106 protein-coding genes (2 of these 106 only partly in view) are annotated in these 113,911 nt (G+C 72.4%); 51 read left to right on the forward strand and 55 right to left on the reverse strand.

Annotation, left to right across the window (positions count from 1 at the left end; all coding sequences use genetic code 11):
* A protein-coding gene (locus I601_RS04915) for a nuclear transport factor 2 family protein (protein ID WP_084528009.1) crosses the window boundary here: on the reverse strand, nt 1-204 show its 5' portion. The gene continues 282 nt to the left of window position 1, outside the view; 204 of the gene's 486 nt are visible here — the first part of the coding sequence; it begins with the start codon at nt 202-204; its stop codon lies beyond the left edge, outside the window.
* 147 nt (nt 205-351) lie between these two features.
* On the opposite strand from I601_RS04915, the gene I601_RS04920 reads away from it, so the two are divergent.
* Nucleotides 352-1,482, forward strand: coding sequence for a hypothetical protein (locus I601_RS04920; protein ID WP_068107016.1), 1,131 nt, complete (start codon nt 352-354; stop codon nt 1,480-1,482).
* Nucleotides 1,483-1,503: 21 nt separating this feature from the next.
* On the opposite strand, the gene I601_RS04925 is transcribed toward I601_RS04920, so the two are convergent.
* Nucleotides 1,504-1,962 (reverse strand): RrF2 family transcriptional regulator, encoded by a 459-nt coding sequence (locus tag I601_RS04925; protein ID WP_068107018.1) that lies wholly within the window; start codon nt 1,960-1,962, stop codon nt 1,504-1,506.
* 173 nt (nt 1,963-2,135) lie between these two features.
* On the opposite strand from I601_RS04925, the gene I601_RS04930 reads away from it, so the two are divergent.
* From I601_RS04930 to I601_RS04960, 7 genes are all read left to right on the forward strand, one after another.
* On the forward strand, nt 2,136-3,995 hold the full coding sequence (locus I601_RS04930; RefSeq protein ID WP_068107019.1) for an acyl-CoA dehydrogenase: 1,860 nt from the start codon (nt 2,136-2,138) through the stop codon (nt 3,993-3,995).
* 122 nt (nt 3,996-4,117) lie between these two features.
* Nucleotides 4,118-4,474 carry a hypothetical protein gene (locus I601_RS04935; RefSeq protein ID WP_157519884.1) on the forward strand — a complete coding sequence of 119 codons (357 nt, stop codon included), beginning with the start codon at nt 4,118-4,120 and terminating at the stop codon, nt 4,472-4,474.
* Between the two features lie 141 nt (nt 4,475-4,615).
* Nucleotides 4,616-5,506, forward strand: coding sequence for an ABC transporter ATP-binding protein (locus I601_RS04940; protein ID WP_068107024.1), 891 nt, complete (start codon nt 4,616-4,618; stop codon nt 5,504-5,506).
* Nucleotides 5,503-6,282: an ABC transporter permease gene (locus I601_RS04945; protein WP_068107026.1), complete on the forward strand. Its 780-nt coding sequence runs from the start codon at nt 5,503-5,505 to the stop codon at nt 6,280-6,282. Before I601_RS04940 ends, I601_RS04945 begins: the two co-directional genes overlap by 4 nt.
* Nucleotides 6,279-7,319, forward strand: a complete 1,041-nt coding sequence (locus tag I601_RS04950; protein ID WP_068107028.1) for a sensor histidine kinase — start codon at nt 6,279-6,281, stop codon at nt 7,317-7,319. Before I601_RS04945 ends, I601_RS04950 begins: the two co-directional genes overlap by 4 nt.
* Nucleotides 7,316-7,921 carry a response regulator transcription factor gene (locus I601_RS04955; protein ID WP_068107030.1) on the forward strand — a complete coding sequence of 202 codons (606 nt, stop codon included), beginning with the start codon at nt 7,316-7,318 and terminating at the stop codon, nt 7,919-7,921. The genes I601_RS04950 and I601_RS04955 overlap by 4 nt, the downstream gene beginning before the upstream one ends.
* A 499-nt stretch (nt 7,922-8,420) precedes the next feature.
* Nucleotides 8,421-10,874, forward strand: coding sequence for a hypothetical protein (locus I601_RS04960; RefSeq protein ID WP_157519886.1), 2,454 nt, complete (start codon nt 8,421-8,423; stop codon nt 10,872-10,874).
* Between the two features lie 66 nt (nt 10,875-10,940).
* Here I601_RS04960 and I601_RS21085 read toward each other — a convergent pair whose 3' ends face one another.
* Nucleotides 10,941-11,615 (reverse strand): hypothetical protein, encoded by a 675-nt coding sequence (locus tag I601_RS21085; RefSeq protein ID WP_157519888.1) that lies wholly within the window; start codon nt 11,613-11,615, stop codon nt 10,941-10,943.
* Between the two features lie 212 nt (nt 11,616-11,827).
* Here I601_RS21085 and I601_RS04965 point away from each other — a divergent pair, with 212 nt between their 5' ends.
* Both I601_RS04965 and I601_RS04970 read left to right on the forward strand, forming a co-directional pair.
* Nucleotides 11,828-12,256: a GNAT family N-acetyltransferase gene (locus tag I601_RS04965; RefSeq protein WP_169834660.1), complete on the forward strand. Its 429-nt coding sequence runs from the start codon at nt 11,828-11,830 to the stop codon at nt 12,254-12,256.
* A gap of 154 nt (nt 12,257-12,410) precedes the next feature.
* Nucleotides 12,411-13,091 (forward strand): hypothetical protein, encoded by a 681-nt coding sequence (locus I601_RS04970; protein ID WP_068107036.1) that lies wholly within the window; start codon nt 12,411-12,413, stop codon nt 13,089-13,091.
* Here the strand turns inward: I601_RS04970 and I601_RS21955 are convergent, their stop codons facing one another.
* From I601_RS21955 to I601_RS04980, 3 genes are all read right to left on the reverse strand, one after another.
* Nucleotides 13,092-13,850 carry a tyrosine-type recombinase/integrase gene (locus tag I601_RS21955; RefSeq protein ID WP_418303086.1) on the reverse strand — a complete coding sequence of 253 codons (759 nt, stop codon included), beginning with the start codon at nt 13,848-13,850 and terminating at the stop codon, nt 13,092-13,094.
* A gap of 229 nt (nt 13,851-14,079) precedes the next feature.
* Nucleotides 14,080-14,361 (reverse strand): hypothetical protein, encoded by a 282-nt coding sequence (locus I601_RS04975; protein WP_068114397.1) that lies wholly within the window; start codon nt 14,359-14,361, stop codon nt 14,080-14,082.
* Nucleotides 14,362-14,460: 99 nt separating this feature from the next.
* Nucleotides 14,461-15,318: a phosphotransferase family protein gene (locus tag I601_RS04980; RefSeq protein WP_169834661.1), complete on the reverse strand. Its 858-nt coding sequence runs from the start codon at nt 15,316-15,318 to the stop codon at nt 14,461-14,463.
* Nucleotides 15,319-15,712: 394 nt separating this feature from the next.
* Between I601_RS04980 and I601_RS04985 the strand changes: the two genes are divergently transcribed.
* The gene (locus tag I601_RS04985) at nt 15,713-16,969 is read left to right on the forward strand and encodes an HNH endonuclease (protein ID WP_084527161.1); all 1,257 of its coding nucleotides are present in this window, start codon (nt 15,713-15,715) and stop codon (nt 16,967-16,969) included.
* Between the two features lie 57 nt (nt 16,970-17,026).
* Here the strand turns inward: I601_RS04985 and I601_RS21880 are convergent, their stop codons facing one another.
* Complete coding sequence (locus I601_RS21880) at nt 17,027-18,895, reverse strand: serine/threonine-protein kinase (protein ID WP_068107038.1); 1,869 nt, start codon at nt 18,893-18,895, stop codon at nt 17,027-17,029.
* A gap of 95 nt (nt 18,896-18,990) precedes the next feature.
* Between I601_RS21880 and I601_RS04995 the strand changes: the two genes are divergently transcribed.
* Complete coding sequence (locus I601_RS04995; RefSeq protein WP_068107040.1) at nt 18,991-19,593, forward strand: LysE/ArgO family amino acid transporter; 603 nt, start codon at nt 18,991-18,993, stop codon at nt 19,591-19,593.
* Between the two features lie 15 nt (nt 19,594-19,608).
* Here I601_RS04995 and I601_RS05000 read toward each other — a convergent pair whose 3' ends face one another.
* Together I601_RS05000 and I601_RS05005 are read right to left on the reverse strand one after the other, a co-directional pair.
* Entirely contained in the window at nt 19,609-20,475 is an 867-nt protein-coding gene (locus I601_RS05000; protein WP_068107043.1) for an MOSC domain-containing protein, read from the reverse strand.
* A 10-nt stretch (nt 20,476-20,485) separates the two neighbouring features.
* Nucleotides 20,486-22,228 carry an NHL domain-containing thioredoxin family protein gene (locus I601_RS05005; protein ID WP_218917752.1) on the reverse strand — a complete coding sequence of 581 codons (1,743 nt, stop codon included), beginning with the start codon at nt 22,226-22,228 and terminating at the stop codon, nt 20,486-20,488.
* A gap of 88 nt (nt 22,229-22,316) precedes the next feature.
* Here I601_RS05005 and I601_RS05010 point away from each other — a divergent pair, with 88 nt between their 5' ends.
* Nucleotides 22,317-24,095 carry a GAF domain-containing SpoIIE family protein phosphatase gene (locus I601_RS05010; RefSeq protein ID WP_068107047.1) on the forward strand — a complete coding sequence of 593 codons (1,779 nt, stop codon included), beginning with the start codon at nt 22,317-22,319 and terminating at the stop codon, nt 24,093-24,095.
* Nucleotides 24,096-24,099: 4 nt separating this feature from the next.
* On the opposite strand, the gene I601_RS05015 is transcribed toward I601_RS05010, so the two are convergent.
* Nucleotides 24,100-24,363, reverse strand: a complete 264-nt coding sequence (locus I601_RS05015; RefSeq protein ID WP_237089557.1) for a hypothetical protein — start codon at nt 24,361-24,363, stop codon at nt 24,100-24,102.
* Nucleotides 24,364-24,476: 113 nt separating this feature from the next.
* Here I601_RS05015 and I601_RS05020 point away from each other — a divergent pair, with 113 nt between their 5' ends.
* Together I601_RS05020 and I601_RS05025 are read left to right on the forward strand one after the other, a co-directional pair.
* Entirely contained in the window at nt 24,477-25,301 is an 825-nt protein-coding gene (locus I601_RS05020; protein WP_068107052.1) for a maleylpyruvate isomerase family mycothiol-dependent enzyme, read from the forward strand.
* Nucleotides 25,298-26,248, forward strand: coding sequence for an oxidoreductase (locus I601_RS05025; protein ID WP_237089558.1), 951 nt, complete (start codon nt 25,298-25,300; stop codon nt 26,246-26,248). The genes I601_RS05020 and I601_RS05025 overlap by 4 nt, the downstream gene beginning before the upstream one ends.
* A 125-nt stretch (nt 26,249-26,373) precedes the next feature.
* Here the strand turns inward: I601_RS05025 and I601_RS21090 are convergent, their stop codons facing one another.
* Both I601_RS21090 and I601_RS05035 read right to left on the reverse strand, forming a co-directional pair.
* Complete coding sequence (locus I601_RS21090) at nt 26,374-27,876, reverse strand: hypothetical protein (protein ID WP_068107056.1); 1,503 nt, start codon at nt 27,874-27,876, stop codon at nt 26,374-26,376.
* The gene (locus I601_RS05035; RefSeq protein ID WP_068107058.1) at nt 27,873-28,718 is read right to left on the reverse strand and encodes a crotonase/enoyl-CoA hydratase family protein; all 846 of its coding nucleotides are present in this window, start codon (nt 28,716-28,718) and stop codon (nt 27,873-27,875) included. The genes I601_RS21090 and I601_RS05035 overlap by 4 nt, the downstream gene beginning before the upstream one ends.
* A 17-nt stretch (nt 28,719-28,735) precedes the next feature.
* Between I601_RS05035 and pgm the strand changes: the two genes are divergently transcribed.
* On the forward strand, nt 28,736-30,388 hold the full coding sequence (gene pgm, locus I601_RS05040) for a phosphoglucomutase (alpha-D-glucose-1,6-bisphosphate-dependent) (RefSeq protein WP_068107061.1): 1,653 nt from the start codon (nt 28,736-28,738) through the stop codon (nt 30,386-30,388).
* Nucleotides 30,385-31,113, forward strand: coding sequence for a Type 1 glutamine amidotransferase-like domain-containing protein (locus I601_RS05045; protein ID WP_068107062.1), 729 nt, complete (start codon nt 30,385-30,387; stop codon nt 31,111-31,113). The genes pgm and I601_RS05045 overlap by 4 nt, the downstream gene beginning before the upstream one ends.
* A gap of 24 nt (nt 31,114-31,137) precedes the next feature.
* On the opposite strand, the gene I601_RS05050 is transcribed toward I601_RS05045, so the two are convergent.
* The gene (locus tag I601_RS05050; RefSeq protein WP_237089559.1) at nt 31,138-32,274 is read right to left on the reverse strand and encodes an IS110 family RNA-guided transposase; all 1,137 of its coding nucleotides are present in this window, start codon (nt 32,272-32,274) and stop codon (nt 31,138-31,140) included.
* A 397-nt stretch (nt 32,275-32,671) separates the two neighbouring features.
* On the opposite strand from I601_RS05050, the gene I601_RS05055 reads away from it, so the two are divergent.
* Nucleotides 32,672-34,291 carry an AMP-binding protein gene (locus tag I601_RS05055; RefSeq protein ID WP_068107067.1) on the forward strand — a complete coding sequence of 540 codons (1,620 nt, stop codon included), beginning with the start codon at nt 32,672-32,674 and terminating at the stop codon, nt 34,289-34,291.
* 79 nt (nt 34,292-34,370) lie between these two features.
* Nucleotides 34,371-35,612, forward strand: a complete 1,242-nt coding sequence (locus tag I601_RS05060; RefSeq protein ID WP_068107070.1) for an MFS transporter — start codon at nt 34,371-34,373, stop codon at nt 35,610-35,612.
* A gap of 21 nt (nt 35,613-35,633) precedes the next feature.
* Here the strand turns inward: I601_RS05060 and I601_RS05065 are convergent, their stop codons facing one another.
* Both I601_RS05065 and I601_RS05070 read right to left on the reverse strand, forming a co-directional pair.
* Complete coding sequence (locus I601_RS05065; protein WP_068107072.1) at nt 35,634-36,869, reverse strand: fatty acid desaturase family protein; 1,236 nt, start codon at nt 36,867-36,869, stop codon at nt 35,634-35,636.
* Between the two features lie 38 nt (nt 36,870-36,907).
* Nucleotides 36,908-38,062, reverse strand: a complete 1,155-nt coding sequence (locus tag I601_RS05070) for a ferredoxin reductase (protein WP_068107074.1) — start codon at nt 38,060-38,062, stop codon at nt 36,908-36,910.
* Nucleotides 38,063-38,146: 84 nt separating this feature from the next.
* Here I601_RS05070 and I601_RS05075 point away from each other — a divergent pair, with 84 nt between their 5' ends.
* Entirely contained in the window at nt 38,147-39,352 is a 1,206-nt protein-coding gene (locus I601_RS05075; RefSeq protein WP_068107076.1) for a PucR family transcriptional regulator, read from the forward strand.
* A 51-nt stretch (nt 39,353-39,403) separates the two neighbouring features.
* Entirely contained in the window at nt 39,404-40,318 is a 915-nt protein-coding gene (locus I601_RS05080; protein WP_068114402.1) for an SGNH/GDSL hydrolase family protein, read from the forward strand.
* A 4-nt stretch (nt 40,319-40,322) separates the two neighbouring features.
* On the opposite strand, the gene I601_RS05085 is transcribed toward I601_RS05080, so the two are convergent.
* A complete protein-coding gene (locus I601_RS05085) occupies nt 40,323-41,846 on the reverse strand; it encodes an amidohydrolase (protein ID WP_068107078.1) in 1,524 nt (507 codons plus the stop codon).
* A 64-nt stretch (nt 41,847-41,910) separates the two neighbouring features.
* On the opposite strand from I601_RS05085, the gene I601_RS05090 reads away from it, so the two are divergent.
* Nucleotides 41,911-42,573 carry a hypothetical protein gene (locus tag I601_RS05090; RefSeq protein WP_068107080.1) on the forward strand — a complete coding sequence of 221 codons (663 nt, stop codon included), beginning with the start codon at nt 41,911-41,913 and terminating at the stop codon, nt 42,571-42,573.
* Between the two features lie 17 nt (nt 42,574-42,590).
* Here I601_RS05090 and I601_RS05095 read toward each other — a convergent pair whose 3' ends face one another.
* From I601_RS05095 to I601_RS05110, 4 genes are all read right to left on the reverse strand, one after another.
* On the reverse strand, nt 42,591-43,766 hold the full coding sequence (locus tag I601_RS05095; RefSeq protein WP_068107082.1) for an FAD-dependent oxidoreductase: 1,176 nt from the start codon (nt 43,764-43,766) through the stop codon (nt 42,591-42,593).
* 65 nt (nt 43,767-43,831) lie between these two features.
* Nucleotides 43,832-44,119, reverse strand: a complete 288-nt coding sequence (locus tag I601_RS05100) for a 2TM domain-containing protein (RefSeq protein WP_068107084.1) — start codon at nt 44,117-44,119, stop codon at nt 43,832-43,834.
* A 106-nt stretch (nt 44,120-44,225) separates the two neighbouring features.
* Nucleotides 44,226-45,605, reverse strand: a complete 1,380-nt coding sequence (locus I601_RS05105; RefSeq protein ID WP_068107085.1) for an HNH endonuclease signature motif containing protein — start codon at nt 45,603-45,605, stop codon at nt 44,226-44,228.
* Nucleotides 45,606-45,832: 227 nt separating this feature from the next.
* The gene (locus I601_RS05110; RefSeq protein ID WP_068107087.1) at nt 45,833-46,303 is read right to left on the reverse strand and encodes a hypothetical protein; all 471 of its coding nucleotides are present in this window, start codon (nt 46,301-46,303) and stop codon (nt 45,833-45,835) included.
* 142 nt (nt 46,304-46,445) lie between these two features.
* Here I601_RS05110 and I601_RS05115 point away from each other — a divergent pair, with 142 nt between their 5' ends.
* On the forward strand, nt 46,446-46,838 hold the full coding sequence (locus tag I601_RS05115) for a DUF2510 domain-containing protein (protein WP_084527165.1): 393 nt from the start codon (nt 46,446-46,448) through the stop codon (nt 46,836-46,838).
* 53 nt (nt 46,839-46,891) lie between these two features.
* Here the strand turns inward: I601_RS05115 and I601_RS05120 are convergent, their stop codons facing one another.
* Together I601_RS05120 and I601_RS05125 are read right to left on the reverse strand one after the other, a co-directional pair.
* Nucleotides 46,892-47,290, reverse strand: a complete 399-nt coding sequence (locus I601_RS05120) for a DUF3054 domain-containing protein (protein ID WP_084527167.1) — start codon at nt 47,288-47,290, stop codon at nt 46,892-46,894.
* Between the two features lie 64 nt (nt 47,291-47,354).
* Nucleotides 47,355-48,101 (reverse strand): AAA family ATPase, encoded by a 747-nt coding sequence (locus I601_RS05125; RefSeq protein ID WP_068107089.1) that lies wholly within the window; start codon nt 48,099-48,101, stop codon nt 47,355-47,357.
* Between the two features lie 174 nt (nt 48,102-48,275).
* Here I601_RS05125 and I601_RS05130 point away from each other — a divergent pair, with 174 nt between their 5' ends.
* Nucleotides 48,276-48,962, forward strand: a complete 687-nt coding sequence (locus I601_RS05130; protein WP_068107091.1) for a hypothetical protein — start codon at nt 48,276-48,278, stop codon at nt 48,960-48,962.
* 67 nt (nt 48,963-49,029) lie between these two features.
* On the opposite strand, the gene I601_RS05135 is transcribed toward I601_RS05130, so the two are convergent.
* From I601_RS05135 to I601_RS05145, 3 genes are all read right to left on the reverse strand, one after another.
* Entirely contained in the window at nt 49,030-49,284 is a 255-nt protein-coding gene (locus I601_RS05135) for a PspC domain-containing protein (protein WP_068107093.1), read from the reverse strand.
* A gap of 98 nt (nt 49,285-49,382) precedes the next feature.
* On the reverse strand, nt 49,383-50,570 hold the full coding sequence (locus tag I601_RS05140) for a globin domain-containing protein (protein WP_068107095.1): 1,188 nt from the start codon (nt 50,568-50,570) through the stop codon (nt 49,383-49,385).
* Nucleotides 50,571-50,717: 147 nt separating this feature from the next.
* Nucleotides 50,718-52,217, reverse strand: a complete 1,500-nt coding sequence (locus I601_RS05145; RefSeq protein WP_169834662.1) for a serine/threonine-protein kinase — start codon at nt 52,215-52,217, stop codon at nt 50,718-50,720.
* 35 nt (nt 52,218-52,252) lie between these two features.
* Here I601_RS05145 and I601_RS05150 point away from each other — a divergent pair, with 35 nt between their 5' ends.
* Nucleotides 52,253-52,834, forward strand: a complete 582-nt coding sequence (locus I601_RS05150; protein ID WP_068107101.1) for an RNA polymerase sigma factor — start codon at nt 52,253-52,255, stop codon at nt 52,832-52,834.
* Nucleotides 52,831-54,336 (forward strand): M1 family metallopeptidase, encoded by a 1,506-nt coding sequence (locus I601_RS05155; protein ID WP_084527169.1) that lies wholly within the window; start codon nt 52,831-52,833, stop codon nt 54,334-54,336. Before I601_RS05150 ends, I601_RS05155 begins: the two co-directional genes overlap by 4 nt.
* On the opposite strand, the gene I601_RS05160 is transcribed toward I601_RS05155, so the two are convergent.
* Complete coding sequence (locus I601_RS05160; RefSeq protein ID WP_169834663.1) at nt 54,333-55,100, reverse strand: hypothetical protein; 768 nt, start codon at nt 55,098-55,100, stop codon at nt 54,333-54,335. The two genes, I601_RS05155 and I601_RS05160, sit on opposite strands and share 4 nt — an antisense overlap.
* Before the next feature lie 121 nt (nt 55,101-55,221).
* Here I601_RS05160 and I601_RS05165 point away from each other — a divergent pair, with 121 nt between their 5' ends.
* Genes I601_RS05165 through I601_RS05180 form a run of 4 tightly spaced genes read left to right on the forward strand, consistent with a single transcriptional unit; the run spans nt 55,222 to nt 61,151 of the window.
* Nucleotides 55,222-56,694 carry a carboxyl transferase domain-containing protein gene (locus I601_RS05165; RefSeq protein ID WP_068107104.1) on the forward strand — a complete coding sequence of 491 codons (1,473 nt, stop codon included), beginning with the start codon at nt 55,222-55,224 and terminating at the stop codon, nt 56,692-56,694.
* Between the two features lie 38 nt (nt 56,695-56,732).
* On the forward strand, nt 56,733-59,468 hold the full coding sequence (locus I601_RS05170) for an alpha/beta fold hydrolase (protein ID WP_068107106.1): 2,736 nt from the start codon (nt 56,733-56,735) through the stop codon (nt 59,466-59,468).
* Complete coding sequence (locus I601_RS05175) at nt 59,465-60,310, forward strand: ABC transporter permease (RefSeq protein ID WP_068107108.1); 846 nt, start codon at nt 59,465-59,467, stop codon at nt 60,308-60,310. Before I601_RS05170 ends, I601_RS05175 begins: the two co-directional genes overlap by 4 nt.
* Before the next feature lie 37 nt (nt 60,311-60,347).
* Nucleotides 60,348-61,151: an SDR family oxidoreductase gene (locus I601_RS05180; protein ID WP_068107110.1), complete on the forward strand. Its 804-nt coding sequence runs from the start codon at nt 60,348-60,350 to the stop codon at nt 61,149-61,151.
* Here I601_RS05180 and I601_RS05185 read toward each other — a convergent pair.
* The 7 genes from I601_RS05185 to pdhA form a co-directional block, all read right to left on the reverse strand.
* The gene (locus I601_RS05185) at nt 61,148-61,555 is read right to left on the reverse strand and encodes a hypothetical protein (RefSeq protein ID WP_157519891.1); all 408 of its coding nucleotides are present in this window, start codon (nt 61,553-61,555) and stop codon (nt 61,148-61,150) included. The genes I601_RS05180 and I601_RS05185 overlap by 4 nt on opposite strands.
* 11 nt (nt 61,556-61,566) lie before the next feature.
* The gene (locus tag I601_RS05190; RefSeq protein ID WP_068107114.1) at nt 61,567-62,142 is read right to left on the reverse strand and encodes a SipW-dependent-type signal peptide-containing protein; all 576 of its coding nucleotides are present in this window, start codon (nt 62,140-62,142) and stop codon (nt 61,567-61,569) included.
* Nucleotides 62,143-62,189: 47 nt separating this feature from the next.
* Nucleotides 62,190-62,723, reverse strand: coding sequence for a signal peptidase I (locus tag I601_RS05195; RefSeq protein WP_237089560.1), 534 nt, complete (start codon nt 62,721-62,723; stop codon nt 62,190-62,192).
* 19 nt (nt 62,724-62,742) lie between these two features.
* Complete coding sequence (locus I601_RS20720; RefSeq protein WP_084527173.1) at nt 62,743-63,369, reverse strand: alternate-type signal peptide domain-containing protein; 627 nt, start codon at nt 63,367-63,369, stop codon at nt 62,743-62,745.
* A 178-nt stretch (nt 63,370-63,547) separates the two neighbouring features.
* The gene (locus tag I601_RS05205; RefSeq protein WP_068107120.1) at nt 63,548-64,963 is read right to left on the reverse strand and encodes a dihydrolipoamide acetyltransferase family protein; all 1,416 of its coding nucleotides are present in this window, start codon (nt 64,961-64,963) and stop codon (nt 63,548-63,550) included.
* 38 nt (nt 64,964-65,001) lie between these two features.
* The gene (locus I601_RS05210; RefSeq protein WP_068107122.1) at nt 65,002-65,994 is read right to left on the reverse strand and encodes an alpha-ketoacid dehydrogenase subunit beta; all 993 of its coding nucleotides are present in this window, start codon (nt 65,992-65,994) and stop codon (nt 65,002-65,004) included.
* Nucleotides 65,994-67,169: a pyruvate dehydrogenase (acetyl-transferring) E1 component subunit alpha gene (pdhA, locus tag I601_RS05215; protein ID WP_418303087.1), complete on the reverse strand. Its 1,176-nt coding sequence runs from the start codon at nt 67,167-67,169 to the stop codon at nt 65,994-65,996. The genes I601_RS05210 and pdhA overlap by 1 nt, the downstream gene beginning before the upstream one ends.
* Before the next feature lie 200 nt (nt 67,170-67,369).
* Between pdhA and I601_RS05220 the strand changes: the two genes are divergently transcribed.
* The gene (locus I601_RS05220; protein WP_068107124.1) at nt 67,370-67,834 is read left to right on the forward strand and encodes an SRPBCC family protein; all 465 of its coding nucleotides are present in this window, start codon (nt 67,370-67,372) and stop codon (nt 67,832-67,834) included.
* A gap of 28 nt (nt 67,835-67,862) precedes the next feature.
* Nucleotides 67,863-68,078 carry a hypervirulence associated TUDOR domain-containing protein gene (locus tag I601_RS05225; protein ID WP_068107126.1) on the forward strand — a complete coding sequence of 72 codons (216 nt, stop codon included), beginning with the start codon at nt 67,863-67,865 and terminating at the stop codon, nt 68,076-68,078.
* Nucleotides 68,079-68,093: 15 nt separating this feature from the next.
* Here I601_RS05225 and I601_RS05230 read toward each other — a convergent pair whose 3' ends face one another.
* The 4 genes from I601_RS05230 to I601_RS05245 form a co-directional block, all read right to left on the reverse strand.
* Nucleotides 68,094-68,639 (reverse strand): TetR family transcriptional regulator, encoded by a 546-nt coding sequence (locus I601_RS05230; RefSeq protein ID WP_068107128.1) that lies wholly within the window; start codon nt 68,637-68,639, stop codon nt 68,094-68,096.
* Nucleotides 68,640-68,776: 137 nt separating this feature from the next.
* Entirely contained in the window at nt 68,777-69,748 is a 972-nt protein-coding gene (locus I601_RS05235; protein ID WP_068107130.1) for a glutathione S-transferase family protein, read from the reverse strand.
* Between the two features lie 59 nt (nt 69,749-69,807).
* Nucleotides 69,808-70,902 (reverse strand): histidinol-phosphate transaminase, encoded by a 1,095-nt coding sequence (gene hisC / locus I601_RS05240; protein ID WP_068107131.1) that lies wholly within the window; start codon nt 70,900-70,902, stop codon nt 69,808-69,810.
* 25 nt (nt 70,903-70,927) lie between these two features.
* Nucleotides 70,928-71,491: a VanZ family protein gene (locus I601_RS05245; RefSeq protein WP_068107133.1), complete on the reverse strand. Its 564-nt coding sequence runs from the start codon at nt 71,489-71,491 to the stop codon at nt 70,928-70,930.
* 42 nt (nt 71,492-71,533) lie between these two features.
* Here I601_RS05245 and I601_RS05250 point away from each other — a divergent pair, with 42 nt between their 5' ends.
* From I601_RS05250 to I601_RS05260, 3 genes are read left to right on the forward strand one after another with little or no spacing between them, the layout of a single operon-like run.
* A complete protein-coding gene (locus tag I601_RS05250; protein WP_068107135.1) occupies nt 71,534-71,914 on the forward strand; it encodes a phage holin family protein in 381 nt (126 codons plus the stop codon).
* Complete coding sequence (locus I601_RS05255; protein ID WP_068107137.1) at nt 71,911-72,444, forward strand: low molecular weight protein-tyrosine-phosphatase; 534 nt, start codon at nt 71,911-71,913, stop codon at nt 72,442-72,444. Before I601_RS05250 ends, I601_RS05255 begins: the two co-directional genes overlap by 4 nt.
* Nucleotides 72,441-73,349 carry a fructosamine kinase family protein gene (locus I601_RS05260; RefSeq protein ID WP_068107139.1) on the forward strand — a complete coding sequence of 303 codons (909 nt, stop codon included), beginning with the start codon at nt 72,441-72,443 and terminating at the stop codon, nt 73,347-73,349. Before I601_RS05255 ends, I601_RS05260 begins: the two co-directional genes overlap by 4 nt.
* Here the strand turns inward: I601_RS05260 and I601_RS05265 are convergent.
* On the reverse strand, nt 73,340-75,643 hold the full coding sequence (locus I601_RS05265; protein WP_068107141.1) for a PQQ-dependent sugar dehydrogenase: 2,304 nt from the start codon (nt 75,641-75,643) through the stop codon (nt 73,340-73,342). The two genes, I601_RS05260 and I601_RS05265, sit on opposite strands and share 10 nt — an antisense overlap.
* Before the next feature lie 128 nt (nt 75,644-75,771).
* Between I601_RS05265 and I601_RS05270 the strand changes: the two genes are divergently transcribed.
* The 3 genes from I601_RS05270 to I601_RS05280 are packed head-to-tail and all read left to right on the forward strand — an operon-like array spanning nt 75,772 to nt 78,734.
* Entirely contained in the window at nt 75,772-76,485 is a 714-nt protein-coding gene (locus I601_RS05270; protein WP_068107143.1) for a response regulator transcription factor, read from the forward strand.
* Entirely contained in the window at nt 76,482-77,900 is a 1,419-nt protein-coding gene (locus I601_RS05275) for a sensor histidine kinase (RefSeq protein ID WP_068107144.1), read from the forward strand. Before I601_RS05270 ends, I601_RS05275 begins: the two co-directional genes overlap by 4 nt.
* A 9-nt stretch (nt 77,901-77,909) precedes the next feature.
* A complete protein-coding gene (locus I601_RS05280; protein WP_084527177.1) occupies nt 77,910-78,734 on the forward strand; it encodes a thioesterase family protein in 825 nt (274 codons plus the stop codon).
* 6 nt (nt 78,735-78,740) lie between these two features.
* On the opposite strand, the gene zwf is transcribed toward I601_RS05280, so the two are convergent.
* From zwf to I601_RS05315, 7 genes are all read right to left on the reverse strand, one after another.
* The gene (gene zwf, locus I601_RS05285; protein WP_068107146.1) at nt 78,741-80,186 is read right to left on the reverse strand and encodes a glucose-6-phosphate dehydrogenase; all 1,446 of its coding nucleotides are present in this window, start codon (nt 80,184-80,186) and stop codon (nt 78,741-78,743) included.
* A 23-nt stretch (nt 80,187-80,209) separates the two neighbouring features.
* Nucleotides 80,210-81,526: an anthranilate synthase component I family protein gene (locus I601_RS05290; protein WP_068107149.1), complete on the reverse strand. Its 1,317-nt coding sequence runs from the start codon at nt 81,524-81,526 to the stop codon at nt 80,210-80,212.
* Nucleotides 81,519-82,121 (reverse strand): anthranilate synthase component II, encoded by a 603-nt coding sequence (locus tag I601_RS05295; RefSeq protein ID WP_068107150.1) that lies wholly within the window; start codon nt 82,119-82,121, stop codon nt 81,519-81,521. Before I601_RS05295 ends, I601_RS05290 begins: the two co-directional genes overlap by 8 nt.
* Before the next feature lie 142 nt (nt 82,122-82,263).
* Nucleotides 82,264-84,177, reverse strand: a complete 1,914-nt coding sequence (locus I601_RS05300; RefSeq protein WP_068107152.1) for an anthranilate synthase family protein — start codon at nt 84,175-84,177, stop codon at nt 82,264-82,266.
* Between the two features lie 42 nt (nt 84,178-84,219).
* The gene (locus tag I601_RS05305) at nt 84,220-86,430 is read right to left on the reverse strand and encodes a HelD family protein (RefSeq protein ID WP_068107154.1); all 2,211 of its coding nucleotides are present in this window, start codon (nt 86,428-86,430) and stop codon (nt 84,220-84,222) included.
* 125 nt (nt 86,431-86,555) lie between these two features.
* Nucleotides 86,556-87,881: a hypothetical protein gene (locus tag I601_RS05310; protein WP_068107155.1), complete on the reverse strand. Its 1,326-nt coding sequence runs from the start codon at nt 87,879-87,881 to the stop codon at nt 86,556-86,558.
* Nucleotides 87,878-88,441 carry a SigE family RNA polymerase sigma factor gene (locus I601_RS05315; RefSeq protein WP_068114416.1) on the reverse strand — a complete coding sequence of 188 codons (564 nt, stop codon included), beginning with the start codon at nt 88,439-88,441 and terminating at the stop codon, nt 87,878-87,880. Before I601_RS05315 ends, I601_RS05310 begins: the two co-directional genes overlap by 4 nt.
* 111 nt (nt 88,442-88,552) lie before the next feature.
* Here I601_RS05315 and I601_RS05320 point away from each other — a divergent pair, with 111 nt between their 5' ends.
* Together I601_RS05320 and I601_RS05325 are read left to right on the forward strand one after the other, a co-directional pair.
* Nucleotides 88,553-90,124, forward strand: a complete 1,572-nt coding sequence (locus I601_RS05320) for a sulfatase family protein (RefSeq protein ID WP_068107158.1) — start codon at nt 88,553-88,555, stop codon at nt 90,122-90,124.
* 6 nt (nt 90,125-90,130) lie between these two features.
* Entirely contained in the window at nt 90,131-91,663 is a 1,533-nt protein-coding gene (locus I601_RS05325) for a sulfatase family protein (protein WP_068107160.1), read from the forward strand.
* Between the two features lie 201 nt (nt 91,664-91,864).
* Here I601_RS05325 and I601_RS05330 read toward each other — a convergent pair whose 3' ends face one another.
* Nucleotides 91,865-92,650, reverse strand: coding sequence for an enoyl-CoA hydratase family protein (locus I601_RS05330; RefSeq protein ID WP_157519897.1), 786 nt, complete (start codon nt 92,648-92,650; stop codon nt 91,865-91,867).
* 63 nt (nt 92,651-92,713) lie between these two features.
* Between I601_RS05330 and I601_RS05335 the strand changes: the two genes are divergently transcribed.
* The 9 genes from I601_RS05335 to I601_RS05375 all read left to right on the forward strand — a co-directional run bounded on the left by I601_RS05335 (nt 92,714) and on the right by I601_RS05375 (nt 102,412).
* Nucleotides 92,714-94,294, forward strand: coding sequence for a molybdopterin-dependent oxidoreductase (locus tag I601_RS05335; protein ID WP_084527179.1), 1,581 nt, complete (start codon nt 92,714-92,716; stop codon nt 94,292-94,294).
* Between the two features lie 82 nt (nt 94,295-94,376).
* Nucleotides 94,377-95,030 carry a fasciclin domain-containing protein gene (locus tag I601_RS05340; RefSeq protein ID WP_068107164.1) on the forward strand — a complete coding sequence of 218 codons (654 nt, stop codon included), beginning with the start codon at nt 94,377-94,379 and terminating at the stop codon, nt 95,028-95,030.
* A 38-nt stretch (nt 95,031-95,068) separates the two neighbouring features.
* On the forward strand, nt 95,069-95,683 hold the full coding sequence (gene sigK / locus I601_RS05345) for an ECF RNA polymerase sigma factor SigK (RefSeq protein WP_068107166.1): 615 nt from the start codon (nt 95,069-95,071) through the stop codon (nt 95,681-95,683).
* Nucleotides 95,680-96,417 carry an anti-sigma factor gene (locus I601_RS05350; RefSeq protein ID WP_068107167.1) on the forward strand — a complete coding sequence of 246 codons (738 nt, stop codon included), beginning with the start codon at nt 95,680-95,682 and terminating at the stop codon, nt 96,415-96,417. Before sigK ends, I601_RS05350 begins: the two co-directional genes overlap by 4 nt.
* Nucleotide 96,418: 1 nt before the next feature.
* Nucleotides 96,419-98,479, forward strand: coding sequence for an FAD-dependent oxidoreductase (locus I601_RS05355; protein WP_068107169.1), 2,061 nt, complete (start codon nt 96,419-96,421; stop codon nt 98,477-98,479).
* Nucleotides 98,476-99,750 carry an SAM-dependent methyltransferase gene (locus I601_RS05360; protein WP_068107171.1) on the forward strand — a complete coding sequence of 425 codons (1,275 nt, stop codon included), beginning with the start codon at nt 98,476-98,478 and terminating at the stop codon, nt 99,748-99,750. The genes I601_RS05355 and I601_RS05360 overlap by 4 nt, the downstream gene beginning before the upstream one ends.
* On the forward strand, nt 99,747-101,027 hold the full coding sequence (locus I601_RS05365) for an SAM-dependent methyltransferase (RefSeq protein WP_068107173.1): 1,281 nt from the start codon (nt 99,747-99,749) through the stop codon (nt 101,025-101,027). The genes I601_RS05360 and I601_RS05365 overlap by 4 nt, the downstream gene beginning before the upstream one ends.
* A gap of 1 nt (nt 101,028) precedes the next feature.
* The gene (locus I601_RS05370; RefSeq protein ID WP_068107175.1) at nt 101,029-101,847 is read left to right on the forward strand and encodes a DUF1295 domain-containing protein; all 819 of its coding nucleotides are present in this window, start codon (nt 101,029-101,031) and stop codon (nt 101,845-101,847) included.
* Between the two features lies 1 nt (nt 101,848).
* Nucleotides 101,849-102,412, forward strand: a complete 564-nt coding sequence (locus I601_RS05375; RefSeq protein WP_068107176.1) for a protein-L-isoaspartate O-methyltransferase family protein — start codon at nt 101,849-101,851, stop codon at nt 102,410-102,412.
* 25 nt (nt 102,413-102,437) lie between these two features.
* Here I601_RS05375 and I601_RS05380 read toward each other — a convergent pair whose 3' ends face one another.
* Entirely contained in the window at nt 102,438-103,280 is an 843-nt protein-coding gene (locus I601_RS05380) for an SDR family NAD(P)-dependent oxidoreductase (protein ID WP_218917753.1), read from the reverse strand.
* A gap of 119 nt (nt 103,281-103,399) precedes the next feature.
* Here I601_RS05380 and I601_RS05385 point away from each other — a divergent pair, with 119 nt between their 5' ends.
* Entirely contained in the window at nt 103,400-104,794 is a 1,395-nt protein-coding gene (locus I601_RS05385; protein WP_084527181.1) for an HNH endonuclease signature motif containing protein, read from the forward strand.
* Here I601_RS05385 and I601_RS05390 read toward each other — a convergent pair.
* Nucleotides 104,782-105,408, reverse strand: a complete 627-nt coding sequence (locus tag I601_RS05390; protein ID WP_068107183.1) for a hypothetical protein — start codon at nt 105,406-105,408, stop codon at nt 104,782-104,784. The genes I601_RS05385 and I601_RS05390 overlap by 13 nt on opposite strands.
* On the reverse strand, nt 105,405-105,920 hold the full coding sequence (locus tag I601_RS05395; protein ID WP_068107184.1) for a P-loop NTPase family protein: 516 nt from the start codon (nt 105,918-105,920) through the stop codon (nt 105,405-105,407). Before I601_RS05395 ends, I601_RS05390 begins: the two co-directional genes overlap by 4 nt.
* Before the next feature lie 66 nt (nt 105,921-105,986).
* Between I601_RS05395 and I601_RS05400 the strand changes: the two genes are divergently transcribed.
* Complete coding sequence (locus I601_RS05400) at nt 105,987-106,757, forward strand: tyrosine-protein phosphatase (RefSeq protein WP_068107186.1); 771 nt, start codon at nt 105,987-105,989, stop codon at nt 106,755-106,757.
* Here I601_RS05400 and I601_RS05405 read toward each other — a convergent pair.
* The 6 genes in view from I601_RS05405 to I601_RS05430 are tightly spaced (at most 21 nt apart) and all read right to left on the reverse strand, a layout consistent with a single transcriptional unit that may run on beyond the window.
* Entirely contained in the window at nt 106,714-107,817 is a 1,104-nt protein-coding gene (locus I601_RS05405) for a YihY/virulence factor BrkB family protein (RefSeq protein WP_084527185.1), read from the reverse strand. The two genes, I601_RS05400 and I601_RS05405, sit on opposite strands and share 44 nt — an antisense overlap.
* Nucleotides 107,818-107,838: 21 nt before the next feature.
* Nucleotides 107,839-109,008: an acyl-CoA dehydrogenase family protein gene (locus tag I601_RS05410; protein ID WP_068107188.1), complete on the reverse strand. Its 1,170-nt coding sequence runs from the start codon at nt 109,006-109,008 to the stop codon at nt 107,839-107,841.
* Entirely contained in the window at nt 109,005-110,960 is a 1,956-nt protein-coding gene (locus I601_RS05415; RefSeq protein WP_068107189.1) for an acetyl/propionyl/methylcrotonyl-CoA carboxylase subunit alpha, read from the reverse strand. The genes I601_RS05410 and I601_RS05415 overlap by 4 nt, the downstream gene beginning before the upstream one ends.
* A gap of 8 nt (nt 110,961-110,968) precedes the next feature.
* The gene (locus tag I601_RS05420) at nt 110,969-112,531 is read right to left on the reverse strand and encodes an acyl-CoA carboxylase subunit beta (protein ID WP_068114421.1); all 1,563 of its coding nucleotides are present in this window, start codon (nt 112,529-112,531) and stop codon (nt 110,969-110,971) included.
* Between the two features lie 17 nt (nt 112,532-112,548).
* Entirely contained in the window at nt 112,549-113,022 is a 474-nt protein-coding gene (locus I601_RS05425; RefSeq protein WP_157519899.1) for an SRPBCC family protein, read from the reverse strand.
* Nucleotides 113,022-113,911, reverse strand: the 3' portion of a protein-coding gene (locus I601_RS05430; protein WP_068107191.1) for an acyl-CoA dehydrogenase family protein. It continues 250 nt past the right edge of the window; 890 of the gene's 1,140 nt are visible here — the last part of the coding sequence; its start codon lies beyond the right edge, outside the window — the gene reads right to left on this strand; the stop codon is at nt 113,022-113,024. The genes I601_RS05425 and I601_RS05430 overlap by 1 nt, the downstream gene beginning before the upstream one ends.

Consider the following 113,911-nt stretch of genomic DNA (forward strand, 5'->3'; position numbering starts at 1 on the left):
GAACATGGACGGACCGACCGGGTCCTCGAGCAGGGCGTCGGGAGCGTAGACGGTGAGCCACTCGTCGAGGTCGCCCTTGGCGACCGCGGAGTAGGAGCGCATGGAGGCGAGGCGCGCCGGGTGCTCGTCGAGCGCGGCGTGCCACTCGACGGCGGACGAGCTGATCGCGCTGGGTTGCGTGGCGCTGGGCTGGATGCTGGTCATGACCGGCATCGTAGGACCGAACTGGAACATGTTCTAGTGCGACGTCGGGTCAGGCGCGCGCCGGAGCCGCGGACCGTCGTACGTCCGTCGCGCAGCCGACACCCCGGGTTCACCGGCCCGCCGCCGGGGCCTGCCAGCGTCCGGGTCATGAGCAAGCGCAGGTTCGTCCTCCACGTCGGGCTCGAGCACAGCGGGGCCGACGGGCTCGCCGTCGGCCTAGCCGAGCACCGCGACCGGCTCGCCGAGCTGGGCGTGCGCTGCCCGGCCCGCCACCCCGACGAGTCGCGACGCGCCGCCATCGAGCTGCGCCGGCTGCACAAGAGCTGGGGCTACCACCGGCGTGAGGTCGAGGGCGCCTGGGCCGATCTGGTCCGACGCGCCCGCAAGCAGGGCGCCACCGCACACGCTGCGGTGGTCGTGAGCGAGGAGCTGCTCGCGGGCGCGTCGCCGGACCAGATCGCGCTGCTCCTGGACTCCCTGGGGGGCTTCGAGGTGCACGTCGTCGTGACGTTGCACGACCCGGCCTCCCAGCTCGTCGACGCCTGGGCCGCGTCCGTGCGGTGCGGCGGATCGCTGCCGCTGCGCCGCTACGCGCGCCGGGTGCTCGACCCGGGCCGCGAGACCGTCGAGGCCGGCGACTTCTGGGCGGCCCACGACGTCGGTCCGGTGTTGGAGCGCTGGGCCGGTGCGCTGCGGCGCAGCGACCGGGTGCACGTCGTGGTCCCGACCCCGGGCCAGGACCGCACCGAGTCCACGTGGCGGGTCGTCGCCGCACTGGCGGGCGTCGAGGCCGACGCCGTGGCGATGCGCGATCCCGAGCGGTCGACCCTGGGCCCGGCCGGGCTCAAGGTGCTGCGCCACGTCAACCGGGCCGTGGACGAGCGGGCCCGGGTGCACGCCGCCCGGGCGGTGCTCCACGACCAGCTGCGCGCGCGGGTGCCGGGCAGCGCCGCCGGGTTGTCGTCGTCGTGGCACGAGGACCTCGTGGACCTCGCCGAGGCCTGGGCCAAGGCGCTGGCCGAGGGCGGCTACGACGTGACCGGCGCGACCGCCGACCTCGCGCCACCCTCCCCCTGGGCCACCGGGACGCCGTACGCCGCCGGCAGCAGCAGCACCGAGGAGCGGCTGACCGCGGCCACCGACGCGCTCGCCGACCTGCTGGTCGAGACGACCCGCCTGCGCGAGCACGCCGGCGACCTCGAGGCCCGGGTGGAGAAGCTGACGCGCAAGAAGGCCTCGCTCAAGGCGCGGCTCGCCACCGCCGTCGCCGCTTCCTAGGCACAGGAGCCCGGACCAGGGTCAGTGCGACTGCCAGGCGTCCTCGTCGGCGGTCCGCTCGGTGACCTCCGAGGGCAGGTCGCGGTCCGCGAGCTCGCGGATGGAGACCTGCTCGAAGACGTCGCGCAGCGAGCGGCGCGCCGCGATCCACACGTGCTGGAGCACCTCGGCGGACTCGTTGTACTCCACGGCCTCGGGGCGCAGCCCGTAGACCGAGACCAGCGGGCCGTCGACCGCCCGGATCACGTCGGCGACCGAGACGCCCGCCGCGTCGCGGGCCATCCGCCAGCCTCCGGACTGGCCGCGCTGCGACATCACGACCCCGGCGCGGCGCAGGTCGGCGAGGATCGACTGGAGGAACCCGGTGGGGATGTCCTGCACGCGGCCGATCTCCTCGGCGCTCACCGCCTTGCCGTCCGTCCGGCCCGCCATCTCGATCAGCGCCCGCAGGGCGTAGTCGGACTTGGCGGAAACTCGCATGAGTCCAGTGTCTCAGACGAGTCGATCGATTCACTCGACTTACCCGACCACCGGGGGGTGACCGCTCTGCTTGCGGGCCAAGTTACTGACCCGTATAGTTGAAGTTACCGACCAGTACGACGCGCGTCGCACCCCGGTCCGGATCGAACCGCTACGACTAGAAGGTGGGGGCCGTGAGCCACTACAAGAGCAATCTGCGCGACATCGAGTTCAACCTCTTCGAGGTGCTGGGCCGTGACCGGGTGCTGGGCACCGGCCCCTTCGGCGAGGTCGACAGCGACACCGCGCGAGAGATCCTCGCCGAGGTGGACCGGATGTCCCGCGAGGAGCTCGCGGCGTCGTATGAGGACAGCGACCGCAACCCGCCGGTCTTCGACCCCGAGACCAGCACCGCGCCGATCCCCGAGTCCTTCAAGAAGAGCTACCAGGCCTGGATGGACTCCGAGTTCTGGCGCCTGCAGATCAACGAGGAGCTCGGCGGCACCCCCGCCCCCTCGTCGCTGGTCTGGGCGCTCGGCGAGCTCGTCCTCGGTGCCAACGCGCCGGTGTGGATGTACGGCGCGGGCGCGCCGTTCGCCGGGGTCGTGCACCGCAACGGCAACGACCGCGACAAGCGGATCGCCGAGATCATGGTGGAGCGCCAGTGGGGCTGCACGATGGTCCTGACCGAGCCCGACGCCGGCTCCGACGTGGGCGCCGGTCGCGCCAAGGCGACCCAGAACGACGACGGCTCGTGGAACATCGAGGGCGTCAAGCGCTTCATCACCTCCGCCGAGCACGACATGAGCGAGAACATCATGCACCTGGTGCTCGCGCGTCCCGTGGGCGTCGAGGGCGTCGGCGGCCCCGGCACCAAGGGCCTCTCGCTCTTCCTGCTGCCGAAGCACCACTTCGACCACGAGACCGGCGAGCTGACCGGCGAGCGCAACGGCGTCTACGTCACCGGCGTCGAGCACAAGATGGGCATCAAGGTCTCCAACACCTGCGAGGTCACCTTCGGCGAGAAGGAGCCGGCCAAGGGCTGGCTGCTCGGCGAGGTCCACAACGGCATCGCCCAGATGTTCCAGGTCATCGAGAACGCCCGGATGATGGTCGGCACCAAGGCCATCGCCACCCTCTCGACCGGCTACCTCAACGCACTCGAGTTCGCGAAGTCCCGCGAGCAGGGCGCCGACCTGACCCAGTCGGGCGACAAGACCGCTCCGCGCGTCACCATCACCCACCACCCCGACGTGCGCCGCTCGCTGATGGTGCAGAAGTCGTTCTCCGAGGCCATGCGCGCGCTGGTGTTCTACACCGCGAGCTGGCAGGACACCATCATGGTCGCCGAGCACGAGGGCACCATGGACAGCGAGGAGACCAAGCTCGCCGAGGCGGTCAACGACCTCCTGCTGCCGATCGTCAAGGGCTACGGCTCCGAGCGCTCGTGGGTGCTGCTGGGCACCGAGTCGCTGCAGACCCTCGGTGGCTCCGGCTTCCTGCAGGAGTACCCGATCGAGCAGTACGTCCGCGACGCGAAGATCGACACCCTCTACGAGGGCACCACCGCGATCCAGGGCCAGGACTTCTTCTTCCGCAAGATCGTCAAGGACCAGGGCAAGGCGCTGGGCCACCTCGCCGGCGAGATCCAGGCCTTCATCGACAGCGAGGCCGGCAACGGTCGCCTGAAGAACGAGCGCCAGCTGCTCGCCACGGCCCTCGACGACGCCAACGCGATGGTCGGCCACCTCATCAACGACCTGATGAGCGCCCAGGACGAGATCCGCAACATCTACAAGGTGGGCCTCAACACCACCCGCCTGCTGATGGCGCTCGGCGACGTCGTGTGCGGCTGGCTGCTGCTGCGCGGCGCCGAGGTGGCGCTGGAGAAGCTCGCCGGCGACGTGTCCGCCAAGGACAAGCCGTTCTACGAGGGCAAGGTCGCCGCGGCGCAGTTCTTCGCCGCCTACAACCTGCCCAAGATCAGCGCCGAGCGCGCCATCGCCGAGGCCGTCGACCTCTCGCTGATGGACCTCGACGAGGCCGCGTTCTGATCTGAGCCACCGCTCCACCACCGAGCCGTCGTCGGCCCCGCCCCGCGGGTGCCGGCGGCGGCTCGTTGCGTGCCGCAACCCCACCTGCCGACCAGGCGGCGCCCGTCGGACATCCTGACGTGGTGACTGTGCGCATCGAGCCCCCCAACTCCGTGATCCTCGTGGTGGCTCGTGAGGACTTCACGCCGCCCTCCACCTTCGCCGGACGAACGTGCGCAGCCACCTCCGACTGCATCGCGATCGGCGTGCGGAGTGTCGATGACGGGGAGACCGTCGTCTCCTTCGCCGCGCCCGGCCAGCGCCCTGACCTGATGGTCCTGGGCGAGTTCGTGGTCATCTCGGAGGGCAACCTGTCGGTCCGGAGCATCTACAACCGCGAGCACCTGACCGCAGGGGTGGAGGTCGGGGCGGTGACGGTCGAGGTGCTCGGCAACGAGGCAGCGGAACCCGACGAGGTCGTCCTGGTCATCCGCTCCTGAGCAAGCGGCACGCTCGCTCAGGGCAGCCGCAACCGGTGCGACGCTCAGGGCCGGGTCGGTCGTGAGGTCATGACAGGTGTCATGGGCAGGTCGTGACAACTCCCCCAGGCGTCGCGACGCGTCCGGACGCAGGCTGGAGCCATGAGCACACGAGCGGTCCAGATGACCGGGCTGACCAAGACCTTCGCCGCGCCGGCCGGCACCCACGGCCCCCCGGTCACCGCCGTCGACGCGGTCGACCTGACGATCCGGCCCGGCGAGGTCGTCGCCTTCCTCGGCCCGAACGGCGCCGGGAAGACCACCACCGTCGACATGCTCCTGGGGCTGACCAGGCCCACCAGCGGCAGCGTCGAGGTGTACGGCACCTCCCCGCGTCGCGCGGTCGCTGCCGGCCGGGTCTCGGCGGTGCTGCAGACCGGCGGCCTGCTGCCCGACTTCACCGTCCGGGAGACGGTGCGCGCCATCGCCGCTCTGCACGGCCGACCCGACCGGGTCGACCACGTCATCGAGCGGGCCCGGCTGACCGGGCTGGCCGGGCGGCTGGTGCAGGCCTGCTCGGGCGGGGAGCAGCAGCGGCTGAAGTTCGCGCTGGCCCTGGTCGCCGACCCGGACCTGGTGGTCCTCGACGAGCCGACCACCGGCATGGACGTCGGCGCCCGCCGGGACTTCTGGGACACCATGCGCGCCGACGCGGCGGACGGGCGCACCATCGTCTTCGCCACCCACTACCTCGCCGAGGCCGACGAGTTCGCCGACCGCACCGTGCTGATGGCGCGGGGCCGGATCGTCGCCGACGGTCCGACCGCCGACGTGCGCGCGGCGTACGGCGGGCGCACGCTCACCTTCCGCCCGCCCGCCGAGGTGGTGCACCCCCACGGCGTGGACCCCGCCTGGCTGGAGCAGGTGCGGACCAGCCTCGCCCCCCTCGGGATCACCGACCTCGACGTCTCCAGCGCCAGCCTCGAGGCGGCGTTCCTCGCCCTCACCGGCACCCCCCAGCTCCAGGACACGGCCCAGGAGGCCCTGCGATGACCACCGTGACGGCAGCACCTCTCGCCTGGCGCTCACGTCTGCTGGCCTACGGCCGCCTCGACCTGCGCCGCCAGCTGCGCGACCGGATGGGGATGTTCTTCGCAGTCGCCCTGCCGGCGTTCCTCTTCGTCGTCTTCGGGCTCGGCGACGACGAGGCCTACGGCAGCGGCAACGTGGCGCTCTACGTGATGATCTCGATGGCGGCGTACGGCGCCGTCTCGGCCACCACCACGGTGGCCGGCTCGGCGGTCAACGAGCAGACCACCGGCTGGGGCCGCCAGCTGGCACTGACCCCCATCCCGCCGCTGACCTTCGTGGCGGTCAAGACCGCCGTGGCGATGGTGGTCGCGGCCGTCCCGATCGGGCTGGTCTACGCCATCGGCGCGGCCACCGGCGCCCGGGGGAACCTGGTCGACTGGGCCGCCAGCGCGGTCATCGTGTGGCTCGGCTCGGCCGTGTTCGCGCTCTACGGTCTGGCGGTGTGCCTGGTCTTCTCGGGCCAGAACGCCGCGAGCATCGCCTCCGGGCTGGTCGTGATCATGGCCTTCCTCGGCAACGTCTTCTCGCCCATGGACGGCCTGATCCTGGACATCGGTCGCTTCACCCCGCTCTACGGGTACGCCGGCCTGGCGCGCTACCCGTTGAGCGAGGGCTACCTGCCGATCGATGCCGGGAGGGACTCGGTCTGGCTGCTGCTGGCTAACGTGTCCGCGTGGACCGTGATCTTCGCAGCGCTGGCCGTGTGGGGGCTGCGTCGACGCCGGGAGCGGGTGTGACCCAGTCACCGTGGGAGCGGTGGACCTGGGTGGTGGCGGGGGTCTGGCTGGTCTTCCTGGCCTACCCGGTCGTCGAGACCTTCCAGGCCGACCTCTCCTGGGTCGCCCGGGGCCTGACCCTGGGTGTGCTGGCGGCGTTCGCGGCGGTCTACCTGCTGGGCTTCGCCGTGTGGCGCCGGCACGCGCTGCGTGTCTGGCTCGCGCTGCTGGCGCTGGGGCTGGCCACCGTGCCGGGCATCGGCATCGAGGCGGTCGGGCTGACGCCGTACCTCGGGGCGTTCTCGGCACTGATGGTGCCTGCCCCGTGGTGGCGCTGGACGACCGCGCTCTCGGCGGTCCTGCCGCTGGTCTCGCTGGTCGGCGGTGACTTCCCCGCGTTCTTCTTCCTGATGGTCTGGCCGATCATCGGGTTCTGCGCCGCGATCCGGGTCTTCGGCGACCTCGACGCCCAGGCCGAGCGGGCGCGCGCCGAGCTGGCGCTGACCGCCGAGCGGGAGCGGGTCGCCCGTGACGTCCACGACGTGCTGGGCCACTCGCTGACCGCCCTGTCGATCAAGGCCGAGCTCGCGAGCCGTCTCGTCGACCTCGACCCCGACCGGGCCCGTGCCGAGCTGGACTCCATCCAGGAGACGGCCCGGCAGGCGCTGGCCGAGATCCGCGCGACCGTGGGCGGTCTGCGGGTCGCCGGCCTGGACGCCGAGCTGCGCACGGTGCCCGAGGTGCTGGCCGACGCCGGCATCGAGACCCGGGTCTCGGGCGAGGTCGCCGACACCGACCCGAGGCACCGCACCCTGCTCGCCTGGGTGCTGCGCGAGTCGGTGACCAACGTGGTGCGCCACTCGCGCGCCTCGCACGTCGCGGTCGAGCTCTCCTCCACCGGGCTCGTCGTCACCGACGACGGCACCGGGATGGACGCCGCGACGGGCGAGGGCAACGGCCTGCGCGGCATGCGTGAGCGGGTGACGGCGGCCGGGGGCACGCTGCTGCTCTCGGGCGGCGGAGCGAGCGGGACCCGCGTCGAGGTGCGCCTGCCGTGATCAGGATCCTGCTGGCCGACGACCAGGCGCTCGTGCGCGGCGCCCTCGCGGCGCTCCTCGACCTCGAGCCCGACATCGAGGTCGTGGCCCAGGTCGGCCGGGGCGACGAGGTCGTCGCCGCGGCACGGACCAGCGGCGCCGAGGTCTGCCTGCTCGACATCGAGATGCCGGGCCTGACCGGCATCGAGGCGGCCGCCGCGGTCCGGGCCGAGCTGCCCGGCGTGCGCTCGCTGATCGTCACGACGTTCGGGCGACCCGGCTACGTGCGACGCGCCCTCGACGCCGGAGCGGCCGGGTTCGTCGTCAAGGACACCCCGGCCCGCCAGCTCGCCGACGCCGTACGCCGCGTGCACGCCGGCCTGCGGGTGATCGACCCCGACCTCGCCGCCGAGTCGCTGCTGGCCGGCGCCAGCCCGTTGACCGCACGCGAAGCGGAGATCCTCGCCCTGGCGCTCGACGGGTCGCCCGTCGCGGACATCGCCGCCCGCGCCCACCTCTCGGCGGGGACGGTGCGCAACCACCTGTCCACCGCCATCGGCAAGACCGGCGCCACGACGCGGGCCGAGGCGGCCCGGGTGGCCCAGGACAACGGCTGGCTGTAGCCGGCTGCGCTTCCACCCGGCCGCGATAAGGCGGGCGTCCACCGGGCTCGGGGAAGAGGGCATCGGCCGCGGCGTAGCCGGAAGGACCGAAGACCCCTCGAGGGGGAGCCGCCAGGCGGGGGCCCGTCGACGCCAAGGCCGTTCGGTCCTTCCGACTACGAAGCCCTCGCACTATCCGCTCGTGCCGATGGTCGGGCGCCGAAGGTGCGGGCAACACCGCGCAGTGTTGCTATTGGCGGGCTTCCTGGCCTCAAGGCGCCGGCCGAAGCGCCGCCCTAAGCTGCCGTAACCGTCCCTCATCACCACATCCCCTGCAGAGCGTCCGACAACGAGATTGCGTTCGGTAGGTCGGGCGGACGGCCATGGTCCCGGGATCAGTCGTATGCGAGCGGTCTGGCCTAGGTCCCACCCGCCAGCCGCACAGCAGGCATCGGCAATCGTGGAAGACTTGGCGGTCAAACAATGCGGTCAGTGCGTGCCGCTCTATCGAGGACCTCTGATGCGTCGGTACCTGATCAATGATGAACCCCTAGAAGGACCGCACGGGATTCGGTTGCGGCTACGACCAATCCGAACCGCACGTCCGATTCCTCCCGACGATGAGGACTACTTCGTCGACTCGGTGATGTTGCAGTGCCAGGTGTGGGGTGGCGCGGCCACACCGCTCATCCCCGTGACGAGTGAAGGATACGTACACCCGCTGTACGCAGGAGGCTTGCGTGGTGCTGATATCGACGGCCTCGTCGGGCTGAACCTGCAGGACTTTGACCCGGGTCGGCCTGAACCAGTCGAAGTGCCTCCCTGCCCAGCACCGTGGTGGGGCTTGCAACTGGCCCCGGTCACGATCGCGAAACCGCAGGGGGAGCGGAAGTCGGTCGTTTCGTGTGCGGTGCTAACCGACGATGACCCATGGCGCGGCATCTATGCGGCGTGCCTGGGTCGACTACCAAGCAGTCTGGACCCTGTGATTTTGCACCAGGGCCGGTACCGCGAGGACCTGACGTTCGAAGACCTGATCGATCTAATTCCCGAGGAGGTCACGGGGAGCGCGGCGGACCTTCTCGAGCGCCTGCACCCTTCCCGCACGGTGGCTTCACCTCGGGCTGCGAGCATGTCCCGGCTCGCTTACGGCCGGATGCCGGCCACCGGGATACGGACTCGGAGCCATTCGTCTCCCATCCCACGCGGACGGTACTGGGCGGGTGACGCCGGCCCGAACATCCTGGTCGTGTGCACGCCCGGCAATGTCAACGACCTGGCGCTGCTCTGGAACCTGCGCGCCTCCCACGGCGATTCCTACGGCGTCCCCGTGGGGGTCTTGGCGGACTCCTTCACCCCCGACCTTGTCCAGCAGTTGGTGCGCTCTGAGCTTGTGGCTCGCCAGGGGTTCGGCGCCCACGCGTTGTACGTCACGAGCACCTCCTTGAATGTGACGGAGTTGGCCGCGCAATGGCGGGAGGCACGGACTGGAACGACCCAATGGCCGCGAGACGACGAACCGGTTGCGTTCATCGAGGCATGCCACCTGGTCGACATCGGTCCGGCACCGGCACGACACCGTCAGGAGGTGACGACCTGGACACAAGGACGCACCTCCGTTGTTCCGATACTGCCTGAAGACCGAACTGCGCTTTCCTGGTCGGGCGCGAACGACCTCGAGCTGCGCATCGACGTTGACGTCATCGACGCACCATTTCCTCGTCACCCGTCCGTACGAACTGGGCTCTTCACGGACTTCTTTGCGGGAACGGCGACACACAACGCAACAGGGACCCACGCCTCCCCTGCTGTTGTGGAGTGGCCAAGCACGATGCTGACCCTGCGGGTAATAGCCCAACGACACGACCTCACCGTCGAACCATCCGAGCCGGGGGTTGCGTGTATGACGTTGCTAAACGCGCTCGAGGGCGTCCACGAACTCGCCTACTTGGTTCACGGTCCGTTACTCAAGTTGTTCGACGAACTGGCGGCACGCACGGGCACTGCATGGGCAAAGGCGTTCAACCGCTCCGGTCAGCCGGTGGCTACGGAAGTGGCGCCGACCATCGACGACCTTCCGGACGTCCCGTTCGACAAGTTCAAGGCAGCTCTCGGAGTTAAGACCGGCCCAGCCCGGGCGTGGATGGCGTGGGCAGAACGACGACGCCTCGTCGTCAAGGGATTCCCTTTGCAGTGCGAACGGTGCGCAGCACGTCAGTGGGTCCCCGTTTCGGGTTACCGACCGCCAATCGTGTGTGTCGGATGCGCTCAGGTGATGGAGCACCCGTTCCCGAAGGAACAGATCACGTTCACTTACCGGCTCGGTGAAGTCCTTCGGCGGGTCTACGAACACGACGCCATGGGGCACCTACTCACTTTGCGCTACCTCAGCTTCCTCCTCGAAGGAGGATTCGAGCCGGGATTCATTGGTGTTCACCCGGGATTGAACTTCACACCCCGCGGCTTGGCCACGCGGCTCGGGGAAGCAGACATGCTGCTGTTCGAACGGGACGGCAGTTGTGTTCCCGCTGAAGTGAAGCGGTCGTTTGGTGGCGCGACCGAGGACGAGGTCCGCAAACTCACGACGCTCAGCGACGCCCTCGAATCACCCTGGGAGGTGTTGGCAGTCACGCGGTACGCCAAAGACGCCCCGGAGGGTTGGATCGACTCGATGCGCATCCGGCGCACCGACACCGAAGCCGGCCAACTCATCTCGGCGGCGTCCAAACCGGCCGGTAGTGCACGTCCGAGCAGCCTGCGTCCTCGGGTCGTCTTGACTCATGAACAGTTGCTTGACCCTTCTCCGATCTGGGAAATGGGGGCGAACCCGTTCGAGGTCACACCGATGGACCAGGCTGGGATCGTTGAGCGCGAGAAGCGGTTCGCGCATACCTGCGAGAGCCTCGCATCTACGAGGAATGTCTCCATGTTGGAGGAGTCGATGCTCTACGAGCCTAAACGCGACGAGACCTAGATTGTTGGGGTAACGAGAGCAGGGTGTAGGAAGTGAGTGCGGGACCGTCGCAGATTCGCGTCTCGCTCAACGCGCCCGCCCTGCGATGCGCCACACGTAGACCGCCCAGTCAGGCGCACCTGAGTGCGGAGGGCGGTAGAGCTTCGACCGGACACGGGCAGGGACGACAGGCAACTTGCCGGCAAGCTTTACCTGCATCGCATGTGGGAGTGTCGTTGTATATCCCGGACCCGAGCGGAGATAGTACGTCGACTCTCCCGGCCGCTGCGGATGCCTGATCAGCCGGCGTCCGGAGGCACCGCTCCCGTGTACCGCCAGCACCCCGGTCTCGAACAATTTGGCAACAGCACTTTTTCCACCTGCAAGCACAAAGAGGCACTCGGTTTCGGGGTTTTCCTGACTGATCAACGCAAGACGAGCGACGTCGTACAGGACGTTCTCTGCTCTTGCATGAGACGAACCCGCCCACTTCGCCTCTACGCAGAGCAGCGGCCTGGGCTCGTCGGAACGTGTCACGACCGCGAAGTCGATCTCGCGCTTGCGACCTGCTCCGGCATCTGCACGTTGGATCTCCGGCGCTGGGTACGACGGCAAAATGTTGTGCGTGCGCGGATTGATGTTCGACGCGATGATCTCGATCAGCAGACCGTGCAGATGGGCTTCACCGAAGCCATGGCCCCGATTGCAGGCGAAGTCGAAATCTAGTTTGCCGTTGATGCCGCTAACGAACTTTCGCGCCATTGTTGAAGTCGGAGTCACGCCGCTATCTAAGCGCACCCATGCCCGCTGGGGGGGGGCTCCCTCCGACCATCCGCATGAGGCGCTCTGCTTCGCCGATCCGCTCGACCCTGCCGCACTGAGGGCGGTCACGCTCGCCCGGTTCTGCCGCTGACAGAGCACCGTCCCGCCGAAGAGCGGATGCGTCCCGTCCGGGCGTCGTGACATGGTTCAGCGTGATCACCACTCTGTCGACCGACGCGCTTGGCGCTTGTGTCGCCCTCTACGTCGACACCTTCAATGCCCCGCCCTGGAACGAGTCGTGGAAAGCGGAGGATGCCGCTCAACGGCTCGGCGACTTCCTCGCTACTCCCCGCGCCCACGGTGTCTGTTCGCGAGACTCCGGCGGGGAACTGCTCGGCTTCGCGGTCGGTCACCTGGAACGTTCGGGAGTCGACGACCACTTCCTGCTTAAGGAGATGTGTGTTCGCCCGAGCAGGCAACGTGAAGGCCACGGCACCCGGCTGCTGGGTGCTCTCGCCAAGCACCTTGAGGATGTTCGGCACTGGTACCTCCTGACCGCGCGTGACAGCGACGCGTCAGCCTTCTACGAAAGGAACGGCTTCCGCCCCGCCGGACGCATGGGCGTCTTCGTCCGACCGTGACCGCGCGGAGCGCACTATCGGACTGAGGCATGCTTCCGCTCATGCCGCCTAGCGTGCGCCCGCGGCCATCCGGTTCTGCCGCCATCCGCGCGGTCGTGCCGATGAGCGCGCACCGACCTCGGAACCACTACCGCTATGAGATCGTCGAACAACCATGCCGCTGCCGAACTCGTCGAGCCTCGCCGACGCCGTCGCTTCCCGCCCTTGCGCCTGGAGACGGATCGGCGCGACGCTCGGCCTTGCGACCGCAGTCCTGTTTCTCGCCGGATGCGACCTGCCCTGGTCGGGCACCCCGACTGCGGAAGACCCAGAGGTCCGTCCGAGCGAGCTCACCGACACGGCTGGACAACCGTGCCCGCAGGAGTTGCCCATCGGTGAGGACCCGTCCGGCCACGGCTTCGGCATCGAGGAGGTCGCGGACGAACGCCCGACTCTCCTCGCACCGCAAGAGGCATGGGTCTGTCAGTACAACACCTTCGATGTCGGCACGACCGCCAGCGGCGGGGCCGTCTACGGGTGGAGTCGTGCAGGGCGTCCTGAACCCGTCGCCGCCACCGACCTCCCGAACCTGCAGGACGCCCTGGACGATCTTGCCCCCGCTGACCGCAGCGGTGGATGCAACGACGACCTCGGCCCACGCTGGATGGTCATATACAGCCACGATGGCGACCTGACCGGAGTAGTCGTCGACGACTACGGCTGCCGCGACGTCCGACTCACAGACAACCCGACCACGACGCCACCCGGTGCGGACAACCAGGAAGGGACGGTCGGCGGCGTTCTCGACGGTGGCGCTGCAATCCTCGATGTCCTTGGCGTCGGTCGCTCGAACTGACTATCCGGATCTGCCGCGTAGCGTGCGCTCGAAGACGCACGCTCCTGCCGCGTAGCGTGCGCCCGGCCTACGTCCCAGAGGCCATATAGGCGGCGAGGACGTAGTTAGGGTGTCTGTCCAGATTCTTGCGAGCTCGGTCGTAGCGCATGGTGGTCCTTGATCGGCGTGCCTGGCAGCGATCTGAACGTCACGTAGGTCCTCGCCGCCGTCGAGCGTTGTGGTGACGAAGGTGTGCCGAAGCATATGTGGGTGCATCCGGGCCGTCGAGACGCTCGCGCACTCGGCCAGGGCGCGGAGTCTGCGGGTGGCGCAGTGGCGATCCATCCTGCTGCCTGTCCGGCTTCTCAAGATCGGACCACTGAACCGACCACCGACGGCGCGCTCGGTCGCGCGACCCACGGCGGGTGGCAGCGGGACCAAGGCCACCTTGTCGCCCTTGCCCAGGATGCGCAACACCCGGTGTCCATGCACCTCCTCAAGGGCCTCGATGTTGGCGCCGGTTGCCTCGAAGATTCGCAGACCGAGCAGACCGAGCAGCGTCACCAAGGCGAAGTCATCGACATTCGAGGACTTCCGGGCCGCACTGAGCAAGGCCTCGAACTGGAGGTGACTCAAACGAGCGTCGGGGACTCGGCAGAGACTCGCGGACGGCGGACATACTCCGCCGGCGCGAGACCGTGGACGGTTTGTAGCGGCCGACCTCCTGCATCCAGCGGAGATACAGCTCGATGTGAGGACGCTGAGCCACCAGAGGTTCAATGCCCTGCCGTCCGCACCAGCTCAGAAAGAACGCAGATCTGACTCGGTGTGCACCCGGGACGGACCCTTGAATCGCGCGAGGTAAGCCGCGACAGCGATACGAAGCGCTGCGCTGGCATCATCGCCAGGCAAGAGGATCTGGGCAGTGTTCATCTCCCCACTGCGTCACTCGACGAACCCCGCATCAAGGGGGCACAACGGTGCAGGTCGGATGACGACGACGGGGAAGTCATCGTGGCCGCGGTGCACCCCGCTCCCACCAGTCAATGCCTACGCCGTCACGGATCAGGCCTGCGCTGAACTCTGGGTCGGCGAGGTTGCAGAACTTCCACAGTTCCTTCGCAGCCCGGCTGTACTGAAAGAGGACCCGGTCCGTCTCGAAAGCACTCAGGTCGCCGGCACGGAAACGGTCAACGCCGTCGCACACCCGCTGGACAAGCTCGGCCAGACGAGCCTCGTGATACGCCCGCACCACCTCGAGTGCGTCCCGCCGCTCCGACTTGCTGGACATACCAGCGAGGCTACTCATCACTCGTGGACCCTGCGTCCCGAAAGCGGCAGATGCGGAAGGTTAGGAACGTGCGCCGAGAGCCTGGAAGTTGACGTCGATTCAGCCTTGGAGCGAGTCCCGTACGTCCGGGCGGTCGAGCATGCCGATGCACCATGCGAAGTGGCCCTCCGAGAGGTCGGTCCCGTAGCAGCAGGCCGTCGTCAAGGCGTAGGCGGCGCGGTAGATCCAATAGCGGCGGTGGTCGCCGGTGAAGGTCGATAGGAAGGCTCGGTCCAACTCGCTCTCGACCTCTCGGGCACGTGGGCCGTACATGTCGAAGATGCTTGCAGTGACGGCTACGTCGAACGCAGGATCGCCAGCGGTTGTCATGAAGCCGAAGTCGAGGACGGCGGACGCATGGGCTCGTGAAGTCAACACGTTCGCTGCGATGAGGTCGCCGTGGATCAGGGTGGGAGTGGCGGGGGCGATCCGGTGAAGGGCCTCGACGGTCTGCGCGAGTAGGACGTCGACGTCGGGGAGTGCCACACGAAGTTGGGTCGCGAATCGCACTGCCCTACGTGTGACGAGAGCAGCAAGTTCGGTCTCGAATGGAGCGTTCGGATCGAACGGCGGTTCGTCCGGGAGCATCCGAAGGGTTCGGAGTGGCGGATCGCCGGGTATCTCTGCGAGCGCCGCCAGCGCCTCGATCATGGAGTCGATGTGGATGGTAGTCAGGCGGGGTGAGGTGCCGTCGGCTTGCCATAGAGGCTCTCCGGACAGTCGTTCCTCGATGGTGACGGGGGTTCCCTCGATCTCGCGTAGGTCGAGGATGCGCGGCATCGCGACCATGGAGGTGCCCGGTCGACGCTGGAACACCTCCTCGTGGAATTCACGAAGCACAGCAAGGTCGGCCAGACAGCGACCCGACCACACCTTCGCGACAGTGCCGCCGCCAAGGTCCACCACAGTGCCTTCCATCCCCGAGCCAAGCACTTGTCGATGCCTAATCCCGGCCCGTTGAAGTACGACCAGTACGTCAGTCGGGTCTCCATGCACCCTCGTACGTTCGCACAAGGCGAAGTGATCGCGCGCGACGACTTCAGACATGGCCCACCCGTGCCTGTCGAAGGCTTGGTCTATCCGCTCAGGTGCCATGAGCGGATGTCTCGCAGGTCGATCTATCGAACCTCAATGATTAGGGGGCATGCGCTCGTCTGCCGCGATCCGCGCGCACGAGTGAGGCCTGCTGCAGGAGGCCTCCCGACCGCGCGACCAACATGATGGCCACCCCACCAGTCACGAGGTAGCCGAGCTCTCCACAGGTGCACCCAGACCCTGGACAGAGGTCCCGACCTCTCGTAGAATCGAACACATGTTCGAGATAGATGTCGACCCGCTCCCCGGTACCCCGGGCGAGTGCGTCGCTGCGCTCGAGGAGCTCGAAGCGCTCAAGGCCCACCTCGCCGCCCGCCAGGCGCGGATCACCGCGCACCTCGACGCCCTGGAGGCCGACGCCTCCGACCGCTCGGTCGGCGCCCAGGTCGCCCTCGCCCGCCACGAGTCACCGCACCGCGGCACCCGGCTGCGCGCGATGGCCTGCACCCTCGTCGACGACCTGCCCCACGTCCTGGCCGCCCTCGAGGACGGCGTCATCAACGAGCACCGCGCCGAGATCCTCACCGCCGAGGCCGAGCACCTGCCCATCACCACCCGCAGCGCCTACGACACCCAGCTCGGCGACCTGCTCAGCGCCCGCACCACCCTCGGCGACCGGGCGCTGCGCCTGGCCGCACAACGGATCGCGATGCGCCTCGACGAGCAGTCCGTCCTCAAGCGCCGTGAACGTGCCCACCGCAACCGCCACGTCACCGCCCAACGCCGCGACGACGGCACCACCCAGATCACCGCCACCCTCTCCGAGGTCCACGCCGCCGCGATCATGCAGTCCCTGCACGCCCGCGCCGCCCAGGACAAGACGATCGAGGGCGAGGAACGCTCCTTCTCCCAGGTCGTGGCCGACCTTTTCGTGGCCCGCCTCACCGGCCAGGCCACCGCCGTCGCCACCCCCATCGCGATCAACCTCGTCGTCTCCGCCGAGACCCTCCTCGGCGACAGCGATGAACCCGCCGAGCTGGTCCCCATGACAGGAGGCGCCGGCGGCCCCATCCCCGCCTCCGTGGCCCGCAAGCTCATCACCTGCGCCCCCGAACAAGGCACCCGCGTACGGCGGCTCTTCGCCGACACCGAGCACCTCGTCGCCATGGAGTCCACCTCCCGCACCTTCGACGGACTGCTGCGCCAGTTCGTCACCCTGCGCGACCGGACCTGCCGCACCCCCTGGTGCAACGCCGCGATCCGACAGCACGACCACATCACCCCCGACCACGCCGGCGGCCCCACCAGCGCCACCAACGGCCAAGGACTCTGCACCGCCTGCAACCAGCTCAAGGAAGAACCCGACTGGACCCACACCGCACTCCACCGAGATGACCTCGACCCCCACGAAGTACAGATCACCTCACCCGCCGGCCAGACCACCCGCACCAGAGCACCCGACCCACCCGGCCTCGCCCCACCCGCACCCACCTGGGTCCTGGAATCACCCGGACACTGGGTCCTCACCGCCTGACGAGCTGCGCGGGTCGCCCAGCCCAGGAGGCCCCAGCCCAACGGCGGGCTGTCACAGCTAGATCGGGTAGCCGCGGTAGTCGTCGGGAGACCGGTAGCGGATCTGCTGGAGCATCCAGGCCCGGGCCTGCTTGGTGGCCCCCTGCACCGAGACGCTGAAGCGCTTGCTGCCGTAGAGGTTGGCGCGCACGTAGTCGAGGTCCTGACCCGGCGTGGGACGGGAGTAGGCCAGGCCGTAGGTCCACCCGAAGGGCTTGCGGTCGCCGTAGTAGGACCGGACCTCGGACTTCATCGTGGGCACGTCGCGCCACTCCAGCAGTCGGACGACCGCGGTGCCGTGCGGTGTGGCCCGGGTGCAGCTGAGCGCGGTGACCTGGCCGCCCGCGGTCCCGGACTGCGAGCACTCGCCGTCGAGGACGAACATGTAGCGCAGCCCCGTCGCCCCGGTGGGGCCCTCGGGGCAGGCGGACGCACCGCCGCTCACCTCGCTGCCGTCCCAGCAGCGGAAGTCGGGAGCGGGCTCGGCCTGCGACGGCTCCTGCGACGAGCCGCCGCCGTTCCCCTTGCCGCCGCCTCCGCCGCCGTTGCCGCCGCCGGTCTTTCCGCCGCCCTGGCCGCCACCGGCGCCGCCCCCGCTCGAACCGACCGGGGCCGGAGCCGCGGGCGAGGGGACTGTCGGACCGGCGCCCGCACCGGAGCCGGCGCCAGTACCGGAGCCCGCACCGGAGCCCGCGAGCGGTGCACCGCCCGGACGGTCCCCGACGGCTCGAGGGCCTGTCGCCAGGAGGGGGACCAGGGTGGCGCCCGGCTCGGCGGCCGGGCTGGTCGGGACGGTGGGGTCGCCCGACGTGGGGGTCGAGCTGGGTACGCCGAGCGGGCGAGGACCGCCGGCGGTCGCACTCACCTCGGCGCCGCGCTCGGTCACGAGGCCGACGTACAGACCGGTGCCGACCAGCAGGACCGCCGCGGCGGAGCTGGCGACCACTGTGGCGATGCGGCGGCGGCGCGGACGTCGGGGCGCCGCGGTCGCGGCGGGGACACCGGGCAGCACCGAGTGCCGGATCGAGGTGTGCTCCGGGAGGGTCACCGCGCCGGGTGCCTCTGCGCGGACCCGGGCCAGGTCGTGGCGCATCGCGCGCGCCGAGGCGTAGCGCTCGGCGGGCGCCTTGGCCATCGCGCGCGCGAGCACCCGGTTGACGCCGCGGACGAAGGAGTCGGTGCCGGGCAGCTGGGGCACCGGTGCCTGGAGGTGCGCCATGGCGATCTCCACGTCGGTGCCGGCGTAGGGCGCCGTGCCGGTGAGCACGTGCCACAGCAGGCAGCCGGTGGCGTAGACGTCGCCGGCCACGCCGGCCGTCTCGCCCTGGTGCCGCTCGGGGGCCATGTAGGGGAAGGAGCCGACCAGGCCGCCGGTGCGGGTGACCTCGGCGCCGGGCAGCGTGGCGATGCCGAAGTCGCACAGGAACGCCTCGGTGTGCTCCCCGCGGCGGCGCAGCAGGACGTTGCTGGGCTTGACGTCGCGGTGCACGATGCCGGCGCGGTGGGCGTCCTCGAGTCCGCCGAGCACCTGCGTGACCAGGTCGATCCCGGCCCCGGGCGCCGGCGCACCGCTCGCGCGCAGCCGCTGCAGCAGGTCGCCGTCGGGGACCAGCTGGGTGACGAGGTAGAGGCACCCGTCCAGCTCGCCGTGGTCGTGCACCGCGACCACGTGCGGGGAGTCCATCCGCGACAGGGCCATCGCCTCGCGCTGGAAGCGCTCCCGGTACTCCGGGTCCCCGGCGAGCTGGGGGGTGATGATCTTGAGCGCGACCTCGCGGTCCAGCGCGGCGTCGCGGGCGGCGTACACGACGCCCATCCCGCCGTGGCCCAGCTGGCGCAGCAGGTGGTAGCGACCGAAGTCCTCGCCGACCGACGGCATCCGGATCATGGGGGCTCCCGAGAGCGCTGGTGCGGGCAGTGGACGGGCCCAGTGAACCTGCCCCGGCCCCGCCGGGCCAAACGACCGGCCTAGGGTCTGGCTCCATGACGACCGTGGGCGCCGGCTTCCTGGCGGGGCTGAGCCTGATCATCGCCATCGGCAGCCAGAACGCCTTCGTGCTGCGCCAGGGCCTGGCCCGGCAGCAGGTGGGGCCCGTCGTGGCCGTCTGCATGCTCTCCGACATCGTCCTGATCAGCGCCGGGGTCGCGGGGATCGGCACCCTCGTCGAGCAGGCGCCCTGGGTGCTGGAGGCGGTGCGCTGGGGCGGCGCCGCCTTCCTCACGGCGTACGGCGTCCTCTCGCTGCGGCGGGCGGCTCGCGGTGGCGGGACGCTCGAGGCGGCCGCTCGCGGGGTGACCCGGCTGGCCCCGGCGCTGCTCACCGCGCTGGCGCTGACCTGGCTGAACCCGCACGTCTACCTCGACACGGTGCTGCTGCTCGGCTCGCTGGCCAGCGGCTACGGCCCCGACGGCCGGTGGCTCTTCGCGACCGGAGCGGCACTGGGGTCGGTGGTCTGGTTCCTCGTGCTCGGCTACGGCGCCCGACTGGCCTCCGGGCTCTTCGCCCGCCCGACCTCCTGGCGGGTCCTGGACGCCGTCATCGGCGTGATCATGCTGGGGCTCGCGGCCTCGCTCGCGCTGGGCTGACCCGGGTGCCGGTGCTCAGCGCACCGGGCGGATCGGCCCGCCGCCGGCCGGCACCTGCTCCAGGACCTCGACCTCGTCACCTGCGCGGATCGTGACCGGCTCGCCCCCGAGCAGGTCGGGCACCAGGTTGACCCCGAACCAGGTGGCCCCGTCCCAGCGCCGGATCCGCGCCAGCGACGCGATCGGCTCCTTGCCGCCGGTGGCGGTGTCGGGGTCGAGGGTGGTGATGACGCAGCGCGCGCAGCCCTTGACGGCGCGGAACACCGCGTCGCCGATCCGCACCCGGCGCCAGTCGTCCTCGACCCAGGGCTCGGTGCCCGAGACGACGACGTTGGGCCGGAAGCGGGTCATGGGGAGCGGCGCGTGCGCGCCCTGGCTGCGCTCGAGCACCACGTCGTTCAGCGCGGCCAGGGACGCCTCGGTGGCGACCAGCAGCGGGTAGCCGTCGGCCAGCGAGACCCGGTCGTCGGACTCACCGAAGTCGGGCGAGGTGGGGCGCCGCGTCGGGTCGTCGAGGTGCACCAGGCGCACCGGTCGACCCAGCACGTCGCTGAACCAGTCGTCGCTCCCCCGACCAGCCGCGGCCGCGGTCAGCTCGGAGTGCCAGAGCCGCACCGGCACCTGCTGGGCCGGGTCGGGGGTCGCCACCTCGAGCGGCGGTCGTCCCGGGGCCCGCACCCGGAGCCCGGTGGCCGTGAGGTCGGGCTCGAGCAGCAGCAGGGCGTGCAGCTCGCGGGCGGTGAGGGCCGAGCCCTCGGGGTCGACGAGCATCCAGCGCCGGTCGCCGGCCAGGCCCCAGGGCTCGACGACCGCCCGGTCCAGCTCCTCCCCGCGCGCGGACTTCAGCGGGAAGCGGTGGATCGAGGCGAGGGTGGTCGGCACGCGGGTCAGCCTAGGCACCGCCGAGCGGGAGGGTCAGCACCGCGGGCGCGTCGTCGACGATCCGCACGGGCACGCCCCAATCCTGCTGGTGCATCCGGCAGGCGGCGCCCTCCCCGCCGTGGAGGTCGCAGGAGGCGGCGCGGGCCGCGACGTGCAGGACGCCCTCACCGGCGTGCGGGTCGAGCACCAGGGTGCGGCTCAGGGAGGTCCCGCGCCCCGACCCCTCGCGCAGCAGGCCCGGCGGGGTCGCCTCGACGACCAGCTGGCTGGCAGGGCCGAAGCGGTCGTCGACCTTCTGGCCCGGCGGCGGGGCGAAGGTGACGACGAGCTCGACGCCCGCGGCGACCTCGGTCACCGGGCGCTGCGTGGTGCGTGCGAACCCCTCGGTGGAGGTGCCCGCACCCCCGAGCGGCACCCGGGCCAGCCGGTGCGCGGCGGACTCCACGACCACCAGGACCGCCGGGTCCGCGGGGTCGACGTAGGCCCCGCTCGGCTCGGCGAGACCCGTGGCCAGGGTCGAGGTGGTCCCGCTCGTGGGGTCGTAGCGACGCACGGCCCCGTTGTAGGTGTCGCAGACCGCGACCGAGCCGTCGGGCAGCACGGTGACGCCGAGCGGGTGCTGCAGCAGCGCCTGGTCGCCCGGGCCGTCGCGGAAGCCGAAGTCGAACAGCCCGCTGCCGACCGCGGTCCCCACCCGGGCGTCGGTGTCGATCCAGCGCAGGGCGGAGGTCTCGCTGTCGGCGAGCCACATCCGGTCCCCGGCCGGCGCGAGCCCGGAGGTCTGGGCGAACCACGCCTCGGGAGCGGGGCCGTCGAGCAGTCCCTCGTGGGCGGTGCCGGCCGCGACCTCGACCGCGCCGGTGAGCGGGTCGAAGGTCCACAGCTGGTGGATGCCGGCCATCGCGATCCACACCCGACCGCCCCACCAGGCGACGTCCCAGGGGGAGGAGAGGCGTTCGGTGCCGTCGCCGCTCATCCACTGCGTGCCGTCGCCGGCCAGGGTGCGGACCTCGCCCGTCGCGAGCGCCAGCCCGGCGAGGCGGTGCGCGACGGTGTCGGCGACCACGACGTCGTAGCCGACCTCGGCGGCGACGTCGGAGGGCAGCAGGCAGAGCCCGTTGGGCTCGCGGAAGCCGCCGGTGCGGCGGACGACGACGCCCTCGCCGTCGAGCTCGACGACCTCGTCGTGCCCGGCGTCGGCGACCAGGACGTGCCCGTCCGGCAGCGGCAGCGCCGTCGCGGGGAAGCGCAGGTCGGTGGGCTCCACGACCGGCGGCACGTACGGCGACCCGGCCGGCTGGAGCGTGCCGCGCTCGCGGTGCTGGGCCACCAGCTCGCCCAGCAGCGCCTCGATCGCGTGCGCGTGACCCTCGCCGGCGTACTGCGCCACCACGTAGCCCTCGGGGTCCACGAGCACGAGCGTGGGCCAGGCGCGTGCGGTGTAGGCCTGCCAGGTGACCAGCTCGGGGTCGTCGAGCACCGGGTGGTGCACGCCGTAGCGCTCCACGGCCGCCGCGAGCGCGTCCGGGTCGGCCTCGTGCGCGAACTTCGGGCTGTGCACGCCGACGACGACCAGCTCCTCGGCGTACGCCGCCTCGAGGGGGCGCAGCTCGTCCAGGACGTGCAGGCAGTTCACGCAGCAGAACGTCCAGAAGTCCAGCAGCAGGAAGCGACCACGCAGGTCGGCCAGGGACAGGGGGCCGTCGGTGTTCAGCCAGCCTCGACCGACCAGCTCAGGGGCTCGTACGCGCACGCGACCATTGTGGCGGTGGGCCAAAGCGGTCCTCGGCCGCCCCGTCCTGGGATATCTTCTGCCGTTCACACCAACGGAGGTCGCACGCATGCCACACCCCGACCTCCGGGCTGGCCCCGGGACCGAGCTGCGCGTCGCCTTCGACCGCTACGCCCGCATGGTCCGGCGGACGCTGGGCACCGACATCGCGCTCGTCAGCCTCGTCGAGGAGCAGCGCCAGGTCTTCATCGGCGCCGACGGGCTCGACGGGGAGACCGAGGAGTCCCGCCAGACCCCGCTCTCGCACTCGTTCTGCCAGTGGGTGGTCGCCGACCGGGAGCCGTTGGTCATCACCGACGCCCGGCTCGACGACCGGCTCCAGCACAACCTGGCGATCCCCGACCTCGGTGTCGTCGGGTACGCCGGCCACCCCATCCACGACCAGAACGGCGCGATCGTCGGCTCCCTGTGCGCCATCAGCCGCACGCCCCGCGAGTGGTCGCGCGACGACCTCGAGGCGCTGCAGGACCTCGCCGCCTCGTGCTCCAGCGAGCTGGCCCAGCGCGGCCTGCGCCACGAGGCGGCCCAGGCCGCCGAGCACGCTGCCAGCCTGTCGCGACGCAGCCGCGTGCTGCTGGCGCTCAGCGAGGGCCTGGCCAGCACCCGGACCCTCAGCGAGGTCGCCGTGGCGGTCGAGCGCGTCTCGATCGAGCAGCTGGGCTGCTCACGGGCCGGCATCTGGATCGACGCCCTGAGCGCGGCCGCGGGCCAGCCCGAACCGATCGCGGACGACGCGACCCTGCACTACGTGCCCCGGGACCAGGACGACTGGCGCTCGGCCCACCTCAACCAGCGGCTGTCCCAGGACGACTCCAACCCGTTGGGCAGCGCGATGGTGCGCCAGGCGCCGGTGTGGTTCCACGACCGGGCCGGCCAGAACGCGGAGTACGCCCACCTCGACCTCAGCGCCCAGGTCGGCGAGGCCCGGGCCTTCCTGCCGCTCTTCGACACCGGCGGGGTGGCCCTCGGCGCGATGGCGCTGATCTGGGACGACCCTCGCGACCAGACCCGCGAGGACCTCCGCACGATGACGGCGCTGGCCGCCTACACCGCCCAGGCCGTCAACCGCGCGCTGCTCGTGCAGGAGCGCCTCGACGCGCTGGTCACCCTGCAGGACGCCCTGCTGCCGAACCTGCCCCGCACCACCGACCAGGTCATCGCGGCGCGCTACCGGCCCGCCGCAGCGCGCGACCAGGTGGGCGGCGACTGGTACGACGCCGTGGTGATGCCCGGCGGCGACACCTCGCTGATGATCGGCGACGTGGTCGGCCACGACCTGGGGGCGGCGGCCACCATGGGTCAGATGCGCAACATGCTGCGCGCGATCACCTGGGCGGTCGACGACCGGCCGGCGGCCCACGTGCGTCTGCTCGACCACCTCCTGCACGACCTCGAGGTCGAGGGGCTGGCCACCCTCGTGCACGCCCGCATCGAGACCGTCACCGGCCCCGACGGTCGACCCGCTCGCTCCCTGGCCTGGACCAACGCGGGCCACCCGCCGCCGCTGCTCCTGGCCGCCGACGGCGTCGCCTCCTACCTCCAGGACGGGCCCACCGACCTGATGATCGGGGTCCTCCCCGACGTCGAGCGCGCCGACCACACCCGCGTGGTCGACGACGGCTCCACGCTCCTGCTCTACACCGACGGACTGGTCGAGCGGCGCGGCGAGCACCTCGACGAGGGGCTCGCGCGGCTGCGCGACGCGGGCTCCCGGCACGCGCACCTGCCGGTCGAGAAGTTCCTCGACGCGGTGCTGCGCGACCTCGTCGACGCCGACCTCGACGACGACATCGCCGTGATGGCGGTCCGCTTCACCCCCACCGACTGAGCGGCTACTGCTCGCGGCGCTCCTGCAGGCGCTGCTGCGCCTCCGGCAGGTAGGCCAGGCACGGCGCCTCGGCGCCCGGGTGCTTCTCCTGCAGGTGGAAGGTCCACCGGTCCATCGCCGCCAGGTAGCCGTTGTCGGTGCCCGGCCGGTACGTCGACCACGGGCGGCGCTCGGTCCGCCCGGTGGCTCGGGACGAGGCCGAGGTGGTGCACTCCATGCAGGCGATCCGGTAGACGAACGACTGGTCGGCCCCCAGGTCGATGGTCACCGTCGACAGGGGCCCGGCCTCCGCCGCCGCCTTGCGTGCTCGCGCTGATCGTGTCGCCGCCATCGGGCCTCCCTCGTCGACGCGCGAGCCTACGCGCCCCTAGGGTGCGGCTCATGGACTCCCCCGACGACCGCGAGCTCCTCACCGGCTACACCGACACGTGGTGGCAGGCCGTCCAGGACTTCACCGCCCTGCTGGAGGACCTCGACGAGGCCGAGTGGGACGCCCCGACCGACCTGGCGGGCTGGGACGTGCGGGCCGTCGCCTCCCACGTCGCGCACCTGGAGTCGGTGCTGGCCACCGGCGTGGAGGAGCACGCCGAGGTCGGCGAGCCCGCCCACGCGAGGGGCCTCATGAACCTCTACACCGAGATCGGCGTGGTGAACCGTCGCGGCGCCTCGCCCACGGCGATCATCGACGAGATCCGCTCCGCGACGACCACGCGGCGTACGGCGTTGCAGGCGGAGCCGCCCACCGACGCGGCGGGCAAGCCCGAGCGGGTCTTCGGCGGCGTGCCGTGGAGCTGGGGGCTGCTGCTGCGCAACCGGCCCCTCGACGTGTGGATGCACGAGCAGGACGTGCGCCGCGCCACCGGTCGGCCCGGCGGACTGGACAGCGTGCAGGCGCAGCACACGATCGACTACCTCGCGGAGTCGATGGGCTACGTGCTGGCCAAGAGGGCCGGCGCCCCGGTCGGCACCTCGCTGAGCGTGCACGTGGCGGGCTGCGAGCCGGTCAGCGTCGAGGTCGGCGACGACGGCCGCGGTCACGCCCTGCCCGGCCCTCCCGCCTCGCCCACGGTGACCCTGCACCTGGACCGGGACTCCTTCGTCCGCCTCGCCGGCGGACGCTGCGACGCGGAGCCGGGCGCGGTCCGGGTCGAGGGCGACCAGGAGCTCGGCCAGCGGGTGCTCGCCGCGATGGCCACCACCCCGTGAGCCGACCCGAGAGCCGACCCGTGGACGCCTGGCAGCTCGCCGACATCCCCGACCAGGCCGGTCGCACCATCGTGGTGACCGGGCCGTCGGTGGGCGGGCTGGGCCACGTGACCGCCCTCGAGCTCGCGCGGCGGGGCGCCCGGGTGGTGCTGGCCGGCCGCACGCGGACCAGGCTCGACGACGCCCGGGCCGCCATCGAGGCGGAGGTGCCCGGGGCAGACCTGGAGCCGCTGCTGGTCGACGTCTCCGACCTGGCCTCCGTACGCCGCGCCGCGGCGGAGGCGGGCCGCTTCGGCCCGCTGGACGTCCTGGTCAACAACGCCGGGGTGATGGGCACCCGGGCCGCCCGCACCGCGGACGGCCTCGACCTGCAGATGGCCACGAACCACTTCGGGCCCTTCGCGCTGACCGGCCTGCTGCTGCCCCAGCTCGTCGACAGCGGGGCCGGCCGGGTCGTGACGGTGTCCTCGAACCTGCACCGCGCCGCCCGCAGCGCCCCGCTCGAGGATCCGCGCGGCCCCGCCCGTCGCACCTCGCCGTGGCTGACCTACGCCCGGTCCAAGCTGGCCAACCTGCTGTTCACCTTCGAGCTCGACCGCCGCTGCCGGGCCGCCGAGGTCCCGGTGCTGGCCACGGCCGCGCACCCCGGCTTCGCCGGCAGCCACCTCGCCGTCAACGGGCAGTACGGCCGCACCAGCGGCGGCATCGCCACGATCCTCGACGCAGCCATCAAGGCGGTCTCCCAGCCGGTCGCCCACGGTGCGTGGCCGACCCTGATGGCCGCCACCGCCGACCTGCCCGGCGGCACCTACTGCGGACCGGGCGGCCTGGGCGAGATGGCCGGCGTGCCCCAGGTCGTCACCGCCCGGCGTCTCGCCCACGACGAGGTCGCCCAGCGCCGGCTCTGGGAGCTCAGCGAGCAGGTCACGGGAGTCCTGTACCCCTGACCGGCGGAAGGAGGCCGGGGAGTGATTCCCGGGGACTGGACGGGCGAGTCGCGCACTTGTCGGGTGTTGCAACGCCTGACAAGTGCATGAGTCCCCGGCCGACCGGGGACTCATGCAGGGCGATCTCAGCGCTGCTCGTCGCGGACGCGGACGAGCCCGGCCAGGGTGGCGACGTACGCCGCCCCGTCGGGGCCGAGCGTGACGGCCGAGCGGTGGTCGTCGTGCAGGACGCCGCGGCCGGTGCGCACGGAGAAGGCGGTGCGGCCGGTGCGGACGTCGAGGGCGGTGAGGTACCACGCGTCGACGCCCAGCCAGCTCTTGCGCTTGGTGGCGGCGTAGACGAGCCCGGTCTTCAGCGAGAGCGCCGGCGTCGAGGAGGGCGAGACCACCTCGGAGGTCCAGGCGGGGACGCACTCGCGACCCACCACGTCGATGCGGGCCAGCCCGCCGGCAGGCACGCGGCCGAGGAGGGTGCGCAGCGGGCCGGTGTAGCCGTGCGTGTTGGCCACCACGACCCCGCGCCCGACCGCGACCAGGGAGCCCTCGGCGGCCGACGCGTCGTCCTCGAAGACCTCGGCCTGGCAGACGCGGGAACCGTCCGCGGTGTCGAGGACCACGACGTGCATCCGCGGGTTGGCGTTGTCGGTGAAGGCGACCAGCCCGTCGGGCAGCACGGTCGGGGTGCTGCCGCTGCCCTGGCTGAGCTGGCCGGGCTTGGTGTCGCTGCCGCGCTCGTAGGTGGTGCTCCAGGACAGGACCGGCGTGCCACCGCGCACGTCGAGGCGGTGCACAGCGGCGACGGTGGCGACGTACACACCCCCATCGGCCCCGGCGCTCAGCGGACGGGCGACCTCCTCGCCGAGGTCCAGCCCCTGCGGCGGCCCACCGAGCGGGTCGACGAAGCCGGCGCGGCCGGCGCGGCTGACGAACCAGGTGCGTCCGTCGGCGTCCGACAGCGTGGCCACCAAGCAGTCGTCGTCGGGCACCACGCCGGTGAGGTCGTGGGTCTCCTCGGTGGTCAGGTCGGGCTCGTCCGCACCGTCGGCGGTCGCGACCACGAGCACCCGGTTCCCGCTGGTCGGCACGACCACCCGGCCGGAGTCGTCGAGGTGGAAGGAGGCGGGCGCGCAGCCGTCACGCTCGGACAGGTCCTTGGTGGCCCGCGGGCGCATCGAGTCGGGGTCGATCACCCGCAGCTGCGGACCCGCGCGGGTGCCGCACAGGCCGACGATGCGGTCCTGGTCGTCGAAGGTCAGGCCGTCGCACTGCTCCAGGCCGTACCACGCGGAGTCGACGTCGGGGCTGAGCCCGAGCGGGCCGGGGGCCGGCTCCGCGCCGTCCTCGAGCGTGATCGGCTGCGCGGTGAACGGGCGGCCGGTGTAACCGGGGGTCACCAGCGCGCCCGACCCGGTCGGCACCGGCAGCACCCCGTCGGGCAGCACGAGCACCACGCCGGTGACCACCACGAGCGCGAGCGCCCAGCCGCCGAGGACCCGGCGGGTCGGGCGCCAGAAGCGGCGTGCACGCGGGTGTGCCAGCGTCGCGAGCGCCGTCAACAGCACCAGCGGCCCGAGCCAGAACCACAGCAGGCCCAGGCCCAGCAGGACGACCGTGCGCTGGAACCTCAACGCTGGCGCGGCCCGAACTCCGGGGCGACCCGCTTGAACGCCGCCTCGCGGGCGACCTTGGTGTTGCGTGCGGCCAGCAGCCACGCCTGCTCCACCCGCTCGCGGAAGAAGGTGTGCCGGGCGCTGGAGGTCCAGGTGTCGTCGAAGAGCCGCTTGGCCGCCGCGAGCTGGTCGGGCGAGCGGCCCTTGAGCCGCTCCGCGAGCGCGTACGCCGCCGCCACGGGGTCGCTGTCGAGCTCGCTGACCAGGCCCAGGTCGTGGGCCTGCTTGCCCGACACCGTCTCGGCGGTCATGGTCAGGCGCTTGGCGACGTCGATCCCGACGACCTCCTTGAGCGAGCGCACCCCGGACATGTCGGGGATGATCCCCCACTTGCCCTCGAGCACCGACCACTGCGAGTCGGGTGTCGCGATCCGGAAGTCGGCCGCGAGCGCGATCTGCAGGCCGCCGCCGAGGCAGTGCCCGTGCACGGCCGCGATCACCGGCACCGGCAGCCGGCGCCAGGCCCAGCAGGCCTCCTGGAAGGTGTTGGTGCCGCGCCACGGGCGCGGGGCGAAGGCCAGGGCGACCCGTGCCGGCTCCCGCAGCACCGAGGCGAAGTCGAGACCGGCGCAGAAGGCGTCCCCCTCGCCGGAGACGACGACCGCGCGCACGGACCTGTCGCGGCGCAGCCTGCGCGCCGTCGCCACCAGGTCGTCGAGCAGCTGGAGGGTCAGCGCGTTGAGCTTCTCCGCACGGTCGAGCCGGACGTGGGCGATGCCGTCCTCGATGCTGCAGGAGACCCCGCTCAGGGCACTGCTCCGCTCACTGCTGGGGTCACTGCTGGTCGCACGGCTGCTCATGGGTGAATGATGCCCTCATGAGCCATGAGCGTGCCGGGACCCTCGCCGAGCCGGGCGACCTGATCGACGTCGCGCACGTCGTGACCGCCTACTACACCGGCGTCCCCGACCCCGACGACCCCGACCAGCAGGTCGCCTTCGGCACCAGCGGGCACCGGGGCACCTCGCTGCGCACCGCCTTCAACGAGACCCACATCCTGGCCACCACCCAGGCCATCTGCGAGTACCGCCGCGAGCAGGGCTACGACGGCCCGCTGTTCCTGGGTCGCGACACCCATGCGCTCTCGGAGCCGGCGTGGTCGACCGCGCTCGAGGTGCTCATCGCCAACGACGTCACCGTGCTGGTCGACGACCGCGACGGCTACACGCCCACGCCGGCGGTCTCGCACGCGATCCTGCGCGCCAACAAGGGGCGCACCGACGGGCCGGGCCTCGCCGACGGGATCGTGGTCACCCCGTCGCACAACCCGCCGGCCGACGGCGGTTTCAAGTACAACCCGCCGCACGGCGGCCCGGCCGACTCCGACGCCACGAAGGTGATCGCGGCGCGTGCCAACGAGCTGGTCCGCGCCGGCCTCGACGGCGTGCGCCGGGTGCCGTTCGCGCGGGCCCGCGCCGCGGCGGCGGCGTACGACTTCCTCGGGACGTACGTCGACGACCTGCCGAGCGTGGTCGACCTCGAGGCGATCCGCCGGGCCGGGGTGCGCATCGGCGCCGACCCGCTGGGCGGCGCGTCGGTGGGCTACTGGGGCGAGATCGCCGAGCGCCACGGGCTCGACCTGACCGTGGTCAACCCCCTCGTCGACCCCACGTGGCGCTTCATGACGCTCGACTGGGACGGCAAGATCCGGATGGACTGCTCCTCGCCGTCGGCGATGGCCTCGCTGGTGGCCCAGAAGGACGCCTACGACATCGCGACCGGCAACGACGCCGACGCCGACCGGCACGGCATCGTCACTCCCGACGCCGGGCTGATGAACCCCAACCACTTCCTGGCCGTGGCGATCGGGCACCTCTTCGGCGGCGCCCGTCCCGACTGGCCCGACACCGCGCGGATCGGCAAGACCCTGGTCTCCTCCTCGATGATCGACCGGGTCGCGGCGGGCGTCGGGAAGCCGCTGGTCGAGGTGCCGGTCGGGTTCAAGTGGTTCGTCCCCGGGCTGCTCGACGGCTCCTTCGGCTTCGGCGGCGAGGAGTCCGCGGGCGCCTCGTTCCTGCGCCGCGACGGCTCGACCTGGACGACCGACAAGGACGGCCTGCTGCTGTGCCTGCTCGGCGCCGAGATCCTGGCGACCACCGGCGAGACCCCGTCGCAGCGCTACGCCGCCCTGGTCGCCGAGCACGGCGACCCGGCGTACGCCCGTGTGGACGCGCCGGCCACCCGCGAGCAGAAGGCTGCGCTCGCGGCGCTGAGCCCCGACGCCGTGACCGCCACCGAGCTCGCCGGTGAGCCGATCACCGCCCGGCTCACCGAGGCCCCCGGCAACGGCGCCGCGATCGGTGGCCTCAAGGTGACCACCGAGTCGGCGTGGTTCGCCGCGCGGCCCTCCGGCACCGAGGCCGTCTACAAGATCTACGCCGAGTCCTTCCGCGGGCCCGAGCACCTCGCCCAGGTGCAGGCGGAGGCCCGCGAGGTCGTCAGCGCCGCGCTCGGTGGCAGCGCCGGATGACGGGCACCATCCTGACGATGGGCGGTGGCGGCTTCTCGATGGCCGACGACGTGTCCGTCCCGGCGCCGCTCGACGACCTGCTGCTGTCCCTGGTGCCGGTGCCGCGCGGTGCCGACGGCCCGCCGCGGGTCTGCTTCGTGGGCACCGCCAGCGGCGACTCCCCCGGCTACATCGAGCGCTTCGAGACCGCCTTCGCCGGCCGCGCGGAGACGTCCACCGTGCAGCTCTTCGACTACGGGACGATCCCCGGCGGTGACCTGCGCGCCCACGTGCTGGCGCAGGACGTCATCTACGTCGGCGGTGGCTCGACGGCCAACCTGCTGGTGCTGTGGCGCCTGCACGGCCTCGACGCGCTGCTGCGCGAGGCAGCGGGGGCCGGCACCGTCCTCACCGGCATCAGCGCCGGCATGAACTGCTGGTACGACGCCTCGGTCACCGACTCCTACGGCCCCCTGGCGGGCCTGTCCGACGGCGTGGGGCTGCTGCCCGGCAGCGCCTGCCCGCACTACGACGGCGAGGCCGAGCGCCGCCCGACGTACCTGGACCTGGTCGCCACCGGCCGCCTGCCCGACGGGTACGCCGCCGACGACGGCGCCGCCCTGCTGTGGCGCGACGGAGAGCTCGTCGAAGCCGTCTCCGAGCGCCCCGGCGCCCGGGCCTTCCGCGTGCGCCGCCAGGGCGACGAGGCGGTCGAGGAGCCCCTCGACGTCCGCCTGCTGGCCTGACCTCCCCACCACCGTTGGATGCTCCTATGGATGGTCAAGTCCGTGGTGGGGGTTGATCAGGGCGGGGTAGATCTCGCGGGTGATGTAGCGCTTGAGGATGCGGGCTGCTTCGCGTTTGGAGAGGTCGCGTTGGTTGACGCGGCGGGCGAGGTAGGTCTTGGTGGGTTTGTGCCAGCGCATTCGTGAGAGCAGGACGCGGTGGATGGCAGCGTTGGCCTGACGGTCGCCGCCGCGGTTGAGCCTCGTGCGGTGGGTTTGGCCTGAGGAGGCCGGGACCGGCGCGGTGCCGACGAGCATCGCGAAGGCTGCTTCGGTGTGGATGCGTTCGGGGTTGGCGCCGGCGGTGACCAGGAGCTGTCCGGCGCAGTCGTGTCCGATGCCGTTGATGGCCATCAGGGCGGGGTTGATCTGTTCGACCAGGGGGTGGATCAGCGCCTCGAGGTCGGTGATCTCCTCGCTGAGGTGGCGGTGACGGCGGGCGAGGCTGCGCAGGGCGGCCTTGGTGGCGTGCAGGGGCTCTGCGATGTGCGCGGGGTCGGGTCGCAGTGCGGCGCAGGTGCGCACCAATGTGGGGGTGTCTAGGTGACGCAGGCGGTGGCGTAGGTCGTCCTCGGCGGTCACGATCAGTGCTTTGATCTGGCGCACGACGTCGGCGCGTTGCTGGACTGCTGAGCGTCGAGCGACACGCAGGTTGCGCAGCGCTTCGATGCGTCCGTCGCGGGCCTTGGGAGTGCCGGTGTGCGCTCCCGACCACGCCGCGCGGGCGGCGGCTTCGGCGTCGATGGGGTCGGACTTGCCCTTGAGCCGGCGCGTGCGTCGATCTGGTCGATCGACCTCGATCAGGTCGGCGGTGGTGGCTGTGGCCAGGTGGCGTGCGAGTCCTAGGCCGTAGGCGCCGGTGCCCTCGATGCCGATCATCAGCACCGGTCCGAACGATTCCAGCCAGGCCAGCAGGGCCCGATGGCCGGATGTGTCAGCGTCGAAGTATTCGATGCCTAGCAGGCGTCCCAGTGAGTCGAGGGCGGCAGCGACGTGCTGATCGCGGTGGGTGTCGACTCCGCCGATCACCCCGACCCGTGGCGACGGCGGATCACCGAAGGCAGCGCTGGTCTCCTCGTGGGTGCAGTGCGATACGGGTGGTGCAGATGTCATGGTGGTCATGCCGTCTCCTCTTGTGGTGGCGGTGGCGCCAGCCAGGCGAGGGCAGCGGACAGGACAGTGATCAGTGACGGCTGGGCACAAGCTCCTATGAAGTCACGAGGCCCCCGCCTGGCTGGGTGCAGCACCCGGCAGCAGACCGACCGACAGATCCAGCGATGGACACCATGGTCAGTCGAGCAGCGAGTCAGGACGACCTGCCACCAGGCACTCCATTCGTATCGTCACTGTCGAGCAGCGACGAGCGCCAGCGAGGAGCGTCGTCGAGACCCCGTGAGGACCGCGCTCACCGCACGCCTTGGAGTCACGGGGTCTCGACGGACGCTCGAGCCTTCGGCCCTCCCTGCTCGACCGACGACCAGGGGTTGTCGAGACCGGGCGAGCCTGGTGGGGTACGCATGTGACCCAGGACTCGTACGCCGCCGGACCCACCGAGCCACCGCTGCCGGACACCACCATCGGGGCGGACCTGTCCCGCACCGTGGCCGCCCACCCCGAGCGTGAGGCGCTGGTCGAGGTGGCCACCGGGCGGCGCTGGACCTGGCGCGAGCTGGAGGACGACGTCGACCGGGTCGCCCGGGGGCTGATGGCGGCCGGCATCGGGGTCGGGGACCGGGTGGGGATCTGGGCGCCGAACTGCGCCGAGTGGACCCTCGTGCAGTACGCCGCGGCCCGCACCGGCGCCGTGCTGGTCAACGTGAACCCGGCCTACCGCAGCCACGAGCTGGCCTACGCGATCAACCAGAGCGGGCTCGCGCTGATGGTCGCGGCGACCGCCTTCAAGACCAGCGACTACGTCGCCATGATGCGCGAGGTGGCCCCGCAGTGCCCCGACCTGCGCCGGGTGGTGCACATCGGCACCGACGCCTGGGACGCGCTCCTCGCCGGCGGCGAGGCGGTCACCGCGGAGGCGCTGCGCGAGCGCGCCGGGTCGCTGCACCCCGACGACCCGATCAACATCCAGTACACCTCGGGCACCACCGGCTACCCCAAGGGCGCCACCCTGACGCACCGCAACATCCTGGGCAACGGCTTCATGACCACCGAGCTCATCCGCCTCGGTCCGGAGGACCGGCTGTGCATCCCGGTGCCCTTCTACCACTGCTTCGGGATGGTGATGGGCAACCTGGGGTGCACCTCGCACGGCACCACGATGGTGATCCCCGCCCCCGGCTTCGACCCCGAGATCACGCTGCGCACCATCGCCGAGGAGCGCTGCACCGGCGTCTACGGGGTGCCCACGATGTTCATCGCCATGCAGGCGCACCCGACCTTCGCCGAGCACGATCTCTCGACGCTGCGGACCGGGATCATGGCCGGCTCGGTCTGCCCGGTCGAGGTGATGAAGCGGTGCGTGGAGGACATGCACATGGACGAGGTCGCGATCGCCTACGGGATGACCGAGACCTCGCCGGTGAGCTGCCAGACCCGCGTCGACGACGACCTCGAGCGGCGTACGGCGACCATCGGCCGGGTGCACCCGCACCTGGAGATCAAGGTCGTCGACCCAGTCACCGGCGCGACCGTCCCGCGCGGCGAGCCCGGCGAGTACTGCACCCGGGGCTACTCGGTGATGCGCGGCTACTGGGACGACGCCGACCGCACCGCCGAGGCGATCGACGCCGACGGCTGGATGCACACCGGCGACCTCGCCGTGATGCGCGAGGACGGCTACTGCACGATCGTGGGCCGGATCAAGGACATGGTGATCCGCGGCGGGGAGAACGTCTACCCGCGCGAGGTCGAGGAGTTCCTGCACACCCACCCGGACATCGAGGACGTGCAGGTCATCGGCGTGCCCGACGAGCGGTACGGCGAGGAGCTGTGCGCGTGGGTGCGCCTGCGCGAGGGCGCGCAGCCGCTGGACACCGCCGCGGTGCGGGCCTTCTGCGAGGGCCGCCTGGCCCACTTCAAGATCCCCCGCTACGTGCTGGTCGTCGAGGAGTTCCCGATGACCGTGACCGGCAAGATCCGCAAGGTCGAGATGCGCGAGGAGACCACCCGCCTGCTCGAGCTGTAGCCTGGGCGGTGCAGAGGGTTCAACGCGCGCTTGGAGGTGGGTTCGGCGCGTCTGCTCGACGCGCTCGAAAGGCACGACCGTGAGTCCGCTCGCTTCCTACCGCCAGCTCATCAACATCGCCGGCCCCCTCTACGTGCTGGTCGCCTTCCTCGGCCGGCTGCCCCTGGCCATGAGCCAGCTCGGCACCCTCCTGCTCGTCTCCACCGCCTCCGGCAGCTACGGCCTCGGCGGCCTGTCGGCCGGTGCGCTGGCGGTCGCCAACGCGGTCGGCGCCCCGCTCGCCGGTTCCCTGGCCGACCGGATCGGCCAGCGCCCCGTCGTGCTCGTGCAGTCGCTGCTCGGCGCCACCGGCCTGATCGCCCTGGTGGGCGTCGTCGACGCCGGGGTCAGCGACCTGACCGTGGTCGCCGTGGCCGCCCTCACCGGTCTCGCCACGCCCCAGGTCGGCCCGCTGGCCCGGGTGCGCTGGCGTCCGCTGACCGAGGGCCGGCCGCACCAGCGCCGCCTGGTCGACGCCGCCTTCTCCTACGAGGGCGCCGCCGACGAGGCGTCCTTCGCGCTCGGCCCGGCGCTGATCGGCCTGGCCGCCGTGCTCGTCTCGCCCAGCGGCGGCCTGATCGCCGCCGCCGTGCTCCTCGCCGTCTTCGGCAGCGCCTTCGCGCTCGACGGGTCGGCGGCCCTGGTCGCCCGGCACGACTCGACCAGCCCCGGTCACGGGCCGCTGGTCACCCGGGTCTTCGTGGTCCTCGCCGCGGCGCAGCTGTTCGTGGGCGTGCTCTTCGGCGCCACCCAGACCGGCGCCACGGTGCTCGCGACCGAGGCCGGCACCCCGGGTGTCGCGGGCCTGGTGCACGCCACGCTCGGCGTCGGCAGCGCGGTGGCCGGCATCGCGACGGCGTACCTGCCGGCGCGGATCGGCCACGAGCGGCGTGCCCTCGTCGCGGCGTTCGCGCTGGTGGCGCTGTCGTGGCCGCTGCTGCTCGTCGACAGCCTGCTGGGCGCGACCCTGGTCGTGCTGTTCCTGGGCTGCGCGGTGGCGCCGTACATGATCGCGGTCTTCTCGCTCGCCGAGCGGGTCGTGCCGCTGCCCCGCGTGGGCGCCGCGATGACGACCCTGGCCAGTGCCACCGGCATCGGCTACGCGCTCGGCTCCTCGGTCGCCGGCCGGCTGGCCGACGACCACGGCTCGACCGCGGCCTTCTCGGTGACCGTGACGACCACGGTGCTGGCGGCCGTGCTGATGCTCACCCAGCAGCGACGCCTGCACGCCGCGGTCCAGGCCGCGCACCCGATGGACCCGGTCACCCTCCCTCGGGTCTGAGGGTGGTGACCGGGCCGGTGCTCAGGCCGCGGTGGTGAGGCGGCGCGCCTGCTGCTGCAGCCGGGCCTGGGCCGCGCGACGGACCTTGGGGCCCTTGGTGGACATCGCGTAGAGCGTCTTGAGCTGGCTGGGCAGGTTCTTCACGGTCGTGGTGGCCATGAAGTCGTTCGGCAGCGAGAGGCGCACGACCTTGTGCCAGGCCGAGTAGACCTGCGCCGGCAGCGACGCCTCGTGGTAGTTCAGGTCGTACTTGGCGAAGAGCGCCTTCACCTGCGGGGCGATCTCGGCGTACCGGTTCGACGGCAGGTCGGGGAACAGGTGGTGCTCGATCTGGTGCGAGAGGTTGCCGGTCATCAGGTGCATCGCCTTGGAGCCGGAGATGTTGGCCGAGCCGAGCATCTGGCGCAGGTACCACTCGCCGCGGGTCTCCTTCTCCGGGATCGCCTTCTTCTCGAAGGTCTCCACGCCCTCGGGGAAGTGGCCGCACATGATCACCGAGTGCGTCCACAGGTTGCGCACCACGTTGGCGGTGGCGTTGGCGGCCAGGGTCGGCAGGAAGGAGCCGGTCGGGATCGACAGCACCGGGTGGACGACGTAGTCCTTGGTGGCCTGCTTGCGGATCTTGCCGAGCGTGCCCTTCAGGTTGCGCTTGAAGGTCTCGCTGCGCTTGTCCTTGGGCACCCGCAGGTTGCGGCCCAGCTCGAGGTCGTAGGCGGCGATGCCGTACTCGAAGAGGCAGGCGTTGACGAAGTTCCACAGCGGCTGCGCGAGGTACATCGGGTGCCAGCGCTGGTCCTCGTCGACGCGCATGATGCCGTAGCCGAGGTCGTTGTCCTTGCCCACGATGTTCGTGTACGTGTGGTGCACCTCGTTGTGGCTGTGCTTCCACGCGTCCGACGGGGTGGCGTTGTCCCACTCCCAGGTGCTGGAGTGGATCTTCGGGTCACGCATCCAGTCCCACTGGCCGTGCATGATGTTGTGGCCGATCTCCATGTTGTCGAGGATCTTGGCCACGCTCAGCCCGACGGTGCCCAGCACCCAGGCCGGCGGAAAGATGCTGGCGACCAGCACCGCGCGGCTGCCGAGCTCGAGCTTGCGCTGCACGTCGATGACCTTGCGGATGTACGCCGCGTCGGAGGCGCCCCGGCTGTCGACGATGTCCTGGCGGATCGCGTCGAGCTCGACGCCGATCTGCTCGATGTCGGCCTCGGTCAGATGGGCGGTGGGGTTCTCGGGCTTGCGGGTGATGGCAGTCATGGGGTCTCCCTCAGTCGGCGTGGAAGTCGGTGGCGGAGTCAGTGGTCGATGGAGCAGGCGCCGGCGGCGGCGCTCACGCAGGTCTGGATCAAGATGCCGCGGGGGTCGGTCTCGCCGGGGACGGCGGTGGTGACCTGCCCGTTGCGCAGGTCGCGCACCGAACCCTCCTTGAGCGGCAGGACGCAGCCCATGCAGATGCCCATCCGGCAGCCGCTGGGCATCAGGACGCCGGCCTCCTCGGCCGCGTCCAGGATCGGGGTGGCGCCGTCGGCCTCGAGGGTGGTGCCGCCCTGGGTGAAGGCGACGGTGCCGCCCGCCCCGGCCTCGACGCGCGCGGTGCGGAACTGCTCGACGAACAGGTCGATGCCGGCCTCGGCGTGGTGGGCCTCGAGCGCGTCGAGCAGCCCGGCGGGGCCGCACGCGAAGGTACGCCGCTCCGCGAGATCCGGCACGAGGGTGTCCAGGTCGGCGACGTCGAGCACACCGTGCTGGTCGTCGTAGCGGGCCACGAGCCGGATGGCGCCGGCCGTGTCGAGCGCCTGCAGGTCCGCCCGGAAGATCGAGCTGGGCTCGCTGGGGGCCACGTGCACCACGACGATGTCGAGGTCGGCGCTGCGGGCGGGGCGCAGCACGCCGGTGTCGGTGGAGGGGTACAGGTTGCGCAGCATCCCGATGACCGGGGTGATCCCGGAGCCGGCGGTGACGAAGAGCAGCTTGCCCGCGGTGCCCGCGTCGGGCAGCACGAACTCGCCGGCGGCCTGCTCGAGGTGGAGCGTGGTGCCGGGGGCGGCGTGGTGCACGAGGTAGTCGCTGACGTGGCCGTCCGGGACCGCCTTGACGGTGATCGAGATCAGGCCGTCGGCGCGGGGGCCGTGGGTCAGGGAGTAGGCGCGCCAGTGGCGCACGCCGTCGACGTCGATGCCGATGCGCACGTACTGGCCCGGCACGTGGCCGGCCCAGGAGGCGCCGGGCTTGATCTCGAGCGTGGCCGCGTCGGCGGTCTCGGGGCGCACGGCCACGATCCGTCCGCGCAGCGGGGCGCCGCGGCGCAGCGGGTGGAACACGTCGAGGACGTCGTCGACGTCGAGCGGGGTTACGGCGGCCTCGGCGACGCGTCGCACCTGGCGACGCAGGGAGTGCGACCACGACGGGCGGGTGCCGGTGGAGGCGTCTCGGAAGGCTACGGAAGTCATGTGTTCCACCATGCTGGACTTGAGCGCTAAAGTCCTGTGCACCTGATGCAGATTCCTACGTCACATTTGTTCGGAGCGAACAACATGACTCGTCGCCTCCCTCGCAGCACCGCCAGCCACGGACTCGCGCTGCCCGCCCGCGCGGTCGCCGAGATGCGCGAGGACCTGGCGTCGGTGGCCGACAAGGTCGTCACCGCGATCATCAACGAGGTGCCGTCCTACGACGACGCCCTGACCGGGTCGATGGGCGAGAACATCCGCAGCGCGGTGCGGATCGCGCTCGGCGGCTTCCTGTCCCTGGCCGGCGGGAGAGGCGGCGCCAACCCCCGGACGCCGACGGCGCCGGCCGCCGAGGGCGCCTACCAGCTCGGCCGCGGCGAGGCCCGCAACGGCCGCACGACCGACGCGCTGCTGTCGGCGTACCGGATCGGCGCGCGGGTGTCGTGGCGGGAGATGTCGGCCACCGCGGTGCGCGCCGGGATGGACGCCGAGACGCTGGCCGGCTTCGCCGAGCTGGTCTTCGCCTACATCGACGAGCTCTCCGCCGCCAGCGTGGCCGGGCACTCCGACGAGCTGGCCACCGCTGGTCGGGTGCGCCAGCGGCTGGTCGAGCGGTTGGCGCGCCAGCTGCTCACCGGGGCGCCCGCCGAGGCGGTCCTGGACACAGCGACCCGGGCGGAGTGGGAGCCCCCGACCACGCTGACCGCCGTCCTGATCGCGGACTCGCAGGTGCGTCCGGCGCTCGCCTCCCTGCCCCGGGCGACGATCGCGGTCGTCGACTCCGCCGAGCTCTCCGAGGCGTCGGGGGCCCCCGAGTCGACCGAGGGCCGTGAGGGCGGGCTGCTGCTGGTGCCCGACGCGCACGGTCGTGCCCGGGGCGCCCTGCTGCGGACGATCGCCGACCTCGACGCCGTCGCCGGGCCCGCCCGGCCCTGGCTGGAGGTGCGGGCCTCGCTCGACCGGGCGCGCCGCACCCGGACCCTGGGACTGGGGCCGGACACCGAGGCCCACCTGCCGGAGCTGGTGCTGAGCGCCGACGCCGACGCCCGCGCCGACCTGCGCGCGGCGGTCCTCGCGCCGCTCGCCGACCTGCGTCCGGGCACCGCCCAGAAGCTCACGGAGACGCTGCGCTCCTGGCTGCTGCACCAGGGCCGGCGCGACGACGTGGCGGCCGAGCTGTTCGTGCACGCCCAGACCGTGCGCTACCGGATGGGCCAGCTGCGCGAGCTCTACGGTGACGACCTCGAGGACCCGGAGAAGGTGCTGGCGATGGTCATCGCCCTGGGCTGACCGGCCGGCTGCACGGGCGGGGGTGAGCGAGCGGGCCGTACCGTGAGCACCATGATCCTCCGCCGCCTCGCCACCGCCGTCCTGCTCATCGGCGCGCTGGGCGCGTGCGGGGAGTCGGGCGCCGAACCGGGTGCCTCCGAGACCCCCACCGGGAGCGCCACGACCCCGGACAGCAGCGAGGCGCAGCCGGAGAGCGACTACCCGGCGTACGTCGCGCTCGGCGACTCCTACACCTCGGCGCCGTTCGTGCCCGAGACCGACGGCCAGGACGGGTGCCTGCGCTCCAGCGGCAACTACCCGAGCCTGGTCGCGGCCGAGCTGGGCTCGGACCTCGAGGACGTGAGCTGCGCCGGCGCGCAGACCGTGTCGCTGGTCGGGGTGCAGCAGACCTTCGACGGCAGCAGCCGCCCCGCCCAGTTCGACGCGCTCAGCGAGGACACCGACCTGGTCACGATCGGCATCGGCGGCAACGACTTCGGCCTGTTCAGCAAGCTCACCGCCGGCTGCGTGGGCGCGGCGGCCCAGGAGCCCGAGGGCACGCCCTGCACCGACGCGGCGACCGGCAGCGTGACCCGCGACCTCGAGGAGATGAAGGGGCGGGTGACCGCGGCGCTCCAGGGCGTCGTCGACCGGGCCCCCCAGGCCCGGGTGCTGCTGGTCGGCTACCCGCAGATCGTCCCGGAGACCGGCTCCTGCCCCGACCTGCTGCCCATCGCCGAGGGCGACCTGCCCTTCGCCCGCAGCGTGAACCGCGGGCTCTCGGACGCGCTCGAGAACGCCGCGAAGGCCGCCGACGTCGAGTACGTCGACGCCTTCGCGCTGACCCGGGGCCACGACATCTGCGCCGACGACCCGTGGATCAACGGCCAGCAGAACGACCCGGAGCGTGCACTGGCCTACCACCCCTTCGCCGCGGAGCAGCAGGCGGTCGCCGACGAGATCGCCCGGCTGCTGCAGCGCTCCTGACCCGTCAGTCGAGGGTGGTGAACACCTCTCGGCCGGCCACCCAGGTCCCGGCCACCTGCATGGCCTTGAGCCGCGAGGCCTGCTCGTCGGGGGTCCCGGTCGGGTCCAGCGGGTCCGCGTCGAGCAGCACCAGGTCGCCGCGGCTGCCCGGGGCGACCGTGCCCTGACCGTCGACGGAGGCGGCGAGCACCTCGCGCGGGGTGAGGGCGTGCTCGCCGTGCCAGGCCTCGCGCTCGTCGCCGCTGCGGTGCACCGCGGCGGCCATCGCCAGCCACGGGTCGAGCGGGGAGACCGGGGCGTCGGAGCCCAGCGCGAGCTCCATGCCGTCGTCGAGCATCCAGCGGAACGCGAAGCACCGCGCCGAGCGCTCGCCCCAGATCCGCTCGGTCAGGTCGCGGTCGTCGAGCAGGTGGGCCGGCTGGACGCTGGCGCGGATGCCCAGCCGGGCCATCTCGTGCACATCGGCCCGGTTGACCATCTGGGCGTGCTCGATCGAGCCGCGCGCGCCCGACTCGGCGTACGACGCCAGCGCCTCGGCGACCGCCGCGTCGCCGATCGCGTGGGTGGCCACCTCGAGACCGTGGCCGTGCGCGGTGCGCAGCAGCTCGCGCAGCTCGGCGCCGGAGAGGTTGGGCTGCCCGGAGGGGTACTCGAGGCGGTGCGCGTCGCCGTACGGCTCGCAGCACCAGGCGGTGCGGGTGTTGAGCGAGCCGTCGCTGATGATCTTCAGCGGGCCCATGGTGAGGCGAGGGTCGCGCGGGCCGTCGCCGAGCGGCAGGGGGTCGCCGCTGCGCAGCCCGTGGCCGAGCACCGAGTCGAGCCCCTCGGCGTACGTCGCCATCCGCACGCGCAGCACGTCGCAGCCCTCGGACCAGCGCTCGGCCCACTCGTCGGCGCCGCCGCTGAACTCGAAGTCCACGAGCCCCGCGACGCCCATCGACGCGGCGTGGTCGAGGGTGCGGCGGTAGGCCTCGGGCGAGGTGCCGTCGTTGCCGACGAGGCTGGCCAGGCGCGGGTAGACCGCGAACCACTCGGACTCGCGCACCACGGAGTCGCGCACCGGCATCGCGAGGAAGAGCAGGGCCCGGGTGTTGAGCCAGGCGTGGTGGCCGTCGCCGGAGATCAGCACGACGGGGGTCTCGCCGGAGACGGCGTCGAGCTCGGAGACGGTGGCGTCGCGGTCCCAGCCGGCGGAGCGGTGGCCCCAGCCGATGACGGGGAGGTCGGGGTACTCCGCGACCCGCTCGGCGACCATCGCGAGCGCGGCCTCGGGGCTGCGGGCGCCGGCGAGGTCGAGGCGACCCGACGAGAGCGTCCACTGGGCCAGGTGCACGTGCTGGTCCCACAGCCCCGGGACCACCCAGCGGCCCTCGGCGTCGACCTCGGGCGTGCCGGCGGGACGGTCGAGGCGCGGAGCCACGGCCGCGACGGTGCCGTCGGTGACCAGGACGTCGACGGGCGCGTCGGGCACGACGTCGCCCGCGTGCACGGGGACCAGTCGAGCGCGGCGGATGATCAGGCTGCTCATGACGCCACGGTAGGGCCGACGGGTGCCTCCCGGCGCCACCGCCCCCGCGCGTTACCGTGGGCGCGTGAGCGTGCGCGGGCTCGGGTCGGCAGCCGCCCTGCTGGTCGTCCTCGCCCTGGCGGGCGGAGCAGCGGGGTACGCCGTCGCGCGCGCCGACCACGACCGGCCCGCGCGGACCGACGACGTGCGACCGCTGGCCGCCGCCGGACCGGCCTACCCGACCGACCGGCCGGTGCTGGTGCGCGACGACCGCGAGGAGCCCGCGCTCGAGGCGGACCTGCCGCTGCGCCGGGTGGTGCTGGGCACGCCGCCCTTCACGGTGTCGCTGTCGGTGCCGCGCGGCTGGGTGCGCAGCGACTCGGCCGGGGGCGAGTGGCGCTGGTACCCGCCGCCGAGCCCGGACGACGCCGAGAACCTCTACTTCCTGCGGGTGCGCCAGGTCGCCAACCTCTTCCAGAGCGTGCCCTCCGCCCGCGCCGCCCGGGTCGGGGCGCTGGCCACCGCCTCCGAGGTCCAGGACCTCGAGATCGTGGAGGAGCGCTACGACAGCCTCGAGGTGTCCTACGTCGCCGGGGGCTACCGCCGGCACTCGCTCGAGCGGTGGCTGACCACGCCCGGCAGCGGTGAGACCGCGCAGTTCTACCTCGGCATGGTCGGGCGCGAGGTCGACAGCAAGGCCATGACCCGGCTGATCACCCGGATCGCCGACAGCGCCCGCATCGGCTGAGTCCTGCTCGCTCGGCCCTAGACCTTCCCGCGCAGGATGCGCTTGAAGTAGGTCAGCGGGAGGCCGTAGCGGTCGGCGTACCAGGTGAGCATCCGGGGCTTGACCAGGTCGGGGAAGGGCACCGAGGGCGTGGGGCGGCCGTCGCGGTCGACCTCGACGAGCATCAGCCGGCGCTTCGAGGTGGTGATCGGCATGACGGTGTAGCCGTCGTAGTGCTGCGCGGGCTCCGAGCCGTCGGTGGTGATGTTGTGGGACAGGACCTCGACCTGCTTGCGCAGGCCCCCGCCCGAGGGGCGCGTGCCGAGGTCGGCGACGTCGCCCAGCGACCAGACCGCGGGGTGCCGCCGGTGTCGCATTGTGCGCTCGTCGACGTCGACCAATCCCGCGCCGCTCGACCCGGCCAGGTCGCTCTCGGCGACCCAGCTCGGCGCTCGGTAGGGCGGCACGACGTGGGCGTAGGCGAGGTCGTCGAGACGCTGCTCGCCCGCCGGCGTCGTGACCGTGGCTGCGCGTCCCTCGAGGCCGGCCACACGGGCCTCGCGCAGCACCCGGACGCCGTACGACGCCAGCACCTGCTCGAGCCGCCAGTCGGCCCGGGGGTTGCCGAGCGGGGTGGGGCCCGGGAGGGCGAGGTGCACCTCGAGGTCGGGGAGGACACCCGCGCGGCGCCAGTGGTCGCACGCCATGAACAGCGGCTTGAGCGCGGTGGCGCCGCAGGGCGCGGGCTCCGGAGGCATCGTGAAGAGCACCCGCCCGGCGGTCAGGTCGCGCAGCGCGGGCCACACCCGCGGTGCGCTCTCGACGACGAAGGTCGAGCCCGCCCAGCCGTCGGCGTACGCCGCCGCGAGGCCGGGGACGGCGTCCCAGTCCTCCTCAAGGCCGGGACAGACGACCAGGGTGGTGCAGCCGATCTCACGGCCGTCGGCGAGGCGCACGCTGGGGCCCGCGGGATCGACGGCCACCACCTCGGCCCGGATCCAGGTGACGCCCTCCGGCATCACCTCCGTGGCCGGGCGTTCCAGGGAGGACATGGTGGCCTCGCCGGAGCCGACGTAGTTGAGCAGCGGCCGGTAGCGGTGGGTCGTCTCGGACTCGACCACGGCGACGCCCGTCGCGCCGTCGCGCAGCAGTCGGGCGGCCAGGGAGATGCCGGCGTTGCCGCCACCGATGACCAGTACCTCGTGGCGCTCCATCCGACCAACGTAATCGCGTCCAGCACACCCCGAGGTGGCGTCGCTGGGGCCTGTGGGTCAGGCGGTCATCCCTTGCGCTGGAGCCGGTCCATCATCTGCTGGATCGTGGCCTCGTCGGGCTCCTTGACGACGTAGACGTCCCACCAGTTGATGACCACGGGGATGCCCCACCCGAGGATGACGAAGACCGGCCAGAAGAACGCCTCCGGGCTGCTCATCGCCCAGATCGCCACGAGCAGGGTGTTCACCAGGATGTACACCAGCACGTGGGTCTGGAAGTCGCGGCGCTTCTTGAGCTGTATCAGCGCCCGCTCGCGCAGGGTGCTCTCGGCTGGCTCGTGTTCCTCGACCATGGCTTCCTCCCTGCTCTCGACGTTAGGTCGCCCGGCGGGCCTCCGGCAGGGACCTTCGGCCCTCGATGTCTCGACGGAGGTCAGTGCGCCGGGGCAGGGAGCCTGATCAAGCAGCCTGGTCGGTGGGGTGGTCGACGCGTCGGGTGCCGGTGTGGTCGACGAGGTAGAGGGCGCCGTGGGGGTCGCGCCACACGAAGACGCCGGGGAAGGGCTGTCTGACCCGCCAGTGCCCGAAGGTCTTGATGCGGTGGTGGGTCTGGGTCAGGGGGCCGTAGTTCCCGATCGCGCTCGGACCGCCCCGGCCGTGTGGTCGGTAGGGCTCGGTGTGGTCGACCTGCATCGTGTCGCTGGTGCAGGAGGCGAAGGGGAACACGTCGGCCGGCGACAACAGCCGCACGGCCCGTCTATGTCGTTGCGGGATCTCGTAGGCATCGACCGGTGCGTGGCCGAGGGGGTCGAGGACCGGGCGGATCGTGAACACCGCATGGGGGCCGAGGACGTCGCGGACCCAGTCGGTGGTGACGGGGCCGTGTCCCTCGAGGCGGGCGATGGTGGGCAGGTCGGAGCCGATGCTGCGCCCGTCGAGGTGGACCACGACCTCCGCACGCGGCACCAGGGCACCGATGTCGAGGTCGCCCGGGTCGGTCTCGGGGTCAGTCGCGCAGGTCTGGGGGTTGGCGAGCATCAGCACCGCCAGCACCCGCCGCTCATCCCCGCTGACCACGGTGGCGGCGGTGTCGGGGCGCTCCTCCCCGGCCGGCTGATCCATCGGGTCGGCGGGGTGCGGGTCGTCGGGCAGCCTCTCGCGCAGCCGCTCAGCGAGCGCGGTGATCGCGGTGTCGAGCTGGGCGATCACGGGAATGGGGGCGCGGATCAGGAAGGAGGCCATGCCGTGCTCGGGCTTGCCGATGATCTTGGCGAACGTCGCGCGGCGGGCGCGTTCCTCCTTGGCCCGGGCCAGGGCGGGTGCCGCGGCGGCGACCTTTCCGATCACCAGGGCCTCGAACCGGGACCACGGGATCCGCCCGTCGGCTGATTCGGCGACCTCGGCGTCGACGTAGGCAGCCTCGGCTGCAGACAGCTCGCGGGTCCTGGTGCACACGAACCGGGCGTAGGAGGCCCGGACCTCCCCGGCCAGCACCCGGCCCCACAGCTGCGGGTGGCGGTGGCGCAGGTCCTGGGCATCAGCGATCAACGCGACCGCGGCATGGGTGGTGCGCCCGATCCGCGCGCCCAGCTCGGCGGCGGCGAACTCGGCGACCTCAGCGGTGCCCGCACCGCCCAGGCGCCGCGCCTGCTCGCGGCCCGGCTTCCCGACCTCGTCCGGGTCGAGGACACCGGGACGGGCCGGGTCGTGCAGCACCGCCCACCGGTACGCCACCCGCAACAGCTCCACCTCAGCCTGCTGGAGCGTGCGCGCACACACGGTGGCAGCCTCGAGGACAGCGTCCTCCGACATCTCCTCCACCACCAGCGTCCCGGCCATGACTCCACCCAAGCAGGCAGCACCGACAGTCCGGACGAGGCGAGCACCCGACCTGTGGACCAAGCACCGACTGACACCCGGGGCAGCTCCATCCCGGACCGGAAGCACGCCACGGTCACCGCCGTCGGGGCCACGACATACCGCCGCCAAGGCCGCCGCGTACCCGAACCAACCCGCGTCCGGCCCGACCACGCTTCCGTTGACGATCTCGCCGACAACTCGCTCGGTCAGTCCCGAGCCGCCGGGTGACCCCACTCGAGGGGGCTTTCCCGGGATCGGGCGCGGCCGCGAAGCGAGATGGTTCCCCGCGGGCGGCCCGGCGTACCGCGCTTGGCGGCCCGATGGGCCCTGGCGATGACGTGCACGCGCTGCGTGAAGACCACGAAGCGGGCTTCCCCCTCGGGGCTCCCCGCCGGGGTCACGTCCACCGCGAGCCACAACCCGTCCGGCTCGAAGCCGACGACGGACTTCCCCGTGCCGGAGCGCTCCTTGCTCACGGCGGAGGAGGTGACCTGGAGGTCGAACTCGACCGCTCGGGCGTGCGCGTCGCGGGTCCTCCGCAGCGCCTGCGTCGCCTCGACGAACGCCCGCTCCTCCGCGGAGATGACGCCCGCCGGGATCCACGGCGCCCGCGGGCCGGTGGCGTCGATCTCGGGTCGGACCTTGTCCCCGTTGACCCAGACATCTCCCCAGCTCATCCATGCATCCTCGCACTGGTCACCGGACCGGTGTCCGGAGGAGGTGCCGTTCGATCGACTGCACGACTCGTCCGCGTTGCCGGCGATCCGGCTCGAGCAGTTCTAGCCTGGGCGAGCAGCAGCGAGGAGAGAGGGGTTGCCCATGTCGAGCACACCGGCTGGCTGGTACGACGACGGTTCCGGATCGGGCAGGAAGCGCTGGTGGGACGGCCATGCCTGGACCGACCAGTTCGAGGCGCCGGCCGAGGGCGGCGGCATCGCTGGGGTCGCCGGCCAGATCCAGCAGAGCGCTGTCGCTGGCGCCCAGCCCCGGCCGGCCGCGCCGGGCGCGAGCTACGTGGTGCTCCAGGTCATCCTCAAGGAGAAGCTCTGGGGCACCGGCTCGGGCAACCTCACTGAGCTGGAAGGGGTGCTGAACCGTCAGGCGGCGTTCGGATACCGGCTGCACACGATCACCACCGCCGCTTCCGGCAGCAAGGGACTCGGCGGCGGCGACCGGATCCAGGCGACGATGGTCTTCGAGAAGATCGTCTAGGCGCTGTCTCGTCCCCGGCCGGCCGGCCGGGATCGGGACGCCGGGGGCGGGGTCTACGACGAAGGCGTCTTCAGTCTGCGGGCAGCGACCTGCGCCAGGAAGCGCCAGCCCAGCATCGTCACCGCGAGGACGATGGCGGCGACGACCAGGAACGCGGGAGCGATGCCCCGGCCAGACGCGACGCGCAGGGCCATGCCGAGCACGTAGGTCACCGCGAGGACGACCACGCCCTCGGGCCACACCCGACGCGACCGCCGCCCGCTCCACGCCAGCCCGGCGTGCGCCAGTCCAGCAGCCACCGCGAAGGGCCACATGATGACGAGCACGACCCAGTCGGACTCGCCGCCATCGTGCGCGTTCGCGCCACCGACCGCCAGGGCGAGCACGCACACGAGGTCGGCCACGAGCGGGCCCAGCAACCGGCCTGTCGCCAGCGGTCTGATCGACGTCACGCCCCCAGCGTGGCAGGCGCGACCCCGCACGAGCTGAGCGGGTCAGCCCGGACTGGTGGCCGGATCAGTCGGGCGCGATGACGTGCCGCAGGTAGCGCATCGGGTCGTCGAGGTAGGCCCGCCAGTGGGCGACCAGCTCGAGGTCCTCCCACGTCGTCGGTCGCAGCCCCCACGGCCCGACCTCGAGGATGCGCGCGCCGGGCAGGGCCGCCAGCAGGGGTGAGTGCGTGGCGCAGACGACTTGAGCGCCGCCGGCCGCGAGCTCGTGCAGGGTGGAGGCCAGCGCGAGCTGGCTGCTGAAGGACAGGGCCGCCTCGGGCTCGTCCAGGCAGTAGAGGCCCGGGGAGTCGAACCGGGTCCGGAGCAGCTCCAGGAAGGCCTCGCCGTGGCTCAGCTCGTGGAAGCGCGGGTCGTGACGGGTGCTGTAGGACTCCTGGCGGGTGAAGTAGCCGTGCATCGTCTCCGCGCGGAGGAAGAAACCCCAGCGCGGGGCGCCGGGAGCCTTCTCCAGGGTGATCCACTCGTGCAGCGGCGACTCGGTCGTGCGGGTCCCCTCCTGCACGTTGCGGGTGCCGCCCTCCGGCGCCAGCCCGAAGGCCATGGCGACGGCCTCCACGAGGGTCGACTTCCCGCTGCCGTTCTCGCCGACCAGCAGCGTGACGCCGGGCGTGAGGTCGAGCCCCTCGCGCAGCAGCTGCTCGACCGCGGGGATCGTCGCCGGCCAGCGCCCGGGCGGCGCGGGCGCCCGCTCGTTGGCGACCACGCGACGTACGAGCCGCCGGTCGCGGACCCACGCATCCGAGCGACCCATGGCCGGGAGGCTACCTCCGAACGACGGACGCGGACCTCCTCGTGCAGTGGGAGTCGGCGCATGAGCTCCGGCTCTGGATCGATCGCGGATCCGTCGATTCCGGCGCCGTCGCCCGTCACCACCTGATCCAATGGGGACCCCCCTCGTGAGCATCCCCCCTGGAGGACCGCCCCCATGCGCCATCCCCGGCTGATCGCCGCCGCCACCACCGTCGCGCTCACCCTGCTCGCGCCCACGCCCGGCCAGGCACGCACCACCGACGACCCGTACGCGGCCACCCTCGACGATCCCCTCGGCGACGTGGCCTCCCAGTCCGGAAAGCCGGGTGAGGCTCAGATCCGCGGCACCGACCTCACCGGCACCGGGGTCGAGGTGCGGCACGGGAAGACCCGGCTGAAGGACCGGATCCTGCTGACCTGGACCGTCGACGACTTCTACGACGACTACGCCGCGGACCAGGCGTTCATGGAGTTCAAGGCGCAGATGAAGATCACGCGTGCGCGGAAGAAGGGCGGGGAGAAGACGAAGAAGATGGGCGTGCAGATCGGCTTCGACAAGCACGGGGACTGGGCCTACGCCCGGCCCACCAAGCCGGGCCGCCGCGGCTGCTCCTCCTCGACCGACACCCCGGGCGCGCCCCTGGAGGGGCACAGGAAGTACATCAAGGTCCGTCGCGTCGACGAGACCCTCACCGCCACCATCAAGACCGTCTGCTTCTCCGACCCCACCGGGTTGCAGTCGATGAGCGACCTGGTCCTGTGGACCTCCGGCTTCACCGACCCGGCCAACAGCACCTTCGACAGGACCGACGACGCCTACCCGGTTCTCTCGATGCTGCCTCCCGCGACCGAGCAGGACTGAGGGACGAGAGTGTGGAGCGCCGGGTGAACCCTGTTCACTCGCGGCTCCACACTTTTCGCGTCGAGGGTCAGGCGGTGGGGTCGTGCCGGGTGGGCACCTGGGCGCTGGGGCTGTCCTCGTCGGGCATCAGGATCCACAGCACGGGGTAGATCAGCAGCTGGCTGCCCGGCACGACCATCAGGATCAGGACGAACAGCAGCCGAGCGATCCACGGCGTGAGGCCGAACCGGCGCCCGAGGCCGGCGCAGACGCCGCCGAGGACCCTGGTGTCGCGGGGTCGGACGAGCCCCTGGGTGGCGAAGCTGGTGCGGATGTCGGTCATGGTTGCCCTCCGGTCGTGTGGGTGATGCCTCCAGTGTGTGTCGCGCGTGCGCTGCTCACCATCGGGAACCTCCCTGGCTCGACCCTGACCCCGGGGGATCAGGCCGAGGCCAGCCACTTGTCCGGCCCGAAGACCTCGTAGTGGATGTCGCTCTCGTTGACGTGGCGCTCGATCAGGGAGCTGCGCACGGACTCCATGAACGGCAGCGGGCCGCACAGGTAGACCTGCGCGTCGGCGGGCAGCTCCACCAGCCCGAGGTCGACCCGGCCGGCGCTCAGGACGTCCCTGGTCGGGCGTACGCCGAGGTCCTCGTACCAGCGGTGCAGCCTCGCGGCGGGCAGCGCGGCCACGAGGTCCTTCAGCTGCTGGCGGTGCGCGTGGCGGGCCGGGGAGCGGTCGGCGTGCAGCACCAGCACCTCACGCTGCGAACCGGTGCCGGCCAGGTAGTGCAGGATGCCGATGATCGGGGTGATCCCGATGCCGGCGGAGATCAGCACCAACGGCTCGTCGGCGTCCTGCACGACCAGCTCGCCGAAGGGCGCCGAGACCGCGACCTCGTCGCCCTCGAAGAGCTCCTGGTGCAGGAAGTTCGAGACCTCACCACCCTCGACCGCCTTGACCGAGATCCCCCACTCGCTGGGGTCGGGGGCGTGGGTGAGGCTGTACTGCCGGATCTGGCGGGCCCCGTCGGGCAGCGGCACCTGCACCGACACATACTGCCCCGGGCGCGACGCCGGCAGGGTGCTCCCGTCGGCCGTCCCGAGCACGAACGACACCGTGTCGGGCGACTCCTGGAGCCGGCGGCGCAGCACCAACGTGCGCCACACGTCGCCGTGCTCGATGCCGGCATCGGCGTACAGCCGCTTCTCGATCGTGACCAGCGCGTGCGCCATGTGCCAGTAGACCTCGTCCCAGGCGGAGGCCACCTCGGGCGTGACCGCCTCGCCGAGCACCTCCACGATGGCGGCGAAGAGGTGCTCGTGGACGATCGGGTACTGGTCCTCGCGGATGCCGAGGGAGGCGTGCTTGTGCGCGATCCGCGCCAGCACCTCCATCGGGTCGCGGCCGTCCTCGGCCACCAGGAGGGTCGCGTACGCCGCGATCGCGCCCGCGAGCGCGCTCTGCTGATCGCCCTGCGCCTGGTTGCCGCGGTTGAACAGGTCGCGCAGCAGGGCGGGGTGCGCGGTGAACATCCGCTGGTAGAAGACCGGGGTGATGTCGCCGATGGCGGCCCCGATGACGGGGAGCGTCGCCTTGACGACCTGGGCGGACTGGGTGGAAAGCATCAGGCTCCATGGGGGGTGTGGAAGGACGTGCCGGTGCGCGGCTCGGCGAGCCCGCGCGTCCCTCCACTGGACCACCTGGTGGTGGCCGCGGCGCAGTGCCGAACGTCCTGGCTCGGCCGGACGGACGTCCCGTGAGTGGCCCGTCCCTCAGATGCCGGACGTCTCGACGCTGTCGAGCACCCGGTTGGCGGTGGCGCGGTCGAGGCTGCGCACCTGCACCCACAGCAGCCGGTTGCCGGCGACCTGGACCACACGCTCGACGGTGAGGCCGTCGGGGCAGCCGGTGTGCAGCACGGTCACCGAGGGCATGGCGCCCTCCTCGACGACGGGCGGCTGCGCGAGATCGCACTCGGGGTGGTCCGGCATCAGCTCGGGCAGGCCGCTGCCGGGCATCAGCCCGAGGAAGACGCCCTCGCCGTCGGTGCCCGGGTCGGTCCAGGTGGGGGTGCTGCCGACCGAGACCGCGCTGTAGGCGCCGTCCTGGTCGGGGCCGCCCCACCCGCCGTCGGCGAGGTTGCTGCCCCAGTCGGACGGCACCTCCACCGACAAGGTGCCGCCGTCGTCGCTGACCCGCAGCAGGTCGGGTCGCAGGTCGTGCTCGAGCTCGTGGCCCGCCCAGGCCCCGCCGGCCGCGGCCAGCACACCGGCCGCGACGCCCAGCGCCACCAGCCCGCGCCGCCGGCGCCGTGGCTCCTGCGTCGCCACCTGCGGCGTCTCGGGCTCCCCCAGCGGACCGGACGGGCTGTGCAGCGAGGGCCGGCTGCCCGGCTGGGTCAGCTCGGGGTCGACCGGCAGCCACGGGGCGCTCGACGGTGCCGCAGCGCCGCGCACGACCGGCTCCAGCGCCCGGCCCAGCTCGGCCACGAACGTCGCCACGTCGGGCCAGCGCTCCTCGCGGTCGACCGCGAGCGCGCGGCGTACGACGTCGTCGACGGCGGGCGGCAGGTCGCCACCGATCGGCTCGACCGGCTGCGGCTCGGCCGCCGCGCGGAGCGTGGCGTGGGAGAAGGCGGGACGCCCGGCCAGCAGGAGGTAGGCGACCGCGGCCAGGGAGTACTGGTCGGCGCGGGCGTCGGGGTTCTCGGCCTGGGCCTGCTCGGGGGCGACGTACGACGGGCTGCCGGCGATCATGGTCAGGCGCGAGGAGACGTCGAGCGCCTTGCCCAGCCCCAGGTCGCCGAGCATCGCGCGGACCTCGCCGTCGGCGGTGCGGAAGAGCACGTTGGCCGGCTTCACGTCGCGGTGCAGGATGTCGCGCGCGTGCAGGGCGGTGAGCCCGGAACCGATCTGGCGGATGATCTCCAGCGACTGGGCGGGGCTGAGCCCGTCGATCTCCAGGCGGTCGGCCAGCGTGCCCTGGTCGGCATACGACATCACCAGGTAGGGGCGGCCGTCGTCGAGCTCGCCGGCGTCGTAGACGCCCACGACGTGCGGGGACTCCACGCGACGCAGGTAGCGTCCCTCCTCGAGGAATCGGCGGCGCACCTGCGCGTCGTCGGTCCAGTTGTCGGCGAGGACCTTGACGGCCACCGGCGAGTCGAGCTGCTCGTCGTAGGCCAGCCACACGGTCGCGAAGCCGCCCGAGCCGATCCGCCGGCGCACGGCGTAGCGGCCCAGGCGCTGGGGGATCCGTTGGCCTGAGGACACCCAGGCATGATGGGCCATGAAAGTTAAGGAGACCAGTGGGCGCGCAGGAGCAGGCGTACGACGCTGACCAGATCGACGACCTCGCCCGACGGGCGCAGGCCGGGGACCGGGCTGCGCTCGAGGAGCTGCTGGGCGCGATCCGCCCGCGCGCGCTCCAGGTCTGCCGCGGCGTGCTGCCCTACTCCTCCGACGCCGAGGACGCCTGCCAGGAGGCGCTGCTCAACATCGCCCAGAAGATCGGCGGCTGGGGCCAGCGCGGCCGCTTCACCACCTGGATGCACGCGGTCGCGGTCAACAGCGCCCGCACGACGTACCGCCGCCTGAAGAACCAGGCCACCCCGACCGACCCGCAGGACACCGCGGGAGGTCCCCTCGAGCGGCCCGACCCGCGCACCACCAGCGTCATCGCCGGCACCCGCCTCGACCTGCTCGAGGCCATGGAGACCCTCGAGCGCGAGCACCCGCAGCTCGTCGAGCCGCTGCTGCTGCGCGACGTCTACGGCCTGCCGTACGACGAGATCGCGCGGCTGGTCGGTGCGCCGCTGGGCACCATCAAGGCCCAGATCCACCACGGGCGCCGCCTGGCCCGACCGCTGCTGCGCGGGGACGACGCGTGAGCCACCCGCGGCCCCGGGTCGTGGTCGCCGCGGCGCTGGTGCCGCTGCTCCTCGCCGCCTGCTCGGGCTCGGACGCCGCCGACGAGCCGCTCCTGGAGCGCCCGGCCGGCGCGGGCGGTGCCGCCTCGGCGCCGGTGACGCCCGCGGCCGGTGCCGACGCGGCGTACGACGGACCGGACGACCCGGCCCTCGACGTGGCGCTCAGCGAGCCGGTCGAGGACTCGGTCTACCCCCTGGTCGGGGACCCCGGCGTGGACGCGCTGCACTACGACCTCGACCTGTCCTGGGACCCCGACGCCCGGGTGCTCACCGGGCACCAGACGCTGCTGCTGCGTGCGACCGGGGACGCCGACGAGCTCCGGCTCGACCTCAGCGAGGCGCTGCAGGTCGACGCGGTGCGCCTCGACGGCGACGAGGTGGACTTCCGGCACGAGGGCAAGGACCTCGTCGTGGTCGCCGACGTCACCGCCGACGGGCGCTACGAGCTCGTCCTCGACTACGCGGGCACCCCGCTGCCGGTCCCGGCGCCCACCACGCGCAGCGACTACTCGACCAACGGCTGGACGACCATGCCGGACGGGTCGACCTGGACCATGCAGGAGCCGCACGGCGCCTACACCTGGTACGCCGTCAACGACCAGCCCGCCGACAAGGCCCTCTACGACCTCACCATCAGCGTGCCCGAGCCGTTCACCGGCATCGCGAACGGCGAGCTCGTCGACACCGTCGAGACCGGCGGGGTCCGCACCACGACCTGGCACCTCGCCGAGCCGGCGGCGTCGTACCTGATGACGATCGCGACCGGTGACTACGTGCTCACCGAGGACGAGTCGGCCAGCGGCGTACCGATCCAGTACTGGGTGCCCCGCGACAGCAAGCGCCTGGCGCGCACGCTCGCCCCGACCCCCGAGGGGCTCGCGTGGCTCGAGGAGCGGCTGGGGCCCTACCCGTTCGACACGCTCGGCATCCTGCTCGTCGACAGCCAGAGCGGGATGGAGACCCAGACGATGATCACGCTGGGGATGACCGACTACGCCACCTCGCCCAAGGTGGTCGTCCACGAGCTCGCGCACCACTGGTACGGCAACGAGGTGACGCCGTCGGACTGGCGCGACGTGTGGATGAACGAGGGCATGGCGATGTACCTGCAGGGGTTGTGGGAGGCCGAGCAGGACGGCTACTCCGTCAACGAGCTGATGGACTACTGGGCCTCCTTCGAGGACGAGGAGCGCGCCGCCGCCGGACCGCCCGCGGACTACGACCCCACCACCTTCGGGGAGTCCAACATCTACTACGGGCCCGCGCTGATGTGGCACGAGCTGCGCCGCGACCTCGGCGACAAGGTCTTCTTCGAGCTGGTGCGGGCCTGGCCGGCCGAGCACCAGAACAGCTCGTCCGACTACGACGAGATGACCTCGTGGTGGTCCGAGCGCGCCGGGCGCGACCTGTCCGGGTTCTTCGAGGACTGGCTGCTCGGGCAGACGACGCCGGCTCGGGGCTAGAGCTCGGACCAGCGGGTCGGGTCGGTGCGGCAGGCCGCGAGCAGGTCGGCGACCAGGGCCGCGTCGGAGCCCATGAACGCCACCGGCACCGACACCTCGTCGGCGCCCACGACGGGTCCACCGACCGTGCGGGCGCCGGGCGAGGTCGCCACCGAGGTGGGCGTCGTACGCCGCCCGGCCGCGCTCGTGGCGCGCAGCACCAGCCGACGCCCGGGGTCGGCCACCAGGCGCACCTCGGCCAGCTCGGCCCACGCGACCGCCGTCTCGCCGCGCCAGCCGCGGGAGGTCACGCCCTCGGCGTCGAGCACCAGGCACGGCACCCGGACCCGTCCGCGCAGCACCTGCACGAGCAGCGGCACGCCGAGCGGGAGCAGGGCGAGCGAGAGCACGACCGCCCCCGCCGACCCGTCCAGGCGCCCGCGGGCGGCCCAGGAGACGAGCAGCGTGAGCGGCAGCAGCAGGCTCAGCGCCAGCAACGCGACCAGGAGGCCGGTGAGCAGGCGCGAGCCGGGCAGCTCCAGGCGGTCGGGGTGCCGGCGCACCACCAGTCGCCCGCGGCGCGCGGTGCCGGGCAGCAGGGTGGCGAGCAGCAGGACCAGCCAGCACCCGCCCAGCAGCGCGGCCGCCTCCACCGCGAGCAGCACCCCCCACCCGTCCGACGCCGCGACCAGGAAGCCGAACCCGGCGAGCACGACCGCGACCCCCACCAGCACGTGGGTGCCCAGCACACGGAGGAGGGGCGGTCGGGGGGTGGGAACGCTCACGCCGAGCATCGTCGCAGCCAAGGCGTTGGGGTGGAACTGGAGGCGTTGGGGTGTTGCAACACCCCAACGCCTACGGATTCCCCGGGTACCCGGGGAATCCGCAGGGCCTACTCTTCGGCCCATGGCCAGACTGACCTCCCACGACCTCATCGACCTCGTGCTGGACGAGGGGTCGTGGACCCCCTGGGACGAGGCGCCGACGTACGGCGAGATCAGCGAGCAGTACGCCGCCGAGCTCGCGGCCGCGCGCGAGAAGGCCGGCACCGACGAGGCGGTCGTGACCGGCGAGGGGCTGCTGCGCGGACGCCGGGTGGCGGTGGTGCTGGGCGAGTTCGGCTTCCTGGCCGGCTCGATCGGGCGCGCGACCGCCGACCGGCTGGTGGCCACGATCAAGCGGGCCACCGCTGAGGGGCTGCCGTTGCTGGCCGCCCCGATCAGCGGCGGCACCCGGATGCAGGAGGGCACGCCGGCGTTCGTGCAGATGGTGCGGATCGCGGAGGCGGTGATGGCGCACAAGATCTCGGGGCTGCCCTACCTGGTCTACCTGCGCAACCCGACCACCGGCGGGGTGATGGCCAGCTGGGGCTCGCTGGGCCACGTCACGGTCGCCGAGCCGGGCGCGCTGGTGGGCTTCCTGGGCCCGCGGGTCTACCAGGCGCTCTACGGCGAGGACTTCCCCGAGGACGTGCAGACCTCGGAGAACCTCTACGCCCGCGGCATCATCGACGCGGTCGTGGCCCCCCAGGACATCGCCGACATCCTCGACCGGGCGCTGCGGATCATGCTGCCGCCGCGCGAGGCGATGAGCGAGGTCGCCGACCCCGGCGACGAGGCCGTGCCCGACGTCGACACCTGGGAGGCCGTCACCCGCTCCCGCGACCCCGAGCGCCCCGGCGTGCGCCGCCTGCTGCGCTACGCGGCCACCGACGTGGTGCCCCTCAACGGCACCGGCCAGGGCGAGGCCGACCCGGGGCTGCTGATCGCGCTGGTGCGCTTCGGTGACGTGCCGTGCGTCTTCCTCGGCCAGGACCGCCGCGGCCAGACCAAGACCCACCCGCTCGGCCCCGGTGCGCTGCGCGAGGCCCGCCGCGGGATGCGGCTGGCCTCCGAGCTGCGGCTGCCGCTGCTGACCGTCATCGACACCCAGGGCGCGGCGCTGAGCGTGAACGCCGAGAACGGTGGCCTCGCCGGCGAGATCGCGCGCTGCCTGGGCGACCTGGTCACCCTCGACGCGCCCACGCTGAGCCTGATGCTCGGCGAGGGCAACGGCGGCGGGGCGCTGGCGCTGCTGCCCGCCGACCGCGTCGTGGCCGCCCAGCACGCCTGGCTCTCCCCGCTCCCTCCCGAGGGCGCCAGCGCCATCGTGCACCGCGACCTCGACCACGCCCCCGACATGGCGCGCCAGCAGAAGGTCCGGGCCCTGGACCTGCACGCCGCCGGCATCGTGGACCGCGTGGTGGTCGAGAAGCCGGACGCCGCCGAGGAGCCCGAGGAGTTCTGCCGCCGGGTCGGCGGCGTGCTCGCCCACGAGCTCGCCGGCCTGCTCACCCGCGGCGCGGGGTCGCCCTCGGAGCGGGTGCGCCGCTACGAGTGAACGGCCCGGGTGACGGGGCACCCTGTTGACTGGCGGACATGCGCGCTCGCTCCGCCGCCCTCGCGGGCGCCCTCGCCCTGACCCTCGTCCTCCCGGCTGCCCTGCTCACACCCGCCGGGGCAGCGGGGTCCGAGGTGGAGGTCAGTGACGCGATGGTCGAGGTCGGCCCTGAGCCCGGCGGGGCGCCGGTGGAGATCGACACCTCCACGTTCGTGCCCGCCGGGGGCGGCCCGCACCCGGCGGTGCTGCTGACCCACGGGTTCGGCGGCAGCAAGAACGACCTGGTCGGGCAGGCCACCGACCTCGCCGAGGACGGCTACCTGGTGCTCACCTACACCGCGCGCGGCTTCGGGGACTCGGGCGGCCGCATCCACCTCGCCGACCCCGACTACGAGGTCGCCGACGCCCGTGCCCTCGTCGACGTGCTGGCCGAGCGCGACGACCTCGTCACCGACGGAGCCGGCGACCCGCGCGTGGGCGCCGTGGGGGCGTCGTACGGCGGCGCGATCTCGCTGATGACCGCCGCCTCCGACCCCCGCGTGGACACCGTGGTCGCGGCCATCACCTGGCACGACCTGACCGACGCGTTCTTCCCCCAGCGCGCCCGCGGTGAACGGAGCCCCGGCCCGTTCAAGCAGCTGTGGGCCTCCCGCTTCTTCGTCTCGACCGCCGCGCAGGGGCTCGGGGTGCCGGGGACCGACCCGGTCTGCGGTCGCTTCGCCGAGGAGGTGTGCGCGCCGTTCCTCGACGCCGCGCGCACCGGCCGGCCGAGCACGGAGCTGCTGCGGCTGCTGCGCGCGCACAGTCCCGCGCCGCTGCTGGGCGACCTCGAGGCGCCGACGTACCTGCTGCAGGGCATGGCCGACACGCTCTTCGGCGTCGAGCAGTCCGACGCCACCGCCGCCACCCTGCGCGCGCAGGACACCCCCGTCGCGGTGCGCTGGAGCGACGGCGGCCACGACGACCTCGGCGGCTCCCTGGCCGCCGACACCGCGACCATCGAGCCGTGGCTCGACCACTACCTGCGCGGCGACGGCGCAGGTGACGCAGCGACCGGCGACCTGCCGCTGCCCGCCTTCAGCTGGGCGCTGCCGCGCACCCGCGGCCAGGACAGCTCCACGGTGCAGAGCGGCGCCGACGCCGAGGCGGCGACGTACGACGTGCTGGCCCTCGACGGCGGACCGCAGCCGCTGGCGAACCCGCCGGGCGCCCAGCCCGCGTCGCTGACCGCCGTCCCGTCGACCGGCAGCGAGGCGGCCGACGAGTTCAGCGACGTCATCTCGACCTACCCGCTCGCGGCCCTGCCTGGCCAGTCGGTCGCCTTCGACACCGAGGAGCTCAGCGAGCCCCGGACCGTCGTCGGCTCCCCGCGCGTGCGGCTGCGCATCACCTCGACGGCCCGCTCCAGCACCCTGTTCCTGAGCATGTGGCAGGTCGGCAGCGGCTCCGCGGACCTGCCGCGGCGCCTCGTCGCGCCGGTCACCGTGGCCACCACGCCGGACGAGGCGACCACGGTCGACGTGGCGCTGCCCGGCGGCACCTGGCAGGTGCCGGCCGGTGACCGGCTGCGGGTGCTGGTCACCTCCACCGACCAGACGTACGCCGCCCCCCGCGCTGCCCGCGTCGACGTGGTGGAGGTCCGCGAGCTGCGGCTGCCCACGATCGAGGGCGCCACGGTCCTCAGCGCCGAGGGCGCCGGGCTGGACGACGAGGTCGTGGGGCTGCTGGCGGCCATCGGCGTCGTGCTGCTGGGCATCCTGGCCGCCGTGCTGCTCGGGCGCCGACGCGGTCACGACCCCGTGGACCCCGCGACCGCCGACGTGCCGCTGGTGATCGAGGGCCTGGTCAAGACCTACGCCGACGGCCACCGCGCGGTCGACGACGTCTCGTGGCGCGCCGAGCGCGGCCAGGTCGTGGGGCTCCTCGGGCCCAACGGGGCCGGGAAGACCACGACGCTGCGGATGGTGATGGGCCTGATCGCCCCGGACTCGGGGCGCGTGCACGTGCTGGGCCGCCTGGTCGGTCCCGGCTCCCCGGTCCTGGCGCGGGTCGGTGCCCTCATCGAGGGCCCGGGCTTCCTGCCGCACCTGACCGGTCGGGCCAACCTCGAGGCGTACTGGGCGGCCACCGGCCGCGACGCCGCCGAGGCCGGCTACGACGAGGTGCTGGCCATCGCGGCGCTCGGCGGGGCGATCGAACGACCGGTGCGCACCTACAGCCACGGCATGCGTCAGCGCCTCGGGATCGCGCAGGCGATGCTCGGGCTGCCGGAGGTGCTGGTCCTCGACGAGCCCACCAACGGCCTGGACCCGCCGCAGATCGCGGGGCTGCGCCCCGTCCTGGCGCGGTACGCCGCCGCGGGACGCACCGTGGTCGTCTCCAGCCACCTGCTGGCCGAGGTCGAGATGACCTGCTCGCACGTCGTGGTGATGCACGCGGGCCGGGTCGTGACGACCGGGACCGTGGCCGAGCTCGTCGACTCCAGCGACACCACCGTGCTGACCCTGGCGGCGGGCAGCGACCCGGAGGTGCTGGCCACGACGCTGCGCCGCGTCGACGGCGTGGCCGAGGTCGAGGTCGTCGTCGACCCCGCCGAGCCGCACGTGATCGTGGTGGCCGACCTGCCGCGCGCCGAGGTGGTCCGCGCGGCCGCCGCGAGCGGCGCCGACGTCGTCGGGGTCAGCAGCCGGCGCCACCTCGAGGAGGTCTTCCTCGGCGTGATCGCCGCGGCGTCCGGCTCCGACCCCGACCTGAGGCAGGTGCGTTCACGATGACGACGACTCCCCCGACGAGCGCGGACACGCTGCCCGGCCGGCCGCTGTCGCTGCGCGCCGAGCTCGGCCGCCAGCTGTCGCGGCGGCGTACGACGTGGTCGTTCGTGCTGCTGCTCGCCCTGCCGTTGCTGATCGTGGCGGCCTTCGCGCTCGGCGACGGCGAGCCCAGCCAGGGCAGCCTCGTGGACCTCGCGACCAGCGGTGCGGCCAACTTCGCGATCTTCACGACCGCCGTGTCGTCGTCGTTCCTGCTGATCGTGCTCGCGGCGCTCTTCGTCGGCGACTCGCTGCCCTCGGAGGCGTCCTGGTCGACGCTGCGCTACCTGCTCCTCGCGCCGGTCCCTCGGGCCCGGCTGCTGTGGAGCAAGCTGGTGATCGGCCTGGCCAGCACCGCCGTCGCGGTGGTCGCGCTGATCGGGTGGTCGCTGCTGGTGGGCCTGGTCTTCTACGGCACAGAGGGCTTCAGCAACCCCACCGGCGGCACGCTGGACTGGGCGACGTTCGCACCACGGCTGGCGCTGGTGGCGGCGTACCTGGTCGTCACGCTGCTGCCCGTCGGGGCGCTCGCCTTCGCGCTGGGGGTGCGCACGGACGCGCCGCTGGCGGCCGTGGGCGGGGCCGTGATGGTGACGATCGTGTCGGCGATCCTCGACCAGATCGACAACCTCGGCTCGCTGCGCAACGCGCTGCCGCTGCACGACGCGTCGGCGTGGTTCGACCTGCTGCGGCCCGTCGTGGTCTGGGACGACCTGGTGCAGGGGGCGCTGTGGTCGGTGCTCTACACGCTGGTCCTCGTGTCGCTGGCGTTCTGGATGTTCCGGCGCAAGGACGTGCTCAGCTGAGCCCTGCACACACCTAGAACACGTTACTGTTCCGCGGATGACCCACACCTACGTCGTCTCCGGCGCGGCCTCCGGCATCGGCGCCGCCACCGCCTCCCTCCTGCGCGAGCAGGGCCACCGGGTGATCGGTGTCGACCTGCGCGACTCCGACGTCACCGCGGACCTGTCCACCCCCGAGGGCCGCGCGGGTGCGGTGCTGGGCGTGCGGGCGCTGACCGACGTCGTGCACGGCGTCGTGCCGTGCGCCGGCGTCGCGGGCCTGACCGGCGTGAACCCGGCGCTGGTGGTGTCGGTGAACTACTTCGGCGCGCTCGGCCTGGTCCGCGGCCTGCAGCCCGAGCTGGCCGCGAGCGGGTCGGGCGCGGTCGTGCTGCTCGCCTCGAACTCGATCACCTGCCAGCCCGGCTGGGCAGGCGACGTCGCCGACCTGTGCCTGACCGACGACGAGCAGGCGGCACGGGGTGCGGCGGCCGCCACCGAGGCCGTCCAAGTCTATCCCGCCACCAAGGCCGCGCTGGCCTGGTGGGCCCGCCGCGACGGCCTCGGCCCGGACTGGATCGGCAGCGGCATCCGCGTCAACGCCGTCGCCCCCGGCCTCATCGCCACCCCGATGACCGACCGCCTGCGCGCCGACCCCGAGCTCGGCGCCTTCGCCGACTCCTACCCCACCGCCATCCAGCGCCCCGGTCGTCCCGAGGAGGTCGCGGCCACCATCGCGTTCCTGCTCTCCGACGCTGCGTCGCTCATCGTCGGGTCGGTGCTGTTCGTCGACGGTGGCACCGACGCGATGCTGCATCCTGAGGTGCCGGTGGGGTGGGAGGTTGCGCGTCAGTACTCCTAGGGGCAGGAGAACCCGAGCGACAGCCCCAGCAGCGAGCGTCCGAGGGTGATTGTCGACGTCTTAACCCAGCTGCTCCCTGCCCAGGCGGTCACGCTGACCGTGACCGACCCGAGCAGAGTAACTAGGCCGAGATTCACGGTAATGCTGTACGTGCTGCCCTCTTTAACCGGCGAAACGGCGACTCCGTTGACGGTCACCTCGTAAAAGTTGACGTTGTCGTACGGATGACTGGTGAACGGAAGCCAGGTGACGTCCTTGGACAGCGCCGGGCTGCCGACGCACTGCAGCTTCCGCGCCGTGGCAGTCCCAGCGGTGGCGGCACCGTCGAAGGCGGCGACGTCGTTCCAGGAGGCGTGAGTCGTGGCCGTTGGCACCAGAACCAACGCGAGAACGAGACCGACCAAGGCACGAAATATCATGACTGAGTCGCCGTCACCACGAACGTGGGCGTCATGCTCGCGCCCTGAACAGTGTTGGGGGCCCCCGCTGCCAGCTCCAACGTGACGCACATGGACGTGGACCCGCCCGGCACCATCACAGCTCCGGTAGGCACGACTGGCTTGGCGGTCCCGTCCAGCACCGCTGAGAAAGTCTCTGTTCCCCCGGAGCAGGTCTCCTTCCGGGGGTACGCGGTTGCCTTGGCAGACGCAGTCCCACCGACGCGCACCTTGACCGTGACCTGCGGCAGCATCGACGCACCTCCGCTGCCGGCGACACCGGTCGCGGTGCCGGAGACCGTGAAGGTGAAAGGCGTCGTGCCGGCGTTGCTGATCGGCAACGACGCAGCCACGATTTCTCCAGGCGCCATCTCAGTCATCTGCAGCGCCATCCACGTGTAGGTCGTGGGGTTGCCCTGCTGACCGTCGACCTTTACATCCAACGACCCTGCCGTGGCGGTGCCGCCTTGCACGGTCGCGGTGTCGTTCCAATAGGCCAACGTGGTCGCCCCACCCAAGGTCCCCACGAAGCCAACGGCCAGCAGCATCCCCATCGCGAGCGCTCCCGGGCTGCGACGCCTGCGCTCGGCACGGTGTCCACTCATGCCACTGCCCCGGCCAACGCCCGGCGCCGGGGTCGCGAGCGGCGCCTCCAACCGCGCACCGCGACTCCCAGCGCATAGGCGAAGCAACCGCCGGCAGCGATCCGTGTCATCAGCTCATGCTGGTCGGCTGAGAACAGGATGTTCAGCCTCCCGAGCCACGGCACGGCGTACCAGACCTCGCCGCGCACTTGGACGCCACGCACCGAAGCAGCGTCCGCAGACTCGTTCGAATCGCCTTGCGTGGTGAATACCCTCTCGCCGGCGCCGTCGTAGCCGACTCCGACCACGCGGTGGGTGACCATCGTGGGGTCACCGCTGCGCAGCTGGAAGGTGATGACCGTGCCGACCCCGATCTCTTCCTCGGGCAGCGGGCGCACCACCACGAGGGTGCCGGCCGGGTACGCGGGCGTCATCGAGCCGGTCAGGACGGTCATCGGGGTCGCGCCCGCGACTCGGGGCACCAGCACGGCTGCGAGCACGATGCCCAGGGCGGCCACGAGGACCAGCCAGGACATCGCGCCCAGAGCCATGTGCCACCTGGTCCGCATGTCAGACCGGCGGCGGCGTGTGTGTCTGCTCGACTGAGACGGTCACGGCGTCGAGGACGGCCTTCAGCGACACCTTGTCGATCTCGCCGACCTTGTCTCCCAGCAATGAGTTGGATGCGTTGTTCGCGGTCGTCCCGAGCGGCAGAGCAACGGTCGTGATCGCCGTGAGCACCTTCCCGTCATCCGCGACAGTGAAGTCGTGCGTCTCGGTCTCGGCGATCGCCCCGGAAGCTCCTCCTGTTCCGCCGACGACATAGGAGGCGCTGTACGTCAGCTCGTTCTTCAGCGTGCTGTCGGCTCCCGAGGGGTCGAGTGTGGCGGGTCCCGAATCCAGCTTCAGCGTGCCGGTGACCGCGCCGCTCACCCGCAGGGTGAAGGTGCAGGTGCGGGTCACACTCGTGCCCGGGATGATCCGGTAAGCGGCGTCGAAGAGATCGAGCTTTGTCGACGTGCCAGTAACCACCCACCCATCACCGCAGGCTGCATCGGTGAGATTCAGCGCACCCGCCTGGATCGTTCCTCCGGGCTGCGACTCGGTGTCGTTCCAGAACGCCAGCGAACCGGCGCCTCCGAGCAGCAGAGCCGTACCAGCAACTCCTGCGAGCGCAGCCTTGATCGATGTCCTCATGGGCCCTCCCAAGCCTCGATGGGGACAGCGCCCCCCTCCGAGGCACAGCGTGGCGCACCGGTGAGGCCCGTTACACCCGTTTTCGCGTATTCAGGAGTAGTCGATTCCCCTGCGTCTCCTAGTCACATCGGGCTACCCGGGCATGGCTCTTGGGGCAACCGAGAGCCGCGGGAGCGGGTCAGAACAGCAGAGCGGAGGCGGGGTCCTGGAGCAGGCCGGCGATGTCGGCGAGGAAGCGGGAGCCCTTCTCGCCGTCGATGTGGCGGTGGTCGAAGGACAGCGCCAGGGTGGTGACGTCGCGGGCGACGATCTCGCCGGTGGCCTCGTCGACCCAGGGCCGCTTGTTGATCGCGCCGAAGCACAGGATCGCGGACTCGCCGGGGTTGATGATCGGGGTGCCGGCATCGACGCCGAAGACGCCCACGTTGGTGATCGTGAACGTGCCGCCCGACATCTCGGCGGGCTGGGTCCGGCCCTCGCGCGCGGTGGCCGTCAGCTCGCCGAGCGCGGTCGCCAGCTCGACCAGCGAGAGGCTGTCGGCGTCCTTGACGTTGGGCACCACGAGGCCGCGGGGGGTCGCGGCGGCGATGCCGAGGTTCACATAGTGCTTGTAGACGACCTCCTGGGCCGCCTCGTCCCAGTAGGAGTTGATCTCCGGCGTACGACGCATCGCCAGCACCACCGCGCGGGCCAGGACCAGCAGCGGGCTGACCCTGACCTCGCGCAGCTCCCGGCGCTGCTTGAGCCGCTCGAGCAGCGCCATCGTGGCGGTGACGTCGACGGTGACCCACTCGGTCACGTGCGGGCTGGTGAAGGCCGACTGGCTCATCGCCTGGGCCATCATCTTGCGCACGCCCTTGATGGGCTCGCGGGTCTCCCGCTCGCCGGTGGCGCGGGGCCTCGACGGGCGCTCCTCGGCGGAGCTGGTCGCTGCCCGACCATCCCCCACCGCGGCCTGGACGTCGTCGCGGGTGATCGAGCCCTGGGGGCCCGAGCCGGTCAGCGTCGAGAGGTCGACCCCGAGGTCCTTGGCGAGCTTGCGCACCGGGGGCTTCGCCAGCGCACGCGCTCCGCTCGGCGAGGCCGGAGGCGCCTCGACCGCGCGGGCCGGCACGGGCTCCTCCGTGGTCTCCTCCTCCACCACCGGGGAGGCACCCGGCTCGAAGGCGGACTGCACCTGCCGGTTGGCCGCCGTCGCGCCGGCGGCACCACGCCGGGCCCGACGGGTGGGACCCCGGTCGGCCTTGTTGCGCCCGACCAGGCTCTCGCCCTCGCCGCCGCCGCTGGCCGCGGGGTTGGACAGGTCGATCTCCATCTCGGGCTCGGGCGTCGCCGGGCTCGCGCCCGGCGCGGCCGGCTCCTCCGCACCGATGCGGATGATCGGGGTGCCGACCGGCACCATCTCGCCCTCGGGGACGAGCAGGGCGGTGACCTCACCGGCGTACGGCGACGGCAGCTCGACCAGCGACTTGGCCGTCTCGATCTCCACGACGATGTCGTTGATCTCGATGACGTCGCCGACCTTCACCTTCCAGGTGACGATCTCGGCCTCGGTGAGACCCTCGCCGACGTCGGGCAGCTTGTACTCGGGCATCTTGGCGTGCTCCTCGGCAGGTTTCGGTCGTCGGGGTCTCAGTAGGCCAGCGTGCGGTCGACCGCGTCGAGGACGCGGTCGAGGTCGGGGAGGAAGTCCTCCTCGATCCGGGAGGCCGGGTAGGGGGTGTCGAACCCGCCGACGCGCAGCACTGGCGCCTCGAGGGAGTAGAAGCACTCCTCGGTGATCCGGGCCGCGACCTCGGCACCGATGCCGAGGTTCACGTGCGCCTCGTGGGTGATCACCGCGCGACCGGTGCGGCGTACCGACTCGTAGACCGGGCCCATGTCGAGCGGGGAGAGGGTGCGCAGGTCGATGACCTCCAGCGACCGGCCCTCGCCGCCCGCGGCCTCGGCGGCCGACATGGCCGTCTTCACCGTCGGGCCGTAGGCCAGGACGGTGACGTGCTCACCGCGACGCACCACCCGCGAGCTGAACAGCGGCTCGGGCGTCGCCGACTCGTCGAGCTCGGCCTTCTCCGCGTGGTACTGCCGCTTGGGCTCGAGGAAGATGACCGGGTCGTCGGAGGCGATGGCCTGCTGGATCATCCAGTAGCCGTCGACGGGGTTGGAGCAGGCCACGACCTTGAGCCCCGGGGTGTGCGCGAACTGCGCCTCGGGTGACTCGCTGTGGTGCTCGACCGCGCCGATGCCGCCGCCGAAGGGGATGCGGATGACCATCGGCATGGGCGAGCGGCCCTTGCTGCGGTAGTGCATCTTCGCGACCTGGCACACGATCTGGTCGTAGGCGGGGTAGACGAAGCCGTCGAACTGGATCTCCACCACCGGCCGGTAGCCGCGCAGCGCCATGCCGACCGCGGTGCCGACGATGCCGGACTCGGCCAGCGGGGAGTCGATGACCCGGTCCTCGCCGAAGTCCTTCTGCAGGCCGTCGGTGATGCGGAAGACGCCGCCGAGCTTGCCGACGTCCTCACCCATGATGAGGACCTTGGGGTCGTCCTCCATGGCCCTGCGCAGGCCCATGTTGAGGCCCTTGGCCAGGGTGATCTTCTGGGTGCTCGTCTCGGACATCAGCGGGACTCCTCGAACGTCTCGAGGTACGCCGCGAAGCCGTCGCGCTGGGCGACCAGCTCCTCGGGCATGTCGGCGTACACGTGGTCGAACATCTGCATCGCCTTCGGATCCGCCATCGCCTTGCACCCCTCGCGCAGGTGCTCGCCCAGCTTGTCGGCCTCCTGCTTGAGGTCGCCGAGGAAGTCGGCGTCGATGAGGCCGTTGCGACGCAGGTAGGCCTCGACGCGGGCGATCGGGTCCTTGAGCTTCCAGCTCTCGACGTCGTCGGAGAGGCGGTAGCGGGTCGGGTCGTCGGTCGTGGTGTGCGCGCCCATCCGGTAGGTGTAGGCCTCCACGAAGGTCGGGCCCTGGCCGTCGCGGGCCCGCTGCAGCGCGGCCTGGGTGACGGCGTACGTCGCCATCACGTCGTTGCCGTCGACGCGGATGCCGGGGAAGCCGAAGCCCAGCGCGCGCTGGTAGAGCGGGATCCGGGTCTGGCGCTCGATCGGCTCCGAGATCGCCCACTGGTTGTTCTGGCAGAAGAAGACCACCGGAGCGTTGTAGGAGGCGGCGAAGATGAACGCCTCGTTGACGTCACCCTGGCTGGAGGCGCCGTCACCGAAGTGCGCCACCACGGCCGCGTCGCGCTCCGGGTCACCGGTGCCGACGACCCCGTCGCGCTGCATGCCCATCGCGTAGCCGGTGGCGTGCAGGCACTGGGCGCCGATGACGATCGTGTAGAGGCCGAAGTTGAACTCGGCGGGATCCCAGTTGCCGTGGTCGACGCCGCGGAAGAGACCGAGGAGGGCGAGCGGGTCGATGCCCTTGCAGTAGGCCACGCCGTGCTCGCGGTAGGTCGGGAAGACGTAGTCCTGCGGCCGCAGCGCGCGGCCGGCTCCGATCTGCGCGGCCTCCTGGCCGAGCAGCTGCGCCCAGATGCCGAGCTCGCCGTGCCGCTGCAGGGCGGTGGCCTCGGTGTCGATGCGCCGGGTGAGGACCATGTCGCGGTAGAAGCCGCGGAGCTGGTCGGCGCCGAAGTCCATGTCGAAGTCCGAGTTGTGCACCCGCTCGCCCTCCGGCGTCAGCAGCTGCACCAGGTCGGGGCCACCATCGCTCTGCGACGGGCCGAAGACCTCGGCGAGATCGGGACCGAAACCATCACGGTTCAGGTCACCGGCGGTGGGATCAGGCACGAGCACACTCCTTCGGGTCACGGCCCAACGGGTTCTCCGCTGGTTCCATGCGGTCCGGCCTGGCTCGGCGCGGGGTGGTGCGCCATCGTGCCAGGTGGGTTGTGACCCGGACCACACGAGTGGGCTCAACGTACCCGGCGCGTCGCTGCGCCCGCCAATCACCCACCCCCTCGGCACCGCCCCCCGGGTAGGTTCGCGGCATGTCCAACCCCGAGGTCCACAGCAGCATCACCGTCCAGGCCCCTGCCGCCGCCGTCTTCGCGATCCTGGCCGACCCACGGCAGCACGAGCGCATCGACGGCTCCGGCACCCTGCGGGGCACCGTGTCGGGTCCGGAGCGGCTCGTCCTGGGCTCGGAGTTCGGGATGTCGATGAAGCAGGGCGCCCCCTACAAGATCAAGAACACGGTCGTCGAGCACGAGGAGGACCGCCTCATCGCGTGGCGCCACAAGGGCCTGCACCGCTGGCGCTACGAACTGGCCCCCGCCGCTGGCGGCGGCTGCGAGGTCACCGAGACCTGGGACATCAGCCGCTACCCGGCGCCGGTCCGCGCGATCTTCCGGGCGCTGTTCGCCAAGCGCACCCAGACCGCGATCGAGGCGACGCTGGTCAACCTCAAGGCTGCCGCCGAGGCCGACGCCGTCGACCGCAGCGGCGGCCAGTGAACAGAGGTCCAGTGGCAGGGGTCCAGTGATGGCGATCCGGCAGGGCAGCGAGGTGCGCTGGTCGTGGGGCAACGGCTCCGCCACCGGCACGGTCGCGGAGGTGCACCACGGTGACGTCACCCGCACGACCAAGGGCCACCAGGTGACGCGGCACGGCAGCGACGACGACCCGGCCTACGTCATCGAGCAGGAGGACGGGACCGTCGTGCTCAAGCTGCGCAGCGAGGTGGAGCGGGTCGACTGAGCCCGGTCCGGGGCTTCACGTCCAGCCCGCGGCCACGACCTCCGCGGCGTGATCGAGCGACCACGGGGCGTCCTGGTCCAGCATCCTCGTGATCACCCCGACCAGCAACGCGTGCGCGGTGTCCGAGAGCCGGTCGTCGTGCTCCCGCCCGAGCCGCGACCGCACCTGGTCGACCGCGTCACGCTCCCCCTCGACGCCCAGCCCGAGCCCTGGTAGCAGGGCGACATCGCCTCGGGAGAGCTCGCGCCAGGCCGCCCAGAGCCGCTCGTGGGCCAGGTCGGCCGCCGATGTGGGCAGCAGGGCCGCCGGGCTCACCTCACCGCGCGGCGTCTCGTCCAGCCGCTCGCGCCAGACCCGGGCGTGATCGCGGCCCACCTGGACGCACGCGCGGCGCAGCATCTCGGCCCGGCTCCCGTACTCGTGCATCAAGGTGCCTGGACTGAGCCGCACCGTGGACGCGATCTGTCGCTGGCTCGGGGCCTTGAGTCCGCGGTCGGCGATGAGCTCGTTCATGGCGTCGGCGACGTCCGAGGTCCGGCTGAACTGGTGGAGTGGGCGCATCGCACGAGTGCAGCACCCGACCGGGTCGACCGCGACTCGTTGTCCACAGACCTCCACCCCGCGTCGCGCCACCCCGTTTCCCCATTCGTCGATCGGTTGATCAACAGGTCACCGCCTTGACCAACCGATCGACGATCTCAGAAACGGTCGCGGTCGTGCGGGGTGTGCCAGAGCGACTCGTCGGGCCCCTTCGGCACGATCCCGGTGGGGTTGATGTCGCTGTGCACGACGTAGTAGTGCGCCTTGATCTGCTCGAAGTCGATGGTGTCGCCGAACTCCGGGATCGAGTAGAGGTCGCGGGCGTAGCCCCACAGGTGGGGCATCTCGATGAGCTTGTTGCGGTTGCACTTGAAGTGGCCGTGGTAGACCGCGTCGAAGCGCGCGAGCGTGGTGAAGAGCCGCACGTCGGCCTCGGTGATCCGGTCGCCCATCAGGTAGCGACGCTCGCCGAGGCGCTCCTCGAGCCAGTCGAGGGCGGTGAAGAGCCGGTCGTACGCCGCGTCGTAGGACTCCTGGTCGCCGGCGAAGCCGCAGCGGTAGACGCCGTTGTTGACCTCGGTGAAGATCCGCTTCATGACCTGCTCCATCTCCTCGCGGAGCTCGGCGGGCCACAGGTCGGGGGCGTCGGGGCGGTGGTGCTCGCGCCACTCGAAGGAGAGGTCGTGGGTGATCCACGGGAAGTCGTTGGTGACCAGGCGCCCGGTCTCGATCTCGACCATCGCCGGCACGGTGATGCCGCGCGGGTAGTCGGGGAAGCGCTCGAAGTAGGCCTCCTGGAGCCGTTCGATGCCCAGGACCGGGTCCTTGCCGCCGGGGTCGAGGTCAAAGGTCCACGACCGCTTGTCGTGGGTGGGCCCCGGCATGCCCAGGGACACGACGTCCTCGAGCCCGAGGAGGCCGCGCACGATGATGGCGCGGTTGGCCCACGGACAGGCCTTGGCCGCGATCAGCCGGTAGCGCCCCGGCTCGACCGGCCACAGCTCGCCCTCGGTCGGGCCGTGCTCGGGACGCCGGGCCTCCTTCGTGATCCGGTCCGGCACGTAGTTCATGTCGCGGTCGAAGCCGCCGGCCTCGACGTACGTCGACTTCAGGTCATCGGTGGCAGTCATGCACCCAGAATAGGTGACGCGTCAACCATTTACCTCACCCTCGTCCCCGGGCACCCGGCTCAGGCAGGAGCGAAGGCGCGCGCCACCTCGACCAGGCGGTCGTTGGCCTCGACCTCGCCGACCGTGACCCGGCACCCCTCGCCGGCGAAGGGCCGCACCACGATGCCGGCGTCGTCGCAGGCCGCCGCGAACTCGGCGCTGCGGTCCCCGAGGGCGAACCAGACGAAGTTGCCCTGGGCGTCCGGGACGTCCCAGCCCGCCTCGCGCAGCGCAGCCCCGACCCGGTCCCGCTCGGCGACCAGGGCGTCGACACGCTCGAGCAGCGCCTCGCTCGCCTCGAGCGAGGCCAGCGCGGCGGCCTGGGCGACCGACGAGACCCCGAACGGCAGCGAGACGGCGCGCAGCGCGCCGGCGACCTCGGGCTGAGCGACGGCGTACCCGACCCGGAAGCCGGCGAGGCCGTAGGCCTTGGAGAAGGTCCGGAAGAGCACGACGTTCGGGTGGGCGCGGTAGGTCGCGAGACCGTCGACCGCGTCGGGCATCCGCACGAACTCGAGGTAGGCCTCGTCGACCACGGCGACCACGTGCGCCGGCACGGCGGCCAGGAACCTGTCGAGCTCGGCCTGGGTGACCGCAGGACCGGTGGGGTTGTTGGGCGTGCAGACCATCACCACCCGGGTGCGCTCGGTGATCGCCGCGGCCATCGCCTCCAGGTCGTGGTGCCCGTCCGCACGCAGCGGCACCTGCACCGACCGAGCGCCCGCGGCGGTGACCGCGATCGGGTAGGCCTCGAAGGAGCGCCAGGCGTAGACGACCTCGTCACCGGGCTCGCAGAAGGCCTGCAGCAGCTGGTAGATCAGCGCCACCGACCCGGTGCCCGCCGCGAGGTGGTCGACCGGCACGCCCAGGTGCCGGCCCAGCGCCTCGTACAGCGCGACGCTGCCCATGTCGGGGTAGCGGTTCATCACCTCGACGGCCCGCGTGGACGCCTCGACGACGCCGGGCAGCGGCGGGTAGGGGTTCTCGTTGCTCGACAGCTTGTAGGCGGTCAGACCGGGCCGCGGGGTGGGCGGCTTGCCGGGCACGTACGCGGGGATGTCGCGGATGTGCGCGCGGGGCCGGGGTCCCCTGAACTGGGGTGACGGGGTGCTCATGGCGTCACCCTAATCACGGGTCCGGTCAGCCGGTGGCGCGGCGCCGGGCACGCCAGGGCCTCAGGACCGGCAGCAGCAACAGCCCCGCACCGGCGCCCAGCACGGCGCCCGCGACGTTGTCGACGACGTCGGTGACGTCGCAGGCCCGGTCGAGTCGGGCCAGCTCCAGCTGGGTCCACTCGATGCCGACCGAGTACGCCGCCAGCAGCCCCAGGCCGAGCGGCGCCAGGACCCGGCCCGCGCGCCAGCGGGCCGCCGCCACGACCATCAGCGCACCCGGCGGCACGAAGATCAACACGTTGAGCAGCCGCTGGCCGCCGGGGAAGATCCAGAACCCGTCGGGGGCCGGGCCCCCGAGGTCGAACGAGCAGGTGCCCAGCCGGTCCTCGGCGTAGACCACCCCGGGATCGCCCTGCGCCGGCAGCAGCGTCACCAGCGCGATCACCACCAGCGACCACACCAGCCCGGCGAACGCCCACGCCCACACCACGCCCGTGCGCCGCTGCAGCACGATCGCGAGCCCCAGGAGCACGAGGCCGGACAGCCCCGCCCCCAGGAGCATGACCTCCACACCACCGACCGGGACCACGTGCGCAGCCTACGGATCCGCCGACCTGACACACTCGACCCCGTGCGATTCCTGACCTGGCTCCTGACGAACGCCGTCGCTCTGAGCGCCGCGGCCTGGCTCCTCGACGGCATCCGCTTCACCCCGCGCAACGCCGAGCTGGCCGACAAGATCCTGCCGCTGCTCGTGGTGGCCGCGATCCTCGGCACGGTGACCGCGATCATCAAACCGGTCCTCAAGCTGCTGGCCCTGCCGCTGATCATCCTCACCCTCGGGCTGTTCCTGCTCGTGATCAACGCCGCGATGCTCCTGCTGACCGACGAGATCGCCGACCTCCTCGACATCGGCTTCCGGGTCACCGGGTTCTGGCCCGCGGTGGGCGGCGCGATCGTGATCACCGTCGTCACCTGGGCCGTCGACTCGCTGATCGGCTCCGACACGTGACCCCCGACCGGCCCGGCGCTCCCACGATCCCCGCTCCCCGGGTGCCCGGGCGGTACGCCGTCGCCCTGGTGTGCCTGGGCAACATCTGCCGCTCACCGATGGCCGACGTGGTGCTCTCCCGCCAGGTCGAGGAGGCGGGGCTCGCCGCGCAGGTGCGCGTGGCCAGCAGCGGCACCGCCGACTGGCACGTCGGCAAGCCGATGGACCCCCGCGCCGCCGCCGCCCTGCGCGCGCAGGGATACGACCCCAGCACGCACCGGGCGCGACACTTCGACGCCGGCTGGCTGGAGGAGCACGACCTGGTGCTCGTCATGGACGAGCAGAACCTCGCCGACGTCGGCGGGCGCAGCGAGCGAGTGCAGCTCTTCCGCGACCACGATCCCGTCGGGACCGGTGGGGTGGTCCCGGACCCCTACTACGGTGGGGACGAAGGGTTCGAGGAGGTGCTCACCATGGTGGAGCGCACGAGTGCGGCGGTCGTCGCCGCGGTGCTCGACTCGACGGAGCAGAGCGCGACGGAGCGGGCGTGACCCGCCACCCGGTGCTGGCCCGTCGCGCCGAGGAGCTCCTCGGCGGCGCGGTCGTCGCCACCGCGCCCGTGGCCGGCGGCGACGTCTGCCGGGCCACCAAGCTGCGCCTCTCCGACGGCACCACCGCCCTGATGAAGACCCTGCCCCAGGCGCCCGCGGGCTTCTTCGAGGCCGAGGCGTCCGCGCTGACCTGGCTCGCCGAGGCCCAGGGGGCCGGCGGCGTGCAGGTGCCTGACCTGCTGGCCGCCGACGCGGACTGCGTGATCCTGCGCTGGATCGAGCCCGGCAAGGTCAGCGCCGACGCCGCGGCCGACTTCGGCCGCGCCCTGGCCGCCACCCATGCCGCGGGCGCGCCCGCCTTCGGTGGCCGACCGGGGGACCCGCGGGACGGCTTCATCGCCCGCCTCCCGCTGCCGCAGCGCAGCGCCGACACCTGGGCGGAGTTCTACGCGGTGCGCCGGCTGCTGCCCTACGTCAAGCTCGCCCGTGACCGCGGCGCGGTCACCGATGCCCAGGTCGCGACCTTCGAACGCCTCGTGGGCCGCCTCACCGCGCTGCTGCCCGAGGAGCCCCCGGCCCGCCTGCACGGCGACCTGTGGAACGGCAACGTCCTGTGGGGCACCGACACCACCAGCGGCGCCGCCCCCGGCGCACCGGCCACGTCCTGGGTCGTCGACCCGGCGGCGTACGGCGGGCACCGGGAGATGGACCTGGCGATGCTGGCGCTCTTCGGGCTGCCGCACCTGCCCGTGGCACTCGCGGCCTACGACGAGGCCACCCCGCTGGCCGACGGCTGGGAGGACCGGGTCGCCCTGCACCAGCTCTTCCCGCTGCTCGTGCACGCCTGCCTGGTCGGCGGCGGGTACGGCGCCCGCGCGGCGACGCTGGCCGCGCGCTACCTGTAGATCGCCTTCAGCCGCAGCCGCCCCTCGGCGGCCTCCACCACGTGGCTGCGCTCGCCACCGTCGGACCACCGCCGGAAGACCACCCGGCGACCCCCGCGACCCCCGTGGCCCCGGCGACGCTGCACCCGCGGTGCGCTGAGGCTGACCTTCGAGCCGACGATGAAGGTGCCGGTCCACCCGGTGCGGTGGCTCGCTCCGGCGACGGAGACCCGCAGCCCCTTCGGACGGGTGCGCAGCCGCAGGTCGCCCGTGCGCGGCTCGAGGCGGAACGACTCGGTGCTGCTCAGCCCGCGCTCGTCGGTGGCGCGGTACTGCACGCGCAGGTAGGACGGGTGCTCGTGGTCGGGCGCGACCACGTCGGGGTCGGTGCCGGCGCCCAGCACCTCGTGGGAGTGGCACAGCCCGCCGGGGCAGTGCTCGACCACGACCGCCCACGAGACCCGCACCTCGGACCCGTCCGGGTCGACGGCCGTGGCACCCAGCGGGATGCGGTCGCCGACCGCCCAGCGCAGCGACCGGCTCGGCGCCGTCACGTCGAGCACCGGCGGGCCCTGGTCCCCCGGGTGCAGGCGGAGCGAGGCCACGTCCTGGGCGCGTGCGTCGCTGACCCGCACGTGCACGACCGCGTCGCCCGGCCCGTCGAGGACGGCGCGGACGCGCCTGCCCGTCGCGTCGTCGAACCGGCCGTCGTCGTCGAGGTCCCAGGCGAAGGCGAGGTCGTCGCCGTCGGCGTCCCTCGAGCCGCCGGCGTCGAGCACCACCGGCAGCGGGTCGGGACCCCAGGTGCGGTCGGCCTCGAGCGCCGCCGTGGGCATCCGGTTGCCGGCCGCGAAGCGGATGCGGCGCAGCGACCCGCCGCGCTCCTCGAAGTTGCCGGAGGCGTCCACGCCGAGGCTGAGGTAGTACAGGTCCCCGTCGGGGCCGGTCAGCAGGTCGACGGGGCTGGCAGCACCCGGGAGGAACGGCCGGACCCGGTCCGGGTCCGGCAGCCCGCCGGGGCCGGTCTTCATCACCCAGATGCACTGGCGGGAGAAGTCGGAGAAGAACAGCGCCCCGTCGTAGCGGTCCGGGTAGGTCCGGCTGGCCGCGAACTGCACGCCGGAGACCGACGAGGAGCCGTCGGGGCACGACTCGCCCGCGATCTTCCCCCGGCGCGGGTAGGCGAAGTACGGCGCCGCGGCCGACCTCTCGTCGTACAGCGACTCGCACAGCGGCAGGTCCACCGGGTCGAACCCGGGGTTGCGGGCCGGTCCCTCGTAGCAGGGCCAGCCGAAGTTCTGCGCCGGTGCGCCCACCCGGAACCGGTCGATCTCCTCGAAGCCGCCCTGGCCGACGTCCCCGACCCACACCTCCGGACGCGTGGGCGCGACACCGGGGCGGAAGGCGAACCGGAAGGGGTTGCGCAGCCCGTAGGCGACGATCCGCTCGAGGTTGGCGTCCCCGGTGCCGGCGAACGGGTTGCCGGGCGCGCCACGACCGGTGTCGGGGTCGATGCGGATCACCGTCCCCGACAGGCCCAGCGGGTCACCGGGGGTGCGCAGGTCCTGCGCTCGCAGCGACCCGCCCTCGAGGTCCGGGTCGCCGCAGGGGTTGCTGCCTCCGGGCCAGTACGGCGCCTCGACCTGGCCGTGGTCGACCTGCGAGTAGTGCGCGCCCTCGCCGCCGCTGGCATAGAGGTAGCCGTCGGGACCGAAGTGCAGCGACCCGGTGGCGTGGCTGGGGTACTGCATGCACCAGTCCTCGACCAGCACGTCCTCCTCGCCGGTCATCACCCACCCCGCGTCCGTGGCCCCGGCGGTGAGGCGGCTGAGCCGGCCGCTGGCCAGGCACCCGCTCTCCTCCGCCCCCGGCCCGCCGTCCGACGGGTCCGGGCACTCGTCGTAGGAGGAGCCCGGGGTGCCCCAGCGCGGCGCCGGATCCGGGTCGCCCAGGACGTGGTCGTAGGCGTAGAGGACGTAGACGTAGGGCCGCTGCGGGAAGTCGGGATCGACCGCGAGCCCCAGCATGCCGCGGTCGTAGAGGTTGTGGACCTCCTCGGTGAGGTCGGCGAAGACCGCGGGCCGGGCGCCCGGGCGCGCCACCACCTTCACGACCCCGCTCTTCTCGGCGACGAAGATCTCGCCGTCCGGGGCGAAGGCCGCCGCGGTGGGGATGTAGAGGTCGTCCACCACCACGCGCTGCTCGAAGCGCCCGGGCAGCCGCGGCTCCGGTTCCGAGGACGCGCTCGCGCTCGCAGGTGTGCCGACGAGCAGGGGCAGCGTGAGCGCGCCTGCCACGAGTCGGTGCAGCATCATCGAAGGCCCCCCATCGGATGTACCAGCACGGTAAGCCCGCGCCGCGGTGTTTGTCAGCGCCCGGGGAGGCCCGGGCGCCGGTCCCGACTCTCAGCACCCACTCAGGGCCTCCTGGCAGAGTGAGGGCCGTGACCGCCCCCGACGCCTCCCCGACCGCCCGGTCCCGCGTGCTCGTCGTCGACGACGACCGAGCGGTGCGCGAGTCGCTGCGACGCTCGCTCGAGTTCAACGGGTACGCCGTCGCGCTGGCCACCGACGGCGCCGAGGCACTCGCCCAGATCGCCGCCGCCCGCCCGGACGTGGTGGTGATGGACGTGATGATGCCGCGCCTGGACGGCCTCGACACGACCCGCGCGCTGCGCTCCGCCGGCAACGACGTGCCGATCCTGGTGCTCACCGCCCGGGACGCGGTGGGCGACCGGGTCGACGGGCTCGACGCCGGCGCCGACGACTACCTGACCAAGCCGTTCGCACTGCAGGAGCTGCTGGCGCGCCTGCGGGCGCTGCTGCGCCGCACCGTGCCGGTGCACGGCGACGCCGAGGAGACCCTGGTCTTCGCCGACCTGTCGATGAACACCGCGACCCGTGAGGTGCACCGTGGCGAGCGCCTCATCGAGCTGACCCGCACCGAGTTCGCGCTGCTCGAGATGTTCCTGCGCCGCCCCCGACGGGTGCTGGAGCGCTCGTTCATCCTCGAGGAGGTGTGGGGCTACGACTTCCCCACCACCGCCAACTCCCTCGAGGTCTACGTCGGCTACCTGCGCCGCAAGACCGAGGCGGAGGACGAGCCCCGCCTGCTGCACACCGTGCGCGGCGTCGGATACGTGCTGAAGGAGTCATGAGCACGCCCGGCCACACGCTCTACCGCCGCTCCCTGGCCGGACGAGTCACCCTGCTCACCACGATGGCGGTCGGGCTGACCGTCGCGCTGGTCGCGGCCGGCGCCTACCTGACGATGCGTCTGCAGCTCCAGGACACCCTCGACGACTCCCTGCTCGACCGCGCCCAGGCCGCCGCCAGCGCCGACGCGCTGCAGAAGCTCACGGTCACCGCGGAGATCCCGTCCTGGGCCCTGGGTGCCGGTGACATCAGCATCGCCTTCATCTCCACCGACCCCAAGCCGGAGGTCGTCTCCGCGGACCGCAACCGGGACGCGCCCCAGATCGAGCTCGGCGACCCGGAGTACTTCGTCGCGGTGCGCGGGCGGGGCTCCAGCATGCGCACCATCGACACCGGCGACGAACGGTTCCGCGTGGTCGCCGTCCCGGCCCAGAGCAACGGACAGGCGCTGGTCATCGCCCAGTCCCTCGACGCGCAGGAGCGGGTGCTGACCAAGGTCGGGCTCGTCACGCTGCTGCTCGGCATCGCCGGGGTCGTGCTGGCCGGGTTCGCCGGCTGGGGCGTGGCCCGCAACGGCCTCAAGCCGGTGCGCCGCCTCACCGGGGCGGTCGAGACCATCGCCCGCACCGAGCGGCTGACCCCCATCCCGGTCGAGGGCGACGACGAGATCGCGCGCCTGTCGAGCGCCTTCAACCAGATGCTCGCCGCGCTCGGCGCCTCCCGCGACCGCCAGCGGCGCCTGGTCGCCGACGCCGGGCACGAGCTGCGCACCCCGCTGACGTCGCTGCGCACCAACATCGACCTGCTCAGCCAGGCCACCGCCACCGACGACGACCCGCAGGCCCTGCAGCTCCCGCCGACCGCGCGCCTGGAGCTGATGGACGACGTGCGGGCCCAGACCGAGGAGCTCACCACCCTCATCGGCGACCTCGTCGAGCTCGCGCGCGACGAGCCGCTGACCCACGTGGTCGGCACCGTCGACCTCGCCGAGCTCGTCGAGCACGCGGTCGCCCGGGTGCGCCGTCGCGCCGCGGGAGTCGTCTTCGACGTCGAGACGCAGTCGTGGGAGGTCGTGGGCGAGTCCGGCACCCTCGAGCGCGCGGTCACCAACCTGCTCGACAACGCCGCGAAGTGGAGCCCGCCCGGCGCCACGGTCCGGGTCCGGCTGCTGGACGGCACGCTGTCGGTCGACGACGAGGGCCCCGGCATCGCCGAGCACGACCGGCCGCACGTGTTCGAGCGGTTCTACCGCTCCGACGAGTCCCGCTCCATGCCCGGCTCCGGTCTCGGGCTGGCCATCGTGGCCCAGGCCGCCGAGCGGCACTCGGGCACGGTCCGCGCCGAGGCGTCGGCGTACGGCGGGGCGCGGCTGGTGCTGGAGCTGCCCGGCAGCGCGCCGCAGGGCGACGCCTTCTAGGGTCTCGGCGTGGACCTCTCCTTCTTCCGCCTCGACGGCGAATCCCTGGTGCCCGGCGACATGGCGGTCAGCAGCTGGTCGGACGACCAGCTGCACGGCGTCGCCATCAGCGGCGCCCTGGCCCGGGCGGCCGAGCAGACGATCGATGCTGCGGGCCGCAGCGAGCTGGTGCCGGTGCGGATGACCGTCGACCTGTTCCGGCCCACCCGCAGGGCGCCGTGCCGCTTCGAGACCACCGTCGTGCGCGAGGGCCCGCGGCTGTGCCTGCTCGACGTGCACCTGCTCCAGGACGACACGACCACCGCCCGCGCCTCGGTGCTGTTCCTGCGCACCGGGGAGCCGGCGACCGGCGAGGTCTGGATGCCCGACGACGCCCCGCAGCCGCCGCCGCTCGAGGTCGCGCCGGTCTCGGACGAGCCGCACGTGCCGTTCCTGCGCAGCGACGCCGACTGGTCCCAGGACTTCCGCGCGCACCAGAACGCCGGGCGCAAGACCACCTGGAACACGCCGCCGGCGATCGTCTCCGGCGAGCCGCTGACCGGCTTCCAGGCCGTCGCCGCGATGGCCGACGGCACCAGCCTGACCAGCAACTGGGGCAGCGCCGGCGTCGAGCACATCAACGCCGACATCACCCTGACCCTGGCCCGGCGTCCGGCCGGGGTGACGGTGGGGCTGCACGCCGCCGACCGGGTCGAGCACGAGGGCATCTCGGTGGGCACCGCCACGGTCTTCGACCGGGAGGGCCGCCTGGGCACCACCGTGGTCACCGCGATGACCAACACCCGGCGCTCGGTCGACCTGGGGTCCGAGACCCGGGCCCAGACCGACGTCTGAGGGCCCTCAGGCCTCGGTGGCGTTCGGGTCGCGCCACTCCCGCTCGAAGGGCAGCCGCCAGGCGCGCGGCGCGATGAGCTGGTGGATGGCGTTGGGCCCCCACGAGCCGGGCGGGTAGCTGCGCACCGGCGGCGGGGCGTCGAGCAGCGGCATCGACTTCGCCCACAGCTCCTCGATGCCCTGCGCGGTCGTGAACAGCGTGTGGTCGCCGCGCATCGCGTCGTGGATCAAGCGCTCGTACGCCTCGAGGACCAGCCCCGAGGACGCGGTGTCGTGGGTGGCGAACTGCATCGACAGCTTGTCCAGCTTCATCCCCGGTCCGGGCCGCTTGCCGTAGAACGAGAGCGACATCCGCGACTGGTCGGCCAGGTCGAAGGTGAGGTGGTCGGGCCCGTGGGTGCCCACGCCCGAGCCCGCCGGGAACATCGTCAGCGGCGGCTCCTTGAACGCGATGGAGATGATCCGGGCGCTCTCGGCCAGCTTCTTGCCGGTGCGCAGGAAGAACGGGACCCCGGCCCAGCGCCAGTTGTCGATCTCCACGCGCAGCGCCGTGAAGGTCTCGGTGTCGGAGTCGGAGGCCACCTCCTCCTTGCCCCGGTAGCCGACGTACTGACCCCGGACCACGTGGTGGGGCTCGATCGGCTTCATCGACCGGAAGACCTTGAGCTTCTCGTCGCTGATCGGGTCGGGGGTCAGGGAGGTGGGCGGCTCCATCGCCATGAAGGTCAGCACCTGCATCAGGTGGGTGACGACCATGTCGCGGTAGGCCCCGGTGGCCTCGTAGAACGAGGTGCGCCCCTCCAGCCCCAGGGTCTCGGGGACGTCGATCTGCACGTGGTCGATGAAGTTGCGGTTCCAGATCGGCTCGAAGAGCCCGTTGGCGAAACGGAAGGCCAGGATGTTCTGGGCCGCCTCCTTGCCGAGGAAGTGGTCGATGCGGAAGACCTGCGACTCGTCGAAGACCTCGTGCACCCGCGCGTTGAGGATCTTCGCGGACTCGAGGTCGGTGCCGAACGGCTTCTCCATCACCACCCGGGAGCGCTCCACCAGGTCGCACTCGTCGAGCTGCTTGAGCACCGAGAGGGCAGCGCTGGGCGGCACCGAGAGGTAGTGCAGGCGCCGCTTGTCGTGGATGTCGCCGGGCAGCAGCGTCTCGACGCGGTAGACCTCGTCGCGCAGCGCCTCCGAGCCCTGCGACTGCGAGACGTAGGTGAGCATCTCGGCGAACGCGTGCCAGGTGTCGGCGTCGAAGTCGTCCTTGGCGAACTCCTGGCACGCCGTGCGCGCCAGCTCGACGAACTGCTCGTGGGTGAGGTCCTCCAGCGAGGTGCCCACGATCTTGGAGTCGTTGAGCAAGTCGGCCTGGAAGAGGTGCAGCAGCCCCGGCAGGAGCTTGCGCTTGGACAGGTCCCCGGTCGCCCCGAAGAGGACGACGACGTGCGGCTTCTGCATGCGTCGAGGCTAGCGGCCCGGGCTCACCCTCCGCGCGCGGAGTCCTCGAAGACCGCCCGCAGCCGCTCCGCCTTGAGCAGCGCCTCGGCCCACTCGTCGTCGACCTCCGAGAGCACGGTGACCCCGCCCCCGGTGCCCAGCGCCCACCGGCCCCCGCCGGTGGTGCCCAGGGCCCGGATCACCACCCCCAGGTCGGCCCGCCCGTCGGCGCTCACCCACCCGAACGCCCCGGCGTACGCGCCTCGCGGCGTGGCCTCGACCGCGTCGACGACCTCCATGGTGCGGCGCTTGGGCGCGCCGGTCATCGACCCCGCCGGGAAGAGCGCGCGCAGCGCCCCGACCGTGGTGACGTCGTCGCGCAGCCGTCCGCGCACGACGCTGACGAGCTGGTGGACGCTGGTGTAGGACTCGACCTCCATCAGCGTCGGCACCTCGACCGACCCCGGCTCGCACACGCCCGCGACGTCGTTGCGCAGCAGGTCGACGACCATCAGGTTCTCGGCGCGCTGCTTGGGGTCCTCGGCCAGCTCGCGGCGCCGCTGGGCGTCCTGCTCGGGGTCGGTGCCGCGGGGCACCGTGCCCTTGATCGGCTTCGTCTCCAGCACCCGGTCGGCCCCCACGAGCGCGTAGCGCTCCGGACTGCTGCTCAGCAGCCAGCCGCGCGCCCCTGGCACGTCGTGCTGCAGGAAGCCGGCGTACGGCGCCGGGTTGAGCGCGCGCAGCCGCAGGTAGGCCGCGACCGGGTCCAGGGTCGAGACGATCTCCCCGCGCAGCGTCAGGTTCACCTCGTAGGTGTCCCCCGCGTGCAGGCGCTCCTGGACCTCCTCGAACGCCGCTCGGTAGGCGTCGGGGGCACCTGCGGTTTCCCCGGGTACCCGGGGATTCCGTAGGCGTTGGGGTGTTGCAACACCCGAACGCATCCAGTTTCCCCGGGTACCCGGGGAAACCGTCGGCGCGTCCGGTGGCTCCGGGTGCTCGAAGAACCGCACGTGCCGCGGCCGCATCCACACCGCGTCCGGCAGGTCGACCGAGGCGCGGGCGGGGAGGTCGGGGCGGCAGGCGTAGCCGAGGTAGCCGAACCACTGGTCGCTCGGCGCACCGGCGGCGAGCTCGGCCTCGAGCACCGCGAACACGTCGTCACCGACCACCTCGGCGCGGCCACCGGCGTGCCGGGTGACCTCCCGGCGGCCGGCGTCGTAGCTCAGCGACACGTCGTCGTCCTCGAGCCAGCCGAGGATCGAGCGGCGACCCGACCACTCGCGCGCCCCGCCGCCGTCCAGCCAGAAGCACCGCTCGTACGCCGCCGCCGTCCGCTCGAACAGCGCCACCGGGTCATCCATGCTCGCTCCGCAGGAACGAGGCGACCAGCGCGGCGCCGTGGCGCGAGAGCACCGACTCGGGGTGGAACTGCACGCCCTCGAGCGGCAGGTCGCGGTGCCGCACCCCCATCACCACCGGAGCCTCCGCCGCGTCGCCCCTGCGCTGGCCGGCGCAGGTGGCGCTCACCTCGAGGCAGTCGGGCACCTCGAGCGCGGCCAGCGAGTGGTAGCGCACCACGTCGAAGTCCTGCGGCAGCCCGGCGAAGACGCCCCGACCGTCGTGGCGCAGCTGCGAGACGGTGCCGTGGGCGGGCCGGATCCGCCCGACCCGGCCGCCGTACACGCTGACCAGGCCCTGCATGCCCAGGCAGACGCCGAGGACCGGGCGGGTGGCGCGGCGCAGCACCTCGACGCCGACGGCGAAGTCCTGCGGTTGCGCCGGGTGGCCGGGGCCGGGCGAGAGCAGCACGTGGCTGTGCCGCAGCACGTCGTCGGGGTCGGTCTCGTCGTGCTGGACCACCCGGGGCAGCCGCCCGGTCACCTCGGCCACGAGGTGCACCAGGTTCTGGGTGTAGGAGTCGTGGTGGTCGACCACCACCACGTCAGGGACGCTCACGCCGGGCCGCGTTGGTGCGACCGGGCCCTCAAATGCGACAAGCCCGATGAAGCTGGGGGGCAGTCTTCATCGGGCTTCGACGCGCAGGGCGTGTCGAGAAGGAACACTACCTCCCTCGGCGCCCGGGACATCGTCCGTTCGGTCATTTCGAGGGGACGAGGAGATCACGCACGAGGGTGTGCAGCACGTCGTAGCCGTTCTGGGTCAGGATCGACTCGGCGTGGAACTGGATCCCGCGGAAGTGCGGTCCGCGCAGCGCGTGCACGTCGCCGGTCTCCGGGTCGGTGTCGACCTCGACCCCCGCCGGCAGCCTCCTGTCGGCGCCGACCCGGGCCACGAAGGTGTTGTAGAAGCCGACCCGCTCGGTGCGACCGTCCAGGCGCACCGGCGACTGGGTGCCCTGGAAGACGATGTCCTTGTACACCAGGTCCAGCCCCAGCTGGTGGCACAGCGCCTGGTGGCCCAGGCACACCGCCAGGAACGGCTGCTCCTGCTCCAGCAGCTCGGCGACCGCGGCCCGCAGGTGCTGCATCTTCGGGTCGGTGCCGTCGCGCGGGTCGCCGGGGCCGGGCCCCACCACGACCAGGTCGTGGCCGTCGAGGCAGCCGGGCACGTAGTCCTCGTGGCGCACCACGGTGCTGCTCAGGCCGATCACGCCGAGCACGTGGCGCAGCATGTTCACGAAGTCGTCCTCGCCGTCGAGGATGACCACGCTGCGCCCGGCCAGCCGCGGGTCCGGGTCCTCGTCGGCCTGGTCGGTGAGCCAGAACGACGACAGCCGCCGGTTGCGGGCGTTCAGGGCGATCAGCACGTCCTCGTCGGCGGCGAGCTCGGCCACGGGCACGCTGGGCGCGGGCGCGGGCGGCACCAGGCCGAACGCGCTGAGGATGCCGCCAGCCTTGGCGTGGGTCTCGGCCACCTCGTACGCCGCGTCGGAGTCGCGCACCAACGTGGCCCCGGCGGTCACCTTGAGGTTGCCCTCGAGGTCGACGTCGGCGCTGCGGATCACGATCGGGCTGTCCACCACGGGGCCGCCGCGCTCGTCGCGCCCGAGGATCGCCAGCGCGGCGCCGTAGTAGCCGCGCCCCTCGGTCTCGTAGGTCTTGATCAGCCGGCAGGCGTTCTCCACCGGGCTGCCGGTGACGGTGGCGGCGTACATCGTGTCGCGCAGGACCTCGCGGGGGTCCCGGTCGGTGCGACCGGCCAGCAGGTACTCGGTGTGCACGAGGTGGGTCATCGGCTTGAGGAACGGCCCGAGCACCTGGCCGCCCTCGTGGCAGATGTCGCACATCATCTTGAGCTCCTCGTCGACGACCATGAAGAGCTCGTAGATCTCCTTCTCGTCGCGCAGGAAGTCCAGCAGCCGACCCTTGACGTCGCCCTCGCGCGGGATCCGGAAGGTGCCGGAGATCGGGTTCATCCGCACGTCGCCGTCGTGGATGGAGACGTGCCGCTCGGGGCTGGCGCCGATGAGGAACCGGTCGCCGGTGAAGAAGACGTAGGTCCAGTAGGCGCCGCGCTCACGCTCGAGCAGGCGCCGGAAGACGGTGAGCGCGGTCGCGGTGCCCCAGTCGGCGACCTGCGCGCGGTAGTGGCGCCCGATGACGAGGTTGGCACCCTCGCCCTGACCGATCTCGTCGCGGATGATCGCCTCGACGATCTCGGCGTACGCCGCGTCGTCGGTGTCGAAGCCGCCGCGGTCGGTGAACTCGACCCCGGTGTCGTCGATCGCCTCGATCACCTCGGCGACGGAGAACTCCAGCTCGGTCTCGACGTCGACGACCACCAGCGGGGTGCCGTCGTCGTGGGCCTCGAAGCCGCGCTCGGCGACCTGGCGGAAGGGGATCGCGAGCAGCCGGTCGGCGAGGTGGCCGTCGGCCGGCGGGCCCTCCTCCAGCGGCACGTCGAGCAGCGACTCCACGACGCTGCGTCGCCCCCCGACCAGGCCCACGGTGTCCTTGTCGCCCGCCCGGGTGGAGCGCCGGATGATCGCCCACGCCTCGTGCCCCTGGATCGCCTCGATCGCGGCGCGGGCATCCGGCGTGGCCTCAGTCATGCGGGCAGCCTAGTGGGGCCGGGCGGGCCCGGCCGGCGCGGCTCAGGAGACGGTCGTGAGCAGCTGCGTGGCGCGGGTGAGCACGACGTACAGCGTGGCCCGACCGGTCTGCGACTCGTCCTCGATCTCCTGGGGTCGCACGACCACGATGCCGTCGAACTCCAGGCCCTTGGTCTCCAGGCCGGTGAGCACGACGACGCGGTCCTCACCCGAGGCCTGGACCGTGGAGTCGACCGCGGCGCGGGCACCGGCGGCGTCCTCACCCAGCTCGGGCCACGAGGCCAGCCACTTGTTCACCTCAGAGCGACGCGCGGCGGGCACCACGACACCGACGGTGCCGCCCACCCGGCCGGCGAGGTCCACCACGGCCTCGCGGACCGCGGCCTCCAGGTCCGCGACGTCCTCGACGACCTGCGGCTCCTCGCCGGTCGAGCGCACCGCGGTGGGCAGGTCGGCGTCGAGCCCGACCCGCTGGGCGTACGCCGCGGCGAAGTCGTAGATCTCGGAGGAGTTGCGGTAGTTCGTCGAGAGGTGGAACTCGTGCAGCGCCTTGCCCTCGGTGGCCTCGGCGCGCGCGGCGGCGGCCTCCTCGGGCACCGGCCACGACGACTGGGCGGGGTCCCCGACGATCGTCCACGAGGCGGTGCGCCCGCGGCGACCGATCATCCGCCACTGCATCGGCGTCAGGTCCTGGGCCTCGTCGATGAGCACGTGCGCGAACGGGTCGTCGTCGATCTTGTGGGTCGGCGGCGCCCAGGCCCGCCCGGACGGGGCGTACTCCCGGTCCGCGGCCGTCATCAGCTCGGCCATGTCGTGGCCCCCCTCGAGCAGCGAGGTGTCGGAGAGGGACGCCTCGTCGTCGCTGCGGTCGGGCACGTCGCCGAGCGCGTAGCGCAGCTCGTCGAGCAGCGGGACGTCCTGGACCGTGAGGTCCCGGCCGACGGGCTGCTCGGGCATCGCGGTCCAGGAGGCGCTCAGCACCCGCTGCTCCTCCGCGGAGAGCACGTCCTCGCTGATCCGGGCGAGCAGCTCGGGGTCGCGCAGCCACGCGAGCACCGTCGGCGCCGCCAGCGGCGGCCACCAGGCCGTGATGAAGTCGAGGAACCGCTGGTCGCCCAGCAGGTCCTCGTCGAAGGAGGACCGGCCACGCTCGCGACCACGCTCGCCGCGCACCTGGCGCCACAGCGCGTCGAGCAGCGCGCCCGGGACCCGGGGCAGCTGCCGGTTGCGCGGGCCCTGCGACATCAGCTGGCGCCGGATCCGGCCCAGGCTGCCGCGGTCGAGCTGCAGCACGTCGTCGCGGTAGAAGAGGCGGAACTCCGTCGGGCTGCCGGGCGCCTGCTGGCGCGCCAGCCGACGCATCACCTCCGCCATCCGGGCGGCACCCTTGATGTCGGCGACCGCGGGCTCGTCCTGCCGGGCTGCGCGCACCCCGTCGACGACCTCGCCGAGCGAGCGCAGGGCCACGGCGGTCTCGCCGAGGCTGGGCAGCACCCGCTCGATGTAGCGCATGAAGACCCCGCTGGGGCCCACGATCAGCACGCCACCGGTCTCGTAGCGACGCCGGTCGGTGTAGAGCAGGTACGCCGCACGGTGCAGCGCCACGACGGTCTTGCCGACGCCGGGGCCACCGGAGATCGCGGTGACGCCGCGGCTCGGCGCCCGGATCGCCTGGTCCTGCTCGGCCTGGATGGTGGCCACGATCGAGTGCATGGTGCGGTCCCGGGCCCGGGAGAGCTGCGCCATCAGCGCACCCTCGCCGATGATCGGCAGGTCGGCCCCGGTCTCCTCGAGCGCCTCCGCGTCGAGCAGCTCGTCCTCGACGCCGACCACGCTGGCGCCGTCGGAGCGCAGCACCCGGCGCCGGATCACACGCTGCGGCGTGGCCGCGGTGGCCTGGTAGAACACGGCCGCGGCGGGCGCCCGCCAGTCGATGAGCAACGACTCGCGCTCGGCGTCACGCAGCCCGATGCGACCGATGTAGCGGGGCTCGGGATCGAGGTCGGGGTGCAGGTCGAGGCGTCCGAAGACCAGGCCCTCGTGCGCGGCGTCGAGCTGGGCGATGCGGCGAGCGGCCTGGAAGACCATCGCGTCGCGCTCGACGAGACCACCCTCGTGACCGAGCCGGCCCCGTTCGTGACCTTCCTTGGCCAGTGCCTGCGCGTTGCCGGCCGCGACGGCCAGCTGGGCGTAGACCTTGTCGACGTACGCCTGTTCGCGCGCGGTCTCCTGCGCTGCGAGATCGTCGCTCAACGCGTGCTCTCCTCGACGTGCTCCTCGTGCCGGCCTGCTGGCCGGTGACCGGGGCCATCGGGCCGCGGCAAGGAGGCGACTTTACCGGTCCCGCCGCGGCAGCCACGAAACGCCGTCTCCCCCGCTCACCCGACGGGTCGGTAGAGCAGGATGGTGCCGTCGAAGGAGCCGCCCCGGTCGTCGTAAAGCGAGAGCTCGTAGTCGTCCCCGCGGAGCAGCTGGCCGGAGAGGCTGCTGCCGCCCCTGCCGGCTCCGATCAGGGTGTTGGTCAGCCCGAGCGTCCCGGCCCGACCAGCCTCGACCCGCATCCCGACGATGCCGCCGCGGGCGTTGAAGCCGACCAGGCGCGGCTCGTCCTCCGTGCTCACCCGATGGGTCACCGGCCGGCCGTCACGGACGGCGGGCAGCGTCTCGTCGAGCCTCCACAGCCGCCCGTCGTGCTCGACCACCACGTCCACCGACAGCCCGGAGCGCTGCACCGTCTCCGGCTCGCCGTAGGCGCCGACGCCGAGCACGGCGGCCGGGTCCTCGACCGGGTCGCCCTCGGCGCCCCGGGTCAGACGGGCCCGGACCGTGTGCGTCCCGGGTTCGAGCGGGTCGGCCATGGAGCCCCAGCTCCCGGAGGCGTCCTCGACGCCCTCGTCGCCGCACGCCCCGCGCGACCATCCGGGCTGGTCGTCGATGTCGAACTGCACCCACACACCCTTGGTCGGGCTGGCACAGGTGGTCGCGAAGCGCACGACGGTGGGCCGGTCGAGCTCGAAGCTCATCTCCAGCTCGCTCGCGCCGGGCTCGGCGAATGCGCCGGCGATCAGCGGGTTGCCGGCCACCTCGTCGCGGAAGTGGGTCGTCCCGTTCGGGGCGACCACACCGGTCGGCCCCTCGTCGGCCCGCTCGTAGACCGCCAGCCCCACCTCCGCGTCGGGCGCGACCCCCTCGAGGACCACCCGCAAGCGCGCGGCCTCGGCCCCGACCGGCACCGGGCTCTCGAGGGAGCCGGCGCCGACCGCGCGGGCGACCCCGCTGTCGTAGAGCTCCAGCGTGGCCGCCCCCTCACCCAGGCCGGACGCGGCCAACGACACCGCCCTCGGACCGTCCGAGCGCGGCAGCCGGACCGTGGCGACGCGCTCGTCGGTGTCGAGGTCGATCCCCTCGACGTACTCGTAGCCGCGGCCCAGGATCGTCACCGTCGCCGGCACCTCCTGGTCGGCGAGCGTGCGGGGCGCACCCGCCGGCTCCGGGCCGGTCTGCCGGTCCCCCAGCACCTGGACCCCGATCCCGACCCCGGCGAGCGCCACCACCGCGGCGAGCGCACCCGCCGTCGTGCGCCGCCGGCGACGCAGCCCGCGGACCCGTTCGTGCACCGCGACCACGCGGGGCGTGGCGCCGGGGTCCTGCACCCCGTGGGCGTGGTCCTCCAGGGTGCTGCGCAGGTCGTCGACGGTGCTCATGAGTGGTCCTCGGTCTCGGTGCGGGTGGTGCCGGAGGGAAGGTCTGCGGGGGCCAGGGACGGGTCGATGCGCAGCTTGGCGAACGCCTTGGACGTCTGGCTCTTGACGGTCCCGACCGAGCAGCCGAGGACGGCGGCGGTCTGGGCCTCGGTGAGGTCCTCGAAGTAGCGCAGCACCACGACCGCGCGCTGGCGTCGCGGCAGCCGCTCCATCGCGGTCCACAGGTCGTGGCGCTGGCCGACCCCCTCGGTCGGGTCGGCCGTCCCCGTCCCGGCCCGCGGCTCGGGCAGCTCCTCGGTGGCGTGCTCGCCGTTCCACCGCCGGCGCCACCAGGTGGCGTAGGTGGTGACCAGGATGCGGCGCACGTAGGCCTCGTGCTGGTCGATGCGCTCCCAGGCGAACCAGGCCTTGGCCAAGGAGGCCTGCAGCAGGTCCTCGGCCAGGGCGTGGTCGTGGGTGAGGAGGTAGGCCGTGCGCAGCAGGGCCGCGGAGCGGGCGAGCACGAACTCGTCGAAGTCGACGTGCGCCGGGGCGCCGCCGTCGGGCCGCTGCCGTGCCACGGCGCCTCCTGGGAGGGACGCGCCCGAGCGGGTCCCGATGGTGGTGGTCATGTACTGGTCGACCACCTGACGATCACGGAAGGTTGCCCGACGACGGCTACATTCTGCCCCGTGACCGACCCGCTCCCGCCCCAGGCCGCTGCGCCCCGCACCCGCAGCCCGTGGCCCGTGGCGATCGTGGTCGTCCTGGTGATCGCCCTGATCAGCGCCGCCGCCGGCACCGGCAGCACGGTGCCCGACGGCGCCGTCGCCCCGGTGTCCGCGCCCGGCGACCAGCGGCCCAACATCGTGCTGTTCTCCAGCGACGACCAGCGCCTCGACGAGATGGTCTTCCTGCCGAAGGTGCGCGCGCTGCTCGGCGAGCACGGCCTCACGATGTCCGAGGCGATCACCCCGCACCCGCTGTGCTGCCCCGCGCGCGCCGAGATCCTCACCGGGCAGATGGCGCAGAACAACGGGGTGCGCACCAACTTCCCGCCCCAGGGCGGCTACGCGGCCTTCGACCCCTCCTCGACCATCGGCACCGACCTCTCGCAGGCCGGCTACAACACCGCCTTCCTCGGCAAGCCGTTGAACGGCTACGACAAGAGCGACGGCCGCGACCCGGGCTGGACGATCTTCAACGCGACCAGCCACGGCTACGCCGACTACTACGACTTCACCCAGTTCGAGCAGGACCGCAAGGTCGAGGTCGAGGGCTACTACACCGACTACCTCGCCGACAAGGCCGTGGAGTACGCCGGCGACCTGAGCGACATGGACGCCCCGTTCTTCATGTGGGTCAGCCACTTCGCGCCGCACCCGAGCAAGGGCCGCTCGGGCTGCCACGACGCCAGCTGCAAGAACGGCCCGCCGCAGCTCTCCCCGGCCTACCAGGCCCAGGAGCGGCTGCTGGGTCGCCTCCCGCAGCAGGACGAGGCCGACCGGCTGGCCGGCGAGATCATCGCCTCGCCGGGCTACCAGGAGCGTGACCGCTCCGACAAGCCCCGCCTGGTGCGCCGCCAGCACGGCACCTCCGACGGCAAGGTCCGCCGTCTGGTCCGCGCCCGGGCCGGCGCCCTGGCCTCCCTCGACGACGCCTTCGCCCGCCTGGCCGCCCAGCTGCGCGCCGACGGCGAGCTGGCCAACACCTACGTGGTCTTCATCACCGACAACGGTTACACGCTCGGCGAGCACAGCTGGTTCGGCAAGACGCTGCCCTACGAGCAGAACCTGCGGATGCCGATGCTCGTCAGCGGCCCGGGGGTCGCGCCCGGCACCACCAGCGACAGCCCGGTCAGCATCGTCGACCTGGCGGCGACCTTCCTCGACGTGGCCGGGGCGCGCAGCGAGCGCCGCCTCGACGGCGTCTCGATGCTGCCGCTGTGGACCGGTCGCTCCGACCGCGAGCTGCACCCCGGCGGGATGCTCATCCAGGGTGGCCCCTTCAAGCCCGAGACCGGCCCGCGGGGCTGGCTGTACCGGGGGGTGCGCACCGACCGCTACACCTACGCCCGCCACGACGGCGGGTTCGTCGAGCTCTACGACCGCCAGCGCGACCCGCACGAGGTCGCCTCGGTGGCCGGGAAGCCGGCGTACGCCGCGGTGCAGCGCGAGCTGGCGCGCCGCGCGTCCGTGCTCGGGCGCTGCTCGGGCCCCCGCTCCTGCAACCGCGACTTCGGCCCGCTCCCCCGGGTCCGCTGACCTGGCGTGCCCTCCCTCGCCCCGCCGCGGCTGCCGCGGCCGCTGGTCGCGGCCTTCGTGGCCTACGTCGTGCTGCTCTCCGTGGCCGCCGTCGTGCAGCTGCGGGCGGAGCCCGTCGCGCCCCGGTCACAGGACCGGCCCAACATCGTGCTGGTCACCACCGACGACCAGCGCCTCGACGAGATGCAGTTCCTCCCGAACGCGCAGCGACTGCTCGGCGAGGCGGGCCTGACCTTCGAGAACGCGCTCACCCCGCACCCGCTGTGCTGCCCCGCGCGGGCCGAGCTGATGACCGGCCAGCTGGCCCAGAACAACGGCGTGCGCGGCAACTTCCCCCCGCAGGGGGGTTACGACGCCTTCGACAACCAGCAGCACATCGGCGTCTGGCTCCAGGAGGCCGGCTACAGCACGGCGTTCCTGGGCAAGATGCTCAACGGCTACAGCAAGAACGACGGCCGCGACCCGGGCTGGGACATCTTCGACGCCACCAGCCACGGCTTCGCCGACTACTACGACTTCGTCCAGTACGACGAGGACGGCCCCGTCCAGGTCGAGGGCTACTACACCGACTACGTCGGCGAGAAGGCCGTCGAGTACGTCGACCGGCTGGCCGGATCCGACGACCCGTTCTTCCTGTGGGTCAGCCACTTCGCCCCGCACCCCGCCCGGGAGCGGGACACGTGCAAGAGCGAGACGTGCGGCCTGGTGCCGCCGCGACCCTCCCCCGCCCAGCGCGAGGAGCAGCGGCGTACCGGCGAGCTGCCGCACCAGGCCGAGGCCGACGCACTGGCCCGCTCGATCATCGACTCGCCGTCGTTCAACGAGGCGGACGTGTCGGACAAGCAGGCCCTCGTCCGGCGCCAGGGCAGCTTCTCGGAGGGCAAGGTGGTGCGCAGCGCCCGCGGTCGCGCCGCCGCGCTGGACGCCCTCGACCAGACGCTCGAGCCGCTGGTCGAGCAGCTGCGTGCCGAGGGCGAGCTCGACAACACCTACATCGTCCTGGTCACCGACAACGGCTTCCAGATGGGCGAGCACCGCTGGTTCGGCAAGATCCTCCCCTACGAGGAGAGCGTGCGGACCCCGCTGCTGGTGCGCGGACCCGGGATCGGTCCCGGCACCACCACGGACGCCACCGCCACGATTGTCGACCTGGTGCCGACCTTCCTCGACATCGCCGGCGCCGAGGCCGGGGTGGAGGTCGACGGCCGGTCGCTGCTGGACCTGTGGCGCGGGGAGGAGACCGAGGACCTGCACCCGGGCGGCGTGCTGGTGCAGGGCGGGCCGTTCCGGCCCGAGACCCCCGACACCGGCTGGCTCTACCGCGGCATCCGCACCGACCGCTACACCTGGGTGCGCTTCCACGACGGCTTCGTCGAGATGTACGACCGCGACCGCGACCCGCACCAGGTCGAGTCGGTCACCGGCCGTCCGCGGTACGCCGCCGTCGAGGCCGAGCTGGAGCGCCGCGCCGAGGTCCTCGCCGCCTGTGCCGGCGCCGAGGCCTGCAACCAGGACTTCGGGCCGCTGCCCGAGCCCTGACGGGAGCGCTGGAGCCGGTCGTCGATGGACGAGCGGTCACTTCTGCACCATCGACCGGTCAGTCCTGCACCACCGACCGGTCAGTTGACGTACGCCCGAGGATCTTCTCGATCCACGACGACCCCCGGCCCCACGGACACGGTACGAAGCTCGCGCGGGGACCGCTGCTCTGCCCGTTCCCCCGCGTCTTGCGGGACCTCGTCAGCGCTTGGGCCGCGACAGGAACGCCGTCATCGCGGCCTTGGCCTCGTCGGACCCGAAGAGGCGGGCCGAGAGCGCGGCGAGGTCGTCGCCGAGGTCGTCGACGCGGGCCAGCAGCTCGCGGTTGAGCAGCGCCTTGGTCTCGCGCAGGCCCTGCGGTGAGCCGGTCGCCAGGCTGGCGCAGACGGCGGCGACGGCCGCGTCCAGGTCGTCGGCGGGCACCACGCTGGTGACCAGGCCGGACTCGAGCGCCTCGGCGGCGGTGAATACCTCCCCGCCCAGGGCGGTCAGCGCGGCGGCGCGGCTGGTCATCCGGGGCAGCACGGTCAGGGAGATCGCGGCAGGGGCCAGCCCGAGCTTGACCTCGGTGAGCGCGAAGGTCGCCTCGCCGGCGCTGACGACGACGTCGGAGGCGGCGACCAGGCCGATCCCGCCCGCCCGCACCGGGCCCTGGAGCCGGGTCACGACCGGCTTGGGGTGGGCGAGCACGACCCGCTGGAGGTCCACGATGGCGCGTGCCCCCTCTTCCATCGACCCGCCCGAGGCCTCGGACAGGTCGGCGCCGGAGCAGAAGACCTTGCCCGTGGCAGCGAGCACCACCACCCGGGCGTCGTCGTCCTCGGCGGCGCGGGCCAGGGCGGCGCCCAGCTCCTCGAGGAGCCGGCGCGAGAGCGCGTTGCGGTTGTGCGGGGAGTCCAGGGTGATCGTGGCGACCGCGTCGGCCGCCGCGTAGTGGACCAGCACATCGGACGTCGACGCCGCCTCGGGCGGGGTGTGGTGGGACATGCGCCACATCCTGCCTGGTCCGGATGGGACATCCGCGGGGGCCCAGGGCTCCGAACTACCCCCATGACCACTGATACGCCTGACCCCGGCAACGCCGGCACGCGCACGCACGGGGTGGTCTCGGCGTTGCTGTGGGCCTCCCTCGGCGTCGTCTCGACCCTCCTCGGCATGGCCGCGGCCCACCTCGTCGCCGCGCTGCTGGTGCCGTCGTCCTCGCCGGTCCTCGCCGTCGGCTCGCAGGTCATCGACCTGACCCCCACCCCGATGAAGGAGTGGGCGATCCGCCAGTTCGGCACCGCCGACAAGCTCATCCTGGTCGGCTCGGTGATCCTGGTCGTGCTGGCCCTCGCCGGGGTCGCCGGCGTGCTGGCACGCCGCCGCCTCGCCTACGGCGCCGGGCTGCTGGTCGCGCTGGTCCTCCTGGCCGCGGTCGCCGCCGTCAACCAGGGCGGCGTCACCGACCTCCTGCCCAGCCTCGTGGCCGCCGTCGTCGGCGTCGCGTCGCTGTGGTGGCTGCACGGCAAGGCCTCTGCGACCCGGGCCGGCGCGGACGCGGCTCCGGCCTCGAGCACGTCGGGTGCCACCCCGAGCCGCCGCGGCGTCCTGATCGCCGCCGGCGCGCTGGCGGCCGCCGCCGCGGTCCTCGGAGGTGCAGGCCGGTTCATCACCACCCTGCGCACCGGCAACGTCGACATCGCGCTGCCCGCCCCGGCCGACCCGGCGGGCGCCTTCCCCGAGGGCCTGGAGGGGAAGTTCAAGGACATCACCCCGCTGCGCGTCTCCAACGCGGACTTCTACCGCGTCGACACCCGCCTGGACACCCCCGTCATCGACCAGGACACCTGGACGCTGACCATCGACGGCGACGTGGAGAAGGAGATCGAGCTGACCTTCGACGACCTGCTCGCCATGGACCTGATCGAGCGCGACATCACGATGACCTGCGTCTCCAACAGCGTCGGCGGCGAGTTCGTCGGCAGCGCCCGCTGGCTCGGCGTCCGCCTGACCGACCTCCTCGACATGGCCGGGGTGGGCGACAAGGCCGACCAGATCTACACCACCGACTTCGACGGGATGACCATCAGCACCCCGCTCGACCTGGCCACCGACGGCCGCGACGCGATGATCGCGATCGGCATGAACGGCGAGGCGCTCCCCCGCGCCCACGGCTTCCCGGCCCGGATGATCGTCCCCGGCCTCTACGGGTTCATCAGCGCGACCAAGTGGATCACCCGCATCACCCTGACGACGTACGCCGACAAGTCGGCCTACTGGACCGACCGCGACTGGGCCACCGACGCCCCGATCAAGGTCTCCACCCGGATCGACACCCCCGCCTCGCTCGCCCAGCTCTCCACCGGCGAGAACGTCATCGGCGGCGTGGCCTGGGCCCAGCAGCTCGGCGGCGTCGACCAGGTGCAGGTGCGCATCGACGGCGGCGCCTGGAAGGACGCCGAGATGGGCCCGAGCGTCAACAACGACTACTGGCGCCAGTGGTTCTACCGCTGGGACGCCAGCGAGGGCCAGCACACCGTGGCCGCCCGCGCCATCAGCGGCGACGGCACCACCCAGACGCCCGCGCGCGCCCTGCCGTTCCCCGAGGGCGCCAGCGGGATCCAGGAGCTGCGCGTCACCGTCGGGTGACCCAGGACACAGCATCCGACCAATCCGGTCACCCAGCAGCACCGAACAACAGTTGTTAAGCCACCTACGGAAGGCACACCCCATGAAGAACACCAAGATCATCCGCACCGGCGCCCTTGCTGCCACCGCCCTCACCCTGACCCTGGGCCTCGCGGCCTGTGGCGACGACGCCGACGAGACCAGCGCCGACACCAGCGCTGACACCAGCTCGGAAACGACGGACTCGGGCGACGACGCCGCCGCCGAGGCCTCGGCCAGCGACCAGGTCTTCGGCCCGGCCTGCAGCGCCGTCCCGACCGACGGCAAGGGCTCGTTCGACGGCATGGTCAACGACCCGGTCGCCACCGCCGCCAGCAACAACCCGCTGCTCGGCACCCTGGTCACCGCGGTGACCGAGGCCGGCCTTGTCGACACCCTGAACGGCGCCGAGGCGCTGACCGTCTTCGCCCCCACCGACGACGCGTTCGGTGCGATCCCGGAGAAGGACCTCAACGCCGTCCTCGCCGACAAGGAGACGCTGACCGCGATCCTGACCCACCACGTCATCGGCGAGCAGCTCGACCCCGACGCCATCGTGGGCGAGCAGGACACGCTCAACAACGACACCGTCACCGTCGAGGGCGACGTGGACGGCATGACCGTCCAGAACGGCGAGACCCCGGCCAACGTGCTGTGCGGCAACGTGCCCACCGCCAACGCCACGGTCTACGTCATCGACGCAGTCCTGATGCCCTGATCTTTCGCACCTGAGCAACAACGCGCGAAGATCAGCACGTGACTGAGCCTAAGCCGACCGTCGCCGGGGTCCCCCGCACACAGGGGACCTCGGCAGGCGGAGCCGCGCCACCCGACCTCGCAGAGCTCCTCCGATCCTCCGCCAAGGGGGACCAGCAGGCGTTCGCGCAGCTCTACGACGCGGTCTCCGCTCGGGCCTACGGCCTGGTGCTCCGGGTCGTGCGCGACCCGGCCCAGAGCGAGGAGGTCCTCCAGGAGGCCATGCTCGACGTGTGGCGCCAGTCGGCCAGGTTCGACGCCGACCGGGGCAGCCCGATGTCCTGGTTGCTCACGATCGTGCACCGCAAGGCCGTCGACCGGGTCCGCTCGGCCGAGGCGTCCACGCGGCGCGACACCACGTACCACCGCCAGAACCAGCCGGTCGAGCACGACTCGACCGCCGAAGCCGCACACGCCTCCATGGAGGCCCGCCGGGTCCGCGACGCACTGAAGAGCCTCACCAGTGTCCAGCGCGAGGCCCTCGAGCTGGCCTACTTCGGGGGATACACGCACACCGAGGTCGCCAGCATGCTGGGCCTACCGGTGGGCACCGCCAAGACACGAATACGCGACGGGATCATCCGGTTGCGAGACACGATGGGAGTAGGCCAGTGAACGACGTACACGCGCTCTCCGGAGCCTACGCCGTCGACGCGCTCGACGACCTCGAGCGGATCCGGTTCGAACGGCACCTCGCCGAGTGCGACGAGTGCCGCTACGAGGTCGACTCGCTGCGCGAGGCCACCGGCCTGCTCACCGAGGTCGCGCCGGTCACCCCGCCGCCCGCCCTGCGCGACCGGCTCCTGGCCGACATCGCCACCGTGCGCCCCCTGCCTCCGTTGAGGCAGGAGGTCGCCCCCCGCCGGACCCGGCGCTTCCCGGTCCTGGTCGCCGCCGCGGCTGCCGTGGTGGCCCTGCTCGGCGTCGGCGGCGTCGTCGCCGTCACCCAGCCCTGGGAGGACGGCACCTCGAACCTCGAGGCCGGTCCGGGGCTCACCACCCCCAAGGCGGTCACCGACGTCCTTCAGGCCCAGGACGCCCGCAGCGTCACCCGCACGTTCGAGGACGGCGCCAAGGCGACCATCACCCGCTCCAAGTCGCTGCGCCAGGCCGTCATCGTCACCGAGGGGATGGCCGACCCGGGCGACGGGCTGGTCTACGAGCTGTGGTTCCAGCGCGACGGCCGGATGAAGGCAGCCGGCTTCATGCCCGACGGGCCCGACAACGTCGTGCTGCTCTCCGGGGACGCCGCGACCGCCGAGGCGGTCGGCATCACCGTCGAGCCCGAGGGCGGCTCCGCCACCCCCAACTTCGAGTCGGCCATCGTCATCGACTTCGACCAGGCCTGACATGAGCTCCTCCCACCGCGCAGCACCTCGACGGGTCGCGGTCGTCGGCTCCGGCGTGGCCGGGCTGACGGCGGCGTACGTCGCCTCCCGCACGGCGCACGTCACGCTCTACGAGGCCGACGACCGCCTCGGCGGGCACGCCGACACCCACCGGGTGAGCGAGACCCGGCCGGACGGCTCGACCCACGAGCTGGGGATCGACACCGGCTTCATCGTGCACAACCGGCGCACCTACCCGGTGCTGCTGCGGCTCTTCGCCGAGCTGGGGGTGCCCACGCAGCAGTCGGAGATGTCGATGTCGATCCGCGACGACGACTCCGACCTCGAGTGGGCCGGCGCGCTGGGGCGACAGGGTGTGCTGCCGACCCGCGGCCACCTCACCCGCCCGGCGTACCTGCGGATGCTCACGGAGATCCCGCGCTTCCACCGCCAGGCCAAGGCCGTGCTCGGCACCGGTACCGACAGCGGCAGCACCGGCAACGACGGGGACGACCGCACGTTGCGGGAGTTCCTGGTCGCCGGCGGCTTCAGCGACTACTTCGTGCGCCACTTCATGGAGCCGATGGTCGCCGCCGTGTGGTCCTGCGACCCCGAGGTCTCCCTGGAGTACCCTGCCCGCTACCTCTTCAGCTTCCTCGAGCACCACGGCATGCTCAGCATCTTCGGCTCCCCGACCTGGCGCACCGTGACCGGCGGCTCGCACACCTACGTGCAGCGCGTGGGCAGCGTGCTGCAGGAGGTCCGCCTCGGCACCAAGGTGACCTCGGTCCTCGAGACGCCCGGTGGCGTCGAGGTGACCGACGGCAACGGCGCGGTCGCGTCGTACGACGCCGTGGTGCTCGCGACGCACCCCTCGCAGGCCCTGGCGCTGCTGGCCGAGCCGACGCCGCTGCACCACGAGCTGCTCGGCGCGATGCCCTACTCGCCCAACACCGCGCTGCTGCACACCGACACCTCGGTGCTGCCGCGGCTGGAGAACACCTGGGCGTCGTGGAACTTCCTGCGCCCCAGCGAGGCGCAGGAGCGCCCCGACGGGGTGAGCGGGGTGGTCGTCACCTACGACCTGACCCGGCTGCAGCGCCTCGACACCGAGACCCACTACCTGGTCACCCTCGGCGGCGAGCACCTCGTCGACCCGGCCACCGTGATCGACCGGATGGAGTACGAGCACCCGCTCTACACCCCGGCCTCGGTCGCCGCCCAGGCGCGCCTCGGCGAGCTCGACAGCGACCGGGTCGCCTTCGCCGGCGCCTACCACGGCTGGGGCTTCCACGAGGACGGCGCCCGCTCCGGGCTCCGGGCCGTGGAGCACCTCGGCCTCGCCTGGCCCGAGCAGCGCACCGCCGCCGACGTGCCGGCCGGGGTCATCTACGAGACGACCATCCGCCACCAGCGCCGGACCCCGATGAAGCGGGCGTTCACGCACCGCTCGCACACCTGGCTCGTCGACCTCGACGACCTGCCCGACCACAAGTCGACGTCCTGGCTGCGGGGCTCCTTCGAGGCCCGCGACCACCTCGGCTCCCCCGATCGCAGCATCCGCGCCAACGTCGAGCACTTCCTCGCCCTCCAGGGCGTCACCCTGAGCGCCGACAGCCGGGTGCTGATGGCCGCCCAGCCGCGCGCCTTCGGCTACTGCTTCAACCCGATCTCGGTCTTCTGGGCGCTGGCGCGCGACGGCGGCGTCGAGGCCTGCGTGGTCGAGGTGCACAACACCTACGGCGACCGGCACGCCTACCTCGTCCACCCCGACGAGCAGGGCCGCGCGCGCACCGGCAAGGCGATGTACGTCTCCCCGTTCCACGGCACCGACGGCCACTACGAGCTGGTCGTCCCGGTGCCCGGCGAGCGACTCGACGTCGCCGTCACCCTGCACTCCGACGGCGACGCACGGTTCAGCGCCGCCCTCACGGGGTACCGGAGCGACACGAGCCCGTTCCGGGCTGCCCCCGCCTCTCTCCGGGGCTCGCTGCTCATCCGCACGCACGGCGTGTGGCTGTGGCTGCGACGCCTGCCCATCCGACAGCGACCCGCGCACCACCAGGAAGGCGTCTCGCGATGACCATGACCCCGTCCCGTCCCACCAGCCCGCCGCAGGCGGACCGGTGGCCCGGCCTCGACGTCGTCCCCAGCGGCCCCCGTGCCCGCGTCTCGGCCCAGATCGCGCAGCGCCTCTTCGTCGCCGCGGTCGACCGCCTCGACGTCACCGTGCACCTCGACCTGCCCGAGGGCCGCCGCACCATCGGCCGCGGCGGACCGGAGATGACGGTGCACCGCCCCGAGGAGCTGTGGGCCCGCGTCGGGCGGCACCAGCTCATCGGCTTCGGCGAGGCCTACCTGACCGGCGCGTGGGACGCCCCCGACCTGGGCGGCTTCCTGACCGTCCTGGCCGCGGAGATGCAGCACCTCGTGCCGCAGAACCTGCAGAAGCTGCGCACGATCGTCGCGAAGCGCCCGCCGAGCCACCAGCGCTCGAGCAAGCAGAACAGCCAGTCCAACATCGCGCACCACTACGACCTGTCCAACGACCTGTTCGAGCTCTTCCTCGACCCGACGATGAGCTACTCCTCCGCGCTCTTCCCCGGCTCCCCGGCCGACGCGCGCGCCGAGGACCTCGAGCCCGCCCAGGCCCACAAGATCGAGCGACTGCTCGACCGGGCGAAGGTCGGCGCGGGCTCGCGGGTCCTGGAGATCGGCTCCGGCTGGGGCGAGCTGGCGATCCGCGCCGCCCGCCGCGGCGCCACGGTGCGCACCATCACGCTCTCGGTCGAGCAGCAGCACCTCGCCGAGGCGCGCATCGAGGCGGCCGGGTTCAGCCACCTGGTCGACGTGGAGATCTGCGACTACCGCGACGTCACCGGCGAGTTCGACGCCGTCGTCTCGGTCGAGATGATCGAGGCCGTCGGCCACGACTACTGGGGCGAGTACTTCCGCACCATCGACTCCGTGCTCGCCCCCGGCGGGATCGTCGCGATCCAGGCGATCACGATGCCGCACGACCGGATGGTGGCCACGCGCAACACCTACACCTGGATCCACAAGTACATCTTCCCCGGCGGCCTCCTGCCGTCGGTGTCGGTGATCGAGCAGATCACCCACGAGCAGACCTCGCTGCGGCTGGTGGAGCGCCAGGCCTTCGGCCAGCACTACGCCGCGACCCTGCGGCTGTGGGACGACGCCTTCCTCGGCGCGCCCGAGCAGGTCGCCGCCCTCGGCTTCGACGAGACGTTCGTGCGGATGTGGCACTTCTACCTCGAGTACTCCCGCGCCGGCTTCGCGTCCGGCTACATCGACGTCAACCAGTTGGTGTTGGCTCGGCCGGACCACGCGTGAGCGGGGTCGCGCAGCGGCTGACCTCGGCGCTCGAGCCGTTCCTGCGCGGCCCGCTGCCGGTCCGCCTGGTCTGCTGGGACGGCTCCGTCGCCGGTCCCGCCGACGGGTCGGTGCCGACCGTCGAGCTGCGCTCGCCGGACGCCGTACGCCGGCTCCTGTGGCACCCGGGCGAGCTCGGAGCGGCGCAGGCCTACGTCACCGGTGAGCTCGACGTGCCCGAGGTCGACGGCTGGGACCTGGACCGGGCGCTGACGCACGTGTTCGCCGTCGCCCGGCACCGCGGCCTGTCCGGCGCCCGCCCCCGTCCGCAGGCCCTCCTCGACGCGGTGCGCACCGTCGCCGGCCTCGGTCTGCTCGGTCGCCCGCCCCGCAACCCCGCCTCGCAGGCCCGGGTCCGGGGTCGGCTGCACTCCCCGGGACGCGACCGCTCGGCGATCTCGTTCCACTACGACCTGTCCAACGAGTTCTACGAGGTGATCCTCGAGCCGCAGATGGCCTACTCGTGCGGCTACCACGCCACCCCGGACACCTCCCTCGAGGACGCCCAGCGCGCCAAGCTCGACCTCGTGTGCCGCAAGCTCGGCCTCGAGCCGGGCATGCGGATGCTCGACGTCGGGTGCGGCTGGGGCTCGCTCTCGCTGCACGCCGCGGAGCACTTCGGGGCGCACGTCACCGGTGTGACGATCGCCGCGGAGCAGAAGAAGTTCATCGACGCCCGGATCGCCGAGCGGGGCCTGGGCGACCGGGTGGAGATCCGGTTGCAGGACTACCGCGCCGCCGTGCCGGCCCCGGGACGCGAGTACGACGCGATCGGGTCGCTGGAGATGGGCGAGCACGTCGGAGAGGGCAACTACCCGACGTACGCGAAGGTGCTCCACGACGCGGTCCGCCCCGGTGGGCGGGTGCTCGTGCAGCAGATGTCGCGCTCGGGGCGGTGGCCCGGTGGTGGCCCCTTCATCCAGAGCTTCATCGCCCCCGACATGCACATGCGTCCCGTCGGGGAGACCGTCGGGCTGCTCGAGGCCGGTGGCCTCGAGGTGCGCGACGTGCACGCGCTGCGCGAGCACTACGTGGCCACGGTGGACGGCTGGCTCGAGCGCTTCGAGGCCAACGTCGACCGGCTCACCAAGCTGGTCGGCGAGGAGGTCGTGCGCGTCTGGCGGCTCTACCTCGTGGGCGGCTCGATGGCGTTCCGCGACGGCCGGATGGGCGTCGACCAGATCCTGCTGGTCCGTCCGGGAGGAGCCCACGCGCTCCCGCCTGTACGACACTGGTGACATGGACACCACGCCTGCCCTGATCGTCTCGCTGCTCGTCGGCCTCGGCTGCGTCCTGGCCGTGATGACCGCGACCGCGCTGCGGGCCCGCCGGCTCGGGATCGTCGCCGTCGTCGACGTGGCCTGGGGCGCCGGCTTCGTCGTCGTCACGCTGGTGACGGCGCTGGTGGCCTCCGCGGCCGACGCCGCGGACTGGCACCGCTGGCTGGTGCTGGCGATGGTGGCCGTCTGGGGCGGGCGCCTGGCCTGGCACGTGCGCAGCCGTGCGCTCGGCGCCCATGGCGGGAAGGAGGATCCGCGCTACGAGGAGATGCTCGGCGGGTCGCTCGCCGAGGTCGGCATCGGCACCGCGGTGCGTCGGGTCTTCCTCGTGCAGGGCGTGGCCCAGTGGTTCGTCTCCATCCCGGTCGCCGTCGGTGCGGTGCTCGCGCTCGAGCACACGTGGGTGCTGGCGCTGGGTGTCCTCGTGTGGGCCCTCGGACTGACCTTCGAGACCGTGGGCGACCGCCAGCTGGACACCTACATGTCGCGCCCGCGCGACGAGCGGCCGCCGGTGATGGACCAGGGCCTCTGGGGCTGGACCCGGCACCCGAACTACTTCGGGGACGCGTGCGTGTGGTGGGGCCTCTGGCTCGCCGCGGCCGCCTCCACCGGCTGGGTCGTCGCCCTGGCCACCGTGCTCTGCCCGGTCGCGATGACGCTGTTCCTGCGCAACGTCACCGGCGCCAAGCTGCTGGAGAAGAAGATGAGCCAGCGCGACGGCTGGGACGAGTACGCCGCCCGCGTGCCGATGTTCTTCCCCCGCCCCCCACGCTCCTGACATGCCCGCGGACCGGGTGGCGCAGGCGATGCGGGCGGTCGCCCGCCGCGACTACCTGCCGCCCGAGGTGCGCGGCCGTGCCGGCGACGACGCGCCGGTGATGATCGGGCACGGCTCCACCAACAGCCAGCCCCGCACGGTCGCCGCGATGCTGCGGCTGCTCGACCCGCGCCCCGGGCAGCGGGTGCTCGACGTCGGGTCCGGGTCGGGCTGGACCACTGCACTGCTGTCGTGGCTGACCGGCCCGGACGGCTCCGTCCTCGGGGTCGAGCTGGAGCCGGAGCTGGTGGACATGGCCCGCGCCCACCTCACCGCGCAGGCCGTCCCGCGGGTCCGGGTCGACGTCGCCGACGCCGATGAGCTCGGCCGCCCCGCGGAGGCGCCGTACGACGCGATCCTGGTGTCCGCCGAGGCCCGCGAGCTGCCGCCGGCGCTGCTCGACCAGCTCGCCGACCCCGGCCGGATGGTGATCCCCGTGGACGGGGTGATGCTGCTCGTCGTGCGGCGCGACGGCGTGGACCGGGTCAGCCGGCACGGGCGCTACCGGTTCGTGCCGCTGCGGTGAGTGCGTGCTGGGGTCGTGCGGACCCTCAGACCAGCCCGACGAGCGCGGCGGAGCGTTCCCACAGGCCGTCGATCAGGGCCTGGTCGTGGGCCTGCTTGTGCTCGCGACCGTCGATGGTGAACCGGCTGAAGTAGCGGCCGTCGATCTCCGGATCCGGACCACGCTCGGCCAGGGCGATCATGGGCGCGGCACCGTCGGGGACGCTGATCGTCGCGAGGCGCTTGAGCGGCGTGCGGTAGAGCAGGCCGACGAAGAACGAGTCGCGGCCGAAGGAGCTGCCGACGGGGCCGGGGTGGACGGCGGTCGAGACGATGCCGTCGCCGGACCAGCGCTGGGTGCTGCCGCGGGTGAAGAGGATGTTCATCAGCTTGCCGGTGCCGTAGGCCCGCACCTCGAGCGCGCGGCGGTGCTCGTAGTCGAGGTCGTCGAGCACGACCCGGCCCATCAGGTTGGCGATGCTGGAGGTGTTCACGACCAGCGAGCCGTCGGCCGCGGCGAGCCGGGGGTGCAGCAGGTTCGTGAGCAGGAACGGCGCGAGGTGGTTGACCTGGAAGTTCGGCTCGTGGCCGTCGTGGGTCTTCTTGGACGGCGAGAACGTGCCGCCGGCGTTGTTCATCAGCACGTCGAGCGTCTCCACGCGCTCGCTGACCTGCGCGGCCAGGCGGCGTACGTCGTCGAGGCGGGAGAAGTCCGCGATCAGCGGCTCCGTGCCGACAGCCTCGGCGATCGGGCGCAGCTTGTCGGCCGATCGGCCGGTCACGTGCACCGTCGCGCCCTTGTCGGCCAGCACCTTGGCGGTCTCGGCCCCGATCCCGTCGCTCGCGCCGGTCACCAGGACCGTACGGCCCGCCATCGTCTGCTCAGTCATCCTGCGACTCTAGGGCGCAGGGCCGGGTGCAACGAATCACGGACCGGGTCTCCCGCCGGCTGTCCACAGACGGTGGGAGACCTCTTGACTCGAACTGGTGTGCGAGTAAAATTGGGGGCATGCTCGGGACACAGGCGCTGGAGGACATGAGCGAGGACCAGGTCCTCGACGCAGCCTCCCGCCATGCTGACCTGCTGCAACGCTCCGAGGTCGGGCTCCTCGAGGTCGCCTACCAGTGGGCCGTCCTGCACTCCGTGGACCGCCTCGACCCGCACCAGGCCCGGCTCCCGGGACGTGAGCAGGGCCGCCGCTACGGCGGCACCGGTGTCAGCGAGGTCTCCGAGTTCGCCGCCGCCGAGCTCGGCGCCCGCATCGGACGCACCACCCACGCCGCGATCGCCCTGATCGCCGACGCCCAGGACCTGCGCCACCGCCACCCGGTGCTGTGGGCCCGCGTCCAAGCAGGCGAGGTCCGCGCCTCCTACGCCCGCCACGTCGTGACCAGGACCCGCGAGCTGTCGCTCGCCGAGGCCGCCCACGTCGACGCCGAGGTCGCTGAGTCCGCCGACGGACGCATCCCCTGGACCCGCTTCGAGGCCCTCGTCGCCGGCAAGGTCGCCACCGCCGCCCCCGCCCTGGCCCGCGAGAAGGAAGAACGCGCCAAGAAGGCCCGCTTCGCCAAGATCATCGGCCGAGGCGAGCACGGGATGGCCTCCTTCCGCATCCGCGCCGACATCGCCACCATCACCGCCCTCGACACCGCCATCACCACCCGCGCCGCCCAGCTCGCCCGGGTCCTGCCCGACGAACCAGGCGCCCACGACGAGGACGACGAGACCCGCACCGACGAGCGCAGCATCACCATCGACGACCGCCGCGTCCTGGCCGCCCTCCAGCTCGCCACCGGCACCAGCCCCGACCAGACGCCCCGCGTAGACGTGACGCTGATGGTGCACCTCGACGGCCGCGGCGAGCGCGAGCTCGACGCCCACGGTCACCCCCTCGAACCCATCGCCCGGCTCGAGGGCCACGGCCCCCTCACCACCACCTGGCTCCGCGAAACCCTCGGCCCCCGGGCCCGATTCCGCATCCAGCCCGTCATCGACCTCGCCCACCAGGTCCCTGTCGATGCCTACGAGATCCCCGCCCGACATCGACAGGCCGTGCGCCTGATGACGCCGGCCGACACCTTCCCCTACGCCACCTGCACCAGCGACCGGATGCAGATCGACCACACCGTGCCCTACCTGCCCCACGGCACCGGTGGTCCCAGCGTGCTCGGGAACTACGGCCCCCTCACCACCACCCACCACCGCATCAAGACCCACGGCGGCTGGCAGGTCCACCAACCCGTCCCCGGCATCTACCTCTGGCAAGACCCCCACGGCGCCCACTACCTCGTCGACCACACCGGCACCCGACGCCTGCCCCAGACACCCGGGCGTCCACAGCCGACCAGCACCTTCGAGATCTACGAACCCGACCTCCAGATCGACCTCGCCTACGCCGCCTGACCCGCCCGACGCCGGAAGAGGTAGGCGAACGCGGAGCGGGTGTAGGCGATGCCGCGGCCGCTCTGCCGGATCAGCTCCGAGTCGGCGGCACCCGACTTCCTGGGTTGCAGGTACGACGCCAGGTCGGCGGTGTCGAGGCGGTAGCGGTCGCCGGTGTGCTGGACCGCGGCCACCAGCTCGAGCGACCCGTCGAGCGCGGCCAGGCTGGCGTCGCCGTGGCTGGTGTTGGCCAGCAGCAGCCCGTCCGGGGCGAGGTGCTGCTGGCAGTGCTCCCACACGGGGCCGGCGTACAACGAGACGAGCAGGTCGAAGTCGGCGGCGAGCGGGAGCGTCGAGGTGTAGTCGGCGCGCAGGAAACGGACCTCGGCGCCGGCGCCGGGCAGGGTCCGTCCGTCCAGGTCGGCCGCCACGAGGGCCGGGTCTGCGAAGAACCGCTCGGTGCGCTTGTCGGTGTCGACGTAGGTGACCGAGGCGATGGCCGTCGAGGGCGAGAGGTCCAGGTAGGAGCCGGGGTACAACGCCCGGGCGGTCCCCCACTCCCGCGCGACGGCGGCGAACAGCCCCGACCGGTCCCCGATCGACTCCCGGTAGGTGGACCACGTCGGTGTGCTCATCCGACCTGGTCCAGCCAGCGTCGCGCGTCACCGCGCGAGTGGAGCCGCACGACGTGCGGCGGCGTCGGTGCCTCGGCGACGAGCCGGGCGATCCGCGTGGTCTCGGTCGAGCGGAAGGTCAGGACCGAGTGGAGCAGCTGCCACGTGACCCGTTCGCGCCACGACGGGGGCACGTCCGGGCGTGACCCGGCGGGCCGCAGCCGTCGAGCGAAGATGCCCCGAAGTGCCGTACGGGTGGGGTAGTCGAGGTGCACGACCAGGTCGGCCGCGGCGAACCGCTCCGGCAGGGTCGAGGCGTAGTGCCCGTCCATCACCCACCGGGGCTGGGGCAGCTGCACCTCCACCACGTGCCTGCGCCAGCCGGGTCGGTCGTCGACATAGCCCGCGGTGGGATCGTGGAAGAGCCGGTCGAGGTGCACGACAGGCAGGTCGAGACGGGCGCCCAGCTCACGCGCGAGCGTCGACTTCCCGGTGCCGGGCGAGCCGACGACGAGGATGCGCTGACCCCTCATCCGACCATCATGCGCCCATCCGCACCGGGTGGGGGCGGACCTGGCAGCATTCGGGTCGTGAGCGAGATGTCCCCCGGGGAGACCGGCGACCTGGGCCAGGAGCTGGTGCGGCTGGCCTCCGCCGACAACTTCCGCGACCTGGCCGGGCCCGGTCACACGACTGCCGACGGCCACCCGCTGCGGCCGGGGGTGCTGTTCCGGTCCAACGAGCTGCAGCTCAGCGACGCCGACGCGCACCGGCTGGCCGGTCTGGGGCTCGGTGAGATCTTCGACCTGCGCGAGCAGCACGAGGTCGACGCGCACCCCGACATCGAGGTCGCCGGCGCGAGCTGGCACCACCTGCCGGTGCCGGGCATCCCGATGGAACAGGTCGTCGCCCTGGCCACCCGCGAGCAGGCCGACGAGGCGATGCGGGCGGTCTACCGCGGCTTCGTCGACGACGAGCTGGCCCGGGCGAGCTTCGCCGAGCTGCTCACCCGGCTCGCCGCCGGCGCGGCGCCCCAGATCTTCCACTGCACCGCTGGCAAGGACCGCACCGGCTGGGCCTCGGCCCTGCTGCTGCGCCTGGCAGGGGTGCCCGAGGAGACCGTGCTCGCCGACTACCTGCGCACCAACGAGGTCAACGGCACCCGCGAGAAGTACCTCGCCATGGTGGCCGAGCACCTGGGTCCCGAGAAGGTCGCGGTCTACGAGAGCATCATGGTGGCCCGGACCGGCTACCTCACCGCCGCCGACGAGCGGGTGCGCGCCGAGCACGGCGACCACGCGACGTACGCCGTCGAGGGGCTGGGCCTCAGTCGCGAGACGGTGGCGGCGCTGGTGGCGCGGCTGCGCTAGGCCCCCGCAGGTCCAGCGTCGTGGTGGGCGGCTGGCGCCGCAGCTCCTGCGGCTCCGGCTCGGCCTCGGGCTCGGTCTCGGGCACCTCGTGCTCGGTGAAGTGCACGTCGATGACCTCGTTGACCTTGTGGCGCTGCGAGCGCACGTAGTAGGTGTAGGCGCGCTTGTCGGCCGGGGTCAGGTCGACCTTGTCGAGGAAGAGCGTCAGCAGCGAGCGCGGGTAGAGCTGCCGGGCGAGGACCACGTTGACCTCCATCCCGATCACCCCCATGACGGCGGCGATGTAGATCAACCCGATCAGCCCGAGGACCAGCGCGAACGTGCCGTTCATGCCGTCGGTCCCGCTCAGCACCGCCGTGACGTAGAGCGTGCCGAGCCACTGCAGGCCCTGCCAGAGCACGGCCACGACGTAGGCGCCGGGCGCGGCCTGGCTCACGCTCAGCCGTCGCGCCGCGGCCAGCCGGAACAGCGCGGTGAGCACCGCACCGACCAGCAGCACGGTGACCAGACGCACCACCCAGCGCCACGATCCGTCGACGCTCACCACGAGCATGTCGGTCTCCGAGCCGAGCGCCGAGAACACCGAGATGCCCAGCACCGCAAGCCCCGAGGTGACCAGCAGCACCAGGCTCTTGATCCGCAGCACCACCGGGTTGGGCCGGCTGTTGCGCGGCACCGACCAGGCGATGTTCTGCGCGTTCTGCAGCGCCTGCCCCAGCCCGAGCGCGCCGTACGTCGCGGTGAGGGCGCCGACGACGACGGCCGTCGTCGAGCCGCTCATCCCCTCGGGGCGGCCCAGCTCCTCGCCGATGATCGGGAACTGGCGCAGCGCCGAGCTGAGCACCGCCTCCTGCAGGCCCGGGTTGCCCTGCAGCAGGAACCCCAGGATCGAGGTCGCCAGCAGCAGCAGCGGGAAGATCGCAATGAACCCGTAGTAGGTGATGATCGCGGCCAGGTAGGGGCCCTGGTCGTCGATGTACTTGTAGAAGACCGCGATCGGCACGGAGAGGGGTGGGAAGCGTCGCTGCGCACGGTCGGCACCGTCCAGGACTCTTCCCACCCCTCCACGCTAGTGGGTGGGCTAGTAGGACTTGGGCAGCCCCAGCGAATGCATCGCGACGAAGTTGAGCACCATCTCGCGACTGACCGGCGCGATCCGGCCGACGCGGGTGGCCACGAGCAGGGCCGCCATGCCGTACTCCTGGCTGATCCCGTTGCCTCCGTGGGTCTGCACCGCGCGGTCCACGACGTCGCAGGCCGCCTCGGCGGCGGCGTACTTGGCCATGTTCGCGGCCTCGCCCGCGGCCATGTCGTCGCCGGCGTCGAGCAGGGCTGCGGCCTTCTGGTTCATCAGCCGCGCCATCTCGATCTCGATGTGGCTCTGCGCCAGCGGGTGCGCGATCGCCTGGTGCGCGCCGATCGGCTGACCGAAGACCGCGCGCTCCTTCGCGTACGCCGCCGCCTTGCCCAGCGCGAAGCGCGCCAGGCCCGTGGAGAAGGCCGCCGCCATGATCCGCTCGGGGTTCAGCCCCGCGAACAGCTGGACCAGCCCGCCGTCCTCGTCGCCGACCAGGGCGTCCGCCGGGAGCCGCACGTCGTCCATGAAGACCTGGAACTGGTTCTCCGGGCTGACGAGCTCCATCGGGATCACGTTCGCCTCGAAGCCCTCGGCGTCGGTGGGGACCACGAAGAGGCACGGCTTGAGCCGCCCGGTCCTGGCGTCCTCGGTGCGCGCCACGACCAGCACGTTGTCGGCCTCGTCGACCCCCGAGATCCAGATCTTGCGGCCGGTGAGCAGCCACCCGTCGCCGTCCCGGCGCGCGGTGGTGCTGATGTTGTGGCTGTTGGTGCCGGCGTCGGGCTCGGTGATCGCGAACGCCATCGTGCCGGTGCCGTCGCACAGGCCGGGCAGCCACTTCTGCTTCTGCGCCTCGGTGCCGTAGCGGCTGATGATGGTGCCGCAGATCGCCGGGCTGACGACCATCAGCAGCAGCGGGCAGCCCTGCGCCGCGAGCTCCTCGCACACCGCCGCGATGTCGCCGATCCCGCCGCCGCCGCCGCCGTACTCCTCGGGGATGTTGACGCCGAGGAAGCCGTGCTTGGCGATGTCGAGCCACAGCTCGGTGGTCTTCTCCCCGGAGCGAGCCTGGGCCACGAAGTAGTCGCGGCCGTACTTGCCGGCCAGCTTGGCGACCGCCTTGCGGAGCTCCTGGCGCTCCTCGGACTCGGTGAACGCGTGCGTGCTCGTCATGCCTGCTCCTCCACTACTGCCAGAACCTCTCCGGACGCGACCTGCGCACCGGGCTGTACGTCGAGCTGGGTCACCACGCCGTCGGTGGGCGCGCTGACGGTGTGCTGCATCTTCATCGCCTCGAGCACCAGCACCGGCTGACCGGCGCTGACCGCGTCGCCCTGCGCGACCAGCACCTTGATGACGCTGCCGGGCATCGGCGCGAGCAGGCTCCCGGAGGCCACGGCGTCGGCCGGGTCGGTGAACCGGGGCACCCGGACCAGGCGCAGGTGCCCGCGCGGGGAGTCGACGTCGAGCACCGCCTCGTGGGTCGGCCCGCTCACCGTGACGTCGTACGTCGTGCGCACCCCGTCGCGCTCGAGGGTCACCGCACACCCGTCGGTCGAGCCCGTCGAGACCCCGACCACGGTGCAGCCCTCGACGGTGAAGCCGTCGCGACCACCCCGCCACTCGACGAGGACCGGCTCCGTGTGCTCGCCCCCGCGCCGGAGCTCGGTGCGCTGCGGCGCGGCGACCACGTTGCGCCACGCGACGGGCGCGCCGTGCTGGACGGTGCGCTCGGTGCGGGCCCGCTCGGCCAGGGCGAGCGCCGCGGCCACGGGTGCGCCCGGGTCGTCCTCGGCGCCGGCGAACAGCCCCGGGTGCTCGTCGAGGAACCGGGTGCTGATCCGGCCCGCGAGGAAGTCCGGGTCACGCAGCGCCGCGACCAGCAGCGTGCGGTTGGTGACCAGACCGTGGATCCGGGCCCGGGAGAGCATCCCGGCCAGTCGGCGGGCGGCGGCCTCGCGGGTCGCGGCGTGCACGACCACCTTGGCCAGCATCGCGTCGTAGTGCGTGGAGACCACCGAGCCGGTCGCGAAGCCGGAGTCGACGCGCACGCCCGGCTCCTCGCCGTGCGCCCCGGGGATCTCGAAGCGGGTCAGCAGGCCGCTCTGCGGCTGGTAGTCGGCGGCCGGGTCCTCGGCGTAGAGCCGGACCTCGATCGCGTGACCCTGGCTCGCCGCCACCTCGGGCAGGTCGCCGCCCTCGGCGATCGCCAGCTGCTGGTCGACCAGGTCGAGGCCGTGCACCAGCTCGGTGACCGGGTGCTCGACCTGGAGCCGGGTGTTCATCTCCAGGAAGAAGAATCGCTCGGTGTCGGGGTCGTAGAGGAACTCCACGGTGCCCGCGCCGCGGTAGTCGATGGCCTGCGCGGCGGCGACCGCCGCCGCGTGCATCGCGGCAGCGACCTCGGGGGCCAGCCCGGGGGCCGGGGACTCCTCGACGACCTTCTGGTGCCGGCGCTGCAGCGAGCAGTCCCGCTCGCCGACCGCGACCGCGCCCCCGCGGCCGTCACCGAGCACCTGCACCTCGACGTGGCGCCCGCGCTCGACGTAGGTCTCGATGAACACGGTCCCGTCCCCGAACGCCGACTCCGCCTCGGCCGTGGCCTTCGCGACCTCTCCGGGCAGGTCGGCGAGGGTGCGCACGATCCGCATGCCCCGCCCACCGCCGCCCGCGGAGGCCTTGACGATCAGGGGCAGGTCGGCCTCGGTCGCGGTCTCGACGCCGTGGTTGGTCAGCACCGGGACCCCGGCCGCCTCCATCAGCTTCTTGGACTCGATCTTCGAGCCCATCTGCTCGATGGACTCCGGCGCCGGACCGACCCAGGTCAGCCCGGCCGCCTCGACGGCGCGGGCGAAGTCGGCGTTCTCGGACAGGAAGCCGTAGCCGGGGTGGATCGCGTCGGCACCCGCCGCCCGCGCCGCCTCGAGGACGAGGTCGGAGCGCAGGTAGGTCTCGGCGGGCGCGTGACCGGGCAGCCGGACGGCGGCATCGGCCTCGGCGACGTAGGGCAGGTCGGCGTCGGCGTCGGAGTGCACGGCGACGGTCTCGATGCCGAGGGCGCGGCAGGTCCGGAAGACCCGCGAGGCGATCTCGGCGCGGTTGGCGACCAGCAGTCGGTTGATCATGGGCGCTCTCACATCCTGAAGACGCCGTAGCCGGCGGCGCCGGTCCAGGGCTTGTTCTCGATCACGGACAGGCAGATGCCCAGGACGGTGCGGGTGTCGCGGGGGTCGATGACCCCGTCGTCGTAGAGCATCCCGGACAGGAAGTGCGGCAGGGACTGCTCCTCGATCTGGGCCTCGACGATCTCCTTGACGGCCTTGAAGCCCTCGGCGTCGAACACCTCGCCCTTGGACTCCGCGGACTGCTGGGCCACGATCTCCAGCACCCCGGCGAGCTGGGCCGGGCCCATCACCGAAGACTTGGCCGACGGCCAGGTGAACAGGAAGCGCGGGTCGTAGGCGCGCCCGTTCATGCCGTAGTTGCCGGCGCCGTAGGAGGCGCCCAGCACCACGGTCAGGTGCGGCACCGACGAGTTGGAGATCGCGTTGATCATCATCGCGCCGTGCTTGATGATCCCGCCCTGCTCGTACTCCTTGCCGACCATGTAGCCGGTGGTGTTGTGCAGGAACAGCAGCGGCGTGTCGGACTGGTTGGCCAGCTGCACGAACTGGGTGGCCTTCTGGGCCTCCTCGCTGAACAGCACGCCCTGGGCGTTGGCCAGGATGCCGATCGGGCGCCCGTGCAGGCGGGCCCAGCCGGTGACCAGCGACGTGCCGTAGAGCGGCTTGAACTCGTCGAAGGCGACCGTGTTGCCGGGTCCGGTGCCGTCGCAGATCCGCGCGATCACGTCGCGCGGGTCGAAGGGCTCCTTGAGGTCGGCCGGGATGAGGTCGAGCAGCTCCTCGGGGTCGGCGTCGGGCTCGGCGTACGCCGGCACCCCGTCGGACGAGCCCGTCGGGGGCCGCTTGCGCTTGAGCCGGGCCACGATCCGCCGCCCGAGCCGGATCGCGTCGCGCTCGTCCTCGGCGAGGTAGTCGGCCAGGCCCGAGGTGCGCGCGTGCATCTCGGCGCCGCCCAACGACTCGTCGTCGGACTCCTCACCGGTGGCCATCTTCACCAGCGGCGGGCCACCGAGGAAGACCTTGGCCTGCTCCTTGACCATCACCGTGTAGTCGCTCATGCCGGGGACGTACGCCCCGCCGGCGGTCGAGTTGCCGAAGACCAGCGCGATCGTCGGCTCCTTGCGCGCGCTGGCGCGGGTCAGGTCCCGGAAGAGCTTGCCGCCCGGGATGAAGATCTCCTTCTGCGTGGGCAGGTCGGCACCGCCGGACTCCACCAGCGAGATCGTCGGCAGCCCGTTCTCCTCCGCGATCTGGGCGGCCCGGAAGATCTTCTTGACCGTCCACGGGTTGCTCGCGCCCCCCTTCACGGTCGGGTCGTTGGCGCTGATCATGCACTCGACGCCCTCGACGACGCCGATGCCCGTGACGACGGAGGCGCCGACGGCGAAGTCGGAGCCCCAGCCGGCCAGCGGGGACAGCTCCAGGAACGCCGAGCCCTCGTCGACGAGCAGCTCGATGCGTTCGCGGGGCAGCAGCTTGCCGCGCTGGTGGTGGCGGGCCACCGAGCGCTCGCCGCCGCCGGCCACGGCCTTGGCCTGCTCCGCCTCCAGCGACGACAGCTTCTCGAGCATCGCCTCACGGTTGGCGCTCACGACTCCAGCACCGCCTTCATCCGCTCCAAGGTGGTGCGCATCCCCTTCTCGTTGGTCCGAGCCCGCAGCCGGCCCAGGAACAGCCAGTAGAGGCGGAACGGCAGGGCCGCGGAGAGGCGGAAGTACTCGGTGACGATCGAGCCGCCCGACCCGTCCGGCTCGATGCGGTAGCCCCAGTTGTTCACCGTGACGTCGTCGGTGCCGACGCTGAACTCGAAGAGCCGCGGCTCCTCGCACGCCGTCACCTGGCACGGCGACCAGTACGTCGGCCCCACGCCGTTGCGCTTGACGTGGCCCTTGAAGCTCGCGCCGACCGCGGGGCCGGTCGAGCCACGGGTCCAGCGGGCCTCGAAGGTCTCGGGCGAGAACTCACCGATGCGGGTCACGTCGCTGACCAGCGACCACACCTCCTCGGGACTCGCCTTCATCGGGATCGTGACCTCGCCGGTCATCGGGGGGATCAGGGCCATCAGCTGGTGCTCCTCGTCGGTGCGTAGCCCAGCAGCTTGGCGGCGAGGTCGGTGAGGACCTCGGTCGCGCCGCCGCCGATGGGCAGGATGCGGGCGTCGCGGTAGTGCCGCTCCACCTCGGTGCCGTGCATGTAGCCGGTGCCGCCGTGCAGCTGCACGGCCTGGTCGCACACGTAGGTCGCCGCGTGGCACGCGGTCTGCTTGGCCAGGCACGCCTCGGCGACCGTGGCGCCGCGCTCGACGAGGGTGCGGGTGTAGGTGCGCGCGACCTCGACCTGGCGGTGCATCTCGACGAGCTGGTGGCGCACCACCTGGTTGGCCACCAGCGGCTTGCCGAACGTCTGGCGCTCCTGGCAGTACGCCGCGGTCAGCTCGAGGCTGCGTGCGGCGATGCCGTAGGCGTGCACCGCGAGGGCGATCCGCTCGGAGACGAACTGCTCGGCGATCTGGTAGAAGCCGGAGTTCTCGGCGCCGACCAGGTTGGCGACCGGGACCCGCACGTCGACGTAGGACAGCTCGGCGGTGTCGGAGCAGTGCCAGCCCATCTTGCGCAGCGAGCGGTCGACGGTGAAGCCGGGCGTGCCCGCCTCCACGACGAGCAGGCTGACGCCGCCGTGGCCGGGCTCGCCGGTGCGCACCGCGGTGGTCACGAAGTCGGCCCGCACCCCGGAGGTGATGAAGGTCTTCGCGCCGTTGACGACGTAGTGGTCGCCGTCCCTGACGGCGGTGGTGCGCAGGCCGGCGACGTCGGAGCCGCCGCCGGGCTCGGTGATCGCGAGCGAGCCGATCATCTCCCCGGCCAGGGTCGGGCGCACGAAGCGGTCGACGAGGTCGCTGCCGCCCTCGCCGCGCTGCGCGGCGGCGACCATGTGCGGCAGGGCGATGCCGC

The sequence above is a fragment of the Nocardioides dokdonensis FR1436 genome, from assembly GCF_001653335.1.
Lineage (GTDB): Bacteria > Actinomycetota > Actinomycetes > Propionibacteriales > Nocardioidaceae > Nocardioides > Nocardioides dokdonensis.

Excerpts from the sequence above, each read along its gene's own strand:
- I601_RS04920 (WP_068107016.1), top strand. The coding sequence starts at position 352 with ATGAGCAAGCGCAGGTTCGTCCTCCACGTCGGGCTCGAGCACAGCGGG.
- I601_RS04925 (WP_068107018.1), bottom strand. The coding sequence starts at position 1,962 with ATGCGAGTTTCCGCCAAGTCCGACTACGCCCTGCGGGCGCTGATCGAG.
- I601_RS04940 (WP_068107024.1), top strand. The coding sequence starts at position 4,616 with ATGAGCACACGAGCGGTCCAGATGACCGGGCTGACCAAGACCTTCGCC.
- I601_RS04945 (WP_068107026.1), top strand. The coding sequence starts at position 5,503 with ATGACCACCGTGACGGCAGCACCTCTCGCCTGGCGCTCACGTCTGCTG.
- I601_RS04960 (WP_157519886.1), top strand. The coding sequence starts at position 8,421 with ATGCGTCGGTACCTGATCAATGATGAACCCCTAGAAGGACCGCACGGG.
- I601_RS21085 (WP_157519888.1), bottom strand. The coding sequence starts at position 11,615 with ATGGCGCGAAAGTTCGTTAGCGGCATCAACGGCAAACTAGATTTCGAC.
- I601_RS04970 (WP_068107036.1), top strand. The coding sequence starts at position 12,411 with ATGCCGCTGCCGAACTCGTCGAGCCTCGCCGACGCCGTCGCTTCCCGC.
- I601_RS04975 (WP_068114397.1), bottom strand. The coding sequence starts at position 14,361 with ATGTCCAGCAAGTCGGAGCGGCGGGACGCACTCGAGGTGGTGCGGGCG.
- I601_RS04980 (WP_169834661.1), bottom strand. The coding sequence starts at position 15,318 with ATGGAAGGCACTGTGGTGGACCTTGGCGGCGGCACTGTCGCGAAGGTG.
- I601_RS04985 (WP_084527161.1), top strand. The coding sequence starts at position 15,713 with ATGTTCGAGATAGATGTCGACCCGCTCCCCGGTACCCCGGGCGAGTGC.
- I601_RS21880 (WP_068107038.1), bottom strand. The coding sequence starts at position 18,895 with ATGATCCGGATGCCGTCGGTCGGCGAGGACTTCGGTCGCTACCACCTG.
- I601_RS04995 (WP_068107040.1), top strand. The coding sequence starts at position 18,991 with ATGACGACCGTGGGCGCCGGCTTCCTGGCGGGGCTGAGCCTGATCATC.
- I601_RS05010 (WP_068107047.1), top strand. The coding sequence starts at position 22,317 with ATGCCACACCCCGACCTCCGGGCTGGCCCCGGGACCGAGCTGCGCGTC.
- I601_RS05020 (WP_068107052.1), top strand. The coding sequence starts at position 24,477 with ATGGACTCCCCCGACGACCGCGAGCTCCTCACCGGCTACACCGACACG.
- I601_RS05035 (WP_068107058.1), bottom strand. The coding sequence starts at position 28,718 with ATGAGCAGCCGTGCGACCAGCAGTGACCCCAGCAGTGAGCGGAGCAGT.
- pgm (WP_068107061.1), top strand. The coding sequence starts at position 28,736 with ATGAGCCATGAGCGTGCCGGGACCCTCGCCGAGCCGGGCGACCTGATC.
- I601_RS05045 (WP_068107062.1), top strand. The coding sequence starts at position 30,385 with ATGACGGGCACCATCCTGACGATGGGCGGTGGCGGCTTCTCGATGGCC.
- I601_RS05050 (WP_237089559.1), bottom strand. The coding sequence starts at position 32,274 with ATGACCACCATGACATCTGCACCACCCGTATCGCACTGCACCCACGAG.
- I601_RS05065 (WP_068107072.1), bottom strand. The coding sequence starts at position 36,869 with ATGACTGCCATCACCCGCAAGCCCGAGAACCCCACCGCCCATCTGACC.
- I601_RS05070 (WP_068107074.1), bottom strand. The coding sequence starts at position 38,062 with ATGACTTCCGTAGCCTTCCGAGACGCCTCCACCGGCACCCGCCCGTCG.
- I601_RS05075 (WP_068107076.1), top strand. The coding sequence starts at position 38,147 with ATGACTCGTCGCCTCCCTCGCAGCACCGCCAGCCACGGACTCGCGCTG.
- I601_RS05080 (WP_068114402.1), top strand. The coding sequence starts at position 39,404 with ATGATCCTCCGCCGCCTCGCCACCGCCGTCCTGCTCATCGGCGCGCTG.
- I601_RS05085 (WP_068107078.1), bottom strand. The coding sequence starts at position 41,846 with ATGAGCAGCCTGATCATCCGCCGCGCTCGACTGGTCCCCGTGCACGCG.
- I601_RS05095 (WP_068107082.1), bottom strand. The coding sequence starts at position 43,766 with ATGGAGCGCCACGAGGTACTGGTCATCGGTGGCGGCAACGCCGGCATC.
- I601_RS05100 (WP_068107084.1), bottom strand. The coding sequence starts at position 44,119 with ATGGTCGAGGAACACGAGCCAGCCGAGAGCACCCTGCGCGAGCGGGCG.
- I601_RS05105 (WP_068107085.1), bottom strand. The coding sequence starts at position 45,605 with ATGGCCGGGACGCTGGTGGTGGAGGAGATGTCGGAGGACGCTGTCCTC.
- I601_RS05110 (WP_068107087.1), bottom strand. The coding sequence starts at position 46,303 with ATGAGCTGGGGAGATGTCTGGGTCAACGGGGACAAGGTCCGACCCGAG.
- I601_RS05115 (WP_084527165.1), top strand. The coding sequence starts at position 46,446 with ATGTCGAGCACACCGGCTGGCTGGTACGACGACGGTTCCGGATCGGGC.
- I601_RS05125 (WP_068107089.1), bottom strand. The coding sequence starts at position 48,101 with ATGGGTCGCTCGGATGCGTGGGTCCGCGACCGGCGGCTCGTACGTCGC.
- I601_RS05130 (WP_068107091.1), top strand. The coding sequence starts at position 48,276 with ATGCGCCATCCCCGGCTGATCGCCGCCGCCACCACCGTCGCGCTCACC.
- I601_RS05135 (WP_068107093.1), bottom strand. The coding sequence starts at position 49,284 with ATGACCGACATCCGCACCAGCTTCGCCACCCAGGGGCTCGTCCGACCC.
- I601_RS05140 (WP_068107095.1), bottom strand. The coding sequence starts at position 50,570 with ATGCTTTCCACCCAGTCCGCCCAGGTCGTCAAGGCGACGCTCCCCGTC.
- I601_RS05165 (WP_068107104.1), top strand. The coding sequence starts at position 55,222 with ATGGCCAGACTGACCTCCCACGACCTCATCGACCTCGTGCTGGACGAG.
- I601_RS05170 (WP_068107106.1), top strand. The coding sequence starts at position 56,733 with ATGCGCGCTCGCTCCGCCGCCCTCGCGGGCGCCCTCGCCCTGACCCTC.
- I601_RS05175 (WP_068107108.1), top strand. The coding sequence starts at position 59,465 with ATGACGACGACTCCCCCGACGAGCGCGGACACGCTGCCCGGCCGGCCG.
- I601_RS05180 (WP_068107110.1), top strand. The coding sequence starts at position 60,348 with ATGACCCACACCTACGTCGTCTCCGGCGCGGCCTCCGGCATCGGCGCC.
- I601_RS05190 (WP_068107114.1), bottom strand. The coding sequence starts at position 62,142 with ATGGGGATGCTGCTGGCCGTTGGCTTCGTGGGGACCTTGGGTGGGGCG.
- I601_RS05195 (WP_237089560.1), bottom strand. The coding sequence starts at position 62,723 with ATGGCTCTGGGCGCGATGTCCTGGCTGGTCCTCGTGGCCGCCCTGGGC.
- I601_RS20720 (WP_084527173.1), bottom strand. The coding sequence starts at position 63,369 with ATGAGGACATCGATCAAGGCTGCGCTCGCAGGAGTTGCTGGTACGGCT.
- I601_RS05205 (WP_068107120.1), bottom strand. The coding sequence starts at position 64,963 with ATGCCCGAGTACAAGCTGCCCGACGTCGGCGAGGGTCTCACCGAGGCC.
- I601_RS05210 (WP_068107122.1), bottom strand. The coding sequence starts at position 65,994 with ATGTCCGAGACGAGCACCCAGAAGATCACCCTGGCCAAGGGCCTCAAC.
- I601_RS05220 (WP_068107124.1), top strand. The coding sequence starts at position 67,370 with ATGTCCAACCCCGAGGTCCACAGCAGCATCACCGTCCAGGCCCCTGCC.
- I601_RS05225 (WP_068107126.1), top strand. The coding sequence starts at position 67,863 with ATGGCGATCCGGCAGGGCAGCGAGGTGCGCTGGTCGTGGGGCAACGGC.
- I601_RS05230 (WP_068107128.1), bottom strand. The coding sequence starts at position 68,639 with ATGCGCCCACTCCACCAGTTCAGCCGGACCTCGGACGTCGCCGACGCC.
- I601_RS05235 (WP_068107130.1), bottom strand. The coding sequence starts at position 69,748 with ATGACTGCCACCGATGACCTGAAGTCGACGTACGTCGAGGCCGGCGGC.
- hisC (WP_068107131.1), bottom strand. The coding sequence starts at position 70,902 with ATGAGCACCCCGTCACCCCAGTTCAGGGGACCCCGGCCCCGCGCGCAC.
- I601_RS05265 (WP_068107141.1), bottom strand. The coding sequence starts at position 75,643 with ATGATGCTGCACCGACTCGTGGCAGGCGCGCTCACGCTGCCCCTGCTC.
- I601_RS05275 (WP_068107144.1), top strand. The coding sequence starts at position 76,482 with ATGAGCACGCCCGGCCACACGCTCTACCGCCGCTCCCTGGCCGGACGA.
- zwf (WP_068107146.1), bottom strand. The coding sequence starts at position 80,186 with ATGCAGAAGCCGCACGTCGTCGTCCTCTTCGGGGCGACCGGGGACCTG.
- I601_RS05290 (WP_068107149.1), bottom strand. The coding sequence starts at position 81,526 with ATGGATGACCCGGTGGCGCTGTTCGAGCGGACGGCGGCGGCGTACGAG.
- I601_RS05300 (WP_068107152.1), bottom strand. The coding sequence starts at position 84,177 with ATGACTGAGGCCACGCCGGATGCCCGCGCCGCGATCGAGGCGATCCAG.
- I601_RS05310 (WP_068107155.1), bottom strand. The coding sequence starts at position 87,881 with ATGAGCACCGTCGACGACCTGCGCAGCACCCTGGAGGACCACGCCCAC.
- I601_RS05330 (WP_157519897.1), bottom strand. The coding sequence starts at position 92,650 with ATGTCCCACCACACCCCGCCCGAGGCGGCGTCGACGTCCGATGTGCTG.
- I601_RS05335 (WP_084527179.1), top strand. The coding sequence starts at position 92,714 with ATGACCACTGATACGCCTGACCCCGGCAACGCCGGCACGCGCACGCAC.
- I601_RS05340 (WP_068107164.1), top strand. The coding sequence starts at position 94,377 with ATGAAGAACACCAAGATCATCCGCACCGGCGCCCTTGCTGCCACCGCC.
- I601_RS05355 (WP_068107169.1), top strand. The coding sequence starts at position 96,419 with ATGAGCTCCTCCCACCGCGCAGCACCTCGACGGGTCGCGGTCGTCGGC.
- I601_RS05360 (WP_068107171.1), top strand. The coding sequence starts at position 98,476 with ATGACCATGACCCCGTCCCGTCCCACCAGCCCGCCGCAGGCGGACCGG.
- I601_RS05370 (WP_068107175.1), top strand. The coding sequence starts at position 101,029 with ATGGACACCACGCCTGCCCTGATCGTCTCGCTGCTCGTCGGCCTCGGC.
- I601_RS05375 (WP_068107176.1), top strand. The coding sequence starts at position 101,849 with ATGCCCGCGGACCGGGTGGCGCAGGCGATGCGGGCGGTCGCCCGCCGC.
- I601_RS05380 (WP_218917753.1), bottom strand. The coding sequence starts at position 103,280 with ATGACTGAGCAGACGATGGCGGGCCGTACGGTCCTGGTGACCGGCGCG.
- I601_RS05385 (WP_084527181.1), top strand. The coding sequence starts at position 103,400 with ATGCTCGGGACACAGGCGCTGGAGGACATGAGCGAGGACCAGGTCCTC.
- I601_RS05390 (WP_068107183.1), bottom strand. The coding sequence starts at position 105,408 with ATGAGCACACCGACGTGGTCCACCTACCGGGAGTCGATCGGGGACCGG.
- I601_RS05395 (WP_068107184.1), bottom strand. The coding sequence starts at position 105,920 with ATGAGGGGTCAGCGCATCCTCGTCGTCGGCTCGCCCGGCACCGGGAAG.
- I601_RS05400 (WP_068107186.1), top strand. The coding sequence starts at position 105,987 with ATGTCCCCCGGGGAGACCGGCGACCTGGGCCAGGAGCTGGTGCGGCTG.
- I601_RS05410 (WP_068107188.1), bottom strand. The coding sequence starts at position 109,008 with ATGACGAGCACGCACGCGTTCACCGAGTCCGAGGAGCGCCAGGAGCTC.
- I601_RS05415 (WP_068107189.1), bottom strand. The coding sequence starts at position 110,960 with ATGATCAACCGACTGCTGGTCGCCAACCGCGCCGAGATCGCCTCGCGG.
- I601_RS05420 (WP_068114421.1), bottom strand. The coding sequence starts at position 112,531 with ATGCTCGAGAAGCTGTCGTCGCTGGAGGCGGAGCAGGCCAAGGCCGTG.
- I601_RS05425 (WP_157519899.1), bottom strand. The coding sequence starts at position 113,022 with ATGGCCCTGATCCCCCCGATGACCGGCGAGGTCACGATCCCGATGAAG.